Source organism: Massilibacillus massiliensis, from assembly GCF_900086705.1.
GTDB classification, from domain to species: domain Bacteria; phylum Bacillota; class Negativicutes; order FLKF01; family FLKF01; genus Massilibacillus; species Massilibacillus massiliensis.
This window is the reverse complement of sequence record NZ_LT575483.1, coordinates 462,539-577,881: the sequence shown is the minus strand read 5'-3', so window position 1 is coordinate 577,881 and position 115,343 is coordinate 462,539. Positions and strand designations below refer to the sequence as shown.

120 protein-coding genes, 7 tRNA genes, 1 other RNA gene, 2 riboswitches and 2 other annotated features (1 of these 132 cut by a window edge) are annotated in these 115,343 nt (G+C 37.3%); of the genes, 118 read left to right on the top strand and 10 right to left on the bottom strand.

The window, feature by feature from the left end; translation table 11 throughout:
- From BN6559_RS03135 to BN6559_RS02840, 59 genes are all read left to right on the top strand, one after another.
- A protein-coding gene (locus BN6559_RS03135) for a polyprenyl synthetase family protein (protein WP_110953393.1) crosses the window boundary here: on the top strand, positions 1-245 show its 3' portion. Its footprint begins 712 nt before the window's first position; 245 of the gene's 957 nt are visible here — the last part of the coding sequence; its start codon lies off the left edge, out of view; it ends in the stop codon at positions 243-245.
- Positions 246-293: 48 nt separating this feature from the next.
- Positions 294-497 carry a twin-arginine translocase TatA/TatE family subunit gene (gene tatA, locus BN6559_RS03130; RefSeq protein ID WP_110953392.1) on the top strand — a complete coding sequence of 68 codons (204 nt, stop codon included), beginning with the start codon at positions 294-296 and terminating at the stop codon, positions 495-497.
- Between the two features lie 130 nt (positions 498-627).
- Positions 628-861, top strand: coding sequence for a twin-arginine translocase TatA/TatE family subunit (gene tatA, locus BN6559_RS03125; protein WP_110953391.1), 234 nt, complete (start codon positions 628-630; stop codon positions 859-861).
- 10 nt (positions 862-871) lie between these two features.
- The gene (gene tatC, locus BN6559_RS03120; protein ID WP_110953390.1) at positions 872-1,633 is read left to right on the top strand and encodes a twin-arginine translocase subunit TatC; all 762 of its coding nucleotides are present in this window, start codon (positions 872-874) and stop codon (positions 1,631-1,633) included.
- A 20-nt stretch (positions 1,634-1,653) separates the two neighbouring features.
- The gene (locus BN6559_RS03115) at positions 1,654-3,114 is read left to right on the top strand and encodes a menaquinone biosynthesis decarboxylase (RefSeq protein ID WP_110953389.1); all 1,461 of its coding nucleotides are present in this window, start codon (positions 1,654-1,656) and stop codon (positions 3,112-3,114) included.
- On the top strand, positions 3,107-3,955 hold the full coding sequence (locus BN6559_RS03110) for a UbiA-like polyprenyltransferase (protein WP_110953388.1): 849 nt from the start codon (positions 3,107-3,109) through the stop codon (positions 3,953-3,955). Before BN6559_RS03115 ends, BN6559_RS03110 begins: the two co-directional genes overlap by 8 nt.
- A gap of 47 nt (positions 3,956-4,002) precedes the next feature.
- Complete coding sequence (folD, locus tag BN6559_RS03105) at positions 4,003-4,878, top strand: bifunctional methylenetetrahydrofolate dehydrogenase/methenyltetrahydrofolate cyclohydrolase FolD (protein WP_110953387.1); 876 nt, start codon at positions 4,003-4,005, stop codon at positions 4,876-4,878.
- A 21-nt stretch (positions 4,879-4,899) separates the two neighbouring features.
- Entirely contained in the window at positions 4,900-6,567 is a 1,668-nt protein-coding gene (locus BN6559_RS03100) for a formate--tetrahydrofolate ligase (protein WP_110953386.1), read from the top strand.
- A 26-nt stretch (positions 6,568-6,593) separates the two neighbouring features.
- The gene (locus tag BN6559_RS03095; protein ID WP_110953385.1) at positions 6,594-7,340 is read left to right on the top strand and encodes a methylenetetrahydrofolate reductase; all 747 of its coding nucleotides are present in this window, start codon (positions 6,594-6,596) and stop codon (positions 7,338-7,340) included.
- 356 nt (positions 7,341-7,696) lie between these two features.
- Positions 7,697-8,560 carry a sulfide/dihydroorotate dehydrogenase-like FAD/NAD-binding protein gene (locus BN6559_RS03090; RefSeq protein WP_110953384.1) on the top strand — a complete coding sequence of 288 codons (864 nt, stop codon included), beginning with the start codon at positions 7,697-7,699 and terminating at the stop codon, positions 8,558-8,560.
- Positions 8,545-9,948, top strand: coding sequence for an NADPH-dependent glutamate synthase (gltA, locus tag BN6559_RS03085; RefSeq protein WP_110953383.1), 1,404 nt, complete (start codon positions 8,545-8,547; stop codon positions 9,946-9,948). Before BN6559_RS03090 ends, gltA begins: the two co-directional genes overlap by 16 nt.
- A 244-nt stretch (positions 9,949-10,192) precedes the next feature.
- The gene (locus BN6559_RS03080) at positions 10,193-10,750 is read left to right on the top strand and encodes a 3'-5' exonuclease (protein ID WP_110953382.1); all 558 of its coding nucleotides are present in this window, start codon (positions 10,193-10,195) and stop codon (positions 10,748-10,750) included.
- Between the two features lie 13 nt (positions 10,751-10,763).
- Positions 10,764-11,243 carry a DUF523 domain-containing protein gene (locus BN6559_RS03075; protein ID WP_110953381.1) on the top strand — a complete coding sequence of 160 codons (480 nt, stop codon included), beginning with the start codon at positions 10,764-10,766 and terminating at the stop codon, positions 11,241-11,243.
- Between the two features lie 66 nt (positions 11,244-11,309).
- Positions 11,310-11,392, top strand: a tRNA-Leu gene (locus BN6559_RS03070).
- Between the two features lie 79 nt (positions 11,393-11,471).
- Positions 11,472-11,624, top strand: a complete 153-nt coding sequence (locus tag BN6559_RS03065) for an aminoglycoside phosphotransferase (protein WP_110953380.1) — start codon at positions 11,472-11,474, stop codon at positions 11,622-11,624.
- A gap of 92 nt (positions 11,625-11,716) precedes the next feature.
- Positions 11,717-11,947 (top strand) — a binding site (T-box leader).
- 52 nt (positions 11,948-11,999) lie between these two features.
- The gene (locus BN6559_RS03060) at positions 12,000-14,657 is read left to right on the top strand and encodes a valine--tRNA ligase (RefSeq protein ID WP_110953379.1); all 2,658 of its coding nucleotides are present in this window, start codon (positions 12,000-12,002) and stop codon (positions 14,655-14,657) included.
- Between the two features lie 14 nt (positions 14,658-14,671).
- Complete coding sequence (locus BN6559_RS03055) at positions 14,672-15,964, top strand: bifunctional folylpolyglutamate synthase/dihydrofolate synthase (protein WP_110953378.1); 1,293 nt, start codon at positions 14,672-14,674, stop codon at positions 15,962-15,964.
- A gap of 84 nt (positions 15,965-16,048) precedes the next feature.
- Positions 16,049-17,278, top strand: a complete 1,230-nt coding sequence (locus tag BN6559_RS03050) for an O-antigen ligase family protein (RefSeq protein WP_110953377.1) — start codon at positions 16,049-16,051, stop codon at positions 17,276-17,278.
- Between the two features lie 123 nt (positions 17,279-17,401).
- Positions 17,402-18,031 (top strand): redox-sensing transcriptional repressor Rex, encoded by a 630-nt coding sequence (locus BN6559_RS03045; protein WP_110953376.1) that lies wholly within the window; start codon positions 17,402-17,404, stop codon positions 18,029-18,031.
- A gap of 368 nt (positions 18,032-18,399) precedes the next feature.
- The gene (locus BN6559_RS03040) at positions 18,400-19,905 is read left to right on the top strand and encodes an acetyl-CoA hydrolase/transferase family protein (RefSeq protein ID WP_110953375.1); all 1,506 of its coding nucleotides are present in this window, start codon (positions 18,400-18,402) and stop codon (positions 19,903-19,905) included.
- 21 nt (positions 19,906-19,926) lie between these two features.
- Entirely contained in the window at positions 19,927-21,573 is a 1,647-nt protein-coding gene (locus BN6559_RS03035) for an acyl-CoA mutase large subunit family protein (RefSeq protein ID WP_110953374.1), read from the top strand.
- 25 nt (positions 21,574-21,598) lie between these two features.
- Positions 21,599-21,991, top strand: coding sequence for a cobalamin B12-binding domain-containing protein (locus tag BN6559_RS03030; RefSeq protein WP_110953373.1), 393 nt, complete (start codon positions 21,599-21,601; stop codon positions 21,989-21,991).
- A 69-nt stretch (positions 21,992-22,060) separates the two neighbouring features.
- A complete protein-coding gene (gene meaB, locus BN6559_RS03025) occupies positions 22,061-23,002 on the top strand; it encodes a methylmalonyl Co-A mutase-associated GTPase MeaB (protein WP_110953372.1) in 942 nt (313 codons plus the stop codon).
- A gap of 27 nt (positions 23,003-23,029) precedes the next feature.
- On the top strand, positions 23,030-23,443 hold the full coding sequence (gene mce / locus BN6559_RS03020; protein WP_110953371.1) for a methylmalonyl-CoA epimerase: 414 nt from the start codon (positions 23,030-23,032) through the stop codon (positions 23,441-23,443).
- 38 nt (positions 23,444-23,481) lie between these two features.
- Positions 23,482-25,011: a methylmalonyl-CoA decarboxylase subunit alpha gene (gene mmdA / locus BN6559_RS03015; protein ID WP_110953370.1), complete on the top strand. Its 1,530-nt coding sequence runs from the start codon at positions 23,482-23,484 to the stop codon at positions 25,009-25,011.
- Positions 25,012-25,027: 16 nt separating this feature from the next.
- Positions 25,028-25,207 carry a hypothetical protein gene (locus tag BN6559_RS03010; RefSeq protein ID WP_110953369.1) on the top strand — a complete coding sequence of 60 codons (180 nt, stop codon included), beginning with the start codon at positions 25,028-25,030 and terminating at the stop codon, positions 25,205-25,207.
- Positions 25,208-25,244: 37 nt separating this feature from the next.
- Complete coding sequence (locus tag BN6559_RS03005; protein WP_110953368.1) at positions 25,245-25,622, top strand: biotin/lipoyl-containing protein; 378 nt, start codon at positions 25,245-25,247, stop codon at positions 25,620-25,622.
- Positions 25,623-26,081: 459 nt separating this feature from the next.
- Entirely contained in the window at positions 26,082-26,354 is a 273-nt protein-coding gene (locus BN6559_RS03000) for a DUF4321 domain-containing protein (RefSeq protein WP_110953367.1), read from the top strand.
- A gap of 29 nt (positions 26,355-26,383) precedes the next feature.
- On the top strand, positions 26,384-26,950 hold the full coding sequence (locus BN6559_RS02995) for a Maf family protein (RefSeq protein ID WP_199883703.1): 567 nt from the start codon (positions 26,384-26,386) through the stop codon (positions 26,948-26,950).
- Positions 26,947-27,657, top strand: a complete 711-nt coding sequence (gene radC / locus BN6559_RS02990) for a RadC family protein (RefSeq protein WP_110953365.1) — start codon at positions 26,947-26,949, stop codon at positions 27,655-27,657. The genes BN6559_RS02995 and radC overlap by 4 nt, the downstream gene beginning before the upstream one ends.
- 37 nt (positions 27,658-27,694) lie before the next feature.
- Positions 27,695-28,729: a rod shape-determining protein gene (locus tag BN6559_RS02985; RefSeq protein ID WP_110953364.1), complete on the top strand. Its 1,035-nt coding sequence runs from the start codon at positions 27,695-27,697 to the stop codon at positions 28,727-28,729.
- On the top strand, positions 28,729-29,658 hold the full coding sequence (mreC, locus tag BN6559_RS02980) for a rod shape-determining protein MreC (protein ID WP_110953363.1): 930 nt from the start codon (positions 28,729-28,731) through the stop codon (positions 29,656-29,658). The genes BN6559_RS02985 and mreC overlap by 1 nt, the downstream gene beginning before the upstream one ends.
- Positions 29,655-30,143: a rod shape-determining protein MreD gene (gene mreD / locus BN6559_RS02975; protein ID WP_110953362.1), complete on the top strand. Its 489-nt coding sequence runs from the start codon at positions 29,655-29,657 to the stop codon at positions 30,141-30,143. Before mreC ends, mreD begins: the two co-directional genes overlap by 4 nt.
- 56 nt (positions 30,144-30,199) lie before the next feature.
- On the top strand, positions 30,200-32,020 hold the full coding sequence (mrdA, locus tag BN6559_RS02970; RefSeq protein ID WP_110953361.1) for a penicillin-binding protein 2: 1,821 nt from the start codon (positions 30,200-30,202) through the stop codon (positions 32,018-32,020).
- A gap of 95 nt (positions 32,021-32,115) precedes the next feature.
- Entirely contained in the window at positions 32,116-32,745 is a 630-nt protein-coding gene (gene minC, locus BN6559_RS02965; protein ID WP_110953360.1) for a septum site-determining protein MinC, read from the top strand.
- Between the two features lie 3 nt (positions 32,746-32,748).
- Positions 32,749-33,537 (top strand): septum site-determining protein MinD, encoded by a 789-nt coding sequence (gene minD, locus BN6559_RS02960; RefSeq protein ID WP_110953359.1) that lies wholly within the window; start codon positions 32,749-32,751, stop codon positions 33,535-33,537.
- 14 nt (positions 33,538-33,551) lie between these two features.
- Entirely contained in the window at positions 33,552-33,830 is a 279-nt protein-coding gene (gene minE / locus BN6559_RS02955; RefSeq protein ID WP_110953358.1) for a cell division topological specificity factor MinE, read from the top strand.
- A 143-nt stretch (positions 33,831-33,973) separates the two neighbouring features.
- Positions 33,974-35,080: a rod shape-determining protein RodA gene (gene rodA, locus BN6559_RS02950; RefSeq protein WP_110953357.1), complete on the top strand. Its 1,107-nt coding sequence runs from the start codon at positions 33,974-33,976 to the stop codon at positions 35,078-35,080.
- A gap of 110 nt (positions 35,081-35,190) precedes the next feature.
- Positions 35,191-35,892: a murein hydrolase activator EnvC family protein gene (locus tag BN6559_RS02945; RefSeq protein ID WP_110953356.1), complete on the top strand. Its 702-nt coding sequence runs from the start codon at positions 35,191-35,193 to the stop codon at positions 35,890-35,892.
- Positions 35,893-36,753: a M50 family metallopeptidase gene (locus BN6559_RS02940; protein WP_110953355.1), complete on the top strand. Its 861-nt coding sequence runs from the start codon at positions 35,893-35,895 to the stop codon at positions 36,751-36,753. It begins immediately after the preceding gene.
- Between the two features lie 187 nt (positions 36,754-36,940).
- Positions 36,941-38,794 (top strand): TIGR03960 family B12-binding radical SAM protein, encoded by a 1,854-nt coding sequence (locus tag BN6559_RS02935; RefSeq protein ID WP_110953354.1) that lies wholly within the window; start codon positions 36,941-36,943, stop codon positions 38,792-38,794.
- Entirely contained in the window at positions 38,791-39,474 is a 684-nt protein-coding gene (locus BN6559_RS02930; protein WP_199883702.1) for a TIGR03936 family radical SAM-associated protein, read from the top strand. Before BN6559_RS02935 ends, BN6559_RS02930 begins: the two co-directional genes overlap by 4 nt.
- A gap of 21 nt (positions 39,475-39,495) precedes the next feature.
- On the top strand, positions 39,496-40,932 hold the full coding sequence (locus BN6559_RS02925) for an Rne/Rng family ribonuclease (RefSeq protein WP_199883701.1): 1,437 nt from the start codon (positions 39,496-39,498) through the stop codon (positions 40,930-40,932).
- A 130-nt stretch (positions 40,933-41,062) separates the two neighbouring features.
- The gene (gene rplU / locus BN6559_RS02920; protein ID WP_110953352.1) at positions 41,063-41,374 is read left to right on the top strand and encodes a 50S ribosomal protein L21; all 312 of its coding nucleotides are present in this window, start codon (positions 41,063-41,065) and stop codon (positions 41,372-41,374) included.
- Positions 41,375-41,377: 3 nt separating this feature from the next.
- Positions 41,378-41,698 (top strand): ribosomal-processing cysteine protease Prp, encoded by a 321-nt coding sequence (locus BN6559_RS02915; RefSeq protein WP_110953351.1) that lies wholly within the window; start codon positions 41,378-41,380, stop codon positions 41,696-41,698.
- Between the two features lie 7 nt (positions 41,699-41,705).
- Positions 41,706-41,996 (top strand): 50S ribosomal protein L27, encoded by a 291-nt coding sequence (gene rpmA / locus BN6559_RS02910; protein WP_110956248.1) that lies wholly within the window; start codon positions 41,706-41,708, stop codon positions 41,994-41,996.
- A 189-nt stretch (positions 41,997-42,185) separates the two neighbouring features.
- Complete coding sequence (locus tag BN6559_RS02905) at positions 42,186-42,398, top strand: Spo0B domain-containing protein (RefSeq protein WP_110956247.1); 213 nt, start codon at positions 42,186-42,188, stop codon at positions 42,396-42,398.
- Between the two features lie 69 nt (positions 42,399-42,467).
- A complete protein-coding gene (gene obgE / locus BN6559_RS02900; protein WP_110953350.1) occupies positions 42,468-43,739 on the top strand; it encodes a GTPase ObgE in 1,272 nt (423 codons plus the stop codon).
- An 11-nt stretch (positions 43,740-43,750) separates the two neighbouring features.
- Positions 43,751-44,053: a ribosome assembly RNA-binding protein YhbY gene (yhbY, locus tag BN6559_RS02895; RefSeq protein ID WP_110953349.1), complete on the top strand. Its 303-nt coding sequence runs from the start codon at positions 43,751-43,753 to the stop codon at positions 44,051-44,053.
- Positions 44,054-44,124: 71 nt separating this feature from the next.
- Positions 44,125-45,252, top strand: a complete 1,128-nt coding sequence (gene proB, locus BN6559_RS02890) for a glutamate 5-kinase (RefSeq protein ID WP_110953348.1) — start codon at positions 44,125-44,127, stop codon at positions 45,250-45,252.
- A 29-nt stretch (positions 45,253-45,281) separates the two neighbouring features.
- On the top strand, positions 45,282-46,538 hold the full coding sequence (locus BN6559_RS02885; RefSeq protein WP_110953347.1) for a glutamate-5-semialdehyde dehydrogenase: 1,257 nt from the start codon (positions 45,282-45,284) through the stop codon (positions 46,536-46,538).
- Between the two features lie 285 nt (positions 46,539-46,823).
- Positions 46,824-47,438 (top strand): nicotinate-nucleotide adenylyltransferase, encoded by a 615-nt coding sequence (gene nadD / locus BN6559_RS02875; RefSeq protein WP_110953345.1) that lies wholly within the window; start codon positions 46,824-46,826, stop codon positions 47,436-47,438.
- 87 nt (positions 47,439-47,525) lie between these two features.
- Entirely contained in the window at positions 47,526-47,777 is a 252-nt protein-coding gene (locus tag BN6559_RS02870; RefSeq protein ID WP_110956246.1) for an RNA recognition motif domain-containing protein, read from the top strand.
- 154 nt (positions 47,778-47,931) lie between these two features.
- On the top strand, positions 47,932-48,513 hold the full coding sequence (gene yqeK / locus BN6559_RS02865; RefSeq protein ID WP_110953344.1) for a bis(5'-nucleosyl)-tetraphosphatase (symmetrical) YqeK: 582 nt from the start codon (positions 47,932-47,934) through the stop codon (positions 48,511-48,513).
- On the top strand, positions 48,503-49,510 hold the full coding sequence (locus tag BN6559_RS02860) for an LCP family protein (RefSeq protein ID WP_110953343.1): 1,008 nt from the start codon (positions 48,503-48,505) through the stop codon (positions 49,508-49,510). The genes yqeK and BN6559_RS02860 overlap by 11 nt, the downstream gene beginning before the upstream one ends.
- Positions 49,511-49,558: 48 nt before the next feature.
- Positions 49,559-49,909: a ribosome silencing factor gene (gene rsfS / locus BN6559_RS02855; protein WP_110953342.1), complete on the top strand. Its 351-nt coding sequence runs from the start codon at positions 49,559-49,561 to the stop codon at positions 49,907-49,909.
- 7 nt (positions 49,910-49,916) lie between these two features.
- Positions 49,917-50,789 carry a CvfB family protein gene (locus BN6559_RS02850; protein ID WP_110953341.1) on the top strand — a complete coding sequence of 291 codons (873 nt, stop codon included), beginning with the start codon at positions 49,917-49,919 and terminating at the stop codon, positions 50,787-50,789.
- A 128-nt stretch (positions 50,790-50,917) separates the two neighbouring features.
- Positions 50,918-51,868: a chemotaxis protein gene (locus tag BN6559_RS02845; protein WP_110953340.1), complete on the top strand. Its 951-nt coding sequence runs from the start codon at positions 50,918-50,920 to the stop codon at positions 51,866-51,868.
- A gap of 135 nt (positions 51,869-52,003) precedes the next feature.
- Positions 52,004-52,186, top strand: coding sequence for a ferritin family protein (locus tag BN6559_RS02840; protein ID WP_110953339.1), 183 nt, complete (start codon positions 52,004-52,006; stop codon positions 52,184-52,186).
- Between the two features lie 88 nt (positions 52,187-52,274).
- Here the strand turns inward: BN6559_RS02840 and BN6559_RS02835 are convergent.
- From BN6559_RS02835 to BN6559_RS02825, 3 genes are all read right to left on the bottom strand, one after another.
- A tRNA-Met gene (locus BN6559_RS02835) sits at positions 52,275-52,351 on the bottom strand.
- A 4-nt stretch (positions 52,352-52,355) separates the two neighbouring features.
- A tRNA-Tyr gene (locus BN6559_RS02830) sits at positions 52,356-52,440 on the bottom strand.
- Positions 52,441-52,450: 10 nt separating this feature from the next.
- Positions 52,451-52,526: transfer RNA gene (locus tag BN6559_RS02825), tRNA-Thr, on the bottom strand.
- A gap of 199 nt (positions 52,527-52,725) precedes the next feature.
- On the opposite strand from BN6559_RS02825, the gene BN6559_RS02820 reads away from it, so the two are divergent.
- Positions 52,726-53,301, top strand: coding sequence for a glycerol-3-phosphate responsive antiterminator (locus BN6559_RS02820; protein ID WP_199883700.1), 576 nt, complete (start codon positions 52,726-52,728; stop codon positions 53,299-53,301).
- A gap of 44 nt (positions 53,302-53,345) precedes the next feature.
- On the opposite strand, the gene lgt is transcribed toward BN6559_RS02820, so the two are convergent.
- The 3 genes from lgt to BN6559_RS02805 all read right to left on the bottom strand — a co-directional run bounded on the left by lgt (position 53,346) and on the right by BN6559_RS02805 (position 56,272).
- A complete protein-coding gene (gene lgt, locus BN6559_RS02815; protein ID WP_110953338.1) occupies positions 53,346-54,167 on the bottom strand; it encodes a prolipoprotein diacylglyceryl transferase in 822 nt (273 codons plus the stop codon).
- A 172-nt stretch (positions 54,168-54,339) separates the two neighbouring features.
- A complete protein-coding gene (locus BN6559_RS02810) occupies positions 54,340-55,539 on the bottom strand; it encodes an MFS transporter (RefSeq protein WP_110953337.1) in 1,200 nt (399 codons plus the stop codon).
- A gap of 337 nt (positions 55,540-55,876) precedes the next feature.
- Complete coding sequence (locus BN6559_RS02805) at positions 55,877-56,272, bottom strand: hypothetical protein (protein ID WP_110953336.1); 396 nt, start codon at positions 56,270-56,272, stop codon at positions 55,877-55,879.
- Between the two features lie 177 nt (positions 56,273-56,449).
- Positions 56,450-56,625, top strand: a binding site (T-box leader).
- A gap of 84 nt (positions 56,626-56,709) precedes the next feature.
- On the opposite strand from BN6559_RS02805, the gene leuS reads away from it, so the two are divergent.
- Positions 56,710-59,190 carry a leucine--tRNA ligase gene (gene leuS / locus BN6559_RS02800; RefSeq protein WP_110953335.1) on the top strand — a complete coding sequence of 827 codons (2,481 nt, stop codon included), beginning with the start codon at positions 56,710-56,712 and terminating at the stop codon, positions 59,188-59,190.
- An 86-nt stretch (positions 59,191-59,276) separates the two neighbouring features.
- On the opposite strand, the gene waaF is transcribed toward leuS, so the two are convergent.
- A complete protein-coding gene (gene waaF / locus BN6559_RS02795; RefSeq protein ID WP_110953334.1) occupies positions 59,277-60,320 on the bottom strand; it encodes a lipopolysaccharide heptosyltransferase II in 1,044 nt (347 codons plus the stop codon).
- Between the two features lie 297 nt (positions 60,321-60,617).
- On the opposite strand from waaF, the gene BN6559_RS02790 reads away from it, so the two are divergent.
- From BN6559_RS02790 to holA, 3 genes are read left to right on the top strand one after another with little or no spacing between them, the layout of a single operon-like run.
- Complete coding sequence (locus BN6559_RS02790) at positions 60,618-61,199, top strand: helix-hairpin-helix domain-containing protein (RefSeq protein WP_110953333.1); 582 nt, start codon at positions 60,618-60,620, stop codon at positions 61,197-61,199.
- Positions 61,200-61,250: 51 nt separating this feature from the next.
- Positions 61,251-63,578 carry a DNA internalization-related competence protein ComEC/Rec2 gene (locus BN6559_RS02785; RefSeq protein ID WP_199883698.1) on the top strand — a complete coding sequence of 776 codons (2,328 nt, stop codon included), beginning with the start codon at positions 61,251-61,253 and terminating at the stop codon, positions 63,576-63,578.
- 30 nt (positions 63,579-63,608) lie between these two features.
- The gene (gene holA / locus BN6559_RS02780) at positions 63,609-64,634 is read left to right on the top strand and encodes a DNA polymerase III subunit delta (RefSeq protein ID WP_110953331.1); all 1,026 of its coding nucleotides are present in this window, start codon (positions 63,609-63,611) and stop codon (positions 64,632-64,634) included.
- A 62-nt stretch (positions 64,635-64,696) separates the two neighbouring features.
- Here the strand turns inward: holA and rpsT are convergent, their stop codons facing one another.
- On the bottom strand, positions 64,697-64,963 hold the full coding sequence (rpsT, locus tag BN6559_RS02775) for a 30S ribosomal protein S20 (protein ID WP_110953330.1): 267 nt from the start codon (positions 64,961-64,963) through the stop codon (positions 64,697-64,699).
- A gap of 166 nt (positions 64,964-65,129) precedes the next feature.
- Between rpsT and gpr the strand changes: the two genes are divergently transcribed.
- The 30 genes from gpr to glyS all read left to right on the top strand — a co-directional run bounded on the left by gpr (position 65,130) and on the right by glyS (position 93,692).
- The gene (gene gpr, locus BN6559_RS02770; protein ID WP_110953329.1) at positions 65,130-66,104 is read left to right on the top strand and encodes a GPR endopeptidase; all 975 of its coding nucleotides are present in this window, start codon (positions 65,130-65,132) and stop codon (positions 66,102-66,104) included.
- A 74-nt stretch (positions 66,105-66,178) separates the two neighbouring features.
- A complete protein-coding gene (gene spoIIP, locus BN6559_RS02765) occupies positions 66,179-67,210 on the top strand; it encodes a stage II sporulation protein P (protein WP_234407890.1) in 1,032 nt (343 codons plus the stop codon).
- Between the two features lie 8 nt (positions 67,211-67,218).
- Positions 67,219-67,479: a hypothetical protein gene (locus tag BN6559_RS02760; RefSeq protein ID WP_110953327.1), complete on the top strand. Its 261-nt coding sequence runs from the start codon at positions 67,219-67,221 to the stop codon at positions 67,477-67,479.
- Between the two features lie 73 nt (positions 67,480-67,552).
- Positions 67,553-69,349: a translation elongation factor 4 gene (lepA, locus tag BN6559_RS02755; protein ID WP_110953326.1), complete on the top strand. Its 1,797-nt coding sequence runs from the start codon at positions 67,553-67,555 to the stop codon at positions 69,347-69,349.
- 15 nt (positions 69,350-69,364) lie between these two features.
- Positions 69,365-70,504, top strand: coding sequence for a radical SAM family heme chaperone HemW (gene hemW / locus BN6559_RS02750; protein WP_199883697.1), 1,140 nt, complete (start codon positions 69,365-69,367; stop codon positions 70,502-70,504).
- A 98-nt stretch (positions 70,505-70,602) separates the two neighbouring features.
- Positions 70,603-71,631 carry a heat-inducible transcriptional repressor HrcA gene (gene hrcA / locus BN6559_RS02745; RefSeq protein WP_110953324.1) on the top strand — a complete coding sequence of 343 codons (1,029 nt, stop codon included), beginning with the start codon at positions 70,603-70,605 and terminating at the stop codon, positions 71,629-71,631.
- A gap of 123 nt (positions 71,632-71,754) precedes the next feature.
- Complete coding sequence (gene grpE, locus BN6559_RS02740) at positions 71,755-72,348, top strand: nucleotide exchange factor GrpE (protein WP_110953323.1); 594 nt, start codon at positions 71,755-71,757, stop codon at positions 72,346-72,348.
- A 47-nt stretch (positions 72,349-72,395) separates the two neighbouring features.
- The gene (gene dnaK / locus BN6559_RS02735) at positions 72,396-74,243 is read left to right on the top strand and encodes a molecular chaperone DnaK (RefSeq protein WP_110953322.1); all 1,848 of its coding nucleotides are present in this window, start codon (positions 72,396-72,398) and stop codon (positions 74,241-74,243) included.
- Between the two features lie 92 nt (positions 74,244-74,335).
- Positions 74,336-75,463, top strand: a complete 1,128-nt coding sequence (gene dnaJ, locus BN6559_RS02730) for a molecular chaperone DnaJ (protein WP_110953321.1) — start codon at positions 74,336-74,338, stop codon at positions 75,461-75,463.
- Between the two features lie 96 nt (positions 75,464-75,559).
- Positions 75,560-76,498, top strand: a complete 939-nt coding sequence (gene prmA, locus BN6559_RS02725) for a 50S ribosomal protein L11 methyltransferase (protein WP_110953320.1) — start codon at positions 75,560-75,562, stop codon at positions 76,496-76,498.
- Between the two features lie 2 nt (positions 76,499-76,500).
- Positions 76,501-77,274, top strand: a complete 774-nt coding sequence (locus BN6559_RS02720) for a 16S rRNA (uracil(1498)-N(3))-methyltransferase (protein ID WP_110953319.1) — start codon at positions 76,501-76,503, stop codon at positions 77,272-77,274.
- On the top strand, positions 77,240-78,544 hold the full coding sequence (gene mtaB / locus BN6559_RS02715) for a tRNA (N(6)-L-threonylcarbamoyladenosine(37)-C(2))-methylthiotransferase MtaB (RefSeq protein ID WP_110953318.1): 1,305 nt from the start codon (positions 77,240-77,242) through the stop codon (positions 78,542-78,544). The genes BN6559_RS02720 and mtaB overlap by 35 nt, the downstream gene beginning before the upstream one ends.
- Before the next feature lie 103 nt (positions 78,545-78,647).
- Entirely contained in the window at positions 78,648-78,992 is a 345-nt protein-coding gene (locus BN6559_RS02710; protein WP_110953317.1) for a histidine triad nucleotide-binding protein, read from the top strand.
- An 88-nt stretch (positions 78,993-79,080) separates the two neighbouring features.
- Complete coding sequence (rpsU, locus tag BN6559_RS02705; RefSeq protein WP_019553266.1) at positions 79,081-79,260, top strand: 30S ribosomal protein S21; 180 nt, start codon at positions 79,081-79,083, stop codon at positions 79,258-79,260.
- Positions 79,261-79,284: 24 nt separating this feature from the next.
- The gene (locus BN6559_RS02700; RefSeq protein ID WP_110953316.1) at positions 79,285-79,737 is read left to right on the top strand and encodes a GatB/YqeY domain-containing protein; all 453 of its coding nucleotides are present in this window, start codon (positions 79,285-79,287) and stop codon (positions 79,735-79,737) included.
- A gap of 257 nt (positions 79,738-79,994) precedes the next feature.
- Entirely contained in the window at positions 79,995-80,663 is a 669-nt protein-coding gene (locus BN6559_RS02695) for an NfeD family protein (protein ID WP_110953315.1), read from the top strand.
- Between the two features lie 60 nt (positions 80,664-80,723).
- A complete protein-coding gene (gene floA, locus BN6559_RS02690; RefSeq protein WP_407656740.1) occupies positions 80,724-81,719 on the top strand; it encodes a flotillin-like protein FloA in 996 nt (331 codons plus the stop codon).
- Positions 81,720-81,724: 5 nt separating this feature from the next.
- On the top strand, positions 81,725-82,168 hold the full coding sequence (locus BN6559_RS02685; protein WP_110953313.1) for a hypothetical protein: 444 nt from the start codon (positions 81,725-81,727) through the stop codon (positions 82,166-82,168).
- A 138-nt stretch (positions 82,169-82,306) separates the two neighbouring features.
- Positions 82,307-82,579: a sporulation protein YqfC gene (yqfC, locus tag BN6559_RS02680; protein ID WP_110953312.1), complete on the top strand. Its 273-nt coding sequence runs from the start codon at positions 82,307-82,309 to the stop codon at positions 82,577-82,579.
- Positions 82,569-83,744, top strand: a complete 1,176-nt coding sequence (yqfD, locus tag BN6559_RS02675; RefSeq protein WP_110953311.1) for a sporulation protein YqfD — start codon at positions 82,569-82,571, stop codon at positions 83,742-83,744. The genes yqfC and yqfD overlap by 11 nt, the downstream gene beginning before the upstream one ends.
- Before the next feature lie 12 nt (positions 83,745-83,756).
- The gene (locus BN6559_RS02670) at positions 83,757-84,740 is read left to right on the top strand and encodes a PhoH family protein (RefSeq protein WP_234407798.1); all 984 of its coding nucleotides are present in this window, start codon (positions 83,757-83,759) and stop codon (positions 84,738-84,740) included.
- Between the two features lie 114 nt (positions 84,741-84,854).
- Positions 84,855-86,936, top strand: coding sequence for an HD family phosphohydrolase (locus tag BN6559_RS02665; protein WP_199883696.1), 2,082 nt, complete (start codon positions 84,855-84,857; stop codon positions 86,934-86,936).
- Positions 86,854-87,318, top strand: a complete 465-nt coding sequence (gene ybeY, locus BN6559_RS02660; RefSeq protein WP_110953310.1) for an rRNA maturation RNase YbeY — start codon at positions 86,854-86,856, stop codon at positions 87,316-87,318. Before BN6559_RS02665 ends, ybeY begins: the two co-directional genes overlap by 83 nt.
- Before the next feature lie 3 nt (positions 87,319-87,321).
- Complete coding sequence (locus BN6559_RS02655; protein WP_110953309.1) at positions 87,322-87,666, top strand: diacylglycerol kinase family protein; 345 nt, start codon at positions 87,322-87,324, stop codon at positions 87,664-87,666.
- A gap of 27 nt (positions 87,667-87,693) precedes the next feature.
- Complete coding sequence (gene era, locus BN6559_RS02650; RefSeq protein ID WP_110953308.1) at positions 87,694-88,587, top strand: GTPase Era; 894 nt, start codon at positions 87,694-87,696, stop codon at positions 88,585-88,587.
- 75 nt (positions 88,588-88,662) lie between these two features.
- Positions 88,663-89,283 (top strand): DUF502 domain-containing protein, encoded by a 621-nt coding sequence (locus BN6559_RS02645; RefSeq protein WP_110956242.1) that lies wholly within the window; start codon positions 88,663-88,665, stop codon positions 89,281-89,283.
- A gap of 192 nt (positions 89,284-89,475) precedes the next feature.
- Positions 89,476-89,628, top strand: a complete 153-nt coding sequence (locus BN6559_RS02640; RefSeq protein ID WP_110953307.1) for a YqzL family protein — start codon at positions 89,476-89,478, stop codon at positions 89,626-89,628.
- Positions 89,629-89,650: 22 nt separating this feature from the next.
- A complete protein-coding gene (gene recO, locus BN6559_RS02635; protein WP_110953306.1) occupies positions 89,651-90,394 on the top strand; it encodes a DNA repair protein RecO in 744 nt (247 codons plus the stop codon).
- Between the two features lie 360 nt (positions 90,395-90,754).
- Positions 90,755-91,639, top strand: a complete 885-nt coding sequence (gene glyQ / locus BN6559_RS02630; protein WP_110953305.1) for a glycine--tRNA ligase subunit alpha — start codon at positions 90,755-90,757, stop codon at positions 91,637-91,639.
- A complete protein-coding gene (gene glyS, locus BN6559_RS02625; protein WP_110953304.1) occupies positions 91,632-93,692 on the top strand; it encodes a glycine--tRNA ligase subunit beta in 2,061 nt (686 codons plus the stop codon). Before glyQ ends, glyS begins: the two co-directional genes overlap by 8 nt.
- A gap of 70 nt (positions 93,693-93,762) precedes the next feature.
- Here the strand turns inward: glyS and BN6559_RS02620 are convergent, their stop codons facing one another.
- Positions 93,763-94,239 carry an LptA/OstA family protein gene (locus BN6559_RS02620; protein WP_110953303.1) on the bottom strand — a complete coding sequence of 159 codons (477 nt, stop codon included), beginning with the start codon at positions 94,237-94,239 and terminating at the stop codon, positions 93,763-93,765.
- A gap of 127 nt (positions 94,240-94,366) precedes the next feature.
- Between BN6559_RS02620 and BN6559_RS02615 the strand changes: the two genes are divergently transcribed.
- From BN6559_RS02615 to sigK, 20 genes are all read left to right on the top strand, one after another.
- Complete coding sequence (locus BN6559_RS02615; RefSeq protein WP_110953302.1) at positions 94,367-95,362, top strand: deoxyguanosinetriphosphate triphosphohydrolase; 996 nt, start codon at positions 94,367-94,369, stop codon at positions 95,360-95,362.
- Positions 95,363-95,635: 273 nt separating this feature from the next.
- The gene (gene dnaG / locus BN6559_RS02610; protein WP_110953301.1) at positions 95,636-97,438 is read left to right on the top strand and encodes a DNA primase; all 1,803 of its coding nucleotides are present in this window, start codon (positions 95,636-95,638) and stop codon (positions 97,436-97,438) included.
- A 61-nt stretch (positions 97,439-97,499) separates the two neighbouring features.
- Positions 97,500-98,621 (top strand): RNA polymerase sigma factor RpoD, encoded by a 1,122-nt coding sequence (rpoD, locus tag BN6559_RS02605; protein ID WP_110953300.1) that lies wholly within the window; start codon positions 97,500-97,502, stop codon positions 98,619-98,621.
- 83 nt (positions 98,622-98,704) lie between these two features.
- Positions 98,705-98,780, top strand: a tRNA-Asn gene (locus tag BN6559_RS02600).
- Between the two features lie 13 nt (positions 98,781-98,793).
- Positions 98,794-98,868, top strand: a tRNA-Ile gene (locus BN6559_RS02595).
- A gap of 26 nt (positions 98,869-98,894) precedes the next feature.
- Positions 98,895-98,970, top strand: a tRNA-Val gene (locus tag BN6559_RS02590).
- 124 nt (positions 98,971-99,094) lie between these two features.
- Positions 99,095-99,784: a tRNA (adenine(22)-N(1))-methyltransferase gene (locus BN6559_RS02585; RefSeq protein WP_110953299.1), complete on the top strand. Its 690-nt coding sequence runs from the start codon at positions 99,095-99,097 to the stop codon at positions 99,782-99,784.
- On the top strand, positions 99,775-100,893 hold the full coding sequence (locus BN6559_RS02580; RefSeq protein WP_110953298.1) for a Nif3-like dinuclear metal center hexameric protein: 1,119 nt from the start codon (positions 99,775-99,777) through the stop codon (positions 100,891-100,893). The genes BN6559_RS02585 and BN6559_RS02580 overlap by 10 nt, the downstream gene beginning before the upstream one ends.
- A 58-nt stretch (positions 100,894-100,951) precedes the next feature.
- A riboswitch (TPP riboswitch) is annotated at positions 100,952-101,059 on the top strand.
- A 73-nt stretch (positions 101,060-101,132) separates the two neighbouring features.
- Positions 101,133-101,333, top strand: a complete 201-nt coding sequence (gene thiS, locus BN6559_RS02575) for a sulfur carrier protein ThiS (protein WP_110953297.1) — start codon at positions 101,133-101,135, stop codon at positions 101,331-101,333.
- A gap of 4 nt (positions 101,334-101,337) precedes the next feature.
- Positions 101,338-102,108, top strand: coding sequence for a thiazole synthase (locus BN6559_RS02570; RefSeq protein ID WP_110956241.1), 771 nt, complete (start codon positions 101,338-101,340; stop codon positions 102,106-102,108).
- A 12-nt stretch (positions 102,109-102,120) separates the two neighbouring features.
- Positions 102,121-103,224: a 2-iminoacetate synthase ThiH gene (thiH, locus tag BN6559_RS02565; protein WP_110953296.1), complete on the top strand. Its 1,104-nt coding sequence runs from the start codon at positions 102,121-102,123 to the stop codon at positions 103,222-103,224.
- The gene (gene thiF / locus BN6559_RS02560; RefSeq protein WP_110953295.1) at positions 103,224-103,832 is read left to right on the top strand and encodes a sulfur carrier protein ThiS adenylyltransferase ThiF; all 609 of its coding nucleotides are present in this window, start codon (positions 103,224-103,226) and stop codon (positions 103,830-103,832) included. Before thiH ends, thiF begins: the two co-directional genes overlap by 1 nt.
- 5 nt (positions 103,833-103,837) lie before the next feature.
- Positions 103,838-104,485, top strand: coding sequence for a thiamine phosphate synthase (gene thiE / locus BN6559_RS02555; RefSeq protein ID WP_110953294.1), 648 nt, complete (start codon positions 103,838-103,840; stop codon positions 104,483-104,485).
- 85 nt (positions 104,486-104,570) lie between these two features.
- An RNA gene (rnpB, locus tag BN6559_RS02550) (RNase P RNA component class A) lies at positions 104,571-104,924 on the top strand.
- A gap of 271 nt (positions 104,925-105,195) precedes the next feature.
- Entirely contained in the window at positions 105,196-106,041 is an 846-nt protein-coding gene (locus tag BN6559_RS02545) for a transporter substrate-binding domain-containing protein (RefSeq protein WP_110953293.1), read from the top strand.
- Positions 106,042-106,115: 74 nt separating this feature from the next.
- Complete coding sequence (locus BN6559_RS02540) at positions 106,116-106,916, top strand: amino acid ABC transporter permease (RefSeq protein WP_110953292.1); 801 nt, start codon at positions 106,116-106,118, stop codon at positions 106,914-106,916.
- A gap of 6 nt (positions 106,917-106,922) precedes the next feature.
- Complete coding sequence (locus tag BN6559_RS02535) at positions 106,923-107,687, top strand: amino acid ABC transporter ATP-binding protein (protein WP_324609396.1); 765 nt, start codon at positions 106,923-106,925, stop codon at positions 107,685-107,687.
- A gap of 203 nt (positions 107,688-107,890) precedes the next feature.
- The gene (locus BN6559_RS02530) at positions 107,891-108,850 is read left to right on the top strand and encodes a glycosyltransferase family 2 protein (RefSeq protein ID WP_110953291.1); all 960 of its coding nucleotides are present in this window, start codon (positions 107,891-107,893) and stop codon (positions 108,848-108,850) included.
- A 68-nt stretch (positions 108,851-108,918) separates the two neighbouring features.
- Positions 108,919-109,076: riboswitch (cyclic di-AMP (ydaO/yuaA leader) on the top strand.
- 5 nt (positions 109,077-109,081) lie between these two features.
- Entirely contained in the window at positions 109,082-109,738 is a 657-nt protein-coding gene (locus tag BN6559_RS19705; RefSeq protein WP_110953290.1) for a C40 family peptidase, read from the top strand.
- Positions 109,739-110,052: 314 nt separating this feature from the next.
- A complete protein-coding gene (gene sigK / locus BN6559_RS02520; protein ID WP_234407796.1) occupies positions 110,053-110,769 on the top strand; it encodes an RNA polymerase sporulation sigma factor SigK in 717 nt (238 codons plus the stop codon).
- A 200-nt stretch (positions 110,770-110,969) separates the two neighbouring features.
- On the opposite strand, the gene BN6559_RS02515 is transcribed toward sigK, so the two are convergent.
- Positions 110,970-112,022 (bottom strand): nicotinate phosphoribosyltransferase, encoded by a 1,053-nt coding sequence (locus BN6559_RS02515; RefSeq protein WP_110953288.1) that lies wholly within the window; start codon positions 112,020-112,022, stop codon positions 110,970-110,972.
- Positions 112,023-112,141: 119 nt separating this feature from the next.
- On the opposite strand from BN6559_RS02515, the gene folP reads away from it, so the two are divergent.
- The 4 genes from folP to BN6559_RS02495 are packed head-to-tail and all read left to right on the top strand — an operon-like array spanning position 112,142 to position 115,332.
- A complete protein-coding gene (gene folP / locus BN6559_RS02510; protein ID WP_110953287.1) occupies positions 112,142-113,356 on the top strand; it encodes a dihydropteroate synthase in 1,215 nt (404 codons plus the stop codon).
- Positions 113,337-113,699: a dihydroneopterin aldolase gene (folB, locus tag BN6559_RS02505; RefSeq protein ID WP_110953286.1), complete on the top strand. Its 363-nt coding sequence runs from the start codon at positions 113,337-113,339 to the stop codon at positions 113,697-113,699. The genes folP and folB overlap by 20 nt, the downstream gene beginning before the upstream one ends.
- A gap of 1 nt (position 113,700) precedes the next feature.
- Entirely contained in the window at positions 113,701-114,186 is a 486-nt protein-coding gene (gene folK, locus BN6559_RS02500) for a 2-amino-4-hydroxy-6-hydroxymethyldihydropteridine diphosphokinase (RefSeq protein WP_110953285.1), read from the top strand.
- A gap of 15 nt (positions 114,187-114,201) precedes the next feature.
- The gene (locus BN6559_RS02495; RefSeq protein ID WP_110953284.1) at positions 114,202-115,332 is read left to right on the top strand and encodes an MGDG synthase family glycosyltransferase; all 1,131 of its coding nucleotides are present in this window, start codon (positions 114,202-114,204) and stop codon (positions 115,330-115,332) included.
- The last annotated feature ends 11 nt before the right edge of the window (positions 115,333-115,343 follow it).

The following is a 115,343-nucleotide window of genomic DNA, read 5'->3' as shown; positions in this document are numbered from 1 at the left end:
ATGCCCTTAATGTAAGTTCTGATGCTGAAGAATTAAAAAGGATTGTTACGACGCGTACAATAGATCAACAGATGCTTAAGCGAGGCTTGGAGATTGTACATGCTACGGATGCAATAGAATACTCTTATGAAAAAGTCAATGAATATTTGGATTATGCACGTAGTGTATTGCCAGATTCGATTCCCGCTGAAATTCGAGAAACTTATGAAACTGTTGCGGATTTTATTGCCATGCGGCAGTTTTGATGATTCTATATCAAAAAAATTTCAATCAGAATTGGAGGAGTTTAGATTATGTTTGGAATTGGTGTACCAGAATTAATTATTATATTAATCATCGGATTGATCGTATTTGGACCAGGAAAACTGCCGGAAGTGGGAAAAGCACTTGGTAATAGTGTAAATGAGTTTAAAAAAGCATTTTCTAGTTCTAAGAGCAATCAAGAGACAAGGCAAGATATAACAAAAAGTGATGCAAATCAATCAGAATCGAAATAACGTATTTGCAAATTGAGAGATTGTCGTTGTTTATTACAAGGGCAATTTCTTATTATATGCATTTATGTTTTTGTATTTTTAGTTTTGTATAGTATAATAAAAATAAATGTAGAAAAATGGAGGAGTTCATATGTTTGGTATTGGAATGCCTGAGTTAGTATTAATTTTAATTATAGGGTTGGTTGTATTTGGACCTGGAAAATTGCCTGAAGTAGGAAAGGCAATAGGAAAGAGTTTAAATGAATTTAAAAAAGCTACTTCAGGGATTACGAGTGGCAGCGAGGCACCACCAGTAAATGTTACAAAAGCAGAAACGAAAGAGGAAGCAGTGAAGAGCGAACCTACGAAACCTGAGGTAAAGTGAGGTTTGATTGATGTCAGAAGAGACAAGCTATGAGGAGTATGTAGGGGAGCGTACTCCCAAGCAGATTGAAGAGGAAACGCAAGGCAACATGTCCTTGCTTAAACATTTAGATGAATTAAGGACGAGAATTATTCGTTGTTTAATTGCGATTGGCATTTGTAGTTTGCTGTGTTATTTCTTCGTAGAAGAGATTGTACATTTTATTACTGCGCCAGCAGGTAAGTTATATTATATGCAGCCAGCAGAAGCATTTTTTACTTTTTTAAAAGTGTCGATATTTGCTGGTTTTTTAATGAGTTTACCGGTTGTTTTATATCATGTATGGGCATTTTTTCTGCCGGCGCTTACACCAAAAGAAAAAGCCGTAGTCGGAACGATTGTTCCTGTATCAGTTGTATTGTTTTTCGCAGGAATTTTATTTTCTTATTACTTGGTTTTACCGGCGGGAATTAAATTCTTTCTGGGATTTGCAAGCAATGATCTGCAGCCTTTGCTTTCTGTAGGTAAATACTTGGATTTTGTCGTAGCATTTTTATTGCCATTTGGTTTTATTTTCGAATTGCCATTAATCATTATGGTTTTAGCGAAAATTGGAATTATAAATTCGGTTTTTTTACGAAAGCAGAGAAGAATGCTTATTTTTCTATCTTTTGTAATTGGTGCTATCATATCGCCGACACCGGACATGTTTTCCCAGACAATGATAGCTGTACCGATTGTTTTGTTATATGAAATTAGTATTATTATTGTTAGATTTATATTGAAAAAGTAGTTGAGAGGAGCTCTTTAGGCGTGGCTTTTAAGGATCTAAGAGAATTTATTGAAGAGTTGGATCATCGTGGTTTGTTGAAGCGTATTTCGACTCCTGTTGATTGTGAATTAGAAATTACAGAGATAACAGATCGTGTGTCTAAAATGACAGGCGATAAAAATGTTGCATTGTTGTTTGAAAATGTAAAGGGATATGATATGCCTGTGTTGATGAATGCTTTCGGCAGTATGGAACGCATGGCGATTGCATTTGGCGTGGAAAAAGTGGATGATATTGCGGATGAAATAAGAGAGATTTTGAAGTTGCCGTATATTTCTTTGCAAAATAAATTAGATTTGATCAGTATCATTCCTACGGCAAAACGCGCAATTAATTTTCCTAAGTATGTGAAAAATGGTCCTTGTAAAGAAGTCATTATTAAAGATAAGCCTTCTTTAGATAATTTTCCTATTTTAAAATGTTGGCCGGATGATGGTGGAAAATTTATTACATTGCCATTGGTCTTTACTAAAAATCCGAAGACTGGCAAACGGAACGTAGGAATGTATCGTCTGCAAAAATATGATGGACAGACAACAGGGATGCATTGGCATATCCATAAAAATGGCGCGGAAAATTTCCGTGAGCATAAAGAGATGGGGAAAGACCGCATCGAAGTTGCTGTCGCTATAGGTACAGATCCGGTATTAACTTATGCTGCAACGGCACCATTGCCACGAGATATAGATGAAATGGTTTTTGCTGGAATGCTTCGCAAAAAATCAGTTGAAATGATCTCTTGTGAAACTGTAGATGTTGAAGTACCGGCACACAGTGAAATTGTATTGGAAGGCTACGTATTGTTGGATGAATTAAGAAGGGAAGGCCCTTTTGGCGATCATACAGGCTATTATTCTTTAGCGGATGATTATCCTGTGTTCCATATCACGTGTATCACGCATCGCAAAGATCCGATTTATCCATCGACGATTGTAGGTAAGCCGCCAATGGAAGATTGTTATATTGCAAAGGCTACGGAACGAATTTTCTTGCCGTTTTTACAAATGCAGATGCCTGAAATTGTAGATATGAATTTGCCGCTTGAGGGCGTATTTCATAATTGTGCAATGATTTCTATAAAAAAATCTTTCCCACAACATGCGAAGAAAGTTATGCATGCTGTATGGGGCATGGGACAAATGATGTTTACAAAGATGATCATCATTGTGGATGAACATGTGGACGTGCAAGATACAAAAGAAGTTTGGTGGCGTGTATTCAATAATATTGATGCAAGGCGTGATATTGTAATGGTGGATGGACCGCTTGATGTACTTGATCATTCATCACCAATGCCGAATTGGGGAACTAAGGTTGGCATTGATGCAACGAAGACTTGGCCGTCAGAAGGGAATCACCGTGAATGGCCGGACGAAATTGTAATGTCAGATGATATGAAGAAACAGGTAGATCTCAAATGGAAGGAACTTGGTCTTGAGTAAGTTAACAGCACATGTTCATAATATGGCATTGCATCATTCCATTTTTGCTTTACCTTTTGCTTATATGGGAGCATTTTTAGCAACGGATGGAATTCCAAGCTGGCATGATTTTGTATGGATTACAATTGCTATGATTGGGGCACGCAGTGCTGCTATGGCATTAAATAATTTTATAGATTTAAAGTATGACAAACTTCATCCTAGATTTACAAAGCGTCCTATGGTAACTGGAGAAGTAAAACCATGGGAAGCAATTGCTTTGATTGTAGTTAGCTTTATTGTATTTTTGGTCGCAACATTACATTTAGCACCGATTTGTGTTAAAGTCGCACCTATTGCGGTTTTGCCGTTTGTTATTTATCCATATACAAAACGGTTTACGTATTGCTGCCATTTGGTGCTTGGATTAGCATTGTCAATGGCGCCTTTAGGGGGCTGGGTTGCAGTCAAGGGTGAAGTGTCTTTACCTATCTTGTTTTTAGGTATTGCAGTTGGCATCTGGATTGCTGGCTTTGATGTAATTTATGGTTGTCAGGATGTAGAGTTTGACAAGCAGCATGGATTAAATTCTATGGCGACGAAATTTACGGTAGAGGGAGCACTGCGAATTGCAAAGGGGATGCATCTAATTAGTATTATTTGCTTTGTGATGGTCGGTGTTCTTTTGCAGTTGAAATTTGTTTATTATATTGGCGTTATGATTGCAATGTTAACGCTTTTTTATCAGCATTCAATTGTAAGTGCAAAAGACTTGTCAAGAGTAACACAAGTTTATTTCATGCGTAATGGAATTGTGGGAATTGCCATTTTTTTATTTACCTTTGTAAGTCTCGTTCTATAATACTACAATCATGTAGTGATATCATTTATATAAAAGCGAGGTAAACTATGACAGCGAAGATATTAGAGGGCAAAGTGTTTGCTGCAGAAATAAAAGAAACTGTAAAGAAAGATGTTGCAAAACTGCAAAATGAATTCGGTCTAATACCGGGGTTAGCGGTAGTTATTGTTGGAGAAAATCCAGCATCTAAAGTCTATGTTTCGAATAAGCATCGTTCTTGTGGTGAAGTGGGAATTTATTCGGAAGTGATTGAAATGCCGGTGAATAGCACCAAAACACAGTTGTTGGAGAAAATAGATCAACTGAATAAAAGTGATAAAATTCATGGGATTTTAGTGCAATTGCCGCTTCCTGAACATATGCATGCTGACGAAGCAGAAATTCTAAACGCAATTGATCCTGATAAGGATGTAGATGGTTTTCATCCTGTTAATGTTGGGAAGTTAGCAACTGGGCAAGAGCATCTTGTACCTTGTACTCCTTTTGGCTGTATTAAGATGTTGGAGTTGGCTGGTATTGATCTGGAAGGAAAACATGCTGTAATTATTGGTCGGAGCAATATTGTTGGGAAGCCGATGCTTCATCTATTGTTAGCACGTAATGCTACAGTTACAGTGTGCCATTCTCGCACTAAAAATTTGTCTACTATTACGAAACAGGCAGATGTTTTGATTGTGGCAATTGGTAAGCCTAATTTTGTAACGGCTGATATGGTAAAGCCCAATGCAGTTGTAATTGACGTAGGAATTAATCGAATTGCTCCGAAAAAATTGACCGGGGATGTTGACTTTGAAACTGTAAAAGAAGTTGCCGGTTATCTTACACCGGTTCCTGGTGGCGTTGGATTGCTTACCATTGCGATGCTTATGCATAATACTGTAAAGGCTGCACGTATTCAAATCACCAAACGATGCATTATTTGATAGAGGAGGTTCAGATTCGCGATGAAAAGTGATGTAGAAATTGCACAAGAAGCAGTTATTCAACCAATCGTAGAAATTGCAGAACAACTTGACATTCCAGAGGAAGAGTTGGAATTGTATGGTCGTTATAAAACCAAAGTTTCTTTGCATACTTGGGAGAGAATTAAAAATAATAAAAATGGTAAATTGATTTTAGTAAGTGCGATTAATCCCACTTCTGCTGGAGAAGGAAAAACTACGACAAGTGTCGGGTTAGGGGATGCACTTCGTAAAATTGGTAAAAAATCTATTGTTACATTACGAGAACCTTCGCTTGGACCTTGTTTTGGAATGAAAGGTGGTGCAGCGGGCGGCGGTTATGCGCAGGTTGTTCCAATGGAAGATATCAATCTTCATTTTACCGGGGATTTCCATGCAATTACGTCTGCACATAATTTACTCGCAGCTGTCATAGACAATCATCTTCAGCAGGGAAATGCATTGCAGATTGACAGTCGCCGCATCACTTGGCGCCGTGTTGTTGATTTAAATGATCGTGCATTGCGTAATATTGTATGCGGTATGGGCGGAAAGGCACATGGAATTCCTCGCGAGACAGGATTTGATATTACGGTAGCATCAGAAATGATGGCAATTCTTTGCTTGGCAAAAGATTTGGATGATATGAAGGAACGAATTGGCAAAATTATTGTTGCTTATACATATGATGGAAAGCCTGTTCGAGCACAAGCATTAAATGTAACTGGTGCATTGACCTTATTATTTAAAGATGCAATTAAGCCAAATCTAGTGCAGACTTTAGAGGGAACTCCAGCATTTGTACATGGCGGACCTTTTGCGAATATTGCACATGGATGCAACAGTATTATGGCTACAAAATTTGCGTTGAAATTAGCGGATGTAGTAGTTACAGAAGCTGGCTTTGGCGCTGATCTCGGTGCTGAAAAATTTTTGGATATAAAATGTAGATTTGCTGGTATAAAACCAGATGCCGTAGTGCTCGTAGCAACTGTTCGTGCTTTAAAAATGCACGGTGGTATGGCAAAGAATGATCTTGCAAATGTGAATATGCAAGCCTTAGAAGATGGACTTACAAATTTAACAAAACATATTGAGAATATGCAAAAATTTGGTTTGCCAACGGTGGTAGCAATTAATGCATTTCCAACGGATACGGAAGAAGAACTGACTTTTGTTGAAAAGAGTTGCAATGCGATGGGCGTTGAAGTTGCAATTTCAGAAGTATGGGCAAAAGGCGGGAATGGCGGTATTGATTTGGCGAAGAAAGCAATTGCCGCTGCTGAAAAAGAAAATAATTTTAAATTTTTATATGATATACAGGCAACCATTGAAGAAAAAATTGCTGCGATAGCCCGGGAAATATATGGAGCGGATGGTGTTAACTATACGCCGACAGCAAAGAAAATGATCAAAGAATTAACCGAATTTGGTTTAACCGATATGCCGGTTTGTATGGCAAAAACGCAATATTCGTTTACGGATGATCAGACAAAGATTGGTCGTCCAACGAACTTTAAAATCACGGTGCGTGAAATTAAAATAGCTGCTGGAGCCGGGTTTATCATTGCAATGACCGGTAATATATTGACCATGCCGGGGCTGCCTAAAGTACCAGCTGCTGAGCGAATGGACATTACCAATGATGGGAAAATTACAGGATTGTTTTAATTCTTGTTTAGATGTGGGGGTTAAAAATGGCTAGAGTTTCTGTTGAATTAGTGCCACGGGATGAACAAGCGATACATGAGGAATTAATGTTGTTGAAAGATAATTTTGACTGCATTGATGTCATTAATGTACCAGAACTGCTACGATATGATATTCGAAGCTGGGAAGGTGCAAAAATTGCAAAAAAATTCTATCATAGTGCGATGCCTCATATCAGAGCGATTGATATTGATTTGGATAAACCTTTGCCAATGGCAGATTTTTTGCTCGAAAATAATATGCAGGAAGTTCTTGTTGTTACAGGTGATCCACCGCAGGATATGGGACGCAAAATATATCCCACAGTAAGTACGGACGTAATTCGCAAATTTCGTGATGAATTGCCGCATATCAAGATTTATGCTGGGATTGATCAATATCGAAGCAGTTTACGCCAAGAAGAATACAATATAAAACGAAAAGTGCAGGCCGGCGCTTCGGGATTTTTTACGCAACCTTTTTTTGATCTGCGCTATATGGAAATTTATGCGGAAATGCTTGAAGGAAAAGAAGTATATTGGGGTGTATCACCAGTGATGTCTGAGCGGTCAGTGAATTATTGGGAAACAAAGAATAATGTAATTTTCCCAAAAGATTTTAAACCGACTTTGGAATGGAATATTGCGTTCGCGCAAAGTGCGATGCAGTTTGTTAAGAAGAATCAAACAAATATTTATTTTATGCCAATAAAAACGAATCTATTGCCGTATTTAAAGGGTGCATTTAGTAAATAATATCAAAAATAAAACGCAATTGGATGATGCAGTCCATTTGCGTTTTATTTATACAAAGTACTTTATATTTTAAGTCAATGAAATAAAATTTATTTATCCTATTGTGAAACTTAGTACATTCTATGATATAATTTATTTGTTTAAACTTGAATGTTATTCAAGTTCAAACAAATCGGCAGCCTATCTTCGTACTCGTTTATAAGTGGAATGATTTTGTTATTTTCTAAATGTTCGGCATAAATAGTTTATTTTGCTAACAGAGTGGGGAAAAGATTTTCCACGGATAATTTACTGAAAGTACAGAGAGCTTAATTTCAATCTATGTAAAGTTTATATTTCTTTAGGAGCGTGAACAAATGTATAAAATTCTTAAGAAAAAAGAATTGTCGCAGGGTGTATTACTTTTTGAATTAGAAGCAGCACGCATTGCGAAAAAAGCTGAGCCAGGTCAATTTGTTATTGTGCGCACGGATGAAGAAGGGGAAAGGGTACCTCTAACGATTGCAGACTTTGATCGTGAAAAAGGTACGATTACCATTATATTTCAAGAGGTTGGTGCTTCCACAAAACAACTTGGAAGTTTTGCCGAAGGGGATTGTATTTTAGATTTAGTTGGACCATTAGGAAAGAAAACGCATATAGAGAAAATGGGAAATATAGTTTGTATTGGCGGGGGCATTGGTGTGGCACCGATTTATCCGATTGCCCGCGGTATGAAACAAGCTGGAAATCATGTGATTTCAATTATGGGAGCGAGAAATGAAGAACTGCTGATTCTTGAAGAGGAAATGAATGCAGTAAGTGATGAAGTATATATTACGACAGATGATGGATCGAGAGGACATAAAGGGTTTGTAACCGATCAATTAAAAATGCTCATTGATTCTGGAATGGAGATAAGTACGGTTATTGCAATTGGCCCGGTTGTGATGATGCGTAGTGTTGCTGAAACAACGCGCTCTTACGGAATTAAGACCGTTGTGAGTCTAAATCCGATTATGGTCGATGGTACAGGCATGTGTGGTGGATGTCGGGTTCAAGTTGGTGATGAGAGTAAATTTGCTTGTGTTGACGGGCCGGAGTTTGATGCACATAAAGTAGATTTTGCTGGACTTATGGCGCGCCAACGTATGTATAAAAGACAGGAAGCAGAACATATCTGCCATTGTGAAAGCCAAGGAAAAGAACAAGGAGGTGACTGTCAATGTCACTCTCATTAAAAAAGCATGCAATGCCGGAACAAGATCCGAAAATACGAGCAAAAAATTTTGACGAAGTTACCTTAGGATATAGTGCTGAAACTGCAATTGAAGAAGCGAAACGTTGTCTGACTTGTAAAAAACCGCTTTGTCGGCAGGGATGCCCTGTACAAATTGATATTCCGGCATTTATCAGCCATATCAAAGAAGGTAAGTTTGAGGATGCTTTGGCTGAAATAAAAAGTGTAAATAGCTTACCGGCAGTATGTGGAAGAGTTTGTCCACAGGAAGAACAGTGTGAAAAACACTGTATTCTTACAAAACGTGGTGAATCTGTAGCAATTGGGCGATTAGAGCGTTTTGTTGCGGATTTTTGTATGAATAATGGGGAAGAAATTGAACCAATTGTATATGCAGCAGATGCACAGCAAGTAGCGATTATTGGCTCTGGTCCAGCAGGGCTTGCAGCAGCTGGGGATTTAGCTAAAATGGGGTATAAAGTCACTATTTTTGAAGCACTGCACACAGCGGGAGGTGTTTTATCTTACGGCATTCCCGAATTTAGGCTACCTAAAGATAAAATTGTAAAAACGGAGATTGACCATTTGCGCAAAATGGGTGTGAAAATTGAAGTAAATGCAGTAGCAGGGAAATTATTTACCGTGGATGAATTGATGGAGGAAGAAGGGTTTTCTGCTGTATTTATTGCAACAGGCGCTGGCCTTCCACATTTTATTGGAATACCTGGGGAAAATTTAAATGGTGTTTATGCTGCGAATGAATTTTTAACGCGTTGTAATTTAATGAAGGCTTATAAATTTCCTGAAAATGCTACGCCTATTCATGTTGGCAAACAAGTTGCCGTTGTAGGTGGAGGCAATGTAGCGATGGATGCAGCACGCACAGCGCTTCGTCTTGGCGCGGAGCATGTATATATCGTATATCGTCGCAGTGAGGCTGAATTGCCAGCGCGCTTGGAAGAGGTACATCATGCAAAAGAGGAAGGGATTGATTTTAAATTATTAAACAATCCGATTGCTGTTATAGGTGATGAACAAGGCTGGGTGAAGGGGCTACAATGTGTTCGCATGGAACTTGGTGAACCCGATGCATCTGGGCGTCGTCGGCCTATCGAAATTGAAGGTTCAGAATTTGAACTTTCTGTAGATACTGTTATTGTGGCGATTGGGCAAGGTCCGAATCCTTTGGTTCAGTCCACGACGCCTGGTCTTGAAACAACGCAGCGAGGTAATATAATTGCGGATGAAGAGACTTGTGAAACAAGTAAGACCGGTGTTTTTGCCGGAGGCGATATTGTGACGGGGGCGGCGACTGTTATTTTGGCTATGGGGGCAGGCAAGAAGGCCGCTGTTGCGATTGATCAGTATTTGAAAGCAAAGCGAGTGTAGACAACCTATCTTCGTACTCGTTTATAAGTGGTGTTTTATTATTTTCTAAGTTATTGGCTTAACTATAGTATTTGTCTACAGTCTAGGGTGTTGCATTTTTGATGCAACACCCATTTTTGGTTTTTTTAAAACTTTTTGTTCGTGGGGAGAGTGTGTTCGTAATTTCTTGTTGCGTCGATGCTAGGCTTGCGTTAAAATAATTTAAGGGATTTTTTGTAATAGATGAAGAAAGGTAATTGTATATATGAATTTTGTAGCAATAGATTTTGAGACAGCCAATTATAAGAGAAATAGTGCCTGCAGCGTGGCTGTAGTTGAAGTAAAGGACGGAAAAATATTTGATTCTTATTATGCATTGATTAAACCGCCTAATTTAGAATTTGAGTATACCAATATTCAAATTCATGGTATTACGCCCAATGATGTCAGAGACAAACCTAATTTTGCTCAAATTTGGCGAGATTTAAAGCCTTGTCTGCAAAATAAAATCGTTGTTGCGCATAATGCGAGCTTTGATATGAGTGTATTAAAAAGCTGTATTCAAGAGTATCATTTGGAACCGCCTAAATTTCATCATTTTTGTACCGTGCATATCGCAAAAAAAGTTTGGCCGGAACTTGAAAATCATAAATTAGGGACATTAGGACAATATTTTCATATTGATTTTCACCATCATAATGCGTTAGATGATGCGAGAACTTGTGCTGCTGTTGCTTTGTTGGCTGGAGAAAAATTAAACTCTGCGAATTTTGCAGAGCTAGCGATGAAAATAAATTTGTCAGCGAAAAGCTTTAAATTATAAATGAGGTGTTGCAATGATTTTGATTAGTGCATGTCTGTTAGGGCATCACACAAAATATAATGGTGAAGCAAACAGTCACGCATTGTTGATGCAATATAATGCTTTGGGGAAATTCGTCGCAATTTGTCCGGAATGTCTTGGCAAGCTGCCTATTCCGCATCCACCAGCAGAAATTGTAGGGGGAAATGGGCAAGATGTTCTGTTACAAAAGGCGAGAGTTGTAAATAAAATAAATACGGATGTTACAATAAATTTTATTCGTGGTGCGGAAAAAGTATTAAAAATAGCTGAGCAATATGGAATTAAAACAGCAATTTTAAAAGAACGCAGTCCTTCCTGCGGTGTTGAACAAATCTATGATGGAACTTTTCGTGGCGGAAAAATAGCCGGACAGGGTGTAACAACTGCATTACTTAGGAAGCATGGTTTTCGCGTGTATTCAGAGGAAGAAATTACGAAAGAATTATTGGTACAATTGCTAAAAGAGGCTTAAAAAACTTGACACCATATTACGACTATGATAATATATAAAAGTCAACTGACGGTATTGCTGTCACATGCGGGTGTGGCGGAATTGGCAGACGCACCAGACTTAGGATCTGGCGGGTAACCGTGGGGGTTCAAGTCCCTTCACCCGCACCATTTGAATTTGATGACCTCTGTGTTTTTCACAGAGGTTTTTTGTATACAAATATAATTTATAGGTAAGGGAGAGTTTAGTATGCATGCATCAAAAGAAATCCATGCAGAAACCAGAAAAAAAATACAAGAGAGGATTAAATTATTACGAGAACAATTGGAAAAAGATCATAATGATTTGGAATTTGAAACGCATTTACATATGATTCGAGATTTAGAAAGACTGTTAAAATAGTTGTTATACATGGTTGCATAGTGCAATATCATTTGAATTTTTAAGACCACTATTGACAAGTAGGTATAAAAAGCTGTATATTATTTGATAAGTAAAAGACGATGAAGAGAAGAGTATGTTGGTATTTCACTGGATAGAGAGGAAACTATTAGCTGAAAAGTTTCTCTGTGGATCTAACGGAAGGTAGACTCGGAGTTATTATGCTGAATTTTCAGTAAGCATAGTCGCAAGTGCTGCGTTATGGCAATTGAGTTTTGTAAGTTCGGATAACTTGCAAAAGAAGTTAAGGTGGTACCACGAAAGTTTGCTCTTTCGTCCTTGTTGGGCGGGGGAGTTTTTTATTTTGCAATAAATTTGGGAGGTTTTGTTTGAAAAATGGAAGACAAAAATATTCCGACTGTGTATGACCCACAGTCATTTGAAAAAAAATGGTATGCGTTTTGGGAAGAAAATAAACTGTTTCATGAAGAAGTAGATTATGATAAAAGACCGTTTAGTATAGTTATACCGCCACCAAATGTGACAGGACAATTACATATGGGGCATGCACTTGATAATACATTGCAAGATATTCAGATTCGCTGGCGCAGGATGCAAGGATATAATACTTTATGGATGCCTGGTACTGATCATGCGGGAATCGCTACACAAATTAAAGTAGAAGAAATGTTAGCTAAAGAAAAAGGGATATCACGTTATGATTTAGGGCGTGAGCAATTTATTGAAAAAGTTTGGGAATGGAAGCATCAATATGGAAGTAGAATTACGAAACAGTTGAGAAGTTTAGGCGCTTCATGTGATTGGGAGCGTGAACGGTTTACCTTAGATGAAGGTTGTTCAAAAGCGGTGCGTGAAGTTTTTGTGAGTCTTTATGAAAAAGGTTTAATTTATCAGGGGCATCGTATTACGAATTGGTGTCCTCGCTGCAATACAGCATTAAGTGATATTGAAGTGGAACATGAAGATGGCGAGGGGCATTTATATCATCTGCGTTACCAGATTGAAGGTACAGAGGAGTATATCCAAATCGCGACCACTCGTCCTGAAACAATGCTCGGTGATACGGGGGTTGCTGTACATCCCGATGATGTACGTTATACGCATTTAGTTGGTAAGAATTTGATTTTACCAATTGTGAATAGAAAAATACCGGTATTTGCGGATTCATATGTCGATCCAAGTTTTGGTACAGGAGCGGTAAAAGTAACACCTGCTCATGATCCCAATGATTTTGAAATGGGACAGCGGCATAATTTAGAACAGATTATCGTATTAAATACGGATGCAACGATGGCAGATAACACAGGAAAATATAAAGGGATGGATCGTTATGTATGCCGTAAGCAGATTATTGCGGATCTAAAAGATCTTGGAAATTTAGTTAAAATTGAAGCACATGCGCATGCTGTTGGACATTGTCACCGCTGTAATACGGTCATTGAGCCTATGGTGTCTAAACAATGGTTTGTAAAAATGGAATCACTTGCGAAACCTGCTATGGAGGCAGTGCAATCTGGAAAAATTCAGTTTGTTCCAGAGCGTTTTACAAAAATTTATATGAATTGGCTTGAAGGTATTCGTGATTGGTGCATCTCTAGACAACTTTGGTGGGGGCATCGTATTCCTGCATGGTATTGTGAGGACTGTGGAGAAACTGTAGTTTCTCGAGAAGATGTACATGCTTGTCCAAAATGCGGAAAAATCATGCGACAAGATGAAGATGTTCTTGATACTTGGTTTAGTTCAGGATTATGGCCTTTTTCGACAATGGGGTGGCCGGAAGAAACAGAGGAATTTAAGCAGTTTTATCCAACGAGCGTTTTAGTAACGGGCTATGATATTATATTCTTCTGGGTCGCTAGAATGATTATGATGGGATTAGAATTTGGCAAGGATATACCGTTTAAACATGTATTTATTCATGGGTTAGTTCGCGATTCTCAAGGACGGAAGATGAGCAAATCTCTGGGAAATGGAATTGATCCATTAGAGGTTATTGAGAAATATGGTGCAGATACGTTGCGCTTCATGCTGATTACTGGCAATACACCAGGGAATGATATGCGTTTTTATTGGGAGCGTGTAGAATCTACGAGAAACTTTGCGAATAAATTATGGAATGCTTCAAGATTTGTATTGATGAATTTAGAAGGGTTTGATCGAACTTTTAAACCAAGTCAGGCAGATTATACGCTTGCTGATCAATGGATTCTCAGTCGTTATAGCAAAACTGTGGAGGAAGTAACCAATAATTTAGAGAAATTTGAGCTTGGTGAAGCTGGACGAGCGCTGTATGAGTTTATTTGGAATGAGTTTTGTGATTGGTATATTGAAATGGTGAAAGCCCGGCTATATAATAAAGATGCGGTCGCTAAGCGGAAAACAGCGCAGTATGTTCTTTGTTATGTCTTGGAAAATACATTAAAATTATTGCATCCATTTATGCCTTATATTACAGAGGAAATTTGGCAGCATATTCCACATGAAGGAAAAAGTATTATGGTTGCAGCTTGGCCTACTGCGCTGCAGGATATTACATTGAGAGCAGAAGTGGAACAAGAGATGTCTACAATCATGGAAATTATCAAGGCGGTTCGTAATATGCGCGCGGAAGTGAATGTTGCGCCTGGTAAGAAAAGTGAAGTTGTTCTTCATTTTGCATCGAAAGAGCTGCAAGACATTGTAGAAACCAATGCCGAGTATTTAAGGGTATTGGCAGCAGCGGAGCCAGTTCGTATCCTTGAAAAAGAAGTAGAAAAGCCGGATAATGCGATGGCTGCTGTGGTAGATGGTGTGGAAATTTACTTGCCGTTAAAAGGTTTAATTGACGTAGAAAAAGAAACAGCACGGTTGAATAAGGAATTAACAGTTCTGGAAAAAGAATTAGCGCGCGTAAGTGGAAAGTTAGCGAATGCAGGTTTTGTTGCGAAAGCACCAAAAGAGGTTATTGAAAAAGAGAAAGAAAAACAAAAAAGTTTTGAAGATAAGCGTACTGCGATTAATGAACGACTAGCATATTTGGCTAGTTTATAAAAGGAATTGATAAAATGAATTATCAAGAATCATTAACGTATTTAGATGGACTAAACAAATTCGGAATTAATTTAGGATTGAAACGCATCACTCAATTACTCGTGCTTATGGGAAATCCACAAAATAAATATAAAACAATTCATGTGACTGGAACGAATGGTAAAGGTTCTACAACGGCCATGTTAACGGCCATTTTGAATAATGCAAAAATTAAAACTGGCATGTATATTTCACCGCATCTGGTATCTTATACCGAACGGATGCAAGTGAATGGAAAAAACATTTCAGAAGAGGATTTTGCAGAAAGTATTGCATATGTCAGTACATTTGTAGATAGGATTCTTGCAGAAGGTGGTGAGAGCCCGACACAGTTTGAGGTCATTACTGCCGCAGCGTTTTATTATTTTTCGAAGATGGAAGTTGAATATGCGGTGATTGAGGTTGGCTTGGGTGGCCTGCTTGATTCTACAAATGTGATTAAACCAGAGGTTTCTGTTATTACCAATGTGACGTTTGAACATGCGGATCGTTGTGGAGGAACCTTAGCCGGAATCGCTGAACATAAGGCAGGCATTATTAAGGAAGGCGTCCCGGTTATTACGGCAGCGAAAGGTGAGGCTTTAGATATCATCCGAAAAGTTGCTGAACAGAAAAGTGCTGATATGTTTATTGCCGGTGAAGATTTTGAAAGTTTTTTTAAAGCGTTTGACGGACATAAGCAAGAAATCACTTTTTCGGCTGATTTGATGGGTGTGGCGATGGTCTATGTTTTAAATTTATTAGGTCAGCATCAAGTTGAAAATAGTGCTGTCGCAATTATGACGGCACTTGTATTAGCAAATAGTGAAAAACGAATTACGAGCGAAGCGATTCATAATGCTTTGCTTACCGTTAGCTGGCCCGGTCGGTTTGAAGTACTTTCACAAGAGGATCATCTGATTCTTGTTGATGGAGCGCATAATATTGCGGGCGCGCAGAGTTTGCGGATCAATTTGGATACTTATTTTTCTGATAAAGAAATCGTTTTTTTATTAGGGGTTTTAAAAGATAAAGATATTGATGGAATTTTAAAAGCACTTGTGAAAGCCGACGATAGTGTAGTTGTAACAGAGCCATTATCTGAGCGTGCAGCGGAACCTGCCTATATTGCAAATAAAATTATTGCAAAACAAGTAGAAGTTGCAAGTTCCATTGAAGATGGTTTGAGAAAAGCAAGTGAATTGGCAGCAGGACCTGACAAAATTTTATGTATTGCAGGATCGTTATATTTGATTGGTGCAGTGAGATCTTTATTGGTCAAGGCATAAAGTCAGAAATCAGTAAACTGTGGTTTAAGTTTACTGATTTCTTCTATAAAAGATAAATATAAAAAGAATGAATTAGGTGAGATTGTGGGCAAAGTTCATAAAAAGAATAATTTACGAATTGATTTGAATTTTATAATTGAATCTTCAATTCTAGGTGTAGTTTTTTTCTTGGCGTTATCACCGACTTTGACCACTGTATTTCTGGGGATCGGAGTTTTTGCGTGGTTGATTAAATTTTTCAAAGATGAGAAGCGAAGCATGCGATTTACTGTAATAGACCGAATTGTTGGATGCTTTGTTCTTTTCTCTGCCTTGTCTATTTTAGTTTCTCCTGATCCTGGTTATAGTTTTTATAATTTTTATAATTTAATGGGACGGTATGTTCTTATTTATTATTTGGTCATACATCATATCTCAACACAGGAACAATTAAAGCGTGTTGGTATTACACTGCTTGTTTCATCTCTCCTTGTTGTTTTTTATGGTTTTTATCAATATATGCATGGTATTGATGTAAGCAATATGCTATGGGTGGATGGAGAACAGTTTCCAGAATTAAAGACGCGTGTGTTTTCTACAATGCAAAATCCTAATATATTAGCCGGTTATTTACTTGTTATGATGTGCTTAGTTTTTGGTGTCATTTGTAAAATTCGTACAAAAAAAATAAAGCTTGTTTTAGCTATTTCTTTTGCTTTAATGGCAATTTGTTTAGGAATGACCTATTCTCGCGGTGCCTGGATTAGTTTTGTAATGGTGATCGCGGCATATGGATTATTTCATAATCGAAAAATATTTGTAGGACTTTTGCTTAGTTGTACTTTTGTTCTTATTTTTGATACGAGTATTACAGAACGTTTGCTTTCTAGTATTGATCTAAGTGATACTTCTTCAAGCATGCGACTGGCATTATGGGAAAGTACGATTGCTATGATTGAGGAACATCCTTTATTTGGCATTGGTTGGGGTGCTTATTGGATGGTTTATCCAGAATATGATTTTTTCATTCAAAACGAGGCGGTTAAGATCGTACATGCGCATAATATGTATTTAAACTATGCCGCTGAGATCGGTATAATGGGAGCAATCAGTTTTATCGTCTGCATGATCAGTCATCTGAAATTGGCACTCAGTAATACGCATGTGAAAGAATCGAATTTTATAAGTGGAGTTAATTTAGGAGCGGGTTTATCTATTGTTTGCGTTGCTTTAAATGGTTTTACAGATTATGTTTTATTTAATATCGAGTTATCTATGTTATTTTGGTTTATGAATGCAGTGATTATTGTGGCTTGCAGGAAACTTTTAAAATAATTGATGGCTGGGTATCGGATTTTTCTATAAAATAGGAATAAAGGTTTTTTTTACTTTTGTTCGAATATAAGTCAAAGTATACAGTAGTTTCATTATAGAAGTTTTTTGGAAGGGGATTTACAAGTGAAAGGACAAATTGTGATTTCTAAAGCTACAATTGACCGCCTACCTTTGTATTTTCGTACGCTTCGCTTAGCAGGTGAAGAGGGAATAGATATTATATCTTCAGAAGAATTAGGTAAACGTCTAGGTATAACACCGGAACAAATCAGAAAAGATTTAGCCTCTTTCGGCCAATTTGGCAAAAAAGGCGTAGGGTATTATGTCAATGAATTGAAATGTAATATTGGTGAGATTTTAGGGTTAGACAATAATTGGAATATTGCGGTTGTCGGAATAGGGCATTTAGGATCGGCGCTGTCAAATTATCAGAATTTTATTTCTTTAGGATTTAATTTAGTTTCATTATTTGATAAAAATCCAGAATTGGTTGGTGAAATTGTCAGTGGTCTTAAAGTAGAGGATATTGAAGATATAGAATCTGTTGTAAAAGAAAAAAATATTCATATTGGAATTATTTGCGTTCCAAGAGCTTTTGCTCAAGGGGTTGCAGATAAGTTGGTTGCTGCCGGAGTCAAAGGTATTTGGAATTTTGCACCTACGAAACTTAAAGTTCCTGAAAGTATGCATATCGTGAATGAAGATTTGTCTATAGGTCTTAGCAGTCTTTCTTATCATATAAACAGAAAATAACGATAAAAATTTCATATAATATTATTATTTTTATTTAAAATTTAGCAGGAATTTATCAAAATACAGAGAATTTCTCATGTAGAGTTAGTTTGAACAAAAATTCACAAGCTAAGTTAGAGATAAAAGAGAAATGCCGTCAAGAAAACGTTATGTCTAACTTGACGGTATTTCTATGTAGTGGTATGCTTGTGAAGGGATATAACTAATACTACTGTTATAATAATTTAAAATTATAGTTGTTTTATGACAGGTGTAATTGTACATTAAATTGCGAGGCATGAAGTTTACAGTTAATTTTGTGTGCAATGAAAAATTTAACAAATAGTAAGAGGCCAAATTTTCTTGACCTACTAAGGGAGGATTTTTTAATGATTGATATTCGTGATCGCGTGCGTAATAAAGCATTGCATGCTAAGATCGTTAGTGCTGAAGAAGCTGCTGCTTTTATCAAACCTAATATGAATATTGGTACAAGTGGTTTTACGCCTGCTGGGTATCCAAAAGCTGTGCCATTGGCTTTAGCTGAGAGAATGAAGAAAGAGCCGTTCACAGTGAATTTATGGACTGGCGCATCCGTTGGAAAAGAATTGGATGGAGCATTAGCAGAGGTTGGCGGAATTAAAAGACGTATGCCATACCAAACTAATAAAAATCTAAGAACCGCAATTAATAGTGGTGCCGTAGAGTATTGTGACTTACATTTGAGTGAATCTGCACAACTTGCCCGTTATGGTTTTATGGGCGGAAAAATTGATGTAGCTATTGTTGAAGCGTGTGCAATTACAGAAGAGGGAGACATAATTCCAACGACTTCAATGGGAAATACTGCTTCTTATGTTCAAAGTGCAGATGTCGTTATTGTCGAAGTAAATACATCGCAGCCACTAGAACTTGAAGGGATGCATGATGTATATGTGCCGTTAGATCCACCGCATCGCTTGCCAATTCCAATTGTAAAAGCTGCGGATCGTATTGGTACTACATATATCCCGTGTGGTGTGGATAAAATAAAATACATTGTTGCATGTGACATTAAGGATGATGTGCGTCCATTTGCAGATATTGACGAAAGTTCACATAAAATGTCTGCACACATTATTCAATTTTTTAATGATGAAATCAAGGCTGGACGTTTGCCGAAAAATTTGTTGCCGCTTCAATCCGGCGTTGGCAATGTAGCAAATGCTGTAATTAGTGGGTTTGTTGATTCTGAGTTTAAAGACCTTGAAGTATATACTGAAGTTATCCAAGACGGTATGTTTGATTTAGCGGATGCAGGAAAGTTAAAATTTGCTTCTGGAACTTCTTTTTCGCCATCACCGGATGGATTGAAACGCTTTTATCAGAATATCAAAGAATATCGTAAAAAAATGATGTTACGCCCGCAAGAAATCGCAAATAGTCCTGAAATTGCACGGCGTATTGGTATTATTGCTATGAATACGGCGATTGAGATGGACATTTATGGAAATGTAAATTCAACGCATATCATGGGCTCAAAAATGATGAATGGTATCGGTGGTTCTGGTGATTTTGCACGTAATGCATATTTGACGTGTTTCTTTAGTACGTCAACTGCAAAAAATGGTGCAATTTCTGCAATTGTACCAATGTGTTCACATATTGATCATACAGAACATGATACGGATATCTTCGTTACTGAAATTGGACTTGCTGATCTTAGAGGTTTGAGTCCAAGAGAACGAGCTCGTGTTATTATTAATAATTGTGCTCATCCGGACTATAGGCCAATGCTTCTTGATTATTTAGATAGAGCTGAAAAAGCCACCAAGAATGCACAGACGCCGCATCTTATGGATGAAGCGTTATCTTGGCATAATAGATTCTTGAAAACGGGTACAATGAAGAAATAGAGTAGGGAGGCAACTAAAATTATGAGCAATGAAAATTTAAAAGCTAAATTAGCGGAATATGATGCTAAAGTACAAAAGGCAACTGCTAGATTTCCTGAACGTAAACACATTCCAGAACAACGAATTTATACACCGCTAGACATCGAGGGTACTGATTATGAAAGCGAAATCGGTTTTCCAGGCGCTTATCCATTTACGCGTGGGGTACAACCTACAATGTATCGTGGACGTTTTTGGACAATGCGTATGTATGCTGGGTTCTCCACTGCGGAAGAATCAAATAAACGTTATCGTTATCTAATTGAATCAGGTGCTACAGGTCTTTCTTGTGCATTCGACTTACCAACACAAATTGGCTATGATTCCGATGATGATATTTCTACAGGCGAAGTGGGAAAAGTCGGAGTTGCGATTGATTCATTGGCTGATATGGAAATTCTTTTTGATCAGATTGATCTGGGAAAAGTATCAACATCTATGACGATTAATGCACCTGCATCTGTTTTGCTTGCAATGTATATTGCAGTTGCTGAAAAACAAGGTGTTTCAGCAGATCAATTAAAAGGAACGATTCAAAATGATATTTTGAAGGAATATGCAGCTCGTGGAACGTACATTTTTCCTCCAAAACCTTCAATGCGTTTAATTACAAACATTTTTGAGTATTGTTCTAAAAATGTTCCTAACTGGAATACGATTTCAATTTCTGGCTATCACATTCGTGAAGCTGGATCCACAGCATCACAAGAAATTGCATTTACAATTGCCGATGGTATTGCTTATGCAGAAGCTGCAATTAAAGCGGGCTTAGACGTAGATGCTTTTGCTGGACGCTTATCTTTCTTCTGGAATGCACATAACAATGTATTGGAAGAAGTTGCAAAATTTAGAGCGTCTCGTCGTGTATGGGCAAAGGTAATGAAAGAACGTTTTGGTGCTAAAAACCCTAAGTCTTGGATGCTTCGTGTGCATACGCAAACGGCTGGTTCTATGCTGACAGCACAACAACCAAACAATAATATCGTTCGTGTTGCCCTTCAAACAGCAGCTGCTGTTATGGGTGGGACGCAATCCCTGCATACGAATTCTAAAGATGAAGCATTGGCTCTTCCTACTGAAGAATCCGTAATGATTGCACTTCGTACGCAGCAGATCGTTGCTTACGAAAGCGGTTTAGCAGACGTTATTGATCCGCTTGCTGGTTCTTACTATGTAGAAGCTCTTACAAATAAAATTGAAAAAGAAGCTTGGGAATATATCAATAAAATTGATGAAATCGGCGGCGCGGTTGCTGCCATCGAAAAAGGATATATCCAAAAAGAAATCCAAGATAGTGCATATAAATGGCAGATGGATGTTGAAAATTCGGCCAAAGTTATTGTTGGCGTTAATAAATTCCAAGTGGAAGAAAAACCAGTGGAAGGTTTACTTCGCGTAGATGCATCTGTTGGTGAAAAACAAAAACAAAAATTGGCTGATATGAAAGCAAAACGTGATAATGCGGCAGTACAAGCAAGTCTTAAAGAGCTTGAAAAGGCTTGTCAAGATGAACATGAAAACTTAATGCCACATATCTTAGCTGCGGTTAAAACATATGCAACACTTGGTGAAATTTGTGGAGTAATGCGTAAAGTATTCGGTGAATATGAAGCGCATGTAAATCTATAATAGCGAGAGTTGGAGGAACGATACGATGGAAAAACGTGTTAGAGTATTAGTAGCAAAACCTGGCCTGGATGGTCATGACCGCGGAGCTAAAGTAGTAGCTCGTGCACTTCGTGATGCTGGCTTTGAAGTAATATATACAGGTCTTCGTCAGACTCCTGAACAAATCGCAGAAGCTGCATTACAAGAAGACGTAAATGTGATTGCAATGAGTATCTTATCTGGTGCACATCCGCATCTTTTCCCTAAAGTAGTGAATTTAGTGAGAAGCAAAGGCATGGATGATGTACTTATCCTTGGTGGTGGTGTTATTCCTGACGGTGATATTCCTGCATTAAAAGAAGCTGGTATTGCTGAAGTATTCACACCTGGTACACCAACAAGTCAGATTGTTGATTTTATTAAAACGAACGTAAAATAAAACAAGAATTATTGTTATGGCATGTGTTTCCTCTATTAGGCAGCACATGCCATAAGGTGGTGTGATAAAATGGATATAGTGAAAGAAGTTCTAAAGGGCTCCAGACTAGCATTGTCAAGAGCGATTACTGCTGTTGAAAACGAATATGATGATGCTGTGGATATTATGAGGCAATTATATCCGCACACTGGTAATGCTTTTGTAATTGGAATTACAGGGCCTCCTGGAGCGGGGAAAAGCACTTTGACGGATAAGCTTGCAAAGGTATTTCGGCAAAGGGGAAAAACAGTTGGCATTATAGCAGTTGACCCAACGAGTCCGTTTTCTGGCGGTGCAATTCTAGGTGACCGTATACGAATGAATGAGCTGACATTAGATGAAGGTGTATTTATTCGCAGTATGGGAACAAGAGGTAGCTTAGGTGGTTTGTCGAGAAAAACAGCTGATGTTGTGAAAATTATGGATGCTTCAGGCAAAGACGTAGTTTTTATTGAAACAGTTGGAGTTGGTCAATCAGAGGTTGATATTGTGAAAGCTGCTGACACAACTTTAGTTGTGTTAGTTCCTGGTCTTGGTGATGATATCCAAGCGATAAAAGCTGGGATTTTAGAGATTGGGGATGTTTTTGCAATTAATAAAGCAGACCGTGAAGGCGCCGACAAACTGAATATTGAACTCAATATGATGCTGGATTTAGATGGCAATATGAATAAAGCTTGGCGTCCGCCGATTAAGCAGACTGTTGCGCATCAAAATCAAGGTGTCACAGAGCTATTGGAAACATTAGAAGAGCACTATGGACAGTTAAAAACGACAGGGCAATTGACTGAAAGACGTACTGCGCGTACGAAAAATGAATTGGTTAGTATTTTGAAAAATGAGATTGGCAATTATGTTTTAAAAAAGGTAACTACATCTGGGCAATTCGAACATCTTGTAAAAGATGTTGAGGAACGCAGAAATGATCCATACAGCGTAGTCAATGCTATGCTTAAGGATGCTTTAAAATAATTGCTGAGTGTAAAAGGAGAGCTGGAAATGTTTAATATTGATAGAGTTGATCATATTGGTATTGCAGTTGCTAATTTAGAGGAAGCTAAAAAATTCTATACAGAAATGCTCGGAATGAAGGCTTCTGGAGAAGAAGTTGTTGAGGAACAAAAAGTAAAAGTATGCTTTATTCCATCTGGTGATAGTGAACTTGAACTTTTAGAATCAACTTCTGCAGATGGTCCTATTGCAAAATTTATTGAAAAAAACGGCGGTAGAAACGGGATTCAGCATATCGCATTAAGAGTAGATAATATTGAACAAACAATTGCAGATTTAATCGCAAAAGGTGTTCGTATGATTGATGAAAAACCTCGTTATGGTGCTGGCGGATCTAGCATTGCGTTTGTTCATCCTAAATCTACAGGTGGTATTTTAGTAGAATTGTGCCAACGTAAATAGTTTTAGATTTTGAGGTTATTTTAAGTAGGAGGTATAAGATGGCTACTGTTCAAGAGAAAATTGATCTTATGAGAGCAAAACAAGAAAAAGTTATGCTCGGTGGTGGCGAAGATCGTATTGCAAAACAACATGCAAAAGGAAAAATGACGGCTCGTGAGCGTATTACAAAGTTCTTCGATGAAGGTACTTTTGTAGAATTGGATCAATTTGTAACACATCGTTGCACGAATTTTGGTATGGAAAAGAAATCTCTTCCAGGTGAAGGGGTTGTAAGTGGCTATGGTTCAGTAAATGGCAGACTTGTTTATGCATTTGCCCAAGATTTTACCGTAGAAGGTGGATCTCTTGGTGAAATGCATGCAGCTAAAATTTGTAAAGTTTTAGATTTGGCATTAAAAATGGGCGCACCTGTAATTGGCATTAATGATTCAGGCGGAGCACGTATTCAAGAAGCAATTGATGCGCTAAGTGGTTATGGAGAAATCTTCTTTAAAAATACATTAGCGTCTGGTGTAATTCCTCAAATTTCTGTAATTATGGGACCTTGTGCGGGTGGTGCAGTGTATTCACCTGCATTAACAGATTTTATTTATATGGTAAAAAACACAAGTCAGATGTTTATTACCGGCCCAGCTGTTATAAAATCAGTTACGGCAGAAGAAGTTACAGCTGAACAACTTGGGGGTGCTATGACACATAATAGTACTTCTGGTGTTGCGCACTTTGCTGCTGAAAATGAAGATGATTGTATTGAACAAATTCGTTATTTATTAAGCTTTTTGCCAAGTAACAATCTTGAAGATGTTCCAGTTGTAGAAACTGGTGACGATCCAAATCGTATGGATGAAGCTTTGAATTCTTTAGTACCGGATAATCCTAATATGCCTTATAATATGAAAGATGTCATCACATCACTCGTTGATAATGGCGAATTTTATGAAGTACATGAACATTATGCGCAAAATATTATTACTTGTTTTGCTCGGTTTGATGGTAAATCCGTGGGAATTATCGCAAATCAGCCAAATGTAATGGCAGGATGTTTAGATGTAAATGCTTCTGATAAATCTGCTAGATTTATTCGTTTCTGTGATGCTTTTAATATTCCTCTTTTAAGTTTAGTCGATGTACCGGGATTCTTACCTGGTACAGATCAAGAATATGGCGGTATTATTCGTCATGGTGCAAAAATGCTCTATGCTTATTCAGAGGCTACTGTACCAAAAGTAACTGTAATTACGCGTAAAGCTTATGGTGGAGCTTATATCGCTATGTGTTCGCAACATTTGGGGGCTGATCAAGTGATGGCTTGGCCAACTTCTGAAATTGCTGTTATGGGACCTGCTGGTGCTGCAAATATCATTTTCCGTAAAGATCCAAATGTTGCAGAAAGAACTGCAGAATATATTGAAGAGTTTGCAACCCCTTATAAAGCTGCTGAACGTGGCTATGTTGACTTGGTAATTGAACCAAAGGAAACTAGACCTCGTATTATTACAGCATTGAATATGTTGGCTAGCAAACGCGAAAGTCGTCCAGCAAAAAAACATGGTAATATTCCATTATAAGAAAGGGAGTAGCGTAATGAAAATTGATGCAAAAAACGTTAACCCTGAAGTTGTTGCTGTTATTGCAACAGCAGTACATGAAATGGTGGGGAACGTTGGTTCTTTAACAATATCCCCAGTTCCTAAAGCAGTCAGCTTTAAGGTTAGTTCGGCTTGGGTTATGTCTGGTCGTCAAAGATTAATGAATGCGTATTAATAATTTTTAAATAAGATTATTTTTGGAGGAATATTAAGTGAAAAAATTTAATGTAAAAGTAAATGGGAATGCTTATGAAGTTGAAATTGAAGAAGTGAAAACAGCATCTGCAAAAGCTGCTGTAGCTGTACCAAAAGTGTCTGCTCCTGCCGCACCTGCAAAACCTGCCGCAGCACCTGCACAAACTTCTGTAGGCGCTGGTGATACGCCAGTGAATGCTCCTATGCCAGGTAAAATTATCAAATTAGTCGCTGAAGCTGGAAAAACGGTAAAAAAAGGTGAAGTTATTTTAATTCTTGAAGCGATGAAAATGCAAAATGAAATTAGTTCACCTGCTGATGGAACTTTAAAAGGCTTTAATGTTGCCGCTGGTCAAAATGTAAAACCAGGTGAAGTTTTAGCTGTAATTGGCTAAATATTAAAGGGAAGAGAAAAATTTTCTTGCAACTTAAAATACAATAAAATCAAGGGGGTGTCTCACTATTGATTAGTGCGACACCCCCTTAATTTTAAACTATAGGATCTAATTTGCTTAATTTATGATAAATATGGAATTTATGATAGATATTTAAGCGGAATAAGGGTAATAATGATTTTATAGAAGGATGAATTTTGCAGTATCATAGTTTGATAAAAGTAGATAAAATTAATGGTTAATATTTACATATGGATAAATTTATTTAATTATGGTTTACTGTGCAATGAATGTGATATAATGTCGTGTAATTAGATATAAATTATACTCCAATAAATTATGTTTTTTTACAAAATTTTTTATTTTTAGCAAGGATTTTTTTTATTTAAGTAGAATTTAATTTAATTTAGAAACAAAAATGAAAAATTTTGATTTTCATTCATTCTGGAGGGTAAAATATTGCGAGGCAATGCAACGAGAGGCTATGGTGTTCTGATATTATTTGTAATTACTGGAGCAATTTTAGGCGGCATTCTTGGTGAAATTATTATGGATATTTCTGCTTTATCGGGAATAGCACCTTATTTAGTACAGCAGTATGCAATTCTTGACTTATCACCAGTTATGGTAAACTTATATGTAATTAAGTTATCTTTTGGGTTTGCGTTGCACCCCAATTTAATTAGCATTTTGGGGGTTGTGTTAGCAATCTTTTTATTTAAACGAGTATAAATGGGTTTATGTGTAATGGAGGACTTTCTTTGATTATTTTAGCTTCGGCATCACCACGTAGACGAGAGTTATTACAACAAATTGGTTGTAAGTTTCGTATCATTCCAAGTTCTGCGGAAGAAAACAATACAGCATTAGTGCCGCCAGAGCAATTGGTTATGCAGAATGCGTTGCTTAAAGCAACGGATGTGGCTCTTCAAGCGGAAGTAAACGATTTAGTTATTGGAGCAGATACGGTTGTTGTTTTTCAGAATAAAGTTTTTGGAAAGCCAGTGGATGTGGAAGATGCGAAGCGAATGTTATCAAGTTTAGCTGGGCATACGCATACAGTTTATACAGGAGTAGCTTTAATAAAGGGAAATGCACATTTGTGTGATTTTGAAAAAACAGATGTAAGAATAAGCAACTTAACGAGCACAGAGATTGAAAAATATGTAGCAACAGGAGAACCGATGGATAAAGCAGGTGCATATGCAATTCAAGGAATTTCGGCTGTTTTTATTGAAGAAATTCAGGGATGTTATACAAATGTTGTTGGTTTACCTTTAAACAAATTGATGAATCTTTGTAAGAAAGTTGGTATCAGTCTGTTATGAGTTTGGCAAAGCCTTTAATGGTAAAAGACCTACCTAGAGATGAAAGACCACGAGAAAAACTACTTAATAAAGGTGTAGAGTCTTTGAGTAATGCTGAATTATTGGCAATTTTATTGAGAACAGGGACTAAGGAAGATTCAGTTATGCGTGTGGCAGAAAATTTACTAAGTGCGTATCAAGCAAATGGTCTTGCTTCTATTGTAAATTTGTCTCCACGTGATTTTAGTAAGATAAAAGGGATTGGCCAGGTAAAAGCAATTACAGTTATTGCAGCAATAGAACTTGGAAAGCGTTTGGCAATGAATCCGACCAATGAGCGGTATAAGATTCATGCACCACAAGATGTTGCTGATTATGTAATGGCGAGGTTACGATATGAGAATAGAGAATATTTTATGGGCATGCTGCTTAATACCAAAAATCATGTATTAGCTACCCCGACAATATCGATAGGAAGTCTTAGTGCATCTATTGTACATCCTAGAGAACTTTTTCGTGAAGCGATTCATTATGCAGCAGCTTCTATTATTCTGATTCATAATCATCCTAGTGGAGATCCTAATCCCAGTAAAGAAGATTTATTTGTTACTGAAAAACTAGTAAAAGCTGGCAAATTAATGGATATATCGGTGTTAGATCATGTGATTATCGGCGATAATAGGTATATTAGTTTGAAAGAAACTGGCATTATAGATTCGTTTTTGTGAGGTATTTTGTTGAATTTTGAAGGGAGTTATTTTTAATATGTGGAATATTTTTGGTGGATTATCGCATGATATGGGGATCGATCTTGGAACGGCGAATACATTGGTACATGTAAAAGGAAAAGGCATTGTAATCCGTGAACCATCCGTGGTTGCAATTCAGAGAGATACAGGAGATGTGCTCGCCGTTGGCGAAGAGGCGAAGCAAATGATAGGCCGTACACCGGGAAATATTGTAGCAGTGAGACCGTTAAAAGATGGTGTAATTGCTGATTTTGATATAACACAGGCTATGATAAAATATTTTATTGCAAAAGCTATGAATACAAAGTCTTTTGTAAGACCACGTCTATTAGTCGGTGTACCGTCTGGTATTACAGAGGTCGAAAAGAGGGCTGTTATTGATGCATCTATTCAGGCTGGCGCTAGAGAAGCTTATTTGATTGAAGAACCAATGGCTGCTGCAATTGGTGCGGGACTTCCAGTGCATGATCCAACAGGTAACATGGTTGTTGATATTGGTGGCGGTACGACGGAAATTGCGGTAATTTCTTTAGGGGGGATTGTAACAAGTCGTTCTATTCGCATTGGTGGCGATGAGATGGATGCGTCTATTGTTCACTATATAAAGCGTACGTATAATTTGATGATTGGTGAGCGTACAGCAGAAGAAATTAAGATTACCATTGGTTCAGCAATTGTTCCATCAGGGGATCCAGAGATGGATATTCGGGGCCGAGGACTTGTAAGTGGACTTCCAAAAACGATTACAATAAAAGCAAGTGAAATTAGAGATGCTCTTAAAGATCCTGTACAAAAAATCATTGATGCTGTGAAAAGTACTTTGGAAAAAACACCTCCAGAGCTTGCTGCCGATATCATGGATCATGGTATTATGATGACTGGCGGAGGCGCGTTGTTAAGAGATCTGAATGTTCTACTTAGCAAAGAAACTGGAATGCCAGTACACATTGCGGAGGATGCTTTATCTTGTGTTGGCGAAGGAACAGGGAAGTCACTTGAAAGTATTGATCTTTTAAAACGTATTGTGATGAACTCTAAGAAGTTAAAATAATGAGCAGAGTAAGAAGAGAACCGAGCTCAAATAAAAAAATATATATCTTGATTGCGGTATTTGTGTTTATTCTTATCTTGCTTTTTGGAACGGCAAAGGGGAAATATCAATTACCGATTAGTGAAAAGGTGACAATGACTGTTTTGGCACCTTTTCAAGGAATTATGAATCATGTCAGCAGTATGGTTCGTCAAGGAACCAGTGCTGTTTGGGAAATTGCTACCGTTTATCAGCAAAACAAAATGCTGCAGTCTGAGATTGAGCAACTGAGAGAAATGCAAGTCAATATTGCTGAGGTTACAGCGGAAAATGATCGATTGCGAAGTATGTTGGGGTATAAACAAGCTGCAAATCAATTTGATTTGGTTGCGGCAAAGGTGATTGCACGTGATCCTAGCAACTGGACTAGTACCATTGTGATTAACAAAGGGCAGGATGATGGAATTCAAAAAGACATGGCGGTAATCACCCCACAAGGGCTTGTCGGTAATGTTGTAAGCGTAGTGAAAGGTTCTGCGAGAGTACAGCTAATCTTAGATCCGCGAAGTTCTGTTGGCGGTTTGGTGCAGAGGGCGGAATCCAGAGTTGCCGGAATTATAGCAGGTGACAATAAAAAGCAAATGATGGTTCGAATGATCAATGTTCCACGCGATGCAGATATCGTGGAAGGGGATAAAATTGTTACGTCTGGTTTTGGTGGAATTTATCCTAAAGGAATCTCAATTGGTGATGTGGAATCTATTGTCAATGATGAAGGCGGTCTATTGAAATGTGCTATTTTAAAGACAACTGTGGATTTTCAACGTTTGGAAGAAGTTTCTGTAATTGTTACATCGCGTGAAACACCGCCAGAGCCACTTACGCAGCAGCCTGCAACAGTTGAAAGTGATAATGCTTCATTAACCAAAAGTGCCGGAGGTTCAAAATGAAGCAGAGTTTGTTATGGGGTATCGTGATTTTTATCGTGTTATTGTTGCAGTCTACTTTGTTTGCGGAATTGGGATATCAAGGGGTTCATGCAGACTTATTGCTGGCAGTTGTAGTATCTTCAAGTTTATTATTAGGTAAAGATCATGGTGTTATGATTGGTTTTTTTGCAGGATTATTCCAAGATTTAGCGTCAGGAACATTTATCGGCATGAATATTTTGTCGAAAATGCTCGTTGGTTATGTATTTGGTATGGCTGAACAAAAAGTCTTTAAGGAACATGCTTTGTTGCCAATTATGGCCATTGTAATTGCTACAATTGGCAATTGGGTTATGACTACACTCATTATGCTGTTATTAGGATTTAGGTTTGATTTATTCAACAATGTAATTTATATGATGTTTCCCTTATTGATTTATAATATGATTGTTGCTTTACCGATACATAAGTTAATTTGTTGGATTAATGGATTGTTGAAAGAATAAATCAAGAATTAAGGCACCTGTTTAAGGTGCCTTAATTCTTGATTATAGGAGAGATAGTGGTGACAACGAAAGAATTTAAAGGACGTATAGAGGCCTTATCAATTATAGGAATTGCAGTTATTTTCATATTGATATTTAGGCTTGGGTATTTACAAGTTTTTGAAGGTGATTATTATAGTCGTTTAGCAGATGGTAATCGCATAAGGCTGATTCCTTCTATGGCACCACGCGGTCTTTTTTATGATAGAAATGGCGCTCTATTGGTGTCCAATAGACCTGGGTTTACGGTATCTTTGCTTTCGCTATCCGGACCTGTTTCTGACGGTGTGGTTGAACGGCTTGCAAGCTTACTAAAAATTACAAAAGAAGATATTTATAATAAAATTAATCAGCACACTGGCTTTGATCCAATTCGTATAAAAAATGATGTTGGACCGGAAATTATTACAGTATTAGAAGAACAAAAGGAAGATTTTCCTGGAGTTGTAATTGAAATTCAGCCAATTAGAAACTATGTAAATATGGAGCTTGGTGCGCATATTTTTGGCTATGTAAGTGAAATTAATGACACAGAGCTAGAAGCGCGTAAAGGGCAAGGCTATAAAGCAGGCGACATCATTGGAAAGTTTGGTTTGGAAAAAGTCTATGATAAAGAATTACGTGGTATGGATGGCGGTGGACAAGTTGAAGTGGATGTCACTGGTAAACCTGTACAGATTTTAGGGAAAAAAGAGCCGATTCCAGGTTGCAATTTAACACTTACAATTGATGAAAATATCCAAAAAGCTGCAGAACAGGCAATTGATGAACGATTGCTTTATTTACAGACGAAAACGCAGTATAAGAAAGCAAAAGCCGCCGCCGCTGTTGTCTTGAATCCTAATACAGGCGAAATTGTTGCAATGGTGAGCAGACCCGCTTTTAATCCCAATTTGTTTGCACGTGGCATTTCAACAAAAGATTGGAATTTGATTAATAATAACGCATATCATCCGCTTGATAATAAAGTCATTTCAGGTGAGTATCCTCCGGGATCAACTTTTAAAGTCATTACGGGCGCAGCAGCGCTTGAAGAAAATAAGGTAACACCGGAAGAACAGATTTTAGATACCGGGAAGCATTGGATTATTCCTAAGGTGAATGCAGATGGAGAGGCACTTGGTTGGATTGATTTTAGAGTTGCTTTAGCAAAATCTGATAATGTTTATTTTTATGAAATGGGGAATCGCTTAGGCATTGATTTACTTGAGAAATATGCAAGAATCTTTGGTCTTGGAGATAAGACGGGAATTAATTTACCTTATGAAACGGAAGGTTTAGTAGCAAATCGTCGCTATAAGGAAAAAGTATATGAAGAAGACTGGTATTTATCTGAAACTTTTGATGCGGCAATAGGGCAAGGTTTTAATCTTACATCACCGCTTCAAATTGCAGATGTATATGCGCAAATTGCCAATGGGGGTACGCGGTATAGACCTTATTTAGTGAGTAAGATAACAGCGCCTGATGGTAGTCTTATTAAAAGCTTTTCTCCAGAAAAACTGGGGAGTTTGGCTGTTTCAAAGAAGACAATGGATATTATTCGCGAGTCATTGCGAAATGTGGCACTTGAAGGCGGGACAGCAGGTGCTTTGTTTAAAGATTTTCCAGTGGCAATTGCCGGAAAAACGGGAACTGCGGAAAATCCTCATGGGAATGATCATGGGTGGTTTGTCGCCTATGGACCCTATGAAAATCCAGAATATGTGGTAGTTGTTGTAGTTGAACAAGGCGGATACGGTGCTACTTCAGCAGTGCCAATCGGCAAAAAAATATTAGAGGCCGCTTTTCACATTGAAGATCCGGAAAAAGTGGATAAATTACCAATAAAACAGTAATTTTGATAATTTATGTTTTGTAAGCAGGAGTATGAGAAGAAAAAGCGAAATTATCTATATGATAAACATACTACGCATGTAAAGTAGGAGTAATTATGAGCGAAGATGTTGTTTTTAAAGGAAGTCGTGCTGGATTACAATTAGTTTTTGATGAAACTGTAGATTTTTCTAGCATAGTGAAACAATTAATAATAAAATTAGAATCTGCAATTAATTTTTTTAGCAAAGGTACGGTGGTAAATGTTTCTGCAGATAAGATAACAAAAGAGCAAGAAGATGAATTAGCAATGCTCTTTCAGCGGTATGGGCTGACTTTAAAGGCTGTGGATACTTCTATGCCTGCGTTGTGTGAATTGAAGACAGAGGAACTGGGGATAAAAACTTCGCCAAAGGTTACGATTGTTGAACAAACTGTACGCGGCGGGCAAGAAATTATGAGTGATGGCTCAATTGTGATTTTAGGAAATGTAAATCCCGGTGCGAAAATTATTGCAGGTGGAAATATTGATATTAAGGGAACTTGTCGTGGGTTAGTGCATGCCGGTGCATTTGGCGATATGACTGCGACGATTACTGCGGATAGAATGTTGGCGATACAAATTCGTATTGCTGATTTGATCGCCAGAGCACCGGATAATTTGGAAGCTGTTGATAAAACAGAGTGCGCGCGGATAAAAGATGGAAATATCGTTATTGAGACGGTGGATAGACGGGAGGTTTGCTAGTTCATGAGTGAAATTATTGTTGTTACATCAGGTAAGGGTGGAGTTGGTAAAACAACTACAACTGCAAACTTAGGTGTTGGTTTTGCTGCAAGAGGGAAAAAAGTTGTTCTAATCGATACCGATACGGGGCTTCGCAACTTAGATTTACTTCTAGGACTTGAAAATCGTATCATGTATGATTTAATTGATGTGACAGAAGGACGAGTCCCCTATAAAAAAGCGTTGGTTCGTCATAAACGGCATGAAACGTTGTATCTATTGCCAACATCACAAACAAAGGACAAATCAGCGGTCAATGCCAGTCAGTTAAATAATTTATGCAATGAGTTGATGAAAGATTTTGATTATATCATTATAGATTGTCCGGCTGGAATTGAACAAGGTTTTCAAACAGCAATTTCAGCAGCAGATACGGCTGTTGTTGTAACGATTCCAGAAATTTCTGCAGTTCGTGATGCTGATAAAATTATCGGGGAATTGGGCAGAGCTGAAAAGCATAATATCAAATTAATCGTGAATCGTATTCGTCCGGAAATGGTCAAAAAAGGCGATATGCTTGCGATGGATGATATTGATGAAATTCTCTCGATTGATTGTATTGGACAAATTCCTGATGATGAGTTAGTCGTTACTTCTACGAATCGTGGCGAGCCTGTCATTACGAATCCAGTTTCAGCTGCAGGAAAAGCATATAAGAATATTGTTGGCAGGCTTTGTGGAGAAAATATTCCATTTATGGAGATCGTTTCAGAGGGCTTTTTTACTAAATTCAGAAAAATGTTTGGAATGTAAAGGAGGTACTAAGTGTGTTGGATGCAATTATGAAAATTTTTGGGAAAGAATCAAAATCATCTAAAGATATAGCGAGAGAACGTCTACGCTTAGTATTAGTGCATGATCGTGCTAATATTTCACCTCAACTGATGGACGTTTTGAAAGATGATATGATTAGAGTAATTTCGAATTATATGGAAATTAACGAACGTGATATGGAAGTTGCTTTTACAAATGATAATACTTCCGTTGCCTTAGTTGCCAATATTCCAATAGAGCGGATGAAGCACAGCGCAGAATTTAAGAGATAATGAAAGGCACAAGTAAATTGTGCTTTTTTCTTTGTACATATTTTATGGTAGTACTTCACTATTGTATATGTTTTTTGAAAATGCTATTATAATATGTGAATATTTTATAGAATTTAATAGCCAATGGAAGGTAAGAAGATAGAATGCTAAGTAATAGATTGATTCGTAAATTGGATTTTACGTTAATTGCAATTGTGATAGGAATTGTTGTCATTAGCTTAATTGTTATTGGGAGTGCTACACATATAAATACACCGAGTGATGACCGTTATTGGTATGTTCAAAGACAAGGAATATTTGCTTTGCTTAATTGTATGTTGGTCTTTTTTGTGTTGCATTTTGATTATAAAGTGTTGCAGAGATATGGAAATGCACTCTACATATTGAATCTGGTTATGTTAGTTGCTGTAATGCTTATGGGACAAAGTGCACTGGGAGCACAAAGATGGATTCAAATAGGTCCGATTACATTACAGCCGTCTGAGTTTTCGAAGATTATAATGATTATATCTTTAGCTTCTATGCTGGATAAGCGTACCGGAAAGTTGAATACGTTTAAAGATTTACTGCCAGTAGCCGCATATGTTGGATTACCTTTTATTTTGGTAATGAAACAGCCGGATTTAGGTACTTCATTGGTTTTTATGGCGATTTTCTTAGGGATGACTTTTGTTGCAGGCGTAAATTTACGATTGTTAATGACCATCTTTGGCATAGGAGCCGCTTTCATGCCGATATTTTGGCATTTTTTAAAGGATTATCAGAAGATGAGAATTATGGTTTTTATGGATCCAAATGTTGATCCTTTAGGATCGGGATATCATATCATTCAATCTAAAATTGCCATCGGTTCGGGCATGTTGTTTGGAAAAGGTTTGTTTGGCGGGACCCAAAGTCAATTGAATTTTTTACCGGAAAATCATACGGATTTTATTTTCGCAGTTATAGGGGAAGAACTTGGTTTTATTGGTGCCACTTTTGTGCTAATTCTTTATCTTATTATGTTGTACCGTGCTGCAAAGATTGCCAATGCTGCACGTGATAATTTTGGTTCATTACTTGCTGTGGGGATCACTTCCATGTGGATTTTCCACGTTTTGGTCAATGTTGGCATGACGGCTGGTATTATGCCAGTTACGGGGATCCCGTTGCCTTTAATGAGTTATGGTGTTAGTTCATTAACTACAAACTTATTAGCGGTTGGAATACTGTTAAACATTTATATGAGACGACAAAAAATTATGTTTTAGATTTTGGCTATTATGTTTGGGCGTGCCGCTCTTAACATGATAGCTTTTTGTTTACCCTTGCGTATATTTATTTGTTTTCGGCATATACCTTAGTACAAGGGGGCGATGGTATGCCGAAAAAGTGGAATGAGTGGAAAGACTATTTCGAAAAAAACGATGATTGGCAGTATGAGTATGAAGAACGGAAGATAAATTACCCAGAACTTAAAAAAATGTTGATTGCAGGTATTGCCTTTATTCTTTTATATGGGGTTCATTTATCTGATACGCGATTGGCGTTGATGGTGGATGATAGTGTAGGTTATTTGGTAAATACAAAAATTGATTTTACAATATTAAAACAACAGGCAGAAAATTATATACCAACAGGTATGAATCAAGAAATGCTGCAGAGAGTAAAGAGTGTAGTAGCGCAACCGGCTGATCCTCTTAGCTATATGAGTATGCCTGTACATGGTGAAGTTATGACCGCATTTAGCTCTGATAGTAATGGAGTTGAGTATAAAACTGAGACGGATTCATCGGTGAAAGCTGCGAGCATCGGAAAAGTGAAAGCAGTCACCAAACATGATAAATATGGAAAATTAGTCGTTTTAGAGCATGGTCAAGCATTGGAAACAGTTTACGGATATTTAAGTGAAGTTTTTGTAAAAGAGGGCGAGCATGTAAGCCAAGGGCAAACCATTGGCAAGAGTGGAAAAAAATCCGCCGATAATAAATCAAATTTTTATTTTGAAATGCGAGAAAAAGGCATAGCGATTGATCCATTAACAAGAATAAAGGGTGATTTTCCTTCACAAGGAGGTAAGTGATTGCGATTATTTGAGATTGGCGGTATTTCATTTCGTATAAATCGCTGGTTTTTTATCGTAATAGCAATATTTCTATTCATGAATTTATGGTATCAAGTATTGATTGTTTTTTTATCGATTCTTTTACATGAACTTACACATGCATGTGTTGCAAGGAATTTGAAATATTGTGTTAGAGAAATTGAGATACTACCGTTTGGCGGAGTAGCGAGAATTGATGGTTTGATAGCGGCGAAGCAGTCTGATGTTATATTTATAGCGATTTCAGGTCCGCTATTAAGTTTATTTATAGCATGTGTATTTTATTTTTATCAGGATGCCAATTGGTATATTCGTTTTATATCTGAAATAAATTTTATGTTGTTTTTCTTAAATTTATTGCCAGCTCTGCCGCTTGATGGAGGAAGAGTATTACAAGCGTTATTATCACTTCATATGCATTATAAAAAAGCCTCTTATTTTATGGTAAAGTTAAGTTATGGAATTTCAGCTGTCATGATTGGTAAAGTTGGATATGATTATTTTTATGAAGGAAAGGTTAACCTATCGTTAGTTATTATTGCAATGTTTTTAATTGGTGCAGCGAGAGCGGAGCTGCGCAATATATCATTTCGAACGGTTCGTATTATGACGCAAAAAAAAGAAACATTGACTCGTAATGGTATGATGTTAACAAATCAATATATCGTTTTAAAAACCACACCAGTGAAAGAAATTATAAAGAATTTAGAGGCAAGTCGGTATTATATTATTTTTGTTGTAGATGATACGTATCAAGTTTGCGCGATTTTAACAGAATTGCAGTTGTGGGAAAAGTTAGCGCAATATGATTATAAAATTTGTTTTGGTGAACTTATTTAGATACATGTAATTTTTTAATCGGTTTTGGATGCTTTATAGGCAGCTTACAAAGACCACATGTGTTTGATTGCAGGATTTTGCTTTATTTTGCAGAAATTTATAAAGTTATAAAGTAAAGTGTATAACGCATTTTATAGAATGATATAGAGGTTATGTAGATTAAATTTTGGAGGATGATGAATTTATAATGATAAAACTTGCACCTGCTGTAATTCAAAATGTGACGAAGCCAGCACGATATACTGGAAATGAACTTAATGCGATAAAAAAGGACCATGCAAAAGTAGATTGTACCATTGCGCTGGCGCTGCCTGATGTGTATGAAGTTGGAATGTCTAATCTAGGACTGAAAATTTTATATCAGGTTTTGAACAATCGTACGGATATAGCAGCAGAACGTGTTTTTGCTCCTTGGGTTGATATGGAGAAGCAAATGCGCATGCATCAGATAGAATTATATTCTTTGGAAACGTTTACGCCTATTCATCATTTTGATATCGTTGGGTTTTCTCTGCAATATGAGATGATTTATTCTAATGTGCTGAATATGTTAGATTTGGCTAATATTCCACTATTGTCAGAAGCTCGTACAGCGGAGCATCCATTTATTGTTGGTGGTGGGCCGTGTGTATATAATGCAGAACCTGTTGCAGAGTTTTTTGATTTTTTTGTAATCGGTGAAGGTGAAGAAGTGATGCAAGAGGTTGCAGATTGCTTGATTGCCTGGAAACAAGAAGGGGAATTAGACGGTAGAAAGGGATTTTTGCAGCGTGTGGCTAAATTAGAGGGTATTTATGTACCTTCTTTATATAAAGTAACATATGATGAAAATTCGATGCTTACACAGGTGCAGCCCATTTGTAAAGAAGTAAGGGCAAAGATTACAAAACGAGTAGTTAAAGATATGGATGCCATTGAATTTGTGGAAAATCCTGTTGTACCATATATTGATATTGTACATGACCGCATTATGCTAGAACTTTTTCGCGGTTGTACACGCGGCTGTCGTTTTTGTCAGGCTGGTGTGGTATATCGCCCAGTTAGAGAGCGCAGTCCGGAAAAACTATTAGAACTTGCTAAGACATTAGTTGATGTTACAGGATATGATGAAATGTCATTGACGTCTCTTAGCTCTGCAGATTACTCTTGTTTAGGTGAATTGGTAAATCATCTCATGGATGAATTTAGTGAGCAGGGTGTGAGTGTATCGTTACCGTCTTTACGTATTGATAGCTTTTCTATTGATTTGGCACAAAAATTACAGCAAGTGAGAAAAAGTGGTCTGACTTTTGCGCCAGAGGCTGGGACGCAGCGTTTACGTGATGTAATTAATAAGGGTGTTACAGAAGCCAATTTAGAACAAGCAGTTACTGCGGCATTTCGCCAAGGGTGGACAAGCGTAAAATTATATTTTATGATTGGGTTGCCCACAGAGACTGATGAAGACATTATCGGCATAGCGAATTTGGCGCAAAAAGTGGTGAATTTATATAGAGAAGTAAAGGGAAAACGTGGTGCTCGTGTTACGGTGAGTGTATCTTCTTTTGTTCCTAAGCCGCATACCGCGTTTCAGTGGTTTGCGCAAAATACAGAAGAAGAATTAGCGCGTAAACAACAATTGCTGAAAGAGGCAATTCGGGATCGCTCGATTCAATTTAAATACCATGATTCAAAAACAAGTTTTTTAGAGGGGGTAATTGCCCGCGGTGATCGAAGACTTGGACAAGTTATATTAGAGGCTTGGAAACAAGGGGCTAAATTTGACGGATGGTCAGAGCATTTTCAATATGATGTGTGGATGCAGGCGTTTGAAACTTGTGGGATAGATCCTACCTTTTATAATCAACGTGAACGAAACGAAAATGAAGTGTTGCCATGGGATCATATTAGTTCTGGAGTGCAGAAAGAATTCTTGCTGCGTGAATATAAAAAAGCCGTAGATGAAAAATTCACAGAAGATTGTCGCAGAGGTCGATGCAGTGCCTGTGGCGTTTGTACGAATCTTGATGTGAAAGTAGTGGATTGGAGCTGTGAAGCATGATAAAAAAAATTCGCACAGAAATTACTAAAGGAGAAGAAATCCGGTACATTTCTCATTTGGACTATGCTTCCGCAATTGAACGAGCAATTCGACGTACAAAAACTCCGGTTGCATTTTCAGAAGGTTTTAACCCACATATGAAAATTTCATTTGCTTCAGCATTGGCTGTTGGCGTAACGAGCGCAACTGAATATATGGATATAGAATTTAAAGAAGAAGTAAATTTAGATGCATTTTGTGAAAAACTTAGACAGACATTGCCAGATGGTATTGATTTATTACACGCAAAACCTTTGGAAGGAAAAAATCCAGCACTTATGGCATTAACTGATTTAGCGACGTATCAAATTAAAATCCCAGTACAAAGTGGGTTTGATTTAATAGAGAAATCTGTTGCGGATTATAATCAGGCAGAAGTCGTAAACTATGTGCGGTATTCACCTAAAAAAGGGAAAAAAGAAATTGAAATCAAGCAATATATGCAAAGGCCGATACAAATCATTGGTTTAAACGATCATATCGTGCTGGAGCTTGCGATTAAAATAACACCAACAGGCAGTATAAAACCGAGTGAAGTGTTAAAAGTATTGGTGGAACAATTTGCGATGCCGATTTGTGAAACTGAGGCCTTGGTTCATCGCACAGGATTATATTGTGCTGGAAAGACACCGATTGCATGATAAGTTTGGAGAGATGAAATTGTGAAGTCTATTATAGTTAACGTTGTTCCGGAAGAAACACGTATGGCAATTATAGAAAACAATACATTGTTAGAGTTTGCTGTAGAGCGCACGCAGAGTGAACATGTTGTTGGAAATATATATAAAGGAAAAGTGCAAAATGTTTTGCCGGGAATGCAAGCGGCGTTTGTTGATATTGGCTATGATAAAAATGCATTTTTATATATTGGTGATGGTTTGCCTAAAAATGCAGTGAGTTCTATTTCTCACAGCAATGTTTTTCATGTGGGGCAAAATGTGCTTATACAAATTGTAAAAGATGCAATTGGCACAAAAGGGCCGCGTGCGACAACGCACTTGACTCTGCCTGGTCGTTATGTAGTATTGATGCCGACCGTTGATTATATCGGTGTATCACGTCGTATTGAGGATACTGACGAGCGTGAACGATTAAAGGGGATCGCGGAGAAAATTTGTCCGCCCGATATGGGAATGATTGTGCGAACCGTTGCCGAGGGACAGTGTGAAGAAGTTTTGAAAAAAGATATGGAATATCTTTCTAATCTTTGGAATGCACTTGTTGCAAGAGATAAAGTATCTTCTTCGCCAACTTTGGTATATCGTGATGCTGATTTATTAATAAGGATTGTACGGGATTATTTAAATAGTGATATTGATGAATTGGTGATTGATCGACATGAGGCCTATACGCGGGTTTGTGCTTTACTTTCACCGAATTTAGTGAAACGTGTTAAATTATATAAAGGAACTGAATCAATATTTCGACATTATCGCATCGAAGATGAACTTAGAAAGCTTGAGCAGCGAGAAGTGGAACTTAAGTCAGGAGGTTCTATTGTAATCGACAAAACGGAAGCTTTGACTGTGATTGATGTGAATACGGGAAAATTCGTCGGTCAAACGAATTTAGCCGATACCGTTTTTCGTACGAATATGGAAGCTGCGGAGGAAATTACAAAACAGATTCGACTACGCGATCTTGGTGGGATTATTATTGTTGATTTTATTGATATGGAAACAGAAGAACAAAGACAAACGATTCTGAAAGTTCTAGAAGACAAAGTAAAATATGATAAAACAAAAACAAATGTTGTTGACATTACGGCACTTGGCCTAGTAGAAATGACGAGAAAGAAATCACGCCAAAATTTTGAGAGCATTTTGTATAGTACCTGTCCATATTGCAATGGACGCGGGCGAATTCAATCTTCAGAAACGGTAAGTATTCATATTAGCCGTGATCTCAGAAGATTATCAAGAAAAAAACATTTATCCAATGGGTATATTGTGCAGGTTCATCCACAGGTTAAAGCTGCTTTTGAAAAATCTGGACATATTGCTAATTTAGAAAAAGAAATCGCCTGTAAAATTGTTCTTGAAGGGGTAGAATCGCTTCATCCTGAAGTTTATTCCATTTTACAGGCACCTGACGATTGACAAGCATATTTTCTTGTGATAAAATTTTACGATGTAAGCAATGTATTTGCTTTCCCAAACCGCACGGTGAGGTTTAAAATAGCTTAGTCTATACCGTAATCGGCGAGTATTTACATAGGGAGGTGTAATGATGTACGCAATTATTCAAACTGGTGGTAAACAATACCGTGTTGCAGAAGGCGATGTGGTAACAATTGAAAAGCTTGAAGCCGCAGAAGGTGAGATGGTAGAATTTGATCAAGTTCTTACTGTTGTTAAAGACGGCGAAGTAGTTGTTGGGAAACCTGTTGTATCAGGTGCTAAAGTAACAGCTAAAGTTGAAGCACAAGGTAAAGGTAAGAAGATTTTAGTTTTTAAATATAAAGCAAAATCTAATTATCGTAGACGTCAAGGACATCGTCAACCATTTACTAAAGTAGTAATCGAAAAAATTGAAGCTTAATTTATGATTAAAATAAAAATTTTTCGTGATTTAACTGGAATGGTTACTGGCTTTTACGTAACGGGTCATGCCAATACAGCACCGCATGGACAGGATATTGTTTGTGCTGCAGTATCTGCATTATCGCAAACTGCTTTATTAGGATTAGGAAAACATCTAAAACGTGAAGTAGATTTTGATATTGCAAATGGCAGGTTGCAAGTCAGTTTAAAGACGCCTCCAGATGAATTAACAAGTGCTATTTTTGAGACAATGATACTTGGATTAATTGAGATTGAGAATATAAATCCTAAAAGGGTTCACATCTTAGAGTACAGGAGGTGAAATGAGTATGTTTAATTTTGAATTACAACTGTTCGCTCATAAAAAGGGTGTTGGTAGCACTCGTAATGGACGTGATAGTGAAGCGAAACGTCTTGGTGTAAAACGTCAAGCAGGTACTGTTGTGACTGCTGGTAGTATTTTAGTTCGCCAAAGAGGTACTCACTTCCATCCAGGGCAAAATGTAGGCATCGGTAAAGATGATACTTTATATGCTAAAATTGCTGGTAAAGTGGCTTTTGAACGTAAAGGTCGTTATGACAGACAAATTAGTGTTTATGCTGTGGAAGAAGCTATCTAATAAAAATGACTGCCTGCGCCTACTTGTAGACGCAGGTATTGTTTTATTAATATCTTGTGATGTATAAAAAGCTGGTATGAATTACAATACCAGCTTTTTATACATCACAAAACAGGATTTTTCCATATTAAGGCGAAAAATCTACTATTAGATGTTTAGTTCGTGGAAGGTGAGGAGAATATGGAAAGCATGCCAGAGAAGATAGTACGTGAAGAAGTGATTAAAATGTTAAGGCGGCAACGGCATGATTTTATTAATCATATCCAGGTTTTACATGCGTACTTGCAACTAGGAAAAGTTGAAAAAGCATTGGCTTACTTAGAAGATTTAGCAGAAGACACAAATCAAAATGATTTATTTGCAAAATATAGTTGTCAAGATGATGATGCGAGAAATCTTTAAGAGGAGTATTTTGCGTTTAAAAGGTATATATTATGATTAAAATATTTTGAATTTGTAAAGGGGTAGACAATGTTTATAGATAGAGCTAGAGTAATCATAAAAGCTGGAGATGGCGGCAATGGAATGTCGAGTTTTAGACGGGAAAAATTTGTGCCTAAAGGCGGTCCTAGCGGTGGAAACGGCGGCAGAGGTGCAAATATCGTATTTGTAGTTGATCAAAATACAAATACGCTTTTGGACTTTCGTTATAAACGGAAATTTGTTGGTAGAAATGGTGATAATGGCGGAACAAAGAATTGTTATGGGCAGGATGCAGAAAATTTATGCATTAAAGTTCCAGCAGGAACCGTAATTAAAGATGAAGAAACAGGTGAAATCTTAGCGGATTTAACCGAATTGGGGCAGGAAGCAGTCTTAGCTTATGGCGGTCGTGGGGGCCGTGGTAATGCTAAATTTGTTAATAGCGTAAATCGTGCGCCAACTTTTGCAGAATTAGGTGAGCCAGGAGAATCGAAAACATTACTATTAGAATTGAAATTACTGGCAGATGTCGGTCTGGTGGGTTATCCAAGTGTCGGAAAATCCAGTATTATTTCTATGGTGTCTGCGGCGAAACCTGAAATTGCAGCATATCATTTTACTACGCTAACACCGGTACTGGGCGTAGTAAGCTTAGGTGAAGGTCATAGTTTTGTTATGGCTGATATACCAGGTTTGATTGAAGGTGCACATGAGGGTGTTGGATTGGGGCATGACTTTTTGCGGCACGTAGAACGCACAAAAATCATTTTACATGTCATTGATGTATCGGGAATGGAAGGGCGCGATCCAATTGAAGATTATCATAGAATCAATAAAGAATTAAAACTATATAATGAGCGATTAGCGAAACGTCCGCAAATTATTGCTGCAAATAAGATGGATCTTCCAGAATCAAAGGATAATTATACGAAGTTGAAGGCTTTTGCAGAAAAAGAAGGTATTGAAATATTTCCCGTTTCAGCAGCAACAAATGAAGGTTTGCAGGCGATGATCGAGCGTGTATCGCAGGTCCTTGATGCCTATGTAGAAGAACCAGAAGTTATTGAAGAAGTAAAAGTATATGAAGCAAAAGCAGAGGATGATGTAACCATTGAGCGTGACGCAACTGGTGACTTTGTCGTAAAAGGAAAATCCATTGAAAAATTAGTTGCTATGACGAATTTTGAAAATGATGAGGCTCTTAGAAGATTCCAATACATTTGGCGGGTAAAAGGAATTGAAGATAAGCTAAAGGCGCATGGGGTTAAAGAGGGCGATACGGTTCATATTGGTGAAATGGAATTTGACTATAAAGAATAGGGGAGAAAAATTTGATAAGAGATACATTAACAGGGAAACAAAAAAGATTTTTACGTGCAATGGGATCTACGATGGATCCAGTTGTGCAAATTGGTAAAGCAGGGCTAGTCCCGGCGGTCGTTATCAGTGCAATTGAAGCAGTTAAGGCGCGCGAGTTGATCAAAGTGCGGGTTCTGCAAAATTGTTTAGAAGAACCTAAAAATGTGATTGAAATGCTGGCTGAGAGAACGGATACCAATCTAGTGCAAGTCATTGGACGTAATGGTCTTTTGTATAAAAAGAATGTAAATAACCCCAAGATTGAACTTCCATAATGCGTAAAACTAAGCAATGGGCAGAAGCGCTGTAGAGCAATTTTGGTCATGTAAATGATATGGAGGCTGCTATGGATACGAGAAAAAATTTGATACATGCACAAAGAATCGTCGTTAAAGTAGGGACAAGCACCTTAACACATGATACAGGAAAATTAGATTTTTTCCGCATCGAAAAATTAGTTCGAGAATTATCGGATTTAGCGAATCAAGGCAAAGAGATCATTTTGGTCACTTCTGGTGCTGTCGGTGCCGGTGTGGATCGTTTAGGGTTAAAAGAAAAACCAAAAACAATTCCGGAAAAACAGGCAATGGCTGCTGTGGGGCAAGGCATACTGATGCATATGTATGAAAAGTTATTTGGTGAGTATGGGCAAACGGTTGCACAAGTATTATTGACACGTGAGAATTCTGTAAAGCACAAGCAATACATAAATTCACGCAATGCTTTATTGACTTTGTTAAAGATGGGTGTTATTCCTGTAATCAATGAAAATGATGCCATAGCAGTCGATGAGTTGAAGATTGGGGATAACGATACGTTATCAGCGACGGTAGCGACACTGATTGACGCGGATTTACTGGTGATTCTATCCGATATTGAGGGCGTATATACAGCCAATCCACAGATCGATCCAGCAGCTGAATTAATTTTAGAAATCAATGAAATTACGCCGGAAATTGAATCTTTGGCGGGTGGAGCGGGATCAAAACTTGGTACAGGTGGTATGTTTACTAAAATTCAAGCGGCAAAAATAGCGGTGAACGCTGGAGTAACAATGGTGATTGCTGCAGGAGATCGTGATGGTATAGTACGTGATATCTTAAATGGTAAAACATTTGGCACGATATTTCCTGCGAAGGAATGTCATTTGAAAGTCAGAAAAAGCTGGTTGGCTTTTGGTACGAGGATAGCTGGAGTTATCTTTGTTGATGAAGGTTGTGAAACAGCGATGCTACAAGATGGCTCAAGTTTACTCGCGGCAGGAATTTTTTCTGTTGAGGGGAATTTTGACAAAGGAAGTACAGTTCGTGTCTTATCTAGCCAGGGGCGTGAGATTGCGCGCGGTATTGTAAACTATGATACAGAGCAATTGCAGAAAATTATTGGAAAAAGTACAAAAGATTTTTCGGGTATTTTAGGCGAAAAGTACTATGATGAAGTGATTCATCGTGATAATATGGTATTAATGGTTTAAATATCTTAAGGTTAGAGAGGAGCTTTTGTATGGAGTTGAAGTTTCAGATAGAAGAAAAAGCGAAACGAGCTAAAGCAGCGTCTATAGAACTTGCAAATGTGCCAACAAATAGTAAGAACTATGCTCTAATGGTGATGGCTGATGCGTTAGAAAAACATATGAAGAAAATTTTATCAGCAAATGATCAAGATTTAGCAAATGGTGTAGTAAAAGGCTTGCGTAAACCATTATTGGATAGATTGATGCTCGATAAAGCTAGGATAAAGGCTATGGCAGAAGGGCTTAGACAAACAGCAAGCTTACCGGATCCTATTGGTGAAGGAATTGGATCTTTTTGTCGTCCTAACGGTCTTGACATTCAAAAAATCAGGGTTCCACTTGGGGTTGTTGGAATCATTTATGAAGCACGTCCCAATGTAACGGTTGATGCGATTGCTTTGTGTCTAAAGTCAGGCAATGCGACATTGCTTCGCGGCGGCTCAGAGGCAATTCGGTCTAATATGGCAATTGTAGAAATTCTTAAAGATGCTGCATATGATGTGGGAATACCAGTTGGGGCGATAGAGTTTATTGAAAATACAGAGCGTGAAGCAGTGCACAGTATGCTAAAATTAAAACAATATCTAGATGTGATAATTCCTCGTGGCGGTGCTGGGCTAATTAAAACTGTGGTAGAAAATAGCATTGTTCCTGTGATTGAAACGGGTACTGGTGTTTGCCATACTTATGTTGATGAGCGTGCTGATTTGAAGATAGCATTTGAAGTTGCGTTGAATGCAAAAATTTCTAGACCAGCAGTATGTAATTCAATGGAAACACTGTTGGTAAATGAAAAAATAGCGGATCAATTTTTACCGAAAATGCTTGAACTGCTGTTTGAAAAAGGTGTAGAAATTCGTGGTTGTGAAAAAACGAAGTTGTATAATGATACTATTATTCTTGCAACTGAAGAAGATTGGCAAACAGAGTATGGAGATTTAATTTTATCTATTAAAATTGTCAAGGATATTGAATCAGCAATCAAACATATTAATCAATACAATACGAAACATTCCGAAGCGATTATTACGACCGATTACAATCGCGCTCGTAAATTTCAAAAAGAAGTAGATGCAGCAGCGGTTTATGTCAATGCATCAACACGGTTTACAGACGGATTTGAATTTGGATTTGGTGCCGAAATTGGTATTAGTACGCAAAAATTGCATGCGCGCGGTCCTATGGGATTAGAAGCGTTGACGAGTATAAAGTATTTAATTTGCGGCGATGGTCAAATAAGAGGATAAAGAGGTAAGCTAGAAGCATTATATGCCAATAGAGATGCGGAGTTTTGCTAGCAATTTGCTTATGGAAAAAATACATGGTTATATAAAAACAATTTGTAATTATTACAATGATGTAAAAGGCCACCATGATATTGTAGATTATTTGAGAGCGATTAGTGTTATGATTATGACAATGAGCATTGTTTTTGCTATGATATATTTCATTTTTGAAAAATAAGGATAAACAAAAGATTTATATATTAAACTTATGTTATAATAACTATAAAAAACACTAGGAGCAATTTTATGATCGCAACGAAGCAGAGAATTGGTATTATGGGGGGCACTTTTGACCCTATTCACATAGGACATCTTGTGACAGCGGAAGCAGTTCGTAATGAATATGGATTAGACAAAGTCTTGTTTATTCCAGCGGCGACTCCGCCGCATAAACAGAATCAGAAGGTTACACCTGCGATTCATCGGTATATTATGACAGCCATGGCTACGTATTCTAATCCTCATTTTCATGTATCTTCCATTGAGCTTGATCGCCCAGGGCCTTCTTATACGATTGATACAATTTATGAATTAATTGATAAGTTTGGTCCGCAAGTCGAAATTTATTTTATTACTGGTGCAGATGCTATTCAAGAGATTCCAACCTGGGATAGGATTGAAGAACTTTTAGGGTTATGTCAATTTATTGCTGCTACTAGACAAGGCTGTGTGCCTAGTGTAGATAATATCAAGGAGCATTTTGGTGAATTAGGAAGACGTCGAATTCATCGACTTAATACACCAGAACTGGAGATATCTTCGACGGATATTCGCTCACGGATAAAAAAAGGTTTCTCGATAAAATATATCGTACCAGAAAGTGTTGAAAATTATATTTTAAAAGAAGGTTTATATCGGTAGGTGGCAAATAAAGGCAGGCATATTTTTTATGGATTGGTAAATAATTATATTGCAGATATAAAGTCCATAGAAAGAGAGGTGAATGATATGACAAAAACTCTCTATGTCGGCAATCTACCGTGGTCAACGACAGATACTGCTTTAACAGAAGCTTTTAGTGAGCATGGCAATGTAGTATCCAGTAGAATTATTACTGACCGAGAAACAGGTCGCTCAAGAGGTTTTGGTTTCGTTGAAGTGAATGATAATGATGTAGAACATATGGTATCTATAATGAATGGTTCTGATTTTGGCGGGCGTCAAATCGTGGTAAATGAAGCGAAACCCAGACAAGAATAAATCATAAAATTTAAAGCCTTCTGTGATAGTATGTAATACAAGCAAAGAGCTGTAAATGCTTTTTTGTGAATGCAGCTATTACTTAGAAGGCTTTTTGTTATTGCAGGAAATTCATAAAATTTAGCGAATTTTAGCAGTTAAGAAGGTGGTAGATATGGAATATGCAAAATACAGCGCAATCTTATCCTCGAAGTTGACAAAAGAACGCTATAAACATTCGCTAGGTGTAAGTCATACTGCAGAGCAATTAGCGAAGCGTTTTGGAGTTTCGTCAGAAAAAGCTAAAATCGCGGGGCTGTTACATGATTGTGCAAGAGAGTTTGCAACACAGAATTTTATAGAAATTGCAGAGAACATGAAACTTTCGATCAATGAAATAGAACGCAATTCACCAATTTTGTTACATGCTGCAATTGGATCTGTGTTAGTTGAAAGTCAATATCAAATTGCAGATGATGAAATAAAACGGGCGATTCGTTTACATACGACGGGCGGAAAAAATATGACGAAATTGGATAAAATCATTTATTTAGCCGATATGATTGAACCTAATCGTAATTTTGCTGAAGTCGGACAATTAAGAATGCTTTCAGAAAAGGATTTAAACGAAGCGGTATTTGCTGCATTGAATCAATCTATTTTACATGTAATAAAATGTAATCAAATCATCCATCCAGATACGATTATAGCTCGGAATGAAATGTTATTAAAGGAATCTGTTCTTAATGAAACATGATAAAAACTCAAAAAAAATTGCAGATAAACCTAAAAAGAGGCGGAGAATTCGCTGGGGTAGAGTTTTTATTTTTGTTATAATCTTAGGAAGTATGCTTGGTACGTTTGCTTGGGCATCTTATAGTGCATATGTTGTATTAAAAGATGTTTATACTAACTGTAGTGTCTTTCTGAATGATTTTCAAAATAAGAAAGCGATACAAACAAAATTTCAAAATGAGAAATTCAATCATTACACAAATATTTTATTATTGGGAATTGATGATGACAGTGAACAGCATGCAGATTCTATTATGATTGCAAGTATAAATCATGCAGACAGTAGTGTTAAACTTCTATCAATTCCACGTGATACACAAGTACAGATTCCAGGACAAAAAAGCTTGGATATGTTAAGTAACTCTTATACGTATGGGGGAACACAATTGGTTCTTAGAACGGTTGAGGAGTTTTTGCAAATACCCATTCATCATTTTTTTGTCATTGATCGCAACGCGTTTGCTGATATGATTGATACAATCGGTGGTTTAGATATTTATGTGGAGAGTGATATGGAGTATACCGATCCGTACGCCGATTCTTCAGCAATTCATCTGAAACAAGGATTTCAGCGCCTTAATGGTGATGCAGCAAGTCAATATATGCGCTATTGCAGTGATGATCTTGGTGATATCGGCAGAGTACAAAGGCAGCAACGTCTTTTTAAAACGTTTTATGTAGAAATGGCACGTATGGATAAAATAACGAAAATTCCTGCATTTGTTCAAATTATAAATCATCAAGTCGATACAAGTATGGCGATGCTTGATGTGGTAAAAATCGCGAAGAATATGAAGTATTTAGATCCGGATTTGATAAAAGTTGAAATGCTCCCAGGTCAATTTGTAAATAAAGACAAGAAAAGTTATTGGCAGCCAGATCAGGTTGCGATGGATCAAATTTTGAATTCGATGTTCAAAGACGAAACGGCAGTCCTCACAACAGAGGAAAATAATTAAAAAGAGTCTACAAATATGTAGAGATAAATTTAGGAGGCACTATACTATATGTTTAAAACAACAGAGGAGTTAAGTAAAGCAATTGCTACAGCAGCAAGTAATAAAAAAGCACGGGATATTCTTATTTTGGATATGAGAGATTTAACGGTGACAACGGATTATTTTATGATTTGCAGTGCAAATTCAACTACACAGGTAAAGGCAATTGCGGATAATATTGAAGACGAATTAGCAGAAAAAGGTGTGTTTTTTACACATAAGGAAGGGTATCGTGAAGGAAATTGGATCTTGCTTGATTACGGCGATTGTGTTGCACATATATTTATTGAAGAAGAACGACAGTTTTATAATTTAGAACGCCTTTGGGGTGATGCACCTGCAGTGCAGTTTGAGGATTGATTTAACGATGGAAAATAATAAAATAATAAAATTAAAACCCAGTACTGTTGAAACATTAAAAGTAGTCAGAATGAGTGAAATGGGTGCATTCTTGGATGCGATGACGGGCAATACTTCTGACGATATTCTATTGCATAAAACACAACAGATCCGCCCGGTGGAAATTGGTGAAGAGGTAGAAGTTTTTTTATATCTTGACCCTAAAGGACGTTTAACCGCAAGTATGCGAATACCTAAAATGAAAGAGGGCCAAATCGCAAAATTAAAAATCATCAATGTGAGTAAAGATGGTGCTTTCGTCGATGTAGGAGCAGAACGGGGTATCTTTATGCCGTTTGCTGGTATGCGTGGTAAGGTACAAATTGGTGAAGTGGTATGGGCCAAGTTGTATCGTGATAAATCTGGAAGATTGGCCGTTACGATGGAAGTAGAGGATGAAATTCGGCGTGCTTCAAAGCCTGCTCAGGTAAATATTGGCGATATGATACATGGCACAGTTTATAATTATACGGATCAAGGCGCATTTATTTTTACAGATGAACGATATATTGCTTTTATGGATAATGGTGAAATCACAGAACGTCCTAAAGTCGGCGAAGAAATTACAGCGCGTGTAACTTTTTTACGTGAGGATGGACGTATCAATGTTTCTATGCGTCCAATCAAGGAAAAGGCAATTCCTGAAGATGTAGAAAATATTCTGCATATATTAAATGAACGTGGTGGGAAAATGCCTTACAGTGATTCGGCTTCTCCCGAAGTCATTAAAGACAAATTCAACATTAGTAAAGCTGCTTTCAAACGCGCATTGGGTTCCTTAATGAAAAGCGGTAAAATTGAACAGCGCGATGGATGGACGTATTTGAAAGATCAATCGTAATTTCTTGATAATATGTCAAAGATTGCAGGATTTTATAAAAAGAGTAGCGAAAAGTATACTATAACTTGGCAATTCATGATGATGATGGAATAAATAATTGAGTTTGCATTTGAAATGGAGGAACTTATATGAACGATACAAATACTAATATTGGTGATAAAAAAGGGATTTTATTGGAAACAGGTACAAATGAATTTGAAATTGTAGAATTTAACATTGGTGCAGTGAATTATGGAATCAATGTTGCCAAAGTTCGTGAGGTTATTACAAAAGTACCTGTAACAAAAATGCCGCAAGTGCATCCATACGTAGATGGTTTATTTACATTGCGTGGTCGTGTTATGCCTTTGGTGAATTTGCCACGCTGTTTAAAAGAAGGCGGAGAACAGGAACCTAAAAATATTATTGTAACGGAAATTAATGGATACAATATGGGATTCTTAGTTGACAATGTATCTCGTATTCATCGTATTTCTTGGACAGATATGGAACCTGCTCCAAATGTTGGCGATAATGCAATGGTTGTTGGTGTCATAAAAATGTCTGATAAAATTGTACTTTTATTAGATTTTGAAAAAATCATTGCTGAGATTAATCCAGAAGTTAATATAAAGTTATCTACTTTCGAGGAAACGAATCAAGATATAAAAACGAAACGCGCCGACCAGCATATCGTGATAGCAGAAGACTCTCCAATGCTGCGTGAGTTACTGGTGAGTACTTTGCATGAAGCTGGCTATAAAATGACAAAAGATTATAGCAATGGGCAATTGGCGTGGAACGCATTAGCTGAAATTGCAAATAGTACGACACCAGTGGAAGACAATGTGAGTATGATCATCTCAGATATCGAAATGCCGCAAATGGATGGACACCATTTACTGACGCTCATTCGTGCGAATTCAGCGTTACGTGAAGTCCCAGTGGTATTTTTCTCTTCGTTAATTAATGAAGAGACACGCCGTAAGGGTGATGCAATTGGTGCGAATGGTCAGATTTCTAAACCGGAGATTGGACAATTGATTTCTTTGGTGGATGAGTTGATTTTTGGGGAAAAATCAGTAGCAGTAGCGGAATAACTTTTAATATTACTAAAGTATGATTAAAGCAAGCAGTGAGGCAATTCGCTGCTTGCTTTTTGTATGGAAACAAATGCGATGAAATAAATAAAATAATTGAATAGCGCCTATACTATTTTATTAGGAGGTGTATTTATGAATTGTGATATCAAAGCTATGCTTGAAAATACTTTAGAAGCTAAACAAGAAATGGTAAGAGATTATCAGGAATTTGCTGACCATGTTCATGATGAAGAGATTGCTAAAATGTTTAAGCACTTTGCTGAAGGTGAAGCACTTCACGCAGTAAAATTAAAAGAAGCATTAAAAAGACAATAAATAAGAAAGAGAACAATTTAAAAAATTGTTCTCTTTCTTATTTATTGTAATAAAAAAACTCACAGTATATGTGAGTAAAAATTCATTATGGTGGCGGCGCAGAGATTTGAACTCCGGACACTGCGGGTATGAACCGCATGCTCTAGCCAACTGAGCTACGCCGCCAAAATGGTGGATGGGGTTGGATTCGAACCAACGAAGGCAGAGCCGGCAGATTTACAGTCTGCTCCCTTTAGCCACTCGGGAACCCATCCTTGATTTAAATGGAGCTGGCGAGAGGACTTGAACCCCCAACCTACTGATTACAAGTCAGTTGCTCTACCAATTGAGCTACACCAGCACGTCTTAACGACAATATTCATTATAGTAGAATAAAATTGATACGTCAATCATTTTTTTTGAAATATTGACATATTTAGCGATAAATTTGTTTTTTATATAATTTTATCGTATTTTATCATAATAGATAGAAAGGAAAAGATTAAAATATGCCGAAGTTTATTATTTATAGAAAATATTTTATAGAAAGTTGTATGTGAATGATGATACGGAAAAGTATTTGTGAAATATTATTTAAAGAAAGTGTAATTATCCCTTCAGTTAGGAATGTAGATGATTTTAAATTTGCACTGGCAAATACAAAGGCAGCAAGTATTATATTATTATTTGGTGATATTATCATATTGCCTTCAATCATTAAAGAAGCTAAGAAGTATAATAAACGGGTTTTAGTTCATTTAGATTTGTTGGGTGGCATTGGAAAAGATCGATCGGGCATTCAATATCTTGCTAGATTGGGGGTAAATGGTGCAATTACGACGAAACCACAATTAGTAAAATTTGCCCGTGAAGAAGGTATGATTGTGATTCAACGGTTGTTTGTCATGGATTCAGAAGCGTTAAAATCAGGCATTCATTTACTTAAAACATCTAAACCGGATGCAGTAGAAGTTTTGCCGGCATCTATTCCAAAATCAATTGTTGAAGAGTTGGTCAAAGAAACGGGGCTGCCAATTCTTGCAGGTGGTTTGATGCATACGCTTGGAGATGTAGAAGCCGCATTAAAAAATGGGATACAGGCAGTGAGTACGAGTAAAAAAGAATTATGGGAATAAATAAACGGAGTCATTGTATGTTGCAGTACAATGACTCCGTTTATTTACTTGATGCGTTTGTTTGTTTTTTTCGTTGTCACTGCAGAGGGCGGTACTGATTTGTGTTTGTAACCACAGTAGATAAAACATGCAAGTCCAATGAAAAAGACAATCAAACTCGTCATTTGAGCAGATTTGATTGTTAGACCTAAAACTTGGTTTGTGTAATCGCCACGCAAATATTCTAAGAAGAAACGTGCCAAAGAATACAACATCGTGTAAAGAATAAAAACTTGTCCTTTCGCATGAGATGTCGTACGGAAAATAAGAAGGATTGCAAAGATAATAATATCGATTTGACCTTCCCAAATTTCCGCTGGCCATAAGGGTTGATTGCCGTAGGTTTGATATGCAAGCGTAGTAGACGGATAAATAATACCATAAGACGATCCTGTTGGTGCACCAAATGCATCTCCGTTTAAAAGATTTGCGATACGCCCAATCGCTTGTCCTAAAATGATAGCAGGTGCAATAATATCTGCTAATGCCCAGGTATCGATTTTATGATGTCTGGTATAAAGAATACCGACGATTGCTCCCAACACGATACCACCTTGAATTGCCATGCCCCCTTGCCAAACATTAAAAATTTCAGTGATATGGTGTTGATAATAGCCCCAATCAAAAAAGAACACATCCCATAACCTTGCACCTATGATACCACCAAGACCGCAGTAGATTCCCATATCCACAATGTGATTATGCCAGCGTCCGTCCTGTTTTGCCAAAAAGTAGGCTACACCAGTAGCGAGTATAATACTCATGCTTAAGACTAAGCCATAAGCACGAATGGGAAAATCCCCAATAAAAAAAAGATACTGATACATATTGCCTCCTAGAATTTTCGAAATTGTGTAAAGGTATGCTTCATATTATAGAAGATAATTTTATAATAAGCAATTCAGCACTTTTCGTGCTTGAATTTTAAATCAGATTTCATTTATGTAAGCGGCTACAAATGTAATTTGGTGTAATTTTGTTTGGAAAGTTTGCTATAATCTATGTAGGTTGCTTTATCTTAGTTGCATAGATTAACGTAATCGCAAATAAGAGAAATGAAGCTCCCCAATATGACGCATATGGATGGATATATTGGTTTGCAAAGTAGGCAAGCATAGGGCCTAGTGCAGCACCAAAGTCAATGAGCAATGAATATAGTGTCATAACTTTCACTTTTGCAGAGTTTGTTGCCGCATCGGCGGCTAATGCGTCTGCTATCGTTGTTAATGAGGTTGCTGTGATTTGGAGAATCATAATGAAGAAAAACCATAGCAAAGTTGGTAGTTGGAAGGGTATGACGGCAAAGAGAATACTTGCAATACCGGTTGATACCAAGAATAAAGGATAGCGCCCGTGGATGCCGTCTGTTAAGCTGCCTATTTTAGGTGCGAGGAATGGTTCCCAAAGCCAACGAATCGCCTGTACGACTCCACCTAGTGAAGCGGCGCCGATAAGAAAACTTCCCCAAGAGATTGCAGAGGTATTGTGGATTTCAATTAAGTAACTTAATGTTGAGGTAAACATCCCTTGATAGATCATAGCAATCAGCATGCCTACACATAGGATGGAAAGAATATCTAAATTTTTAAAAAATGAAAATTGTACTTCTTTTTTCGCTGCTTCAGCAATCATTCCTTTAGATGATTTTTTTACGCAGAAGAAGACAACGGGAATACAGCATGCTGAAAGTGCTGCAAACCAAAGCGCTGTACTGCGTACCCCGATGATATCGGATAGAAACCCGCCTAGCAGCATACCGAAAAGGCTACCGAGTCGGTAAAGACCATTATATAAACCCATTAATTTGCCACGATTGAGATCTGTAGCGATATCAAGAATTGTAAAGTATGCACCTAATCGTAAAAACGTCCAGGCTAGCCCCCAGAGACAGCGAACCAAAATAAATAAAAGAAAATTAGAGATGATACCATAACTGCTTGTCGTTAACACGGTTAAAAATATAGCAATTAAAATTCCAGTTCGCGCACTTAATTTTTTATATAAATAGCTGACGAAGGGATTGAGTGGCAGGCGTACCAGCCGATTTACAGATAAAATAATTCCGACTTGCCATAAAGAGTCTAATCCCATGTCTTTCCAATGTGTTGGTAAGACCACGTAAAGCATAGAATCTCCTATGAGGCATGATGCGGTAATGAAAGATATAACGATGATGGACTGGGATCTTTTAGTTTGCATATGGTAGCATCTCCATTATATTTATGTCATTTTTTGAGTAGATTATTGATTTGGGATTCTTTGTATAATATATATGATAATAAATCATAAGTCTACTATATAATTCTGCAATGCATAAATTTCACAAAGATGAGCAGATAAAATTGTTTTTGAATTTTTTACAACTAAGATGCAGTGGAACTGCACTTGCTTTATATACCAAGAAGTATCTAAATAAAATTAAGGTCTGTCATATTGAGAAATACCGTTGCCTGTTAAGGCAAAGGTATTTCTCAATATGACAGACCTTTTAGGATGAAAGAGGTAAAAGTATGGACGGATGGTATTTGTAAAAGGATTATTTGGTTGCAGCAGACCATTCTTCAAAGGATTTTAATATTTCTTCTTTTGCTTCGCTGACGACACCTCCGTGCCATTCTTGTCCGGTATCGCTATCATACCAAGTATCTTTCGCACTGTAAGTATCGCTTGGTAAAAGTTTTTCTTGAACTGCATTTAACATACCGTCAAGTAAACTTTGTTTTAAGCTCTTTCGCAGTAATTTTGTACCTTGTTTTTCAGTCGTATTTACTTCTATGCCATCATCCGATGCATTGAGTTCGATATGACTAAGTAATTTATTTTCAGAATTTGCTGTTAAAATAGCTTGTCTTGCTGCATTGATCGCTTGGTCATGTGAAATACTATCATCAATGACACTGATTCTGACATTGCCAATAATAAATTTGTACATAAGATCGCCTCCTTATGGGATTAATAAATTTTATGCAGGGATGAGAAATATAGAACAGAACGAAGTTGTTTGCTCTGGGGTGAAAATCCTACGAGAATGTTGACTTTAAAAGATTGAATACGCTATAATGAGAATTAGTAATTTTGTGATCATTATGATGATTTATAGATTAAGTATAATAAACTGATGATGTAGAGTAGTAGATGAGAAGAGCAGTCTCAGAAAATTGGCGGTTGATGTGAGCCAATCTGTAATTTTATTGAACTTGCTACAGAAGTTGTGAAAAAAGAGAGGGTGGTCAACTAAGTGATGATCATCAATCAGGGTGGTACCGCGATATAATCGTCCCTGGCTTATGCCAAGGGCGTTTTGTTTTTTTTGAATTATTTTATAGAATTAGCGTTTAAGATTGCTAAATATTTTGAGGAGGCACGAGGATGAACGAAAGATATTCACCGCAAGAGATTGAGAGTAAATGGCAGGAAAAGTGGCTACACGACGGTGCTTTTAAGACAGAATTAGATAGAAATAAGCCTGAATACTATGTACTTGAAATGTTTCCATATCCATCGGGAAATTTACATATGGGACATGTTCGTAATTACTCTATTGGTGACGTAATTGCTCGGTACAAAGTGATGCAAGGGTATAGTGTCTTGCATCCGATGGGGTTTGATGCTTTTGGTATGCCAGCAGAAAATGCTGCCATTAAACATGGTATTCAGCCTGCCGATTGGACGTTTTCCAACATTGAAAATATGAAACGTCAGCAACGTCAAATTGGTCTATCATATGATTGGGAACGTGAAGTTGCAACTTGTACACCAGAGTATTATCGTTGGACGCAATGGTTATTTTTATTATTTTATAAACGTGGATTAGCTTACAAGAAAAAAGCTTCTGTGAATTGGTGCAATCAATGTAATACTGTACTTGCAAATGAGCAAGTCATTGATGGTCAGTGTTGGCGGTGTGATAGTGATGTAGTGAAGAAGGACTTGGAGCAATGGTTCTTTAAAATTACAGACTATGCCGATGTTTTATTAGAGGATTTAAAGGAGTTAAAAGGATGGCCTGAGCGTGTAAAAACGATGCAGGAAAATTGGATTGGCCGTAGCCAAGGAGCGGAATTTAGCTTTGATGTTCCAGAATTCAGTGAGAAGATTCCTGTATATACGACCTGCCAACATACCGTTTTTGGTGTGAGCTATGTTGTGCTTGCAGCAGAACATCCATTAGTTGAAAAATTAATTAACGGCAAGAAAAATGAAAAAGAAGTTCGTGCTTTTATTGAGAAGGTTCGTAATCAAAGTGAGCTTGATCGTACATCGAGTGAAACTGAAAAAGAAGGAATTTTTACTGGTGCTTATGCAGTCAATCCATTTAATGGAGAACAAGTACCGATTTGGATTGCAAATTATGTATTGTTTGAATATGGAACAGGTGCAGTTATGGGAGTTCCAACCCATGATGAACGCGATTGGGCTTTTGCAACAAAATATAATTTGCCGAAAAAATTGGTTGTGAATAATGCAGAAGGCACTTTAGATGTTAAAGCGATGACTGGAGCTTATACCGAAGCCGGGACTTTGGTGAATTCCGGTACGTTTAGTGGAATGGATACCGAAACAGCGAAATTGGCCATTTTAGACTGGCTGGATCAGAATGAAATAGGACAGAAACGAGTAAATTATCGTTTACGTGATTGGTTAGTATCTCGTCAGCGTTACTGGGGCGCCCCTATTCCAATCATCTATTGTCCAGACTGTGGCATCGTACCAGTTCCAGAAAACGAACTACCAGTTATGCTACCGAAAAATGTAAAGTTTGAAGCTGGCGCAGTATCACCGCTTGCACAAGTTGAAGAATTTGTTAATTGCACTTGCCCGAAATGCGGGAAAAAAGCGCGTCGCGAGACGGATACGATGGATACATTCATTTGTTCTTCCTGGTATTATATGCGGTATACAGATCCAAAAAACGCAGCACTTCCTTTTGACAGTGAAAAGGCAAACTATTGGATGCCGGTAGATCAATACATTGGTGGTATTGAACATGCAATTTTACATTTGTTATATTCACGCTTTTTTACGAAAGTGTTGAAAGATGCTGGAGTTGTGAATTTTAACGAACCATTTAAAAATTTATTGACGCAGGGCATGGTCATTAAAGATGGTTCTAAGATGTCAAAGTCAAAAGGCAATGTTGTGTCGCCGGAAGAAATTATTGGTAAGTATGGTGCTGATACTGCTCGATTATTTATTTTATTTGCCGCACCGCCTGAACGTGATCTGGAATGGAGTGACCAAGGTGTCGAAGGCGCCTTTCGCTTTTTAGGCAGAGTTTGGCGTATTGTAGATCATTTTTCAGCGTGTGTATCCCATGGCGAAGAACAGTATGATGTAAGTACACTGACAAAGGATGAAAAGGAATTAAGACGTGTCCTTCATACGACAATAAAAAAAGTGACAGAGGATATTGGCAATCGATTTAACTTTAATACTGCAATTAGTGCGATTATGGAATTGGTCAATACAATTTATACGATAAAAGATAGAAATGAAACCTTAAATGCAAGTTTAATTCGTGAAGTCATTTCTTCTTTGTTAAAGCTTCTTGCACCTTTTGCACCGCATATGACAGAAGAACTTTGGCATGAAGTGATTGGAGAAGGCAGTATTCATAAAGCAAACTGGCCTGAATACAATGCAGATGCAACCGTTCTTGATGAAGTAGAAGTGGTATTGCAAATCAATGGCAAGATTCGTGATAAAATTGTTGTGCCTGCGAATTTAAATGCAAAAGATCTAGAAGAAAAAGCAATGGAGCAGCCAAAAGTACAGGAGTTCCTTACTGGAAAAACTGTGATAAAAGTGATCTGTGTGCCTAAAAAGTTAGTGAATATCGTTATAAAATAAAGTAAAAGTGGTATAAAGCAGTGAAGAAAGCTGCTTTATACCACTTTTTTGACGATGATATAAAATTTTCTCGAAGCAATTCAGGTCTATGAAAGCAAAGCATTAATTTTATCCGCAACAAATTGGGGTGAAATCGTTTTCATACAAACATTGTCTTTTTTAGGGCATTTTGTTTTATGGCATGCTGTACAAGTGTGGTTGCTTTGTATAATCGTATGACCAGGTTCGAGCGGCCCATATTGCTCTGGTCTTGTTGGTCCCCATAGGCTGACCGTTGGTTTATGCAACGCAGTTGCTATATGCAGCGTTCCCGTGTCTCCAGTCAAGACCAAATCAGTTTGACAAATTAAAGCTGCAAGTTCTAACAACGATGTTTGTCCTGCTGCATTTAATAAAGGTGTATTGCATCGTTTTATAATTTCGTCAACATCTTGTTGATCTTGTTTGCTGCCGCATAGTAAAATCTGAATATTTGGTGAGAGCAAGTTGATAAAGTTAGCGAAATTTTTGTTTCCCCAATTTTTACTTTCCCAACTTGTTTTCGGATTAATCATCAGTAATTTTTTTGATGGATTTACATTTTTTCTACGAAGAAAATCTTTAGCAAAGGTATGTAGAGCGTCATTTAAACATAATGTCATCTGATAATCGGTTGTTTGGATATGTAGAGGTAATAGCACGGATAAATATCGTTTAATTACGTGTGCTGAAAGAAGCTCTGGGGCTTGTTCAGTCATGAAAAAACGATTTAGTTCGCGTGTGTTTGCCATTCCAATACGTTTTGGTGCTTTGCTATAAGCAGTGATAAAACCACTCAGAAATAGTCCGTGAATATCAAGGACGATATCAAAATGATTTTGTATGTAAAAATCTTTTAATTGTCGCCATAGTTTTTGTAATTGGCTGAGTTGAAAGTGCGCTGCGGCTTGCTCAAGTTCTTCACGAGACCAAATGTAGATTTGATCAATATAGGGATTATCTGTGAGTAAATTCGCTGAAGTTTTACTTACGATCCAAGTAATATGGCAGGTTGGATAGGCTTCTTTCAAGGCTCTTGCAACTGGTGTAGCATGTAGAACATCACCAATGGAGCTTAAACGGACAATTAAAATACGTTTGTTATGTAACATTTATATGCCCAAGCTTTCTATTATTTTATCGTTTCATTGTATTTAATAAATCAAAAATTCCTATATTTTCATTATTTGAAGTTTGCTATAAAAATATACAATACCATTAAGGATAGCAAACTTATGAAAGAATATCAATTATATTATATAAATTTGTCGAATGAGTTTTGCAATTTGCAAGATCAATGATAAAAGTATGAAATATAAAATTAAAAGAATGATTTTTCTATAATGAAAAGGAAAATGTAAAAATATGGCGAATTATTTTCGATAATGAAAGTGTGGGAGTGATTTGCTGTGCCGATTCATAAGCGTTCTCTATGGATATTTTTATTACTAGCGACGGTAATTATTGCAGGGAGTCTGTATGGATTTTATGAAAAAGATCAGGTTATGGAATTAGATGGAGGCGGCAAGAAAGAACAGGTTGCTGATGAAATGATTACAATTTATGTATCCGGTGCTGTCAATAAACCGGGAGTTTTAAAAATAAAGCAGAGTGCTAGGGTTGTTGAAGCGATTGAAGCTTGCGGTGGTTTGCTGACGACAGCAGATGCGGGAAAAATTAATATGGCACAAAAGATAACAGATGGCAGCCAAATCCATGTGCCGGAAAAGAAGCTTGTATTGGAGCAGATGGATACAAAAACAAAGGGGATGGATGGGGCAGACAATCCTTCTAGTGGAGGAAAGATTAATATTAATACAGCAGATCAAGCGGAGTTAGATAAGCTTCCGGGGGTTGGTCCGGCTACAGCTGCGGCAATTATAGAGTATCGTAAAACGGAAGGGCAGTTTAAGACGATTGAAGATTTAAAAAATATCAGGGGCATTGGTGAGGCAAAGTTTAAGAAACTTGCTGATCATATAACGATTTAGAAGATGAAAAATCCACTTATTTTTGTAAATTGTTTATTGGGTGTATTTATTATGGGAATTTTTTGTGCTGGTTATTTTGATCTGCCGCTTAATATTCTTTATGGGCTTGTTGCAATTTCATTTTTAAGTAGTGGAATTTCTCTTTATTTTGAGAAAAAGTCTGTTTACTATGGCATCCTGTTGTTGTTCTTCTTGTTAGGTTTTTTACGTTGTATACATGGTTTAGCAGTTGGAGTGAATGATATTGGTCATGAGATAGGGCAGTCAGGTAAAATGGGTGGGCGGGTCGTAGACACACCTCGTGTACAAGAGAATGGCGAAACTATTTATATACGTTATGTGGTAGAAGCGGAAACGTTAGAAACAAATCGACACCAGAAGTCGGTTAGTGGAAAAGTCGTGGTGCAAGTTACACAAAAACCAGAGCGTCCAATTGCTCAATATGGTGATAAAGTGCTGGTTCGCGGTGAACTGCAGGGGTTGCATGGTTATCAAAATCCGGGATTGATTGATACAGTTGCTATGCTCCAACGGCAAGGCATTACAGCAAAATTTAAGGGCGTTAAAGATGGGGTTATTGTAACGGCGGATGAGAAAGATAATTTCTATCGCATGATTGATCGCGTGAGAAATAATTTACGCACTGCAATGGAACATGGTATGCCGAAGCAAGATGCGGCATTATTATTTGCGATGCTGTTTGGCGGATATGAAGGAATTAAGCCCGAACTGGTTGCAGCATTTACTGCAACGGGAATTATACATATTTTATCTGTATCGGGTTCACATATTGCATTATTAGCCGCTACGATGCAGAAAATTGCCGGTGTTTTGAGGCTGCGCCCTGCATATGCAGCTATGTTTGTGAGTAGTAGTATCATTGGTTATGCAGTGTTTTCCGGTTGTGTACCACCAGTCATACGGTCTGCAGCGATGGGAATTATTACTTTTGTTGCGCTTGCATTGAAGCGAGAAAAAGACAGTGGCATTGCACTTGCCTTTGTTGGGCTTATTATGTTGGTGGTACAGCCCCAACTGATCTATGATATTAGTTTTCAGCTTTCGTTCGCAGCGACAGCTGGGCTATTATATTTGTCGCCTATCATAGGTAGTTTTCTGGTGCGATTGAATCGTTTTATTGCAATAAATTTATCTGTGACGATTGCAGCACAGTGTAGTGTATTACCTTTTTTAGCGTGGTATTTCAATGGAGTCTCTATGAGTGCGTTGCTGGCTAATCTTATTGCGGTACCGATCATTGAGGTCATGATTATTTTAGGTTTAACTGGTGTAATATTGGGATGTATATTTCCAATATTACAAAAGCTTTTATTTGTTGCTTGTAGTATGATGATAGGCCTTGTATACTATATTACAAGTGCTATTGCAGCAATTCCTGGCGGTTTTATCTATATACCGACCATGGGTGTTTTTAGCGGCTTGGTTTATTATCTTATTCTAGCTTGTAGTTTTGCAGGCTTTCATGGTAAATATAAAAATTTTATTGCGAAATACCGAAGCGTTTATAAAGTTATTATCGTTGTTTTTGGTGTTCTTTTTTGTATAAGTGGCCTTTTTTATTGGCAGCAAGATAGAAAAATTCGATTGCATTTTATCGATGTTGGACAGGGCGATGCGATGCTTTTAACAACCGCACATGGCAAGGCAATGGTCATTGATACGGGGGGCGTTCTTTCGGCATTGAGCGATTTCGATGTTGGTGAAAGGGTTGTGGTTCCATATCTTAAGCATTACGGTGTGAGAGAAGTAGAGTATCTGTTGCTTACCCATGTGCATGAAGATCATGCCGGTGGAGCTGCGGCGATTCTTAGACATTTTCCAGTGAAACATATTATTGTAGCAAATGAAAATCGGCAGGCGTATGCAAGCGTATTTAAAACGAATTTACAAAAAGTTGCTTCGTTTGTATCCGCTTATCAGGGGCAGACTTTTATATTAGATGGTGTACGAGTAGAAGTTTTACAAGCAATGGATGCCGATAAATCAGGTACGGGGAATGAAGCTTCCAATGTATTTAAGCTTACCTATGGAAAACAAAATTTTTTAATTACAGGGGACTTAGATGCAAATGGCGAAAAAGAACTTTTAAAAAGTGATAAAGATATAGAAAGTACAGTATTAAAAGTGGGACATCATGGGTCTAAAACATCTTCAACGCTAGAGTTTATTCAAAAGGTTTCACCTAGCTATGCGGTTGTTTCCGTTGGGTCAAATAATAAGTTTGGACATCCTCACAAAGAGGTATTGGAGCGGTTAGCTAAAAACGAGATTAAAGTTTTTAGGACGGATCAGTTAGGGGCAATTGTTTTTACTTGTGACGGTCAACGTCTGGATGTCGATACTTTTATAAAAAAATAAATGTGTAGGTTTTAATCAAAAGGAGTAACGATGAATTATTTTGAAATTGTGCAGGAAATTGAGCAAGGGGTAATTATGCCTATTTATTTAATCAGTGGAGAAGAGACTTATCTCGCTGATAAATTAGAAAAGACATTGATTCATAGATTACTGCCAAATGACCAGCGGGACGAAATTCAAGTATTTCATGGCGATGTGGAAATTGATGCTTTGGAGAATTTGATCAATGCTGTTCCTTTTTTTGGTGAACGAAATGTTATTTTGATTCGCAATACGAATCTGCTAAAAGAGAGAAAAAAAAATGCGGATTCCCTAAAATCTAGTCATAAAGAAGATGCTTTGCAGCAGTTGTTTTCGAATATGCCATCCTATAGCGTTTTAATTTTGTTTACACCTGAAAAGGCAGACAAACGTCGTAAATTATATAAAACAATTGCGAAGTATGGTCGTGCAGTGGAAGTGCTGCCGATTAAGCCTTGGGAAGTAAAAGATTGGTTAAAGGGAAAGCTCAAAGAAATTGATCGGCAGTTTTCACGTGATGCTTACGAATATTTCTTAGAAGTAACAAGTGTAATGCAGACCATATCATTGGGATTCCTTGATCAAGAAATAGATAAAATCTTATTGTATACGGATAAAGCAGTGATTACCAAGCAAGATTTATTGGAGCTTTTAACGAGTATTCCGGAAGTTTCAATTTTTGCAATGCTGGATGCAATTAGCGATAAAAATCTAAAAAAAGCATTAAGCTTGTTGTCCGAACAATTGAGTGCAGGAGAACATCCACTTAAAATTATTACAATGTTTAGTCGCCATGTAAGGCAACTGTGGCAAGTGAAAACATTATCCACAAGAGGATATAACGGTAAAAAAATTGCAGAATATGTTGGACTTGTACCCATTATTGCAGAAAAGTTGATTGCTAAAAGCAGAAATTTTGATGAAAAAGTTTTGAAGAATGCTTTAATTCGTTTGGCCGATGCGGATTACAAATTAAAATCTGGGCAAGTGAATTGCATTTTGTTGGAAAATATTATCATTGAATTATGTGTGTGAAAAAAGAGCAAAATAATAAAGCCTATCCTTAAAAAGGATAGGCTTTTTATTACATAGTATCACTATTTAGCTAAAGCATTAAGTTTGCGAGCTAAACGAGATTTTTTACGCGCTGCAGCATTTTTATGGAAAACACCTTTAGCAGCTGCTGTATCAATAGTTTTGCTAGCTTTGATAAGGAGGGCTTTAGCTTCATCAGCTTGACCAGCTTCAATAGCTTCTACTAATTTACGAGCAGCAGTTTTCACAGCTGATTTTGCAGCGAAGTTTTTTGCACGACGTTCAGCGTCAGTTTTTACGCTACGTACAGATGAAATAATATTTGGCAAGTGTTTCACCTCCTTAAGGGTTTGTTTACCTAAATATTCTAGCATGTACTTATTGAAATTGCAAGCATGAATTCTTGGATAAACACACAAACTAAAATCGTGTCGTTGAATTGGTTTATTAAAATCACAAAATGATACATTATATTTTTTATTAAGGGGCGATGTTGTGGAAAATTTTATTGAGATTAGAACAGATTTAGCAATTGAAGCACGTGAGATGATAACAAAACGTGTATCGCATGAAGTATCCGGTGTGGATGTTGTAACGAGTAAAGATGAGGATGTATTGATTACGAGAGTTAATATTAGCAATCAATCAGCGGAAGAAGCATTAGGAAAACCAAAAGGGAAATATATTACCATAGAAGCACAAGGGTTGCAATATAATGATGGAGAACTACATGAAAAAATCAGTGGAATTTTGGCTGATGAACTTCATCATTTGGTAAAAATAGAGCCGACAGCTACAGTTCTGGTTGTGGGGTTGGGAAATCGAAATATTACACCGGATGCATTAGGTCCCAAAACAATAGAAAAATTAGTTGTAACGCGTCATATGAAAGAGATGTTAGTAGATAAAGTAAAAAATGAAATGCGGCTTGTTTGTGCAATTGAACCGGGTGTTCTGGGGATTACAGGAATTGAAACGGCAGAAATTATTCAAGGGCTTGTAGCAAAAGTTAAACCCGATCTTGTCATTGCAATTGATGCACTTGCTGCTGCTGCAAGCCATCGTGTAAACACAACTATACAATTGGCAAATACAGGGATTCATCCGGGGTCCGGTGTGGATAACAAACGATTTGGCCTCAATGAGCAAACATTAGGTGTACCTGTGATTGCAATTGGTGTACCGACTGTCGTACATGCTTCCACGATTGCAATGGATACGATTCATACACTGAAAGATCACGCATCTTTTGCTCGTTATTTTAAAAGTATGGAAACATTATCGGAGAGAGAATGCCAAGTTATCATCAGGCAAGTATTACCAGAAACTTTAGGGAATTTAATGGTAACGCCGAAAGAGATCGACCAAATTATTACCGATATTTCTATGGTTGTAGCAGAAGGGCTTAATCGTGCTTTGCATGAAAAAATAGATTACGAAAATATTCATCAATATATTAAGTATATATGATAGCTTGTTTGCATATACATCGTATGTAAGTGAAATTTCGCTCTATAGCAATAGGGGGAACTATAGTGACGAGAATGCAAAAAAAGCGATTGTTGAATGCAAGTAAGAAAATGTTAATGCTTCATGTTGTGATTGCTACAATTATATTTAGTAGTATTTACAATTCTTTGGTGAATGTATCTGTGCCTGTAGCGGCGATGCATTCACCAAACAGTGTATTTTTAGGTCTGGCTACTTGGCGAGATTTTTTATTTTGGGGAATTCCCGGACTAGCTCAATCTAATAGAATAAAAAGTGATCAAACAATAACAAATGCGAACTCAGTACGCATTTGGCTGAATGACACGTTCACTTTTTTCACGAGTATTAATGGAAATGATTTAAGTTCAATCTTGCGGGCTGAGCTGCCAAGAATGCCAGGTAAAAGTGATACTTTACGAAGTGTATCAGCATCTACACAGTCTAAAAAGGCGTCCTTTAATCTTACCAAAAATTCTGGTAAACCCGTTGTGGCAGTGTATCATACCCATACAGCCGAATCCTTTATTCCGAGTTCTGGTGTAGCACATAGTCCAGGTGGACAAATTGGTGAAATTGTTGAAGTGGGAGATGCTTTAATTCAATCATTAGCAAAACAAGGCTTTGCAGGAATACAAGACACGACGATTCATGATTATCCTAGTTTTATGAAAGCGTATAGTGCATCTGAAAATACCGTAAAAAAAATATTAAAAGAACAACCGGATTTAAAGATGATTTTCGATATTCATAGAGATGCGGAAAAGAGAGAAAATTATATTGCAAACGTTCAAGGTGAAACAGTCGCCCAAATTACAATTATTGTTGCGCAAGGGCAGCCCGATTTACCGCAACCTCATTGGAAGGAAAATTACGCGTTAGCAAAAAAGATCAAGGAGAAATGTAATGAAAAATATCCAGGCTTAATGAAAGGAATTCAGCTTGTAGAATGGCGATATAATCAACATTTGCATCCACATGCTTTATTGCTTGAAGTGGGAACGCACGAAACAAGTAAGCAAGAAGCAACACGTTCTATGGAAATGCTGGGGGATGTGATTGCAGAAATTTTACAAGAAGGTGATTGAGGTGAACTATGCGAAAAGTTGAACGAATTTGGTTAGGCAAAATGCTCAAAGGAATCTGTTTGCTTTTCTTGTTTATTCTTGTTGGAACCGCGATTGCCGAAATGCAGATTGATGATTTAACGTGGAACCGTGAAATGCTCATTCGAAATTATATTACTGATTTCTATCAATTCACATTATCTGAATTTGCGTATCTAAAAAATAATTTTATGGGATATTATGCATATCTTATAAAAGTAGTCACCAGTTATATTCAAACTGTATTGTAATACTTGCGGGGGGGCTGCAGACAGTGCTATAATTTAAGGCAGTATTTGTAGATTTAAGGTTCTGGAGGAAAATATGCAAACAAAGAATATTCGTAACTTTTCTATTATTGCACATATAGATCATGGTAAATCAACAATTGCAGATCGATTGATTGAATATACAGGAACTTTGTCTAAGCGTGAGATGGAAGCACAAGTGCTTGACCAAATGGATTTGGAACGTGAACGTGGTATCACAATAAAAGCACAAGCGGTTCGACTTGATTATGTTGGTAAGGACGGACAAACCTATCAAATTAACTTAATTGACACGCCTGGACATGTAGATTTTACGTATGAGGTATCGAGAAGTTTGGCTGCTTGTGAAGGTGCGCTTCTAGTTGTTGATGCTGCACAAGGCATAGAAGCGCAAACTTTAGCCAACGTATATTTGGCTTTAGAAAATAATTTAGAAATTATTCCAGTTATTAACAAAATTGATTTACCAAGTGCGGAGCCAGAAAAAGTGAAACAGGAAATAGAAGATGTAATTGGCCTGGATGCTTCGGAGGCAGTTCTTGCAAGTGCAAAAGTGGGAATTGGCATTGAAGAAATTTTAGATGCGATTGTAGAAAAAGTACCAGCTCCAGCGGGAGATGTAAATGCGCCGCTCAGTGCGCTTATTTTTGATTCTCATTTTGATGCATATAAGGGAGTAATCGCTTATGTGCGTGTTATGGATGGTTTTATTAAACCAGGCATGAAGTTGAAAATGATAGCGACCAATAAAGAGTTTGAAGTTACGGAAGTGGGCTGTTTCAGACCTGCTTTGACGAATGTAAAAGAACTTGGTACTGGACAGGTTGGTTTTGTTGTCGGCAGTATAAAAAATGTGAAAGATGTTCGCGTTGGAGATACAATCACAGATGTAAACCATCCAGTCGACAAAGCATTGCCTGGGTACCGAGGTATTAATCCAATGGTGTATTGTGGATTATATCCAGTAGATAGTTCTGATTATGATAATTTAAAGGATGCCTTGGAAAAGTTACAACTAAATGATGCTTCGTTATTATTTGAGCCAGAGACTTCAATTGCTTTGGGATTTGGCTATCGCTGCGGTTTCTTAGGTTTGCTGCATATGGACGTAATCCAAGAACGCTTAGAACGTGAATATAACTTAAGTTTAATTACAACGGCACCAAGCGTAATTTACCATGTATATAAAACAAATGGTGAAGTTTTAAAGATTGATAATCCATCCCATCTTCCACCAACAACGGAAATAGATCATATTGATGAACCTTACGTTAAAGCAACCGTTATCGTACCAAATGATTATGTTGGCGCAGTGATGGAATTGTCGCAAGAAAAACGCGGTGAATTTAAAGATATGAAATATTTAGATGTGAATCGTGTTATGGTAACCTATCATATTCCTCTAAGTGAAATTATCTATGATTATTTTGATCGTTTAAAATCTTCTACGCGTGGATATGCTTCACTGGATTATGAATTATCTGATTATCAAACATCTATACTCGTAAAATTAGATATCCTGCTTAATGGTGATGCTGTTGATGCATTATCGGTGATTGTACATAAAGACAAAGCGGCACAACGCGGCAGACAATTGGCAGAGAAATTAAAAGGCATTATTCCACAGCAGATGTTTGAGATTCCAATACAGGCTGCTGTTGGAAATAAGATCATTGCAAGAGAGACCGTACGGGCAATGCGTAAAGATGTATTGGCCAAATGTTACGGTGGTGATATTAGTAGAAAGCGTAAACTATTAGAGAAACAAAAAGAAGGTAAAAAGCGCATGAAATCTGTTGGAAACGTTGAAATTCCGCAAGAAGCATTTATGGCAATTTTGAAAATTGATTGATTTTGGGAGTGTGGTATGATGAATTTAGGTTTATATGTTCATATACCGTTTTGTCAGCAAAAATGTTTTTATTGTGATTTTCCTTCCTATGCAAATCTAGAATGTCTACACGAATCCTATGTAAACGCCTTGTGTTTAGAGATTGCTGCACAAGGCGCTCTTTTATCTCATCCTGTACTTGATACGATTTATATTGGCGGTGGAACACCGACGGTATTAAATGTGGAAGCATTAAATAAAATTATCGTTGCAATTGAAAAAAATTTTGCGGTTTCTCCTCAAGTGGAAAGTACAATTGAAGTGAATCCAGGAACTGCAAATGAAGAAAAACTGCGTATGTTGTTTGAAAATGGCATCAATCGACTGAGCTTTGGTGTGCAAAGTTTTCAAGATAGGCTGTTAAAAAAAATCGGTCGTATTCATACTGCTAAAGAAGCTGAAGAAGCTGTTTTATTAGCAAAAAAAATTGGTTTTCGAAATCTTAGCTTAGATTTAATGTATGGTTTACCAGAGCAAACGGTAAATGATGTGCGAAAGAGCATTGATCAAGCGGCTGCACTAGGAATCGAACATGTTTCTGTTTATGGGTTAAAGATAGAGGATGGAACTGTATTTGAAAAACTGCAAGAACAAAATACGCTAATTTTGCCAAGTGACACCCTAGATGAGGAAATGTATCATTTGGTTATGCAATTGCTGCCGCGCTATGGATATCAACGTTATGAAATTTCAAACTTTGCTAAACCTAATTTTGAAAGCAAACATAATTTGAAATATTGGCAAGTGAAACCATATCTTGGTGTTGGTACAGCTGCACATTCTTACCTTAAGGAAAAGCGTTTTTCTAATCTTGATGACGTAAAAGAATACATTCGACGCAGGTTTGCGGGAGAATCGACGATAGAATCTTGTGAGAGCCTGGATTGTATAACACAGATAGAAGAATTTTGTTTTTTAGCACTTCGAATGAAAAATGGAATTGATTTAAAAATTTTTAAACAAAAATTTAATCGTAACTTTTTTTCTGTTTATGGTCATATTATAGATAGGCTCAAATTTAAAAAGTTAATTGCGCAAGATGGAAACTTTATTTATCTGACTGATTTAGGGATGCAATATGGAAATCAAGTTTTTTGTGAATTTTTATTAAAATAAAAGCTATTGTTTTATTGACATTTTAATTGAGTAGTGGTATGTTTTTATTAGACATTAGCACTCACTAATGTAGAGTGCTAACAATAGGGGGTGGGAAAATGCTTGATGAGCGTAAGCAAAAAATTCTCCAGGCTATCATAAATGACTATATTTCCACCGCAGAGCCTATTGGTTCAAGGACAATTGCCCGTAAATATGACCTTGGTGTCAGTTCAGCTACTATACGCAATGAGATGGCTGATTTAGAATTGCTGGGGTATATTGAGCAGCTGCATACTTCTTCGGGCCGTATTCCTTCTGCGAAAGGGTATCGCTTTTATGTTGATGATTTACTATCGCCAGAGGCAATGAGTGAAAATGAAATTAATTTGATCAGTAATTGGTATAATGTAAAAGTAAAGCGAATTGAAGAAGTTTTTCAAGAAACAGCAAGAATTATATCAAGAATGACGAAAAATATTTCATTAGTTTTGGCACCGCAATTGGCGCAAGCGACCTTTAGATATCTACAATTTCTTCCTTTTGGGAAGCATAGTGCAATTGTTGTAGTTATGACGGATGCAGGATTTATTGAAAATAAAGTGATTGCTATGCCAAACGGTACAACAGTGCAGGATTTACAGTGTATTGCTAGTGTTGTAAATAAGCACTTGGCAGGGCAGGCTTTAGAGTCTATTAAGCCTTCCGTACTAAGAAAAATTAAAGCAGACGTCTTAGCCGATTCTAAATTATTTGATGCTACGATTGAGGCCATTAGTCAGGCACTTACCGTGGATAAAAAAGAGCGTGTATATTTAGGTGGCACAACACAGCTTTTAAATCAGCCGGAATTTCGTGATGTTGAAAAGGTAAAAAATATTTTGTTGATGCTTGAAGAAGAGCAACTCTTATGCGATTTGCTTCACGCGCATGATGGAGATGGAATTGTTGTTACGATTGGTCAAGAAAATAAATATAGTGGCATTCAAGATTGCAGTATGGTGAGTGCTACGTATAAATTGGATGGTAAAATCATTGGTACAGTTGCAGTACTTGGACCAACTCGAATGGAATATGGTAAAATTATGGCATTGCTTGATTTTATGAACAGCAATTTAGGGCAAATATTAAAAAAATATAAATTTTAGAGAGATCAAGTAAAGTTGGTCTCTCTAAAATAAAATCAGTTACTTATTTTATAACTATAAATAAAGTGAAAGCATGAAGAATCAATACTTAAGTAGTAAAAATAAAGAGGTGAAGAATTCATAATGGCGGATGAGCAAAAGCAAAAAACTGCAGACGCGCAGGAAGTTGCAGATTCTTTAAAAAATGACGAAATACAGGAGCATACGCAGGCAGAGAATGCGCAGCAAATAGAACAGACTATAGAGAATGAAGAAATTATACGTTTAAAAACTGAATTGGAAAGTAAGGATAAGCTTATACAGGATCACATAGATCGAGTAAAGCGGTTGCAAGCGGATTTTGATAATTTTAGAAGACGTACGCGCCAAGAAAAAGAAGAATTATCCGGCTTTGTTATTCAAAATTTAATAAAAGAATTATTGCCGATGTTAGATAATTTTGAACGTGCTTTGGCTGCTGATACAAGTGTGGATCATAGTTCATTTAAAAATGGTATTGACATGATCTATAAGCAACTTTTCAGCATTTTAGAAAAAAATGGACTTGAAACAATTCAAGCCGTAGGGGAAAAATTTGATCCGAACTTTCACGAGGCGGTTATGCGTGTCGCAGATGACACGAAGGAAGATGATACGGTTGCTGAAGAATTACAGCGCGGATATCTTGTGTCCGGTCGCGTCGTAAGACCAAGCATGGTTAAAGTTGTAGGTAATTAAAGTTTATAAATAAAAAGATTGATATATTTTGCAAGGGGGATTTCATAATGGCAAAAGTAATAGGTATAGACTTAGGTACGACAAATTCGGTAGTAGCGGTAATGGAAGGTGGGGAACCTACAGTTATTGCAAATACAGAAGGAAGTCGTCTTACACCATCTGTTGTTGGATTTTCAAAAACTGGAGAACGCTTAGTAGGGCAGTTGGCGAAACGTCAAGCAGTATCAAATCCTGAACATACATTTAGTTCAATTAAACGTCATATGGGGACGGAGTATACAGTCAGTGTTGATGACAAGAAATATACACCACAAGAAATATCCGCAATGATTCTACAAAAATTGAAAGCAGATGCTGAAGCATATCTTGGTGAAACTGTTACACAGGCAGTTATTACAGTTCCTGCATATTTTAATGACAGCCAACGTCAAGCGACGAAAGATGCTGGTACAATTGCAGGTCTTGAAGTACTTCGTATTATCAATGAACCAACGGCCGCTTCACTCGCTTATGGTATGGATAAGGGTGAAGAACATACGATTTTGGTATTTGACTTAGGTGGAGGTACATTTGATGTTTCCATTCTCGAATTAGGCGATGGCGTATTTGAAGTTAAAGCAACAAACGGAAATAACCGTCTTGGCGGTGATGATTTTGATGCGCGTGTAATGAAATGGATGGTTGAAGAATTTAAAAAGGAAAGTGGTATTGATTTATCAGCAGATAAAATGGCAGCACAACGCTTACTTGAAGCTGCTGAAAAAGCAAAAATCGAGTTGTCTGGTGTTTTATCCACGAATATCAATTTGCCGTTTATCACAGCAGATGCATCTGGACCAAAACATTTGGATTTAACGTTGACACGGGCAAAATTTGATGAATTAACTGCAGAGCTTGTTGAAAATACGATGGCGCCAACACGTCAAGCGTTAAAAGATGCCGGACTTTCTGCTAGTGAAATCGATAAAATTATCTTAGTTGGTGGTTCTAGCCGTATTCCTGCAGTACAGGAAGCGATTAAGAAAAACCTCGGTAAGGAACCTCATCGTGGTGTAAACCCAGACGAATGTGTTGCAGTTGGTGCAGCGATCCAAGCGGGCGTGCTTGTTGGCGAAGTAAAAGATGTATTGTTACTTGATGTAACGCCGCTTTCTTTAGGTATTGAAACATTAGGTGGCGTATGTACAAAAATCATTGAACGCAATACAACGATTCCTACATCAAAAAGCCAAACTTTCTCAACTGCTGCGGATAATCAGCCATCTGTTGATATTCATGTTCTTCAAGGTGAACGTGAAATGGCTGCTGGTAATAAGACACTTGGTCGTTTTGAATTGTCAGATATTCCACCAGCTCCAAGAGGTGTACCTCGTATTGAAGTTACATTTGATATTGATGCAAATGGTATCGTACATGTTTCAGCGAAAGATCTTGGCACTGGGAAAGAACAAAAGATTACAATTACAGCTTCCGGCGGTATGAGTAATGAAGATATTGATCGTATGGTAAAAGAAGCAGAATCACATGCTGCAGAAGATAAACAACGTAAAGAAGAAGTTGAAGTAAGAAACAATGCTGATTCTTTGGTTTATCAATCAGAAAAGACAATCAAAGATTTAGGTGATAAAGCAGATAAAGCGCAAGTTGAAAAAGTAGAAGCTGCGGCGGCAAAAGTTAAAGAAGCCTTAAAAGGTACGGATCTTGAAGCGATTAAATCCGCAACAGAGGAACTTACAAAACCTTTATATGAAATGAGTGCTGCTGCATATCAAGCTGCGGAAGCGCAAAATCCAAGTGCACAGGGGGATCCTAATGCACAAGCGGATGAACAAGCGAAAAAAGATGAAAATGTAGTAGATGCTGAATATAAAGTTGTGGATGACGAAAAGAAATAAGTTACGCTAATTGAGAGAGAAAGTCTGATGACTCCGACTAATTTTTAGTCGGAGTCTTACGGCTAAAAGATACATGTTTAGGATGGTGTAAAGTGAGTAAGCGCGATTATTATGAAGTGCTAGGCGTATCTAAAAGTGCATCAGATGATGAAATAAAGAAAGCATTTAGAAAGCTAGCGAGAAAGTATCATCCTGACGTTAATCGTGATGATCCTAAAACGGCAGAAGTAAAATTTAAAGAAGCAAATGAAGCCTATGAAGTTTTATCAGATTCTAAACGTCGGGCTCAATATGATCAATTCGGTCACGCTGCGTTTGATGGCAGCGCGGGCGGCGGTGCAGGTGGTTTTGGCGGATTTAGCAGTAGCGCAGGTGGCTTCGGTGATATCTTTGATATGTTCTTTGGTGGACAAGGTGGATTTGGCGGTTCCCATAAACCAGGGCCAGAACGCGGCAGTGATTTACGTTATGATTTGGAAATTGACTTTAAAGAAGCTGCCTTTGGCAAGGACGTTGAACTCAATATTCCTCGTACAGAAACCTGCGAAAGTTGTCATGGATCAGGTGCAGCAGCCGGAACACACCCTGAAACCTGTCCGACTTGTAAAGGAACAGGTCAGGTGCAATTTACACAAAATACACCGTTTGGTCGTATGATCAATGCCAAAGCTTGTGACAGATGTAATGGAGAAGGTACCATTGTTCATACACCTTGTAAAACTTGTGGCGGTAAAGGGAAAAAACGTGTAAAACGCAAAATAAGTGTTAAAATTCCAGCGGGTGTTGATAATGGATCTAGAATTCGAGTGACAAATGCTGGTGAAGCTGGTACACGCGGCGGATCTTCTGGGGATTTGTATGTTTATATTTTTGTAAAACCGCATAAATTATTTAAACGTGAAGGAACAGAGGTCATTTGTGAGGTGCCGATTACGTTTGTTCAAGCGTCACTCGGTGATGAGATTGAAGTGCCTACTTTAGATGGTAATGTAAAAATGAAAATTCCTGAAGGCATTCAGTCAGGGACGATTTTACGCTTGAAAAATAAAGGTATTCCATATTTACGTGGGCAAGGTCGCGGTGATCAACATGTAAAAGTAAAAGTTTTAACGCCGCAAAAATTAAACGAAAAACAAAAAGCATTACTGACTGAGTTTGGACAAATCAGTGGTGAAAATGTAAATCCAGAGCAAAAAAGCTGGTTTAAAAAGTTTTTTTAAGTGAATGGACAAATTTGTTGAGTAAAAAGCCGAGGGATATACCTCGGCATTGCTTGTCTAAGGCAATCACATTGTTAAGGGAGAGATTGAGTAATCATGAAATGGGCTGAAATTGGGATAAAAACAACACACGAAGCAACGGAAATTATTGCAGAGATTTTTCACGAATTAGGAGCTACTGGTGTCGTGATTGAAGATCCTGAACTTGTGAATGAATATCGTATTTCAGGTGCTTGGGATTATACGGATATACCAGAGGCAATGGATACGGAAGTTGTTACGGTTAAAGCCTATTTGCCTGTTGATGAAGAACTGGATGACAAGCTTCGTATATTTGAAAAAAGAGTGGATGAATTGGCAGGAAATAATATAGATAAAGGTTTAGGCGATATTTCTTGTAATGAGATTCAAGAAGAGGATTGGGCTACTTCTTGGAAAGATTTTTTTCATCCCGTGAAAGTTGGAGAGCTTATCGTAATTAAACCTTCTTGGGAATCATATCCTGCCAGTCCAAATGACATCCTGATTGAACTCGATCCAGGCATGGCATTCGGCACGGGAACGCATCATACTACCGCTATGTGTATTCGCCTTTTAGAAGAAACGATTACTGGCGGTATGGACGTTTTTGACGTTGGCACAGGATCTGGTGTATTGGCAATTGCAGCAGCAAAACTTGGTGCGAAAAAAATTATGGCAGTAGATTTCGATGCAATGGCTGTTCGCGTGGCAAAAGAAAATGTAGAGATCAATCATGTAACGGATCTAATCAACGTCAAACAAGGGGATTTGATGAAGGGGCTGGATGGAAAGGCGGATGTGATTATTGCAAATATTGTCGCTGATATCATTATTCGTTTACTTGAGGATGTACCGAATAAATTAAAAAAAGGTGGTACCATGATTGCAAGTGGCATTATTGCAGAACGTCTAGGCGATGTAACAGAAGCTGTTTTGGCACAAGGTCTTGTTGTAGATAAAGTCGTTGAAGAAGGTGGCTGGGCTGCAATGCTTATTCGTAACGGAGGCTTTTAAGAGTGAGAAGGTTTTTTATTCAAGTTCCGCTTCAAGATAAAATTACGATTTCAGGTGATGATGCACATCATATTATCCATGTACTTCGTTATAAAATTGGACAAAATTTCATTGTTGTAGACGTTAACGGAAAGATCGCTGAGACAGAAATCATTGAGATAGAAAATGATATACTTACCTTACAAATCGTATCGATTTTAGAAGAAAATACGGAAGCGCCAATAGAAGTAACTTTAGCACAATGTTTGCCGAAATCGGATAAAATGGATTTCATTGTGCAAAAAGCTGTAGAGCTTGGTGTGAGTCGTATTATTCCTGTTATAAGTCAGAACTGCGTTGTAAAATATGACGATGCAAAAAAAGAAGCACGACGGAAAAAATGGCAAAAAATTGCGATTGAAGCAGCTAAACAATGCGGTAGAACGATTTTGCCTACCGTGAGTCCCATTATGCAGCTGAAACAATTGCAGTTAGAGCTACAGCAAGATACAATCGCATTTATGTGTTATGAAGGACAAGCTGATGCAGCAATAAAATCTTTGCTGACAACGACAGAAGCTAAAAAGTTTTTGATTTTGATTGGCCCCGAAGGTGGGTTTACTCAAAACGAAGTTACGGATTGCAAAGAATTTGGCGTTCGTGTTGTTACGATGGGACCAAGAATTTTAAGAACAGAAACAGCCTCACTTGCGGCAATCAGTATGGTGATGTATCAAAATGGTGATTTAGGAGGAGAATGTTTTGGCAAGAGTTGCTCTCACAACGCTGGGGTGTAAGGTAAATCAATTTGAGACTGAAGTTATGGAAGGTCTATTTAAAGAGCGGCATTATGAAATTGTTCCTTTTGAAAGTGAAGCTGATTTTTATGTCATCAATACTTGTTCGGTAACGCATTTAGGAGAGAAAAAATCACGCCAACTTATCCGCAGGGCGATGAGACGGAATCCAAGTGCGATCATAGCGGTGACTGGTTGCTATTCGCAAATTGCACCAGAACAAGTAGAAAATATTGAAGGGGTAAAAGTCATTATTGGAACAAAGGAACGCAATCGAATTGTTGATTTAGTAGAACAAGCAGCGCACGAAGAGGGCGTTGTAAATGCGATTACGGATATTATGCAGGCAAAAGAGTTCGAAGATATTCCGCTTTTTGATACGCCGGGTAGAACGCGTGCCTTCTTGAAAATTCAAGAAGGATGTACCAATTTCTGCACATATTGTATCATTCCTTATGCAAGAGGTCCGCTTCGTTCTCGGAAGCTGCAAAGTGTAATTGATGAAGCGGAAAAACTTGTTGCAGCTGGATTTAAAGAGATCGTTTTAACAGGAATTCATCTGGGGGCGTACGGCAGAGATTTAGATACTAAAATAAGCTTGGTAGATGCAGTCGAAGCTGTTTTAAAAATAAAACCATTGAAACGTTTACGTTTGGGGTCCTTGGAGTCGATTGAGCTTTCACCAAAGTTGTTTGATCATTTATGCCGAGATGAGAGATTTTGTCCGCATTTACATTTACCGTTGCAGTCTGGCAATGATGAAATACTAAAGGCGATGAATCGGCATTATGATACAGCAGAATATAAAAGATTAATTCATGATGTGATGCTCGCCGTGCCTAATATTGCGATTTCTACGGATATTATCGTTGGGTTTCCGGGCGAAACAGATGAGATGTTTACACAAAGTTTAGAATTTGTAAAATCAATAGAATTTGCTAAAATTCATGTGTTTCCATATTCCAAGCGGCAGGGTACACCAGCGGCGAAATTTTTGGCTCAAGTAGATGAAGAAGTGAAAAAACAACGTGCGCATATGATGCAACTTGTAGCGGATCAGAAAGCTGATGCGTATAGAAAACGTTTTATTGGCAAAACACTTTCTGTTTTAATAGAAACGGAGCATCAAGGAATTCTAGATGGCTTAACAGGAAACTATGTTCGTGTTTATCTCGATGGAAACGATGGACAAGTCGAATGTGGCGCAATTTATCAGGTCTACTTAGAAAAAGTATATAAAGACGGGGTCTGGGGTAAAATTTTCAAATAAGTTGCTTTATAAAGCAGGTAATTTGTAAAAAAAAGCGAATAAAATATAATTTATAAAGAAGCCATAACATGTGATGTTTTTTTGAAAGGAGGTGTCGATTGATATGGACTGTATTTTTTGTAAGATTGCAAATAAGGAAGTTTCTACGAATTTTATCTATGAAGATGATCTCGTTGCAGCTTTTCCTGATGTGAATCCAGTAGCACCGACCCATGTGTTAATCATACCTAAAAAACATATTGCGAACCTCCTTGAATTGACGAATCAAGATAGTCAATTGATGGTACATATTATGACCAATGTTATTCCTACGATTGCCAAAGAACAAGGTTTGGCAGAACATGGCTTCCGAATGGTTGTAAATACAAAAGAGGATGGAGGGCAAACCGTTCCTCATTTGCATTTTCACCTGTTAGGGGCAAGAGCTATGGCTTGGCCACCAGGTTGATGTTGACAATAAAACTATAGTTCATGTATAATGTTTAGGTGTAGTTAAGCAGTACACTCCCATGTCGAGTGGAGGGGGGGAAGAATAGATGTCAGAAGTTAAAGTTGGAAAAAACGAAACAATCGATAGTGCACTCCGTAGATTTAAACGTACTTGTCAAAAAGCTGGTACTCTTGCTGAGGTTAGAAAGCGTGAACACTATGAAAAACCTAGTGTAAAACGCAAGAAAAAATCCGAAGCTGCACGTAAACGTAAATTTAAAGCTTAAATTTCGTTTCGGAGGTATTAAAATATGTCTCTTAAGGATCAATTAACTGAAGATATGAAGCAGGCAATGAAGGCGAGAGAGGAAGGCAAATTACGTCTTTCTGTGATTCGTATGGTTCGTTCTGCTATCAAAAATGTTGAGATCAATAATAAAAAAGAACTTGCCGAAGACGAGGTTCTTGATATAATCTCTAAAGAAGTAAAAATGCGCAGAGATTCAATGGATGAGTTTAAGAAGGCGAATCGCCAAGATCTTGTTGATCAGCTTGAACAGGAAATTGAAATATTATTGCCATATCTTCCTCAACAATTAACTGAAACCGAAGTTCGTTCTTTAGTTAATGAGGCTGTGGTTGCAAGTGGTGCTACATCCCCAAAAGATATGGGTAAAGTAATGGCAGTGTTGATGCCAAAAGTCAAAGGGCGTGCAGATGGAAAGTTAGTAAATACACTTGTGCGCGAAATATTAAATCAGTAAAATGAATCCAGTACTTTAAAAGTGCTGGATTTTATTTTTTATATGTAGGAATTTATCAAATATTTGTGGAATAGTATAAAAGCAGGGAATTTATCAAGATATAGTTTAATAAAGTATACAGTTTTACAGGGACGATTTAAAAAAGTTTTATTTTTAGGGATAAGAAGTTTATTAAAATAATTTTTATCGTCGGATGAAGAGATGTATTTTGTGTATACTCTATAAAGTATATCTAATCGAAGGGAGGATTTTATCGTATGCCGCCAGAGATTTGGGGCTTGCCAATGATAAAAATACTATTAATTACGATTATCTTTTTATCGCTGCTTGTTGAAATAAAAACTGCTGGTATGGGGATTGGTGCATTATTTGGTGTCATTGCAGCAGGGTTATTCTTTTTTAGTCAATTTGTGACGGGCATGGTAAGTTTTTTTGAAATTGCTGTATTTTTGCTTGGCATTTTGTTTATTGTTATAGAACTGCTTACGCCAAGTGTTGGCATATTTGCCGGGATTGGCGTTGTCGCTGTGTTATACAGCTTTATATTAGCACTTGGTGGAGGTAGTTCGGCTATTTATATACTTCTTATTAGTTTAGCTATTGCAATTATAGCGTTTGCCTTGCTAATGAGAAGATTGCCTTCAAGTAAATTATGGACAAAGATTATTTTAAAAGATACGTCAGCAGAGAGTAAAGGATATAACAGTGCAAAAGATTATAGTGCATTTCTGGGCAAGGAAGGTATTGTTATTACGGAACTTCGTCCGGCCGGGACTGCCTTGGTGAATCATACAAAACTGGATGTTGTGTCTGAAGGCCGATACATTGAAAAGAATGCAAAAGTACAAGTGGTTGCAATCAATGGGAGTCGTATTGTTGTAAGACAAATACACGAAATGGTACAGGAAGAAAAAGAGGAAAGCTGATGGACGTGATTTAATTTAGACAATTTATGATAAATTTAATTTAAAATGGAGGGATTGGTTTTGCAATATTTAGTAGGATCAGGGTTTTTACTTATTTTAATCGTTTGTGCAGTTATGGTTTTCTTGCACTTTGTTCCATTGGGATTGTGGATTTCCGCAATTGCGGCTGGTGTGAGAGTTGGAATTTTTACTTTGGTGGGAATGAGATTACGTCGTGTTCCACCGGGACATATCGTCATGCCGCTTATTAAAGCGAATAAAGCTGGAATTGAGGTCACTGTAAATCAATTAGAAGCGCATTACTTGGCTGGTGGTAATGTTGACCGCGTGATTGATGCATTAATTGCAGCACATCGGGCACAGATTCCATTGCCTTTTGAACGTTCTGCAGCGATTGATCTTGCTGGTCGAGATGTATTGGAGGCAGTGCAGATGAGTGTTAATCCAAAGGTGATTGAGACTCCTGTAGTTTCTGCTGTTGCTCAAAATGGGATCGAATTGAAAATTAAAGCACGTGTTACAGTTCGTGCGAATATTGATCGATTGGTTGGTGGTGCTGGCGAGGCTACTATTATAGCCAGAGTTGGTGAAGGCATTGTAACAACTGTTGGATCTTCGGGAGATCATAAAGATGTACTGGCAAATCCGGATCATATTTCAAGAACTGTTTTGGAGAAAGGCTTAGATGCAGGAACAGCCTTTGAAATTCTTTCGATTGATATCGCAGATGTTGATGTAGGACGGAATATCGGTGCTGAACTTATGACAGATCAAGCGGAAGCTGATAAACGAATTGCACAGGCCAAAGCAGAAGAACGTCGCGCAATGGCGGTAGCGAAAGAACAGGAAATGAAGGCTTATACACAAGAAATGAGTGCGAAAGTTGTTGAAGCACAGTCTGAGGTTCCTCATGCCATGGCTGAAGCACTTCGTGAAGGCAGAATCGGTGTGATGGATTATTATAATATGAATAATATTAAGGCGGATACACAGATGAGGGATGCTATTAGCAAAGCTGGTTCGCAGGGTCAAAATGATGACCTTCCTGTTCGGTAACGCATATGGAAATTATTTTTTTAATCGCTGCTTTTATTGTTTTCAGTCTTATCGCAGATGCAGTTGAGGGCAAAAAAAAGAAACAAAAAACGAATTTGCCGGGGGAAACTGATTACAAGCAGAAAACCGGGGAAAAGAAAAAACCGTCCCCAATTCTTATTCCGCCGATAAAAAGTGCACCGCCTAAAACGGAAACGCCAGTTGTGTATCGTGAGCCAGAGATGTCAACAGCTGCTGTGCAGAGCATGATGAAGTATTCAGAAGCGTTGAAAAATCCTAAAAAGCAGGACGAGGAAATACAGGCACCGTTTGTCGAGACGAAAGAGAAAACGCTAAAACCGCTAGATCTTCGTCCGGATGCTCTCTTTAATGCAATTTGTTATACACAAATATTACAGCCCCCAAAGGCTTATCAATATATGCGTACGCGTACGCGGCGGGACACCTAGCTTCAATGAACTTTGTTCCTAAATTATCTGTCCATAGTTTATTTGGAAATTGAGTAGACGTTACATTTTGTAGCGTCTACTTTTTTGTGTGATAGGTTATGTATTTTTGCATACATATAGTATGAAGGGGTGAGGGAAATGCGTAGGCGGAGTAAATTGGTACGTTTGGCAAAAGCTTTGGATTTGCCAGACGATATTGTTTTTGATTTACCACGAATTATCATGCTTGGAAATCAACAGCTTTTGGTAGAAAATCATCGTGGCATTATTGAATACACCTCTTCTTGTATCCGAATTAATCTAAGCCAAGGTTGTTTATGTGTGCGTGGAGAGAAGCTGACATTAGGGCATTTACAGAAGGAACAGATTTTAATTGAAGGAAGTGTGGAGGAACTCAAATATGACACATAAAATTTCTAGCTATATGCAAGGTGCAGTGAAGATCAAAGTACAAGGTGAAAATCAAGAACGATTTATGAATCTTTGTATGACAAAGCAGATGCAATTATGGGGTGTAAGAAAGCTAGACGGATGTGTATTTATTTGGCTGTCACTTAGCGATTTTTTTCGCATTCGTGATGTTGTGAGGAAAACCGAAGTAAAAATCACAGTGATAGATTCTTACGGTTTTCCCTTTTTTATAAAACGTCTAAAAAAACGCAGGATATTTCTTTATGGTGCAGTTGTCTTTATGATTGCAATTTATATATTGAGCAGTTATATTTGGTTTATCGATGTTGCGGGTTTGAAAAATATTCCAACAAAAAGAATTCAGCATATTATAGAAGCAAAGGGCTTGCGTGTAGGGAATAAAAAAGAAGAAGTTAAAACAAAAGAGCTTGAAAAAGAAATTTTATTATCTATTCCCGAGGTTGCTTGGGTTGGCATCCATTTTACGGGTACAAGAGCTATTGTTGAGGTCGTTGAAAAAGTGACAGCGGAGCAGGAAGATAAATCACCGGCGGATTTGATTGCCAGTAAAGCAGGAATTATTAGTGAGTGCATTCCTATATTAGGGGAGAGTAAGGTCGCTGCAGGTGATTATGTAAATGTGGGTGATGTATTAATCAAGGGAATTGGGAAGAATAGTGAAGTAATCCGTGCCAAAGGTATTGTAAAGGCGCGTATTCAATATGAAAGCATTGGAGAATCTAAATTAGAAGAAACACAGTATACCTTAACAGGAAATTCAGAGTTCGGGATTAAAATGAATTTTTGTGGCAATGTAATTGATTTAAAACGGGCCAATCTAAATACTTTTGCAGCGTACGAGCATGAGGTTATTCGTAAAAATCTGCTTTGGTGGAGGAATCATGACTTTGTTGTCGAAACTATTATAGATGTTTATCGTGAATTGGAGGCCAATACGATTGTATTGGATGAAATAGAAGCGGAGGATACTGCTGCGCGTGAAGCTTTAACCGAGAATAGTATGCAAATTCCGCGCGATGCTTATGTAGTAGCACAGAAGGTTACATTGCTGGAGCCAGAAGAAGATCGTAATTTAATACGAGTAAAACTTGTAATAGAAACGGAAGAGCTGATTGGGATGTATAACCAATATAATGAAGAATAAGGAGGACGAGTTTTGCAAGAATTTTTGGAGAAAAGTTTTCAGTTAAAAGATAAAAGTACAGCATTAGCGCTATTGGGGCATAATGATGAATATATGCATGTGTTTTGTGAAAAATTTGATTGTAAAATAACGAGTCGTGGTGATGAAGTCATCATGAAAGGAGAAGCAAGTGAGGTTTTAAAGTTAGAAAAGCTCTTACAGGAGCTTTTGTTTCTATATAATCAAGGAAATACGATTACTATGCATGAGATCCTCTATAGTATTAATTTAGTGCAAAATAATCAAGAAAGTAGTTTGCATGATTTATTTCGTGATATCATTTTAGTTACCGCTAAAGGCAGGCAGATAAAGGCAAAAACATTAGGGCAGCGTGTTTATTTAAATGCGATTAAACAAAATTATATTACATTTGGAATAGGTCCGGCTGGTACAGGAAAAACTTACCTTGCCGTAGTGATGGCAGTAGCTGCACTGCGCAATAAAGAAGTGCAGCGTATTATTCTAACAAGGCCTGCTGTGGAAGCTGGTGAGCGACTTGGTTTTTTGCCTGGTGATCTACAAGATAAAGTCGATCCGTATTTAAGACCTTTATACGATGCACTATATGATATTTTAGGAGCTGAAACTTATCAAAAATTTATGGCTAAAAATATCATCGAGGTAGCGCCGCTTGCGTATATGCGCGGACGAACGCTTGATGATTCTTTTGTTATTCTGGATGAAGCGCAAAATACGACGACGAAGCAGATGAAGATGTTTTTGACAAGGTTGGGGTTCGGTTCCAAAATGGTAGTGACTGGAGATTTGACGCAAACGGATTTACCTAAGGGGATGTTATCTGGTTTAACGGAGGCTCAAATGGTTTTATCGAATATAGATGGGGTAGGCTGTATTCATCTTACCGACAGTGATGTAATTCGACATGAAGTTGTAGGGCGGATTATTCGGGCTTATGATACATATGAGAGAAAAAATGCGATGCAAGCAGAAAAGTAAGGCAGGTGATTTTGATTGCATTTTATAAATTCATACTTGCGGTTGTTTTTATTAAAGTTAGAGAAACTACGAACTAGACGTGCGATGACACGGATCTTTCTAGGTGTAGTATTTTTGCTTTTATTTGTCGTGATCATTGCTGTTGATATCATATCAGATAAAGTAGCTGTTGAAGAGGGACAAGTAAGTGATCGTGATATTATTGCATCGCGTACTGTATCTTACATTGATACGGTAAAAACAAAAAAATTAGAGGATAATGTTTTAGCGAGTGTTGCTGATGTGTATGATTTGGATGTTACAGTGTTGGTGAAGGCAGAAGATGAAATCAATACGATTTTTAACGTATTGCAAAGTGCACATGAAGGCGAATCTCTTTCGAAGGAAGATGTAAAACAAAAATTTTTAGCAAATTTGCAAAATTTATCATTAACGGAAGAAACCTTGGATATTTTAGTCCAGTTTGAAGTGAAGGAGTCTGCAGGAGTACGAGAAAGCAGTTTAGCGATTTTGCGAAAATACTTACAGCGTGGTGTACATGGGGATGATCTAGAAACTGCAAAAAAATATATTGCGCTTGAGGTAAAGGAACTTGACTTAGATGAAAATCAAAAAATTATTGTAAAAAATTTAGTCGATAAATTTTTAGTGTCAAATGTTATCTTAAATGTGAAAGAGACTGAAAAACGAAAGCAAGCTGCAGTTGCAAGTGTGGAACCGGTACGAGAGACTGTTCGGAAGGGACAAGTTATTGTTCGACGGGGTGACATTATCACAGCATCTCAAATTAATATGATGGATGAAGTTGGGCTGCATAAAGGGCAATTGAATGAACAGCGTATGATTGGTTTAACGGTTTTTGTTATTGTGGTTATGTCGATATTACTACTGTTTATTTATAAGTTTGAACATGCAGTTTATGAGAAAAATCTGTTATTGCTTTTACTTAGTTTGATCATTCTTATTGCGCTGGCTTTGGCTAAAGTCGTGCATTATTATTCTTATTTTGTAGCACCTATTGCTACGGGGGCATTACTGACAGCAATTTTAATTAATCCACGTGTTGGTATGGTCGTAAGCTTAGCGCTTGCAATGCTGTTTGGCTTGATTGTAAACTATGATTTACGTGCAGTAGCAGCAGCGCTTTTGAGCAGTACTGTAGGCGTTTATAATGTGGCGAAAATGGCACATGGTTATAGTTTGACGATGACAGGCATTTGGATTGCCATTGTCAATTTTTTAGTCATTGGTGCGACTGGATTAATGATACAGGTTGATTCTTATGAGCTTTCGATGCAATGCTTGCTAGGGGTAGTGAATGGGATTGGATCTGTCATCATCACTACAGGAATTTTACCTTATTTAGAGCATGCTTTTAATGTAACTACACCAATTAAATTGCTGGAGCTTGGTCAATCCAATCATCCACTTATGCAGCGTTTGCTGCTTGAAGCACCGGGAACTTATCATCATAGTGTCTTGCTGGGAAATCTTGCAGAGGCAGCGGCTGATGTGATTGGTGCGGATCCAGTGACAGTCCGGGTGGGTGCTTATTATCATGATATCGGTAAAATAAAGAGACCCTACTTTTTTGTAGAAAATCAATTTGGCGGAGAAAATCCACATGATAAAATCGCACCAACTTTAAGTACTTTGATTATAACTTCTCATGTGAAAGATGGATTAGAGTTATGTCGTGAATATAAGCTGCCAAAAGTGATATCTGATATTGTAGCGCAACATCATGGCACTCTACTTGCTTCATATTTTTATCGGCGGGCAACAGAGGGGGATCATAGTGAGTGTATCATTGAGTCTGATTTTCGGTATGAAGGACCAAAACCGCAGACAAAAGAGGCGGCACTTATCATGATTGCGGATGCGTGCGAGGCTGCGGTTCGTTCTATCAGTAAACCGAATGCCAATCGCATTGAAGCTATGGTGCGTAAAATTATTCGCGAGAGATTGAATGATGGACAATTTGATGAATGTAATTTGACGTTGCGAGATTTAACGCAAATCGGCGATGTCTATCTTCGTATTTTATCCAGTATGTTTCATTCACGTATAGAATATCCAGATTCGATCAAAGAAATAGAGAGGAAAAGTAAGAATGGAAGTAATATTAAGCAACTTTCCACCGGAAGTGACGGTCATGCCGAAGATAGAGGAGACAGTGAGGAAAGTAATAAATAAAACTGCAGAGTTGTATGATTTAGGGACGGCAGAAGTGAGTGTAACGTTGACAAATAATACGCATATACAACAAATTAATCGTGAATATCGAAATAAAGATGCTGCCACAGATGTAATTTCGTTCGCTTTAAATGAAGGCGAAGAACCTCAAATCATTGATGGACCGGAAATTAACATGCTTGGCGATATTCTTATTTCAATTGAGCGGGCAGTTGAGCAGGCGGAAGCGTATGGTCATAGTGTAGAACGTGAGGTAGCATTTTTGACTGTGCACGGAATGATGCATTTGTTAGGATATGATCATATTGATGAGGAAGACCGTAAAGAAATGCGCAAAGAGGAAGAATATGTATTACAGCATTTAGGCATTTCTAGAGAATAGACGATGAAAAGTGCAAATGTTTTTGAATCCTTCCGTTATGCATTGCGTGGAATTTGGTATTGTCTGCGAAATGAACGTAATTATCAAATTCATGGAATTGCAGCACTGCTTGTTTTTCTTTGTGCATGGTATTATGAACTGGAGCGTTATCAATGGTACATTTTATTGCTTACAGTGATGAGCGTTTTAGTTTTGGAGATGATCAATACAGCTATTGAATTGATCATAGATCTGATATCACCAGAGTTTCATCCAATGGCTAAAATTATTAAAGATATCACAGCAGGTGCAGTATTGATCGCAAGTATAGCAGCAGTTGTAATTGGAGTTTTAATATTTTTTTATTAGTATAAGGTTTTGATAAGGAGAATTTTTATGGAAAATAATAATTATAAATCTGGCTTTGTCGCAGTAATCGGCAGACCAAATGTGGGGAAATCAACATTAATTAATGGGTTAATTGGACAAAAAATTGTAATTATGTCCGATAAACCGCAGACAACACGAAATAAAATTTTATGTGTACTGACGCAGGATGATGCACAAATTTTGTTTATTGATACACCGGGGATACACAAACCTAAACATAAGCTTGGGGAATATATGGTGAATGCAGCTGAAACTACGTTGAAAGAAGTAGACGTTATTTTATTTGTTGTTGATGCCAGTGAGGACATCGGTGCTGGTGAATTATATATTTTAGAACGTCTTCAATCAACAGATAAGCCGGTTATCCTAGTTGTCAATAAAATTGATAAAGTCTCCAAACAACAAGTTTTACCGGCGATATCACGTTACTCTGATCGATATAGTTTTACTGGTGTTGTACCGATTTCTGCAAAAGAAGAAATGAATTTGGATAATTTACTGGTAGAAATAAAAAAATATTTGGAATATGGGCCACAATATTATCCAAGCGATATGGTAACAGATCAACCTGAGCGGTTGGTTATTGCGGAGCTGATTCGTGAGAAAGTGTTACATTTAACGCGAGAAGAAATTCCGCATGCAATTGCTGTAGACATTGAGGAAATGTCTACGCGTAAGAATGAAGATATCTATGTTAGAGCGACGATCTATGTAGAACGTGAATCTCAAAAAGGTATCGTAATTGGAGCAAAAGGTGCATTACTAAAAGAGATTGGCGCATTGGCACGAAAAGATGTAGAGAATTTACTTGGTTCAAAAGTATATCTTGATCTATGGGTAAAAGTAAAAAAAGATTGGCGCAATCGAGATGGAATTTTACGTGGCTTAGGCTACGAATAAATGATAGGAGCGTATGCAAATTTTGGCATACGCTTATTCCTTATGATTGAATTAGCTTTATGTAGAGGTGCAGGAATGAAAGTTATATCTAAGTATTTTTTTAATGGATTAATAGTGATTGTGCCAATTGCAATTACGATTTTTGTTATTGTTGAAATTTTTTCTTTCACAGAAACTTTGCTGGGCAGGCATCTACCGATTCAATTTCCCGGAATTGGACTTATTACGGTTTTAGGCTTGATTTTGCTGGTCGGTTGGTTGTCCTCTTACTGGATTTTACAACGTTTAATTAGTTTTGGTGAAAGTCTTTTAAATAGAATACCTTTTGTCAAATTTATTTATAATAGTGTTAAGCATTTGTCCACAGCTGTGTTCGAGTCTAATAATTTATTTAATGAGGCAGTTTTAGTTCCTTATCCACATGAAGGTGCAAAAGCCATTGGCTTTATTATGTCTGAGTTATCAGAGCCATTAAAAGAAAAATTAGATGGGGATTATGTTTGTGTATTTGTGCCGTGGAGTTTAAATATGACTTCGGGAACAAATTTAATTGTACCTCGCAGAGATGTTATTTCGCTTGACATCAGCAGTGAATCGGCCCTGCAGTATATACTTACGGCTGGGACCGTTATGCCTAGGCATGAAGGTGAGGATGTAATTGCAGAAAAAATAACAGGTGTTCAAAATGAAAAATAAAATTTTCCTAAAAATAGTATATTAAAATTTTGTTTTCCTCTTTATATTTTTCCTTAAATCGGCTATCCTATTAATAGAGTTATGTTTTCAATGTTCAACTAGATAAATAAAGAGTGTTAAAAATCATTTTTATTTAAGCATTATTATAAGTAAATGTGAATTGACATAGCATTTGCGAAGGGATGATGTAATATGTTGTTGAAAAATGTGATGTGGGATATGTTCCAAGATACAGGGCGGATTGAGGCATATTTATTTTATCGGAATTGTGAAGAGGAACATGAAACAGATGAATTGATAAACGAAATGAATGGAAAAGAATTTTCACAAAAATTAGAGCATTAATAAAAATAAGTCAGGTGTTTTGATGGCACAATATTCGACAGAAGCCATTTTGTTAGCAGTACGTAACTGGGGAGAATCAGATAAAATTATTACTTTTTTTTCAAAAGAATTAGGTAAGATAAGTGCGATTGCTTATGGCTGTCGCAGGCCTCGATCTATACTTGCTGGAGGAATGCAGGCATTTAGCCATTTAGAGCTTCACGTTGCAGAGGGAAATCATTTAGATACAATTAAACAATGTGAGACGATTACATCGTTTAAACTTTTACGTGAAGATTTAGTTGCTATGGCTTATGCAAATTTTTTGAGTGAAATTGTTGTAGAGATTTGCCCGGAAAGGCATCCGGAGCCCCATATATATGATGTGTTATTGGCTGCGCTTCCAATGCTGTCAAAACGTAATCCGCGTCTTGTTGCATTAGCTGCAGCTTATCAAATGTTGGAGTATACGGGGTATCAGCCGATCTATACAGAATGTGTAATTTGTGGTGAAACTATTGAGACGGATGCGTTCTTTTCTTTGGAAAAAGGCGGCGTTGTTTGTAAGGCGTGCAAGGCATCCGAAATGATGGATATGCCGATGAAGATGCAAGGGTTTATTCAAAATCTATTAAATCTGAATTGGATTGAACCGGAAACATTTAGTATAAATGGGGCTATTTTAATGCAAACAGAAAATGTATTGCTGAATTATTTAACCTATTTGATTGAAAAACCACTAAAATCTTTGTCATTTATTAAACAGTTGTCTATGCTTAAGCCGTAAATCATAGATTGACATTACTTGGACAATTTGCTAAACTAAAATCATATTTTGTAGTTTAGTATGCAGTAAAATTAAAGCGATGCAGGAAAGAGTAATTTATCGTTATCAGCGAGCCGGGAGTGGTGAAAGCCAGGCAATTAAGATAAATGAAAGGCGTTCTGAAGCTGTGAGAGGAAAGTCCAATAGGGCGAGTAAAACTCATGATAGAGATAAAAGTGGGTCAAAGGCCAATCAGGGTGGAACCGCGGGTGAATTAGCATCTCGTCCCTGTAACAAAATGTATTGTTACAGGGACGAGATGTTTTTTATTTGCTGCTCGCTTAGTTTATTGTATCTACGAATTTGAAGGAGGAATTTTTTATGACATTTCAGGATATTATCCTGACCTTACAAAACTTCTGGGCTGCACAAAATTGTATTCTATCGCAGCCTTATGATGTTGAAAAAGGTGCAGGGACAATGAATCCATCTACTTTCTTGCGCGCATTAGGGCCAGAACCTTGGCATGTTGCTTATGTTGAACCATCGCGCAGACCTGCAGATGGTCGGTACGGTGAGAATCCAAATCGTTTATTTCAGCATCATCAATTTCAAGTAATTATGAAACCTTCCCCAGATAATATTCAAGAATTGTATTTAGAAAGTCTAGTGAAATTAGGAATTAAACCAGAAGAGCACGATATTCGCTTTGTTGAAGACAATTGGGAATCACCGACGCTTGGCGCATGGGGGCTTGGCTGGGAAGTGTGGCTTGATGGAATGGAAATTACACAATTTACGTATTTTCAACAAGTCGGCAGTGTCGACGTAAAACCTGTATCGGTGGAAATAACATATGGGTTAGAACGTTTGGCAATGTATATTCAAGGAGTAGAAAACGTATATGATCTAGAATGGGTGAATGGTGTTACTTATGGCGATGTGTTCCAACGCAATGAGCTGGAACAATCTACTTATAATTTTGAGTTAGCGGATATTGAGCTTTTATTTGAACTCTTTGATAAATATGAAAAAGAAGCGATTCGTATTATTGAAAAAGGATTTGTACTTCCCGCTTATGATTATGTGCTGAAATGTTCACACACTTTTAATTTGTTAGATGCTCGTGGCGCAATTAGTGTAAGCGAGCGTACAGGATTTATTGCCAGAGTTCGCAATATGGCAAGACTCTGTGCGCAGGGGTACTTAAAACAACGTGAGGAATTAGGATATCCGTTGTTAAAGGGAGGTAACATGAATGCGTAACGATGTATTATTAGAAATAGGCACAGAAGAAATTCCAGCAAGGTTTATGCCTGGGATACTCACACAAATAGAAGCTGCAGCGAAAGAGAAGTTTGCTGCATTACGTATTGGCTATGGATCAGTTCGTGCCGTTGGAACACCTCGTCGTATTGCACTTATAATCAAGGATGTCGATGAAAAACAAACTGATATATCTAGTGAGAATAAAGGTCCTTCGGTAAAAGTTGCTTTTGATGCGGAGGGTAATCCAACAAAGGCCGGTATGGGATTTGCTAAAGGTCAGAAAATAGATGTAAAAGACCTCGTTGTAAAAGGTGAGTATGTCTATGCAATTGTGCATGAAAAAGGACAAGCAGTAGATACCTTACTTAAGACGATTTTATCGGATTTAATACATGGTTTAAATTTTCCTAAAAATATGCATTGGGCCGATCTGGATATGAAATTTGTGCGACCGATCAAATGGTTGGTTGCGTTATTTGGTTCGAAAATCATTGATTTTTCAATCGCTGGCGTAAAAACTGGAAATATAACACGTGGGCATCGTTTTTTAAGTAAAGGTAATATCGTAATTCATACTGCAGCAGAGTACAGTATGACGCTAGAGAAAAATTTTGTAATTGTGGATCAAGATGTACGCCGGACGATGATTCGTACTCAGATTGAAACACTTGCAGATACAAAAGGCGGATATGCTGATATTACAGAAGATTTGCTAGAGGAAGTTGTATTTTTAGTTGAATTTCCAACTGCCTTATGTGGAAGTTTTGAAGAGAAATATTTAAATTTACCAGCAGAAACCGTTATCACACCAATGCGTGAACATCAACGTTATTTCCCGGTAATGTCAAAAGATAGTTCTTTAATGCCGCTGTTTATTACAGTGCGAAACGGTGGAGCGGAGCATCTTGAAATTGTTCAGCACGGTAATGAAAGAGTACTTAGAGCACGACTTGCCGATGCACAATTTTTCTTTGAAGAAGATTGTAAAATAAAATTAGTAGATCGACTGGAAAAATTAAAATCAGTTGTATTTCAAGAGGGGCTTGGGAGTATTTTTGATAAAACCAATCGGTTGATCAAAATCTCTGGATTTTTAGTCAAATATACAGACAAAGAGGACGCTGTATTATCAACAATTGAACGTGCTGCAGAATTGGCGAAAACTGATCTTGTGACAGGGATGGTTTGTGAATTTACTGAACTCCAGGGCATTATGGGACGTGAATATGCTTTATTGAATGGTGAAACAAGCGAAGTGGCTGAAGCCATTTATGAGCACTATTTACCACGTTTTGCCGGAGATGCTTTACCGAAGCGTATTGCGGGACGATTGATTAGTATTGCTGATAAAATGGATAATATTGTTGCAACTTTTAGTCGAGGTCTCATTCCTACTGGTTCTCAAGATCCATATGCACTTCGTCGGCAGGCGTTAGGTATTGTAAATATTCTAATTGAAGCTGAATATAATCTTTTATTAAAAAAACTTATACAGCAGAATTTGGCATTGCTTCACATTACAGATGAGAAAAAATGCGTGGAAATCACACAGCAAATTGAAGAATTCTTTCAGTTACGTTTGAAAAATGTATTGGCGGATGAAGCAATTCCACATGATATTGTAGACGCTGTGCTTAACAGCGGTATGGATGATATCTATGCGACTTATTTACGGGCAAAAGTTGTTGCACAGGAAATCCTAAAGCCGGAAATGAAAAATGCTGTGCAAGCTTTTGTACGGGTTGGGAATTTATCAAGTAAGGCTAAATCAACTGAAATCGATGAAAAACTTTTAAAAACTGCGGAGGAATTGGATTTGTATAAAGCCTATCTATCTACGACAAGTGCTGTTGATAGTTTGGTTGAAGGGCATGACTATAAAGGTGCAATAGAAGCACTAATGGATTTGGCTGCTCCAATTCATACGTTTTTTGAAAAAGTAATGGTTATGGATAAGGATGAATCTATTAAGACAAATCGTTTGGCCTTGTTAAAAAGCCTTACGAATAGTATTGATAAGATTGCTGACTTTAGTAAAGTGATTTTATAAACATAGTTTCAGCTATAAAAAGGGCGATTGCAATCAAATGCAATCGCCCTTTCATCTGGTCTGATGATGCTTATAAAATTTCGTTGTTTTCCATGTTATAACGAACTGAGGGAGCAGTATAAGAATTTCCATCTTGATTTACGTTGACGTTTCCGTTAAAATCAGCAATTTTAGTGCTCCAATTATATTGCACGGAATCAGCCGTAATAGATAAATTATCTCGCGATAAATCAACACCGCCATCGATTGTAGCTGTCTTGTTCGTACCATTAACATAGACACTTTGTCCATGAAAGGTTAGTGTATCTTGCTGAACAGTTACCCCGTCTTGTGCCCAAACTTCGAGGGAGGTAATATCGACTCTTGCTTGACCTGCTGTTATAATACGACTGCCAGTCTCAATGTAAACATTTCCTTTTAAAACATATTGCCCCGTATTGGTATCAAAATAATTTATATCAGAAGTAATAATTGGTTTAGCCAATGCGGAAGCTGTCATAAGTAGCAATGATGCCAGCAGTAAAAAAACTACTTTCAACTTTTTCACAGTATATCCCATCCTTTCTATGAACATTATAACAAAAGTCCATAAAAAATGCATTGTTAAAAAAGTGAAATATATTTGCATTGATTTTAGTTCAGTATATAATGGGAGTGATTGGAGATGATGAAAAATGAATGTACGTGAAAGAATTGAAGATCTAGAATACACAATCCTATCGGGCTATGCAAGTAAAAGTGCTGAAAGCACGCGTGATCAAGAAGAGGACGCCTGTGAATTTAGAACAGCTTTTCAACGTGATCGAGATCGCATCATTCATAGCAAAGCTTTTCGTCGCTTAAAACATAAAACTCAGGTGTATACGGCACCAGGAGATCATTATAGAATGCGTATGACGCATAGTTTAGAAGTCGCGCAAATTGCTCGAACGATCGCTAGGGGACTGCGGTTGAATGAAGATTTAACAGAGGCAATTGCACTTGGTCATGATGTCGGGCATACGCCTTTCGGGCATGCTGGTGAAGAAGCGATGAAAAACCTTTTAGGTCATTTTTGTCACAATGAGCAAAGTTTGCGTGTCGTTGAGTACTTAGAGCGTAACGGTGAAGGCCTTAATTTGACGAAAGAAGTCAAGGATGGAATTGTGAATCACACGGGTAGCACATTACCGATCACCTTAGAAGGGAAAATTGTTCGAATTGCCGACCGAATTGCATATTTGTGTCATGATTATGATGATGGCATACGATCGGGAATGTTAACATCGGATATGTTGCCTAAAACAGTATCTGGAGTTCTGGGGATAAAGCCGTCTACAATGATAACGGTAATGGTATCTGATATGATTGTTTCTTCGATGGAGAAGCAAGATATTTTTTTATCGGAAAAAATTCAATCTGCTATGGATCTGTTTAGATCATTTATGTTTAAAACAATTTACTATTCCGGAGAGCTTGCTGTAGAGCGAAAGAAAGCGGCGTATGTAATTGAAAAACTCTATGACTATTTTTTTTCCAATCCAGAACAATTACCAAGAGAGTTTTTGCTTCGTCGTGAAAAATGGGGGCTCAAAACAACTACAGTAGATTATATAGCCGGACTTACTGATTTATATGCAATTCAATTATTCGAAAAAATATTTGTTCCTTCGACAAAAGTGCAAATATAAAGATGAAAAGAGCAATCGTTTGACAGATTGCTCTTTTTTTATCAAATATGTAGCAAATTCATTCATTAATGTCAATAGGAAAAAAGGATATTTGCAATTTGTATTGAATATAATTTAATAATATGATATAAAGTTACTTTTCAAGAAAGCAGGAAAAAGTAAAATTTTATCGAATTTTAGGTAAAATATCATATTTTTAAATTAAAAAGTCTAAAATATAGTTGAGTTAACAAGTCCTGTAAATTGTATAAGGGCGCGATGAAGGGTGAACTTATGAAAGACACAATGTACAATGAGTTTATTGAACGCGTGCGCTCAGAGAGTGATATAGTAACAACCATTTCTGACTATGTATCATTAAAAAAAAATGGAAAGAATTATTGGGGTTGTTGTCCATTTCACAACGAAAAAACACCATCTTTTTCTGTTACGCCAGATAAAGGTTTTTTTTATTGTTTTGGTTGTCATACAGGAGGGAATGTTTTCAATTTTATTATGAAGATTGAAAATGTTAGTTTTTTTGAAGCCGCAAAAATCTTAGCGAGTAAGCTAAATATACCTTTGCCGCAAAAAGAAAAAACACCACAAGAAATTGCTAGAGATCATGAGATGGCAAGACTGTGGAAAGTTCAAGATTTGGCTAGGGATTTTTTTTATGCGTGTCTTACGAAAACGAGTTATGGCAAACCGGCAAAAGAATATTTTGCTCGGCGTGGTGTAAATGATGATGTAATAAATAATTTTAAATTAGGTTTTGCTCCAGAGGCATGGGATAAACTATCCACGGCATTAGAAAAACGCGGCTTCAGTGAAAATGTATTAACAAAGGCAGGTCTTGCCGTAGAGAGAAAGTCTGAAGGTATTTACGATCGTTTTCGCAATCGTGTGATGTTTCCTATTTCAAATGAGCGCGGTCAAGTGATAGGTTTTGGTGGGAGAGTTTTAGATGATAGTCAGCCCAAATATCTAAATTCCCCAGAAACGGCGATTTTTAATAAGCGTAATATTCTATTTGGACTAAATCTTGCATACAGTCATATAAAATCGGCTGGATATGCAATTGTAATGGAAGGTTATATGGATGTGATTACAGCGCATAATTATGGCGTAAAAAATGTGGTTGCTTCTTTAGGAACTTCCTTTACAGTCGAACAGTGTAAAAAACTTCTAAAATATGCACCAGAAATCATATTTGCTTATGATAGTGATGCAGCGGGTCAGAATGCTACAATACGTGCGCTTTCTATTGTGAAAAAAAGTGGGGCACAGGTACGTGTGATTGCGATTCCTGATGGTAAGGATCCCGATGAGTTTATTCGTAAACACGGGCAAAAAGCATTTTTAGCATTAGTCGATGCTGCGAAGCCACTTCTTGATTATCAAGTTGAGAGAGCGTTAAGTGAGTTTGATTATTCTACATTGGAAGGAAAAGTAGCTGTTGTAGCACAAGTAGTGCCAATCTTAGCAGCCACAGAGAATGCAGTTGAAGTAAATGCATTTATTGCGCACATTGCGCAGAAGCTAGGAATTGACGAGAGTGCAATTCGCAGTGAAATTAAAAAGATAATTCCACAAAAACAAAAGGATAAATATGTAAAAACAGGGCAGAATATAAAGATGAGTACACTTGTGCGACAGGTTGATTGTGCTGCAATTGGTGCTGGTCGTCATATTATTCGATTGGTATGGAATGATAATACTATTATACCTTATTTGGAGGCGCAGTTAAAAATAGATGAATTCCAGAGTAACGAACATCGTGCAATTATTAAATTTTTATTAGAAAATTATCGTATGGGAGAACCTATTAATGAAGTAACTGCTTCTTTAAAGTTGGAAGAAGAAAGTAATATAGAATTATCGCATTGTTTATTGATTGAAATAGAAGAAGAAGATAGTTTGCAATTGATTGATGATTGCATAAGATCAGTTCATTTGGCGTATTTAAAAAATTTATATGAGCAACATCGCCTTAAGGCCGATGAATTAGAACGTATGGGGGATGAGGGCTTTTTGCAGGAATTAGCAGAAAGTCAACGAATAAAGTATGAAATTAACAAGATGCATTATGAATAAAATTGATTTAGTGAAAAGCATGGAGAGTAAAATTGTAACTGCTGCGAAAGGAGGGAAGTAAATGGCTGAAAAAAAGAACCTATCTAATCATGGTAGCGAGATTGTTGAAAAGCTATTGAATAAAGGAAAGAAACGCGGTGGCGTTCTTACGTATGGCGAAATTATGGATGCACTTCAAAGTGAGGATTTATCGCCGGATGAAATTGATGATATGTATGAAGTTTTTACGAGTAAGGGAATTGAAATTGTTGATGAGATCACTGAAAATGACAATTTAGATGATTCGGATATAACAGATCTTGACAGTAATTCTCAAGATGAAGTTGATATAGATTTAAGTATTCCTGAGGGAATTAGTATTGACGACCCGGTTAGAATGTATTTAAAAGAAATCGGTCGTGTTCCTCTTTTGACAGCAGAAGAAGAAATATGTCTGGCAAAACGAATGGAGGAAGGCGATGAAGAGGCGAAACGGCGTTTAGCGGAAGCCAATTTGCGTCTTGTTGTTAGTATCGCAAAACGTTATGTTGGTCGCGGGATGTTATTTTTGGATTTGATTCAAGAGGGAAATTTAGGTTTAATCAAAGCTGTTGAAAAATTTGATTATAATAAAGGGTATAAATTTAGTACCTATGCTACTTGGTGGATTCGTCAAGCAATTACGAGAGCAATCGCGGATCAAGCCAGAACGATTCGTATTCCAGTGCATATGGTAGAAACGATTAATAAATTAATTCGTGTTTCTCGTCAATTGTTACAAGAACTAGGTAGAGAACCATTGCCGGAAGAAATAGCAAAAGAAATGGATATCAATGTAGAACGTGTTCGTGAAATCATGAAGATTGCGCAGGAGCCAGTTTCTCTAGAGACTCCAATTGGTGAAGAAGAAGACTCTCATCTAGGCGATTTTATTGAAGATCAGGATGCACCTGCTCCAGCAGAAGCTGCTTCTTTTATGTTATTGAAAGAACAATTGGAAGAAGTTCTTGAAACGCTTACACCGCGTGAGGAAAAAGTCTTAAGGCTCAGATTTGGTTTGGATGATGGACGGGCTCGGACGCTTGAAGAAGTAGGACAAAATTTTGGGGTTACGCGTGAACGTATTCGTCAAATTGAAGCTAAGGCTTTAAGAAAATTAAGACATCCAAGTCGAAGTAAAAAGTTAAAAGACTTCTTAGAATAAATTCTAAGAAGTCTTTTAAAAAAATTGAAAATTTTCTTGACGCAATAGGAAGAATAATATATAATAATTTTTGTTGATAACGTTCCTTGATAGCTCAGTTGGTAGAGCAATCGGCTGTTAACCGATCGGTCGTAGGTTCGAGTCCTACTCAAGGAGCCAATTAAAAAAATGAGGGCCTATAGCTCAGCGGTAGAGCAACCGGCTCATAACCGGTCGGTCCCTGGTTCGATCCCAGGTGGGCCCACCATGTATATATCGTTTAATCTAATAAATGGGCGATTAGCTCAGCTGGGAGAGCGCCTGCCTTACAAGCAGGATGTCAGCAGTTCGATCCTGTTATCGCCCACCATAAGTCATTATAATGCAAAGCGTATGCTTTGCATTTTTTAGTATTTTGCTTTAGTAAATGAAGTAAAAGTAAGATAGAGATCAGAGAAATAATACGAATAGATTTTGTATAAAGAGGGGATTATGTGAGATTAGGAGCAAGATTAAAAACAGTGGCAAGCTTTGTGAAAAAAGGTGATCGCATCGCTGATATTGGTACAGATCACGCATATTTGCCAATTTACTTAGCGAAACAAAAACTGATTTCACGTGCGTTAGCTTGCGATGTGCATCAGGGCCCATATCAGGCGGCAAGACAAGCAATTTTACATGCCAATTTAGCTGATATGATTGAGGTACGGTTTGGTGATGGAATCACAATACTTAAACCTGGAGAAGTCGATCTAGCCGTAATTGCTGGTATGGGAGGAACGACGATGATCGATATATTAAGCAAACGTCCGGAAACAACAGCCAGTTTAAGGGGGCTCATTTTACAACCGATGAATGCAGTCGGGCTCCTGCGTGAATGGCTATTTACGCATGGGTGGAATATTATAGATGAAGAGCTTGTTATAGAGGATACTATACTTTATGAAATAATTTATGCAGAGCAAGGTGATGCTGTTTTGCCAGAACCTGTATTGCTTGATATTGGAACATGTTTATGGCAAAAGCGACACCCATTATTAAGACAACATATCGGAAATCTTATTGTGCAAACGAATCGTATATTACATGGAATGGAGAATAGCCATTCGGTCAACTTGATACCAAAATATCAAATATTCAAAGAAAAAATCAAAAATTTGGAGGGAAAATTAGCATGTCTGTAAAATGTCAGGTTGTTATAGATGCGGTTGAAACTCTGGCTCCACGATATTTAGCGGAAAGTTGGGATAACGTCGGTTTACTCGTTGGGAGCCCGGCGCAAAATATAAAAAAGATCATGGTTTGTCTTGATGTTAATGAAGCAGTGGTTGAGCATGCTACGCAGCAGCAAGTTGATTTGATCATTTCTCATCATCCTCTTATTTTTAAGCCTTTGAAAAATTTGCGAACGGATTTGCCGCAAGGTAAATTGCTCGCCGATTTATTGAGGGCAAATATTGCTGTATATGCTGCACATACGAACTTAGATACGGCAGATGGCGGTGTAAACGATGTATTAGCACACAAACTCAATTTGCAAAAAATAGAACCTCTTACCGTTACTTATCAAGAGGAACTGGTAAAACTTGCTGTTTTTGCACCAGTTGAATATGCTGAAATAATACAAGCTTCACTTGGTAAAGCGGGGGCGGGACATATCGGGAACTATAGTCATTGTGCGTTTCAAGTAACGGGAAAAGGCAGTTTTCTACCTTTACATGGAACGAATCCGTTTATTGGAAAAGAAGGAGCACTAGAACATGTTGATGAGGTTCGTATTGAAACAATCATGCCGAAAAAAATAATCAAGAAAGTAATAAAATCTCTGTTAAGTGTACATCCGTATGAAGAAGTTGCCTATGATCTTTACCCAATAAAAAATACAGGGGGAGAATATGGTCTTGGGCGTATTGGACACCTTGAAGAAAAGATGAAGGCAGAAGAATTTGCCGATAAAGTAAAGCAGGCTTTGGATATTGATTGTATTCGTCTTGTTGGCGAAAGGGGTAAAATGATAAAAAAAGTTGCTTTATGTAGTGGTAGTGGCGCAGAATTTATTGGTAAAGCAGCCTTTGCTGGTGCCGATATTTTGGTAACTGGTGATGTCAAATATCATGAAGCACAAAGAGCTTTGGAAACTGGGATTCATTTATTAGATGCAGGGCATTTTGCTACAGAAATACCTATTGTCAAAACTATTGCTCAATATTTACAGCAATGCAGTATAGATAGAAAGTGGAATACAGATATTTTTTATGATACCTTTAGTAAAGATGTATTTACGACGATTTAATAAATAATGGTTGACGGTTATACGATGGTGGGTATAGAATGAAATTGTTATATAAAAAAATAATGTGCGAGGGAGCTCATGTTATGGGCTGAGAGTGGACTGTAAGTACCAGACCTTTAAACCTGATCGGGATAATGCCCGCGTAGGAAGCTGGGATAAGTGCGCCTAAACCTATACGGGGAGGCGTATTTTTTTTGCTTTCTTTTCAGGAAATTTAAAAAGAGTGGAGGAGAAGATGAGTGGAGATAACGGTGAATGGAAAGTCTGTAACCATAGAGGAAGGTGTTAGTTTAGGACAGTTTGTTCATAACCGTGGTTTTAAGCCACGGACAGTAGTCGTTGAATATAATGAAACCATTGTCAAGGCACAGACTTGGGATGGGATCGTCTTAAAGCCACATGATCGTTTGGAAATCGTTACATTTGTTGGAGGTGGTTGAAATGATGAATGATACATTAAATATAGGTAAACAGGAGTTGTCAAGTAGACTTTTTCTGGGCACAGGAAAGTTTTCAGAAAATAAGATTATGCCAAAAGTAATTGAGGCAGCTAAGGCTCAGGTGATAACTGTAGCTCTGCGCCGTGCAGATCAATCCTATCCAGAGGAAAATATTTTAAATTTTATTCCTAAAAACTGTGTTTTGATGCCGAATACTTCTGGAGCAAGAAATGCTGACGAGGCGGTGCGGATAGCGCACATGTCTCGAGCCTTAGGCTGTGGTGATTGGATTAAAATTGAAGTGATTGCGGATAATCGATACTTGCTGCCGGATAATCAAGAAACGATTAAAGCGACGCAAATTTTAGCTGAAGAAGGATTCATTGTATTACCTTACATGAATCCTGATTTGATGAGTGCAAAGCGCTTAGCAGAAGCCGGAGCAGCTGCGATTATGCCTCTTGGTGCTCCGATTGGCAGTAATCGTGGGTTACAGACCAAAGAGATGATTCGTATTCTTATAAAAGAAAGTGATTTGCCGATCATTGTTGATGCGGGGATAGGGAAACCGTCTGAGGCGGCGGAGGCAATGGAGATGGGAGCTTCGGCCGTTTTAGTCAATACTGCAGTGGCAACGGCAAAAGACCCTATTGCAATGGCGGCGGCCTTTGATTTAGCGGTGAAGGCAGGACGTCAAGCTTATTTAGCTGGTCTTGGCAGAGTGATAGATCATGCTAGTGCATCTTCCCCTTTAACTGGATTTTTACGTGAATAGGAGTGAGTCATCATGCTTTTTATAGATGAATTGGAAAAATATAAAAATTTAGATTATGAAGATTTTTTCCGGAAAGTTACCGATGAAGATATTCTATATGTTTTAAGCAAGCCTTCGCTGGATAGGCAAGATTATTTGACTTTACTATCACCAAAAGCGGAAAATCATATAGAAGCTATAGCGAGAAGGGCAAACCAAGATACCATCCGAAATTTTGGACAGGTCATGCAACTTTTCACTCCGATGTATATTGCAAATTACTGCACAAATCAATGTGTATATTGTGGATTTAATCATAAAAATAAATTAAAGAGAATGAAACTTAGTATAAAAGAAATCCAAACAGAAGGAAAATGTATTGCAGAAACTGGATTAAAACATGTGCTTCTTTTAACTGGTGAATCGCAAACGCATAGTTCACTCCAATATATTTTAAGTGCTGTAGAATCTTTAAAAGAATTTTTTACGAGTATTAGCATAGAAATTTATTCTTTAACAGAAGAAGAGTACAAAGTCGCAGTAGAAACTGGTGTTGATGGGATGACAATGTTTCAAGAAGTTTACGATCCTAGTGTGTATCAAAGATTTCATTTAGCAGGCCCAAAAAGTGATTATGCTTTTCGCTTGGATGCACCGGAGCGCGCCTGTAAAGCGGGTATGCGCAATGTAAACATTGGTGCACTTTTAGGTTTAAATGATTGGCGAAAAGAGGCTTTTTTAACAGGAATTCATGCTGATTATTTGCAAAAAAAATATAGTGAGGTGGAAATCGCGGTTTCAATGCCGCGTATGCGCCCAAGTATAGGTGGTTTCCCACCACCCGTCACCGTAAGTGATAAAAATCTCGTACAATATATTACTGCATATCGGATTTTTATGCCGCGGAGCGGAATTACAATATCTTCTAGAGAAAGTGTAAAACTTAGAAATCATTTAGTGCGTCTGGGAGTTACAAAAATGTCGGCTGGGGTAACTACAGCTGTTGGAGGACATAGTAAAGGCGAGGAGACAGGACAGTTTTCAATTTCTGATCATCGTTCTGTTCGGGAGATGTCGACGATGTTGTATCATGAAGGTTATCAACCAATTTATAAGGATTGGCAGGTGTTAGCATAATGAATCTGTTTGAAAACGGGCTTAGGCGTTATTTAAATGAAGCGCAATTAGAAAAAATTCAACAAACTTCTGTTGGTATTGCAGGTGCTGGAGGGTTGGGGTCTAATTGTGCGATCATGTTGGTTAGAAGCGGCTTTAAAAAGATCACTTTGGTGGATTTTGATGAAGTAGATGTAAGCAATTTAAACAGACAGAATTATTTTACAAAACAAGTTGGGACGTCAAAAGTCTCTGCATTGGCAGATATTTTGCGTGCAATCAATCCAGATCTTCATTTGACAATCGTAAACGATAAAATTACTGAAAAAAATATTCATGATATATTCTTTTCTTGTGATATTATAATAGAAGCTTTAGATACGCCAGAAGGTAAAACTTTGATGGTAGAAACAATGGCTGAAACGAAGAAATTATTAGTGACCGTTTCAGGATTGGCTGGATTTGGGAATAGTGATCGGATTAAAACACGTAAAATTAATGCACATTTTTATGTGATTGGTGATTTGGAAAGTGGAATTGATCGCTTGCCGCCGCTTGCCCCTGGCGTGACCATCGCAGCTGCCAAACAAGTTGATTTGGTACTAGAATTTGTATTAAGTAAAGGGTGAAATGAATGAAAAAACAAGGGATGGATAATTTTTCTTCATCAGGAATTTACGCGTTAACAGCGGAAAATTTATCAAAAGGACGCAGTAATATTCAAATACTTGATGCTCTAATTGAGGCAGGAATTACTTTTTTTCAGTATCGAGAAAAAGAAAAAAAAGCAAAAGAAATGTATGAGGAATGTAGAATTATTCGTGAAAAGACGCAGAGAGCAGGTGTTACTTTTATTGTGAATGATCATATAGATCTGGCCATGGCGGTAAAGGCAGATGGTGTTCATATTGGTCAAGAAGATTTGCCGCCTGAAGTCGTGCGTAAACTTATTGGTAATACTTTAATTCTTGGTCTTTCTACACATAATCCAGAGCAAATGCGGCTTGCAGAATGTTGTGAAGCAGTTGACTATATCGGTGTAGGACCAGTGTTTGCAACAAAAACCAAAAAAGATGTATGTGACGCGGTTGGTCTAGATTATGTTCGTTACGTTGCCAACAATAGTAAATTACCATTCGTTGCAATTGGTGGGATTAAGGAAGAAAATATTGCGGATGTTTCGAATGCAGGTGCAAAAACAATTGCTGTAGTTTCAGATATTGTTGGTGCAGAGGATATCGTGGCGAAGGTACGTCGATTACGTCAGCAGATGTCAAGTTGAACTGGATATAATTGTTAGTTCTAATTGCTTGACATAAGTCGATTGTAATGATAATATTATATCTTGCTTGAACTTAATATTGTTGTGAGTATGAAAGATGATCGCGAGTGCCATTGGCATTTGAGGAAAGTCCGGGCTCCATAGGGCAAGGTGCTGGATAACGTCCAGCGAGGGTGACCTCAGGGAAAGTGCTATAGAAATTTAAACCGCCTAATTTTATTAGGTAAGGATGGAAAGGTGCGGTAAGAGCGCACCAGCAATTAGGTGACTAATTGGCTTGGTAAACCCCACTTGGAGCAAGACCGAATAGGGAAGGGATGATGTTGCCCGCGGAACCTTCCGGGTTGTGTCGCTTGAATCGTTAGGTAACTAACGTATCTAGATAAATGATCATCACCGCGAGAGCGGAACAAAACTCGGCTTATTGATTACTCACATATAGCGTGAAATATGAATGAAGCAAAAGGGACAGTTGATTTTATCGGCTGTCTTTTTTTTATTTAACAAACATAAATGTACTATGTTCTTGACAACCTTTGTAATTCATTGCTAAAATGAAACAAGGGTTTTAGAAAATTTCATTGTGTTTTATTTTGAAAAGTAAGTGTTAAGAGTCGACAAAGATGTCAACTTCCAAGGAGGAGATTGATGTCTTTTTACTGTTTTTCTTGAATAAAAATGCAAAATGGATAAGGAGAGGCTATTGACAAATGCAGAAAATTAGAAAAATTATTACTGCAGTGCTTTGTATTGCAATGTTTGCAAGCTTAGTGGTACTTGCAGGATGTGGTTCTGACAAAAAAGAAGCGGACAAAAAAGTACTTCGTGTTGGCATGGAATGTGGGTATGCGCCATTTAATTGGACGCAAACAACGAACGAAAATGGTGCAGTAAAGATTTCAGGAACCTCTGAATATGCCTACGGTTATGATGTTATTATGGCAAAAAAAATTGCAGAATCAATGGGATATGATTTAGAGATACATAAGATTGAGTGGGATGGTTTGGCACCAGCAGTAAGTACGGGAAAAGTCGATGCTGTTATTGCTGGCATGAGTATTACAAACAAGAGAAAAGAAAGTGTTGATTTTTCTTCTGTTTATTACAATGCATCTATTGTTGCACTTACGCAGAAGAGTAGTCCTTTTGCAAATGCGAAAAACGTAGAGGACTTAAAAGGAGCAGTTGCTACATCGCAGCTCAATACGATTTGGTATGATTTAATTAAACAGATTCCAGAAGCTAAAATTCAGCCTGCAATTGATAATGTACCAGGTATGGTCGTCGCTTTAACTTCGGGGAAAGTTGAGGTTTTGGTTTTAGATAAACCAACGGCAATGGCAGCGTCTTTTGCAAATCCCAATTTGGTTATGTTAGATTTTAAAGATGGTAAAGGGTTTGAAGCTTCAAAAGAAGATGTTGAAATGGGGATCGCGCTGAAAAAAGGAAATAGTGAGTTGTTGAAAAAAATCAATGAAACACTTGCTACGATTAGTGAAGATGATCGTAATAAAATGATGGAAGACGCCATTAAAAATCAGCCTTTATCGAAGTAAGTATGTGAAAACTATTTTTGGGACGGGATAACCGTCCCTTCTTTTAAGTTAAATGAATAGCAGGGTGGAATTTTATGATATCAGATATGCCAGTAACTTTTTTTGAATGGGTTTATTTTTTATTAGAGCAATACGGAATGATGTTAATGAAAGGCGCTGCAATTACCCTTTTATTAGCTTTAGTTGGAACCTTGATTGGTTGTATCATTGGTTTTTTTGTTGGTGTTGTGCAGACGGTTCCGGTAAATCCTCGTGCGAGTATTGTAACGAAAGGATTTTATAAATCAATACAGTTTATTTTATCTGCTTATGTTGAAATATTTCGGGGAACGCCGATGATTGTTCAAGCAATGGTTGTCTATTATGGTTCGATGAGCATGTTTAATATTGATATGTCGGCAATGTTTGCGGGTTTTTTGGTTGTATCGATTAATACTGGTGCATATATGGCAGAAACTGTACGTGGTGGTATTTATTCAATTGATATCGGGCAAACTGAGGCCGCAAAAGCAATTGGGATGAATCATTTTCAGACAATGTATAATGTTATTATGCCGCAGGCGCTTCGTAATATTATGCCGCAGATTGGCAATAATTTAATTATTAATATTAAAGATACATCAGTTTTAAATGTAATCTCAGTAACGGAATTATATTTTGCATCGAAGACTGCAGCGGGTGTTTATTATAAATACTTTGAGGTATTTTTTATTACGTGTGTAATTTATTTTATTTTGACTTTTACCGTATCGAGATTACTGCGCTGGATTGAAAAGAAAATGGACGGTTCTGAAAATTATTCATTGGTAGAATATGATCCGTTAGCCGATCCTTGCGGGCCTTTTGATACGACAAATAAGAAAGGCAGGAATTAATAGGATATGGAAGAAGCTATGATGCGAAATAATGTAAAACCTGTCTTAGAAGTCAAACATTTAGTAAAGTGTTTTGGAGACCGGGAGATTTTAAAAAATATTGATCTTAATATTCAGCAAGGCGATGTCGTCAGTATTATTGGAGCATCAGGTTCTGGTAAATCGACTATGCTGCGTTGCATTAATATGTTAGAGATACCTACTTCGGGAGAAATTCTATATCATGGAGAACATATCACAGATACGAATAAAGAAATTACACTTTATCGAACTAAAGTTGGTATGGTTTTCCAACAGTTCAATTTGTTTAACAATATGACAGTTCTAGAGAACTGTATGGTAGGTCCGGTGAAAGTACTAAAAAAATCAAATGAATTTGCGAAGAAAATTGCATTAAAATATTTAGATAAAGTCGGCATGGCGCAGTATATGAACGCAAAACCAAGTCAATTGTCCGGTGGTCAAAAACAAAGAGTTGCAATTGCCAGAGCATTGGCAATTGAGCCAGAAGTTTTACTTTTTGATGAACCGACATCTGCATTAGATCCGCAAATGGTTGGCGAAGTACTTGCCGTTATGCGTGAATTGGCAAAAGAAGGTCTTACCATGATCATTGTTACGCATGAAATGGCTTTTGCTCGTGATGTTTCTACACGTGTTGTATTTATGGCAGATGGAGTCGTCGTTGAAGATACTTCACCAGATGAATTGTTTACTCACCCGAAAAATCAACGGACAAAGGATTTTTTATCAAGATTTACGAATAATTAAAGCAAATGCTCGAAGTGTAAAATACATTTTGAGCATTTGTTTTTATAAATATTTTATGAACGCTGATTTTTTGGAACATTTGACTTAATCGTGTAGGTACAAATTTAATAAACAATTCGAGTATCTTGATATGTGAATATTTAACGCATAAGATCATGATAAAAGATAGAAGGAAAGTCATCTAATAGATTGGAGGGATATTTATGAAATTCATATCAATTGTTGTCCCTGTTTTTAATGAAGAAGATAATATCGAATATTTTTATATAGAACTATGTAAAGTTATGTCTACCTTGCCATATACATTTGAATTGGTGTTTGTTGATGATGGATCTAGCGACAGCAGTGTATTTATCCTTGATCGTCTAGCGAGCAAGGATGATAGAGTTAAGCCACTTTATTTAGTACGGAATTTCGGACATCAGGTTGCTTTGACCTGTGGTCTTGATCATGCTCTAGGAGATGCGGTTATTACAATGGACGGAGATATGCAGCATCCACCAGCTTTTTTGCCAAATTTGATTGAAAGATGGGAGCAAGGGTATGAAGTTGTGCAAACGATAAGGAAAACTACAGAAGGGGTTTCTTGGCTTAAGAATGCTACATCCTCCTTGTTTTATCGGCTCATGAATTTATTGTCTAAGGTAAAAATTCAACCAGGTGGTTCAGATTTTCGATTATTAGATCAATCGGTTGTGAATAGTTTTCGTTGTTATAAAGAGAGAGCTAGATTTATTCGTGGGATTATTGGCGCAATTGGGTATAAGCAAATTCAAATTGAATTCGTTGCACCAAAACGTTATGCCGGTAGCTCCAAATTTTCTATAAAAAAAATGTTGCATTTTGCCTTAGATGGAATTACAGCTTATTCTAAAATTCCGCTTCGCTTTGCTTTTTATATTGGTATTGTTTTTGGATTTATAAGTTTAATTGTTACTTCTCATGTTATTTATATCAAATTATTTACTGAAGAGGCTGTACCTGGTTGGGCGACAATATCAGCGAGTATTTTATTTTTGGGCGGAATGCAATTGATTGGACTTGGAATAATTGGTGAATATGTAGGCCGAATCTTTGAAGAAGTAAAGCAAAGGCCTCTTTATTTTGTGCGAAATCAACCGAATATTTTAGATAAAAATATAAATATAGGTAATAAAAATTAATACAAAGGGAAAGAAAGGTACATTTTAGCAGGAATTTATAAAGTTTGGTCGAATATAGGAAATTATTGAGTATAAATAAGCCGAATCTAACTCAAGAGCGGGGGAACCATTTTTTGGGGTGAATTCTGTTGCGATTTGTAAAATGTTGTTTGCAAGTTGTACATTATGGGTGACTCTACTACCCAAACCCGTCAGCTAACCTCGTAGGCAAAAAGAGAGAGGAGTGACCTTTTGAGTAAGGTATTACGTGTATTAGTACTATCCTTATTGATGGTGAGTTGGTTCTCTATTGCAAATGCATCTGCGTTTAGAAATGGAGATCAAGGTGAAGAAATAACACAACTCCAAACTGCTTTGGCTAATTTAGGTTATGATATTGTTGCTGATGGCGTTTTTGGTTCAGCGACCAAAAGTGCTGTGATTGCATTCCAAACATCTAGAGGTTTGGAAGCGGATGGTCTTGTTGGTTCTGCAACATATCGTGCATTAATGGGAAGAGAACTTCCCGAGGTAAGTCGTGGAGGATCGTATGCTGCTAGACGGATTATACAAACATCCTTCCAATACATAGGTGTTCCGTATGTGTTTGGAGGTACAACACCAAGTGGCTTTGACTGTTCTGGTTTTGTACGTTATGTTTTTGCTAACGCAGGTATTTGGTTACCTAGAACCGCAGATGAGCAATATGAGACTGGCTATTCGGTAGCGAATTTACAACCTGGTGACTTAGTGTTTTTTTCTACATATACTGCAGGGCCTTCGCATTCAGGTATTTATATCGGCAATGGCAATTTTATCAGTGCGACTTCAAGCAGTGGTGTAAAAGTTGATAACCTATACAGTGGGTATTGGGGTTCATGTTATATTGGAGCTCGAAGAGTTCTTTAATTTATTTAATTTGAGGAGACAGATGTCTCCTCTATTTTTATATCTAAAAGTCTGCCGGATATGATTTACTATATTAAAAGACGGGTGCTAATTACTTCTCTTAGCACCCGTCTTTTAATTAATCTGTAAAAATATTATCCCAAAGAGAATAAACGATCATAAGTAGAATAGATAAAAATATCATAGAGTCACCTAAATAGTTCTCCAAGCAAACACTTCCTTTCGACAAAAAATAAATTTCCAATCATTTCTTAGCACAATCTTTGCTCAGCGGCCATATGATAAAGCACAGAAGAATGAGCGGAGGTGTTACTGTGTCTGTTTTATTAGCTTTACTAGGTGCAGTGGGAAAAAGTATAATGCTGTTTGTTGCCTATGTGGCACAAAATACGTTTCCATTACCTTTATCAGAGAAAGAAGAGGAATCTTATTTAAGGCAATTAGCAGGGGGCAAAGAATCAGCTAAGAGTGTATTGATTGAACGTAACTTGCGCTTGGTAGCGCATATTGTAAAGAAGTTTGATAACACGGGAGAAGATATTGATGATTTAATCTCAATCGGTACAATTGGATTGATCAAAGCAATTAATACATTTGATACGAATAAAAAGATTCGTCTTGCTACATACGCTGCTAGATGTATAGAAAATGAAATACTAATGCATCTGCGCAGCACGAGAAGAGCGCGGTCAGAAGTTAGTTTATATGATCCAATTGGTATAGACAAAGAAGGGAATGAAATAACGCTGATCGATGTTCTTGGTACTGATTCTGATGTTGTGGCCGATCTAGTTGAAACGCAATGTGAAAATGAGCGATTAGCCAATCAGATCAATACATTAAATGATCGCGAAAAGCTTGTTCTTAATATGCGATTTGGAATACCAGATGGTATTCGCAAGACACAACGTGATATTGCCAAAATTTTAGGTATATCGCGTAGTTATGTATCAAGAATTGAAAAAAAAGCCGTTACTAAAATCGGCAAAAATTTATATGCAGAAGAAAAAAATATTAGATCTAAATCTTAGTATAGCATAGTCAACCTAGTATGATCAAAAACGTTTTGTGATGCCCTTAGAGCATAGGTCCACAGACAATAAAATTAGGGCGAGTTGATAACATCAACATAAAATGCCTTTGGTCATTACTGAGGCAATGACCAAAGGCATTTTAACGTATATAATAGGCACAATTTAAGCTTTTATTGTGTTTTGAATAGGATGTGTAGTCAAGGTACAAGTTCTAAGCGCGGATTTGGATTAAATTTACGTCCTTTTTTAGCACTTGGTTTTCCATCTACCAAAACTACATCAGAAGTAAAGTCCACGTTAGTGGAAAATATGCTGCTACCAACCGCATATACATCAACAGGAACTTTGTTGGCTTCAAATTTAGCGATTCTCTCTGGTGTAAATCCACCGGACACCATAATTTTGACTTTATGAAAACCGTTATCATCAAGTGCTTTTCGAACATTCTTAACGAGCTGTTCATTTACACCTGTTGGAGCGAAATCTCCCATTTGATTTATTAAAGAAGCATCCACCATTTTATCAGAAGTATCTAAACGTACACCATAAAGTTTATCACCTAAAGCGCGGGCAATTTCCAAACTTGTGTTCACACAATCATTATTAAAATCTACAAGTGCAACTCTGCTTACAGCTTGGTCAATATATTGGTCAAATGCCTGAGTTGCTTTTAATGTGTCGCCTAAATAAGTTGCAATTAATGCGTGAGGAATAGTTCCTGCTGCTTCGACATCCCAGGAAACTGCGTTTGCGGGTGTGGAAATACCACTCATACCGCCAATTTTTGCCGCATAACCATCAGATTGCTGCACACTGTAATGATCGAATCGAGAAGGAAAGAATAATACTGGTTTTCCATTTGCTGCAGATACTGCTTTGCTTGTATTTGTGGCAATTTTAGTTTGACGAGCAATTACGCCAAGATATACAGTTTCTAAATGTGAAAAATCTGCTAGATCTCCTTCAATTGTCATGATTGTTTCCCAAGGTTCGACTTTATCGCCGTCATGCAAGGCATGGATTTTGATTTTTTCAGGATTATGTGCACAACGTTTGATTATAGCGATTGCTTCATCAATACCACAAAGGGTTGCATGTGTACGTTGAAAAATTTGCATGGTAACATGAGGATGATAATTTGCTTTGTTTAAAATTTCTTGTGTTCTTAAAAAATAAATATCGCTATAAAAGCCGTTTTTTATCTCTTCCACAGGAATATTAAATGAGTTTGGATCAATTCTTTTTTTCATCAAGTTTCCTCCTAATAGTACGGAACTATCTGTAGTATTTAATATTTGTATATAATTTTTAAATATGTATAATAGTTATGATACAATAAAAATGTGTTGAATCGCAATAGGGAGGAACTATGAATATCAATATTATTGAAATTAAAAATTTTTCACAAGTGCAAAATGAGCTTACAAAAATCGATTGTGATCCAGTGGGGATTCATATTCTGAAACCTAAATTGCTTTTTAGAGTAATAAAAGTGGAAAATATTAGGTCAAAAGCTGCAAATATATTAAAACAGACGTTTTTAGGTAAAGGCGGAGATGTGGCAGTGTCAAGGCATGCTGCAGATTTAAGTGAGGAATATACAGATGTACTGATTGGCGCAACGATGAAACAGTATCGGTTGGCCTTAGCACAATTAAAGGTACAACCATGGGGACTTGCAAGTCTTGCAGAAAAAATAGAACAAATCTTAAGAAATGTAGACCAATTACCTAATCGTAAATATAATTGGCAAGACAGGAATTTGACGATTGATCACGAAAATAGTTTAATAATGGGAATATTAAATGTTACACCAGATTCATTTTCAGATGGAAATAAATATAACTGTATAGATCAGGCCATCCGTCGTGTCGAAGAACTGCAAATCGATGGAGCTGATATGATCGATATAGGTGCAGAGTCAACGAGGCCTTATGGCGGGAATGAAAAAATTTCTGCTGACCAAGAAATGGAACGGTTAATTCCAATATTGGAAGCTGTTTTACCATATTGTAAGGTACCCGTATCAGTGGATACTTACAAAGCCAGTGTAGCGGAAGCCGCATTACAATACGGTGCTCATATCATCAATGATATTTGGGGGTTGCAATATGATGAAGAGATGGCAAAGGTTGTAGCAAAATATGATGTACCAGTTGTGGTTATGCATAATAAAAATGAGAACGATTATCCAGAAGGTATTATGCATGATATGGATTGTTTTTTCAGGAAAAGCATTGATATAGGCAGAGAGAACGGTATAAAACGTGAAAATATAATTATTGATCCAGGGATAGGTTTTGCTAAAACAACGGCACAAAATTTATACGTCATGTCAAAATTGGAAGCATTCCGAGCATTGGATTGTCCTATATTGTTAGGGACTTCGCGTAAACGTTTTATCGGAGATGTATTAAACTTGCCTGTACACGACAGGGTTGAAGGTACGCTCGCAACGGCTGCTTTAGGGAAAACTAAAGGTGTTCAAATTCATCGTGTTCATGATGTCAAACAGGTAAAAAGAATTTTAAAAATGATGGATGTAATGACGAGGAGTGGAGAAAATGACGAAGATTTTGATTAGTAATGTAATGTTTTATGGATTTCATGGTGTATATGAATATGAACGTGAACAAGGACAGCGATTTTATTTTGATGTGGAACTGAAAACTGTAACAGATAAAGCTGCAGAGACAGATGAATTAAATGATGCTGTTGATTATGTTTCTATCTATCAACTTGTGAAAGATATTGCTGAACATAAGCGCTTTTGCTTACTTGAAGCATTAGCGGCACATATCGGTGATGAGATACTATCGCTTTATACTACGGTTGGTGAAGTTACAGTCCGTGTACGTAAACCTTCTGTGCCAATTGCGGGACCAATTGATTTTGTGCAAATAGAATCTGTGCGGAGTCGTAAATAATATGATCCTATTAGGGCTAGGTTCTAATATGGGGGATAGAGAAAAGTATATATTGGCAGCTGTTGATAAATTGGCTGCACATGAAAAAATAGCTGTAATGCAGAGTTCTTCAATTTATGAAACAGAGCCTTTTGGACGAAAAGAGCAGCGGAGTTATTTGAATGCAGTGATTAGGATTGTAACCGATTTGTCACCGGAAGAGCTTTTAGATGCTTGTCTTTTTATAGAAAAACAATTGGGTAGAAAGAGAGTTTTACATTGGGGACCAAGAAGTATAGATATTGATTTATTAGTGTATGATACGATAGTAAGATCTACAGAAGATTTAAAATTACCACATCCTTATTTGACATTGCGAAAATTTGTATTAGTACCAATGTTAGATATTACGAATGAAAGTATGATAAACGGTTTGACAGTGCAGCAGTTACTGGAGGTTTGTCCGGATGATGGTGAAGTTAATTTCTATGGAAAAATAACGATCTAAGGAGTAGAAAATCGTATGAAGAAATCCCCTAAAATCTTATTTCTTAGTGCCTCGATTGGTTCTGGGCATAGACAAGCTGCTGTATCCATTGCACAAGCTATGAAAAGATTGCAGCATGATATTGTAGTTGAGCATATAGACATTTTGGATTTTGTAAATAAATTTTTCCGCTGTACTTTATTAAACGTTTATTTTAAAAGTTTAATTTTTATTCCCCAAGTATATAAAAAGGCGTATACTTGGGGAAATAGAAAACAAGGTGCTTTATGGATGCGAAAGATCATAAGTGCTTTTTTTGCAAAAAAGTTAAAAGTTTATTTGATGGCTTATAGACCGGATGTTGTCGTATGTACACATGCAACGCCAGCTAATGTGATGCAGTATCTAAAAGAGCATGCACAAATGAGTATTCCAAGTGTTAGTGTCATTACGGATTTTACAGTCCATCAAATGTGGATAAATCAAGATACAAAACAATATTTTGTTGCCGAGGATAGTTTGATTGAGAATTTAATCAAGTGCCACATTAAACAGGAACGAAGCTATGCTTTGGGAATTCCTGTTTCTGTTATGTATGAACGAATTTATGATAAAAATAAGCTTTTAAAATGTATGAAATTTTGTGATAAGACTAAAATAGTATTAATCATGGGCGGAGGTGCTGGAATTTTCCCTATGCTCAAAGTTATTCAATGTTTAAATTCTTGTACCACAGCCATGCAGCTAATTGTTGTCACAGGCGAAAATAAAAATTTATATCGTAAAGTACAAAAGATGCAATCAAAAATCAAACACGATATGCATATATTTGGTTTCGTACATAATATATACGAATTTATGGCAGTGTCTGATATCCTCATATCAAAAGCAGGAGGCGTAACTGTGAGTGAGGCGCTGTGTTCAGCTTTACCCATGATTATATATCAGCCGATTCCTGGACAAGAAGAAGAAAATACAAAATTTCTATTAAGAAAAAAAGTTGCAATAAAAATTAATAAAATTAGTACCTTAAAAAAGGTAATTGACAAAATATTTAGAATAGAGTCTAATGTACTTACTAATATGAAAATAAATGCTAGGCAAATTTCAAAACCTAATGCGGCTAACGATATAGCAAGTTGTATTTTAAATCAGCTTTGCAAATGATGATTCTTATT

Bases quoted from the DNA above. Each gene is read 5' to 3' on its own strand.
- BN6559_RS02640 (WP_110953307.1), top strand. From the start codon at position 89,476: ATGTTGTTGAAAAATGTGATGTGGGATATGTTCCAAGATACAGGGCGG.
- glyS (WP_110953304.1), top strand. From the start codon at position 91,632: ATGCGTAACGATGTATTATTAGAAATAGGCACAGAAGAAATTCCAGCA.
- tatC (WP_110953390.1), top strand. From the start codon at position 872: ATGTCAGAAGAGACAAGCTATGAGGAGTATGTAGGGGAGCGTACTCCC.
- folP (WP_110953287.1), top strand. From the start codon at position 112,142: ATGAATATCAATATTATTGAAATTAAAAATTTTTCACAAGTGCAAAAT.
- BN6559_RS02860 (WP_110953343.1), top strand. From the start codon at position 48,503: ATGAAACATGATAAAAACTCAAAAAAAATTGCAGATAAACCTAAAAAG.
- folK (WP_110953285.1), top strand. From the start codon at position 113,701: ATGATCCTATTAGGGCTAGGTTCTAATATGGGGGATAGAGAAAAGTAT.
- rpsU (WP_019553266.1), top strand. From the start codon at position 79,081: ATGTCAGAAGTTAAAGTTGGAAAAAACGAAACAATCGATAGTGCACTC.
- obgE (WP_110953350.1), top strand. From the start codon at position 42,468: ATGTTTATAGATAGAGCTAGAGTAATCATAAAAGCTGGAGATGGCGGC.
- recO (WP_110953306.1), top strand. From the start codon at position 89,651: ATGGCACAATATTCGACAGAAGCCATTTTGTTAGCAGTACGTAACTGG.
- BN6559_RS02845 (WP_110953340.1), top strand. From the start codon at position 50,918: ATGAACGATACAAATACTAATATTGGTGATAAAAAAGGGATTTTATTG.
- BN6559_RS02695 (WP_110953315.1), top strand. From the start codon at position 79,995: ATGCCGCCAGAGATTTGGGGCTTGCCAATGATAAAAATACTATTAATT.
- BN6559_RS03065 (WP_110953380.1), top strand. From the start codon at position 11,472: ATGCATGCATCAAAAGAAATCCATGCAGAAACCAGAAAAAAAATACAA.
- BN6559_RS02935 (WP_110953354.1), top strand. From the start codon at position 36,941: ATGATAAAACTTGCACCTGCTGTAATTCAAAATGTGACGAAGCCAGCA.
- hrcA (WP_110953324.1), top strand. From the start codon at position 70,603: ATGCTTGATGAGCGTAAGCAAAAAATTCTCCAGGCTATCATAAATGAC.
- BN6559_RS03040 (WP_110953375.1), top strand. From the start codon at position 18,400: ATGATTGATATTCGTGATCGCGTGCGTAATAAAGCATTGCATGCTAAG.
- BN6559_RS02870 (WP_110956246.1), top strand. From the start codon at position 47,526: ATGACAAAAACTCTCTATGTCGGCAATCTACCGTGGTCAACGACAGAT.
- BN6559_RS02700 (WP_110953316.1), top strand. From the start codon at position 79,285: ATGTCTCTTAAGGATCAATTAACTGAAGATATGAAGCAGGCAATGAAG.
- BN6559_RS02545 (WP_110953293.1), top strand. From the start codon at position 105,196: ATGCAGAAAATTAGAAAAATTATTACTGCAGTGCTTTGTATTGCAATG.
- leuS (WP_110953335.1), top strand. From the start codon at position 56,710: ATGAACGAAAGATATTCACCGCAAGAGATTGAGAGTAAATGGCAGGAA.
- rpoD (WP_110953300.1), top strand. From the start codon at position 97,500: ATGGCTGAAAAAAAGAACCTATCTAATCATGGTAGCGAGATTGTTGAA.
- BN6559_RS02655 (WP_110953309.1), top strand. From the start codon at position 87,322: ATGAAAAGTGCAAATGTTTTTGAATCCTTCCGTTATGCATTGCGTGGA.
- prmA (WP_110953320.1), top strand. From the start codon at position 75,560: ATGAAATGGGCTGAAATTGGGATAAAAACAACACACGAAGCAACGGAA.
- thiF (WP_110953295.1), top strand. From the start codon at position 103,224: ATGAATCTGTTTGAAAACGGGCTTAGGCGTTATTTAAATGAAGCGCAA.
- BN6559_RS02515 (WP_110953288.1), bottom strand. From the start codon at position 112,022: ATGAAAAAAAGAATTGATCCAAACTCATTTAATATTCCTGTGGAAGAG.
- BN6559_RS02885 (WP_110953347.1), top strand. From the start codon at position 45,282: ATGGAGTTGAAGTTTCAGATAGAAGAAAAAGCGAAACGAGCTAAAGCA.
- thiH (WP_110953296.1), top strand. From the start codon at position 102,121: ATGCTTTTTATAGATGAATTGGAAAAATATAAAAATTTAGATTATGAA.
- BN6559_RS03035 (WP_110953374.1), top strand. From the start codon at position 19,927: ATGAGCAATGAAAATTTAAAAGCTAAATTAGCGGAATATGATGCTAAA.
- BN6559_RS03095 (WP_110953385.1), top strand. From the start codon at position 6,594: ATGGCTAGAGTTTCTGTTGAATTAGTGCCACGGGATGAACAAGCGATA.
- thiE (WP_110953294.1), top strand. From the start codon at position 103,838: ATGAAAAAACAAGGGATGGATAATTTTTCTTCATCAGGAATTTACGCG.
- mmdA (WP_110953370.1), top strand. From the start codon at position 23,482: ATGGCTACTGTTCAAGAGAAAATTGATCTTATGAGAGCAAAACAAGAA.
- BN6559_RS02570 (WP_110956241.1), top strand. From the start codon at position 101,338: ATGAATGATACATTAAATATAGGTAAACAGGAGTTGTCAAGTAGACTT.
- BN6559_RS02805 (WP_110953336.1), bottom strand. From the start codon at position 56,272: ATGTACAAATTTATTATTGGCAATGTCAGAATCAGTGTCATTGATGAT.
- minC (WP_110953360.1), top strand. From the start codon at position 32,116: ATGAGCGAAGATGTTGTTTTTAAAGGAAGTCGTGCTGGATTACAATTA.
- rodA (WP_110953357.1), top strand. From the start codon at position 33,974: ATGCTAAGTAATAGATTGATTCGTAAATTGGATTTTACGTTAATTGCA.
- folB (WP_110953286.1), top strand. From the start codon at position 113,337: ATGACGAAGATTTTGATTAGTAATGTAATGTTTTATGGATTTCATGGT.
- era (WP_110953308.1), top strand. From the start codon at position 87,694: ATGGAAAATAATAATTATAAATCTGGCTTTGTCGCAGTAATCGGCAGA.
- BN6559_RS02840 (WP_110953339.1), top strand. From the start codon at position 52,004: ATGAATTGTGATATCAAAGCTATGCTTGAAAATACTTTAGAAGCTAAA.
- BN6559_RS02530 (WP_110953291.1), top strand. From the start codon at position 107,891: ATGAAATTCATATCAATTGTTGTCCCTGTTTTTAATGAAGAAGATAAT.
- BN6559_RS03100 (WP_110953386.1), top strand. From the start codon at position 4,900: ATGAAAAGTGATGTAGAAATTGCACAAGAAGCAGTTATTCAACCAATC.
- BN6559_RS02495 (WP_110953284.1), top strand. From the start codon at position 114,202: ATGAAGAAATCCCCTAAAATCTTATTTCTTAGTGCCTCGATTGGTTCT.
- BN6559_RS02615 (WP_110953302.1), top strand. From the start codon at position 94,367: ATGAATGTACGTGAAAGAATTGAAGATCTAGAATACACAATCCTATCG.
- BN6559_RS02850 (WP_110953341.1), top strand. From the start codon at position 49,917: ATGGAAAATAATAAAATAATAAAATTAAAACCCAGTACTGTTGAAACA.
- radC (WP_110953365.1), top strand. From the start codon at position 26,947: ATGAGTTTGGCAAAGCCTTTAATGGTAAAAGACCTACCTAGAGATGAA.
- rplU (WP_110953352.1), top strand. From the start codon at position 41,063: ATGTACGCAATTATTCAAACTGGTGGTAAACAATACCGTGTTGCAGAA.
- BN6559_RS03055 (WP_110953378.1), top strand. From the start codon at position 14,672: ATGAATTATCAAGAATCATTAACGTATTTAGATGGACTAAACAAATTC.
- BN6559_RS03075 (WP_110953381.1), top strand. From the start codon at position 10,764: ATGATTTTGATTAGTGCATGTCTGTTAGGGCATCACACAAAATATAAT.
- nadD (WP_110953345.1), top strand. From the start codon at position 46,824: ATGATCGCAACGAAGCAGAGAATTGGTATTATGGGGGGCACTTTTGAC.
- BN6559_RS02915 (WP_110953351.1), top strand. From the start codon at position 41,378: ATGATTAAAATAAAAATTTTTCGTGATTTAACTGGAATGGTTACTGGC.
- ybeY (WP_110953310.1), top strand. From the start codon at position 86,854: ATGGAAGTAATATTAAGCAACTTTCCACCGGAAGTGACGGTCATGCCG.
- proB (WP_110953348.1), top strand. From the start codon at position 44,125: ATGGATACGAGAAAAAATTTGATACATGCACAAAGAATCGTCGTTAAA.
- mreC (WP_110953363.1), top strand. From the start codon at position 28,729: ATGAGCAGAGTAAGAAGAGAACCGAGCTCAAATAAAAAAATATATATC.
- BN6559_RS02930 (WP_199883702.1), top strand. From the start codon at position 38,791: ATGATAAAAAAAATTCGCACAGAAATTACTAAAGGAGAAGAAATCCGG.
- grpE (WP_110953323.1), top strand. From the start codon at position 71,755: ATGGCGGATGAGCAAAAGCAAAAAACTGCAGACGCGCAGGAAGTTGCA.
- holA (WP_110953331.1), top strand. From the start codon at position 63,609: ATGAATTATTTTGAAATTGTGCAGGAAATTGAGCAAGGGGTAATTATG.
- BN6559_RS02580 (WP_110953298.1), top strand. From the start codon at position 99,775: ATGTCTGTAAAATGTCAGGTTGTTATAGATGCGGTTGAAACTCTGGCT.
- mce (WP_110953371.1), top strand. From the start codon at position 23,030: ATGTTTAATATTGATAGAGTTGATCATATTGGTATTGCAGTTGCTAAT.
- BN6559_RS02820 (WP_199883700.1), top strand. From the start codon at position 52,726: ATGATGATACGGAAAAGTATTTGTGAAATATTATTTAAAGAAAGTGTA.
- BN6559_RS03060 (WP_110953379.1), top strand. From the start codon at position 12,000: ATGGAAGACAAAAATATTCCGACTGTGTATGACCCACAGTCATTTGAA.
- yqeK (WP_110953344.1), top strand. From the start codon at position 47,932: ATGGAATATGCAAAATACAGCGCAATCTTATCCTCGAAGTTGACAAAA.
- BN6559_RS02535 (WP_324609396.1), top strand. From the start codon at position 106,923: ATGGAAGAAGCTATGATGCGAAATAATGTAAAACCTGTCTTAGAAGTC.
- hemW (WP_199883697.1), top strand. From the start codon at position 69,365: ATGATGAATTTAGGTTTATATGTTCATATACCGTTTTGTCAGCAAAAA.
- mreD (WP_110953362.1), top strand. From the start codon at position 29,655: ATGAAGCAGAGTTTGTTATGGGGTATCGTGATTTTTATCGTGTTATTG.
- BN6559_RS02540 (WP_110953292.1), top strand. From the start codon at position 106,116: ATGATATCAGATATGCCAGTAACTTTTTTTGAATGGGTTTATTTTTTA.
- spoIIP (WP_234407890.1), top strand. From the start codon at position 66,179: ATGCAAAAAAAGCGATTGTTGAATGCAAGTAAGAAAATGTTAATGCTT.
- folD (WP_110953387.1), top strand. From the start codon at position 4,003: ATGACAGCGAAGATATTAGAGGGCAAAGTGTTTGCTGCAGAAATAAAA.
- BN6559_RS02760 (WP_110953327.1), top strand. From the start codon at position 67,219: ATGCGAAAAGTTGAACGAATTTGGTTAGGCAAAATGCTCAAAGGAATC.
- BN6559_RS02645 (WP_110956242.1), top strand. From the start codon at position 88,663: ATGAAAGTTATATCTAAGTATTTTTTTAATGGATTAATAGTGATTGTG.
- BN6559_RS03080 (WP_110953382.1), top strand. From the start codon at position 10,193: ATGAATTTTGTAGCAATAGATTTTGAGACAGCCAATTATAAGAGAAAT.
- BN6559_RS02685 (WP_110953313.1), top strand. From the start codon at position 81,725: ATGGAAATTATTTTTTTAATCGCTGCTTTTATTGTTTTCAGTCTTATC.
- BN6559_RS02945 (WP_110953356.1), top strand. From the start codon at position 35,191: ATGCCGAAAAAGTGGAATGAGTGGAAAGACTATTTCGAAAAAAACGAT.
- BN6559_RS02810 (WP_110953337.1), bottom strand. From the start codon at position 55,539: ATGCAAACTAAAAGATCCCAGTCCATCATCGTTATATCTTTCATTACC.
- BN6559_RS02785 (WP_199883698.1), top strand. From the start codon at position 61,251: ATGGGAATTTTTTGTGCTGGTTATTTTGATCTGCCGCTTAATATTCTT.
- dnaK (WP_110953322.1), top strand. From the start codon at position 72,396: ATGGCAAAAGTAATAGGTATAGACTTAGGTACGACAAATTCGGTAGTA.
- BN6559_RS02710 (WP_110953317.1), top strand. From the start codon at position 78,648: ATGGACTGTATTTTTTGTAAGATTGCAAATAAGGAAGTTTCTACGAAT.
- BN6559_RS02985 (WP_110953364.1), top strand. From the start codon at position 27,695: ATGTGGAATATTTTTGGTGGATTATCGCATGATATGGGGATCGATCTT.
- lgt (WP_110953338.1), bottom strand. From the start codon at position 54,167: ATGTATCAGTATCTTTTTTTTATTGGGGATTTTCCCATTCGTGCTTAT.
- tatA (WP_110953392.1), top strand. From the start codon at position 294: ATGTTTGGAATTGGTGTACCAGAATTAATTATTATATTAATCATCGGA.
- dnaG (WP_110953301.1), top strand. From the start codon at position 95,636: ATGAAAGACACAATGTACAATGAGTTTATTGAACGCGTGCGCTCAGAG.
- gltA (WP_110953383.1), top strand. From the start codon at position 8,545: ATGTCACTCTCATTAAAAAAGCATGCAATGCCGGAACAAGATCCGAAA.
- rpmA (WP_110956248.1), top strand. From the start codon at position 41,706: ATGTTTAATTTTGAATTACAACTGTTCGCTCATAAAAAGGGTGTTGGT.
- BN6559_RS03030 (WP_110953373.1), top strand. From the start codon at position 21,599: ATGGAAAAACGTGTTAGAGTATTAGTAGCAAAACCTGGCCTGGATGGT.
- lepA (WP_110953326.1), top strand. From the start codon at position 67,553: ATGCAAACAAAGAATATTCGTAACTTTTCTATTATTGCACATATAGAT.
- yqfD (WP_110953311.1), top strand. From the start codon at position 82,569: ATGACACATAAAATTTCTAGCTATATGCAAGGTGCAGTGAAGATCAAA.
- minD (WP_110953359.1), top strand. From the start codon at position 32,749: ATGAGTGAAATTATTGTTGTTACATCAGGTAAGGGTGGAGTTGGTAAA.
- BN6559_RS02905 (WP_110956247.1), top strand. From the start codon at position 42,186: ATGCCAGAGAAGATAGTACGTGAAGAAGTGATTAAAATGTTAAGGCGG.
- meaB (WP_110953372.1), top strand. From the start codon at position 22,061: ATGGATATAGTGAAAGAAGTTCTAAAGGGCTCCAGACTAGCATTGTCA.
- waaF (WP_110953334.1), bottom strand. From the start codon at position 60,320: ATGTTACATAACAAACGTATTTTAATTGTCCGTTTAAGCTCCATTGGT.
- BN6559_RS03090 (WP_110953384.1), top strand. From the start codon at position 7,697: ATGTATAAAATTCTTAAGAAAAAAGAATTGTCGCAGGGTGTATTACTT.
- BN6559_RS03010 (WP_110953369.1), top strand. From the start codon at position 25,028: ATGAAAATTGATGCAAAAAACGTTAACCCTGAAGTTGTTGCTGTTATT.
- glyQ (WP_110953305.1), top strand. From the start codon at position 90,755: ATGACATTTCAGGATATTATCCTGACCTTACAAAACTTCTGGGCTGCA.
- rsfS (WP_110953342.1), top strand. From the start codon at position 49,559: ATGTTTAAAACAACAGAGGAGTTAAGTAAAGCAATTGCTACAGCAGCA.
- yqfC (WP_110953312.1), top strand. From the start codon at position 82,307: ATGCGTAGGCGGAGTAAATTGGTACGTTTGGCAAAAGCTTTGGATTTG.
- tatA (WP_110953391.1), top strand. From the start codon at position 628: ATGTTTGGTATTGGAATGCCTGAGTTAGTATTAATTTTAATTATAGGG.